The organism is Mucilaginibacter sp. P5_A6 (genome assembly GCF_056400585.1).
The window spans coordinates 1-115,343 of record NZ_JBFUKZ010000023.1; the positions used below are offsets into that span (position 1 = coordinate 1).

92 protein-coding genes (1 of these 92 running past the window's edge) are annotated in these 115,343 nt (G+C 41.7%); 59 read left to right on the forward strand and 33 right to left on the reverse strand.

Annotation, left to right across the window (positions count from 1 at the left end):
• The 6 genes from AC1DO4_RS21300 to AC1DO4_RS21325 form a co-directional block, all read left to right on the forward strand.
• Positions 1-2,462 (forward strand): SusC/RagA family TonB-linked outer membrane protein (locus AC1DO4_RS21300; protein WP_477419546.1); only part of this gene is annotated, 2,462 nt, incomplete at its 5' end.
• Positions 2,463-2,510: 48 nt separating this feature from the next.
• The gene (locus AC1DO4_RS21305; protein WP_477419548.1) at positions 2,511-4,346 is read left to right on the forward strand and encodes a RagB/SusD family nutrient uptake outer membrane protein; all 1,836 of its coding nucleotides are present in this window, start codon (positions 2,511-2,513) and stop codon (positions 4,344-4,346) included.
• Between the two features lie 93 nt (positions 4,347-4,439).
• Positions 4,440-5,753, forward strand: coding sequence for an IPT/TIG domain-containing protein (locus AC1DO4_RS21310; protein WP_477419550.1), 1,314 nt, complete (start codon positions 4,440-4,442; stop codon positions 5,751-5,753).
• Between the two features lie 241 nt (positions 5,754-5,994).
• Complete coding sequence (locus AC1DO4_RS21315; protein ID WP_477419552.1) at positions 5,995-7,548, forward strand: right-handed parallel beta-helix repeat-containing protein; 1,554 nt, start codon at positions 5,995-5,997, stop codon at positions 7,546-7,548.
• 217 nt (positions 7,549-7,765) lie between these two features.
• Positions 7,766-9,280, forward strand: coding sequence for a right-handed parallel beta-helix repeat-containing protein (locus AC1DO4_RS21320; RefSeq protein ID WP_477419554.1), 1,515 nt, complete (start codon positions 7,766-7,768; stop codon positions 9,278-9,280).
• Between the two features lie 82 nt (positions 9,281-9,362).
• A complete protein-coding gene (locus tag AC1DO4_RS21325) occupies positions 9,363-10,577 on the forward strand; it encodes a glycoside hydrolase family 27 protein (protein ID WP_477419556.1) in 1,215 nt (404 codons plus the stop codon).
• A 310-nt stretch (positions 10,578-10,887) separates the two neighbouring features.
• On the opposite strand, the gene AC1DO4_RS21330 is transcribed toward AC1DO4_RS21325, so the two are convergent.
• Genes AC1DO4_RS21330 through AC1DO4_RS21340 form a run of 3 tightly spaced genes read right to left on the reverse strand, consistent with a single transcriptional unit; the run spans position 10,888 to position 15,906 of the window.
• The gene (locus tag AC1DO4_RS21330; protein WP_477419559.1) at positions 10,888-12,312 is read right to left on the reverse strand and encodes an alpha-L-fucosidase; all 1,425 of its coding nucleotides are present in this window, start codon (positions 12,310-12,312) and stop codon (positions 10,888-10,890) included.
• Between the two features lie 51 nt (positions 12,313-12,363).
• Positions 12,364-13,734, reverse strand: coding sequence for an alpha-L-fucosidase (locus AC1DO4_RS21335; RefSeq protein ID WP_477419561.1), 1,371 nt, complete (start codon positions 13,732-13,734; stop codon positions 12,364-12,366).
• Between the two features lie 39 nt (positions 13,735-13,773).
• Positions 13,774-15,906: an alpha-N-acetylglucosaminidase gene (locus AC1DO4_RS21340; protein ID WP_477419563.1), complete on the reverse strand. Its 2,133-nt coding sequence runs from the start codon at positions 15,904-15,906 to the stop codon at positions 13,774-13,776.
• Between the two features lie 240 nt (positions 15,907-16,146).
• On the opposite strand from AC1DO4_RS21340, the gene AC1DO4_RS21345 reads away from it, so the two are divergent.
• Complete coding sequence (locus AC1DO4_RS21345; protein WP_477419565.1) at positions 16,147-17,529, forward strand: alpha-L-fucosidase; 1,383 nt, start codon at positions 16,147-16,149, stop codon at positions 17,527-17,529.
• Positions 17,530-17,651: 122 nt separating this feature from the next.
• On the opposite strand, the gene katG is transcribed toward AC1DO4_RS21345, so the two are convergent.
• Positions 17,652-19,928: a catalase/peroxidase HPI gene (gene katG / locus AC1DO4_RS21350; protein ID WP_477419567.1), complete on the reverse strand. Its 2,277-nt coding sequence runs from the start codon at positions 19,926-19,928 to the stop codon at positions 17,652-17,654.
• A 561-nt stretch (positions 19,929-20,489) separates the two neighbouring features.
• Here katG and AC1DO4_RS21355 point away from each other — a divergent pair.
• The 4 genes from AC1DO4_RS21355 (at position 20,490) to AC1DO4_RS21370 (ending at position 27,483) form a co-directional block, all read left to right on the forward strand.
• Positions 20,490-22,022 carry a tetratricopeptide repeat protein gene (locus tag AC1DO4_RS21355; protein WP_477419569.1) on the forward strand — a complete coding sequence of 511 codons (1,533 nt, stop codon included), beginning with the start codon at positions 20,490-20,492 and terminating at the stop codon, positions 22,020-22,022.
• A 260-nt stretch (positions 22,023-22,282) separates the two neighbouring features.
• Positions 22,283-25,042, forward strand: coding sequence for a TonB-dependent receptor (locus AC1DO4_RS21360; RefSeq protein WP_477419571.1), 2,760 nt, complete (start codon positions 22,283-22,285; stop codon positions 25,040-25,042).
• Positions 25,043-25,069: 27 nt separating this feature from the next.
• A complete protein-coding gene (locus tag AC1DO4_RS21365) occupies positions 25,070-26,323 on the forward strand; it encodes a right-handed parallel beta-helix repeat-containing protein (RefSeq protein WP_477419573.1) in 1,254 nt (417 codons plus the stop codon).
• A gap of 62 nt (positions 26,324-26,385) precedes the next feature.
• Positions 26,386-27,483 (forward strand): phytase, encoded by a 1,098-nt coding sequence (locus tag AC1DO4_RS21370; RefSeq protein ID WP_477419575.1) that lies wholly within the window; start codon positions 26,386-26,388, stop codon positions 27,481-27,483.
• A gap of 43 nt (positions 27,484-27,526) precedes the next feature.
• Here the strand turns inward: AC1DO4_RS21370 and AC1DO4_RS21375 are convergent, their stop codons facing one another.
• Positions 27,527-28,666 (reverse strand): metallophosphoesterase family protein, encoded by a 1,140-nt coding sequence (locus tag AC1DO4_RS21375; RefSeq protein WP_477419577.1) that lies wholly within the window; start codon positions 28,664-28,666, stop codon positions 27,527-27,529.
• Between the two features lie 287 nt (positions 28,667-28,953).
• On the opposite strand from AC1DO4_RS21375, the gene AC1DO4_RS21380 reads away from it, so the two are divergent.
• Positions 28,954-31,683, forward strand: coding sequence for a bifunctional YncE family protein/alkaline phosphatase family protein (locus tag AC1DO4_RS21380; protein WP_477419580.1), 2,730 nt, complete (start codon positions 28,954-28,956; stop codon positions 31,681-31,683).
• Between the two features lie 134 nt (positions 31,684-31,817).
• Positions 31,818-32,366, forward strand: a complete 549-nt coding sequence (locus AC1DO4_RS21385; protein ID WP_477419582.1) for a hypothetical protein — start codon at positions 31,818-31,820, stop codon at positions 32,364-32,366.
• Between the two features lie 57 nt (positions 32,367-32,423).
• Here the strand turns inward: AC1DO4_RS21385 and AC1DO4_RS21390 are convergent, their stop codons facing one another.
• Complete coding sequence (locus tag AC1DO4_RS21390) at positions 32,424-32,546, reverse strand: hypothetical protein (RefSeq protein ID WP_477419584.1); 123 nt, start codon at positions 32,544-32,546, stop codon at positions 32,424-32,426.
• Positions 32,547-32,614: 68 nt separating this feature from the next.
• On the opposite strand from AC1DO4_RS21390, the gene AC1DO4_RS21395 reads away from it, so the two are divergent.
• From AC1DO4_RS21395 to AC1DO4_RS21425, 7 genes are all read left to right on the forward strand, one after another.
• A complete protein-coding gene (locus AC1DO4_RS21395; protein ID WP_477419586.1) occupies positions 32,615-34,852 on the forward strand; it encodes a CRTAC1 family protein in 2,238 nt (745 codons plus the stop codon).
• Between the two features lie 114 nt (positions 34,853-34,966).
• Positions 34,967-35,317, forward strand: a complete 351-nt coding sequence (locus AC1DO4_RS21400; protein WP_477419588.1) for a hypothetical protein — start codon at positions 34,967-34,969, stop codon at positions 35,315-35,317.
• Between the two features lie 230 nt (positions 35,318-35,547).
• On the forward strand, positions 35,548-36,753 hold the full coding sequence (locus tag AC1DO4_RS21405; RefSeq protein WP_477419591.1) for a hypothetical protein: 1,206 nt from the start codon (positions 35,548-35,550) through the stop codon (positions 36,751-36,753).
• A 426-nt stretch (positions 36,754-37,179) separates the two neighbouring features.
• Positions 37,180-38,004 (forward strand): M57 family metalloprotease, encoded by an 825-nt coding sequence (locus AC1DO4_RS21410; RefSeq protein ID WP_477419593.1) that lies wholly within the window; start codon positions 37,180-37,182, stop codon positions 38,002-38,004.
• An 84-nt stretch (positions 38,005-38,088) separates the two neighbouring features.
• Positions 38,089-40,884 (forward strand): S8 family peptidase, encoded by a 2,796-nt coding sequence (locus tag AC1DO4_RS21415; RefSeq protein WP_477419595.1) that lies wholly within the window; start codon positions 38,089-38,091, stop codon positions 40,882-40,884.
• A gap of 767 nt (positions 40,885-41,651) precedes the next feature.
• On the forward strand, positions 41,652-44,891 hold the full coding sequence (locus tag AC1DO4_RS21420; RefSeq protein ID WP_477419597.1) for a SusC/RagA family TonB-linked outer membrane protein: 3,240 nt from the start codon (positions 41,652-41,654) through the stop codon (positions 44,889-44,891).
• A gap of 11 nt (positions 44,892-44,902) precedes the next feature.
• Positions 44,903-46,366 carry a SusD/RagB family nutrient-binding outer membrane lipoprotein gene (locus AC1DO4_RS21425; RefSeq protein ID WP_477419599.1) on the forward strand — a complete coding sequence of 488 codons (1,464 nt, stop codon included), beginning with the start codon at positions 44,903-44,905 and terminating at the stop codon, positions 46,364-46,366.
• A 75-nt stretch (positions 46,367-46,441) separates the two neighbouring features.
• Here AC1DO4_RS21425 and trpC read toward each other — a convergent pair whose 3' ends face one another.
• The 10 genes from trpC to AC1DO4_RS21475 all read right to left on the reverse strand — a co-directional run bounded on the left by trpC (position 46,442) and on the right by AC1DO4_RS21475 (position 58,472).
• Positions 46,442-47,224, reverse strand: coding sequence for an indole-3-glycerol phosphate synthase TrpC (trpC, locus tag AC1DO4_RS21430; protein ID WP_477419601.1), 783 nt, complete (start codon positions 47,222-47,224; stop codon positions 46,442-46,444).
• Between the two features lie 147 nt (positions 47,225-47,371).
• Positions 47,372-47,944, reverse strand: a complete 573-nt coding sequence (locus AC1DO4_RS21435) for an anthranilate synthase component II (RefSeq protein WP_477419603.1) — start codon at positions 47,942-47,944, stop codon at positions 47,372-47,374.
• 59 nt (positions 47,945-48,003) lie between these two features.
• Positions 48,004-49,413, reverse strand: coding sequence for an anthranilate synthase component I family protein (locus AC1DO4_RS21440; protein WP_477419605.1), 1,410 nt, complete (start codon positions 49,411-49,413; stop codon positions 48,004-48,006).
• A 234-nt stretch (positions 49,414-49,647) separates the two neighbouring features.
• Positions 49,648-50,076 (reverse strand): cytochrome B, encoded by a 429-nt coding sequence (locus tag AC1DO4_RS21445; RefSeq protein ID WP_477419607.1) that lies wholly within the window; start codon positions 50,074-50,076, stop codon positions 49,648-49,650.
• Positions 50,077-50,146: 70 nt separating this feature from the next.
• On the reverse strand, positions 50,147-50,935 hold the full coding sequence (locus tag AC1DO4_RS21450; RefSeq protein WP_477419610.1) for a DoxX family protein: 789 nt from the start codon (positions 50,933-50,935) through the stop codon (positions 50,147-50,149).
• Between the two features lie 160 nt (positions 50,936-51,095).
• On the reverse strand, positions 51,096-51,719 hold the full coding sequence (locus AC1DO4_RS21455; RefSeq protein WP_477419612.1) for a thiamine phosphate synthase: 624 nt from the start codon (positions 51,717-51,719) through the stop codon (positions 51,096-51,098).
• Between the two features lie 127 nt (positions 51,720-51,846).
• Complete coding sequence (gene pafA / locus AC1DO4_RS21460; RefSeq protein ID WP_477419614.1) at positions 51,847-53,511, reverse strand: alkaline phosphatase PafA; 1,665 nt, start codon at positions 53,509-53,511, stop codon at positions 51,847-51,849.
• A 449-nt stretch (positions 53,512-53,960) separates the two neighbouring features.
• Positions 53,961-55,049: an acyl-CoA dehydrogenase family protein gene (locus AC1DO4_RS21465; protein ID WP_477419616.1), complete on the reverse strand. Its 1,089-nt coding sequence runs from the start codon at positions 55,047-55,049 to the stop codon at positions 53,961-53,963.
• Between the two features lie 208 nt (positions 55,050-55,257).
• Positions 55,258-55,905, reverse strand: coding sequence for a nicotinamide riboside transporter PnuC (gene pnuC, locus AC1DO4_RS21470; protein WP_477419618.1), 648 nt, complete (start codon positions 55,903-55,905; stop codon positions 55,258-55,260).
• Positions 55,906-56,018: 113 nt separating this feature from the next.
• Positions 56,019-58,472, reverse strand: a complete 2,454-nt coding sequence (locus tag AC1DO4_RS21475; RefSeq protein ID WP_477419620.1) for a TonB-dependent receptor — start codon at positions 58,470-58,472, stop codon at positions 56,019-56,021.
• A gap of 409 nt (positions 58,473-58,881) precedes the next feature.
• Here AC1DO4_RS21475 and AC1DO4_RS21480 point away from each other — a divergent pair, with 409 nt between their 5' ends.
• The 8 genes from AC1DO4_RS21480 (at position 58,882) to AC1DO4_RS21515 (ending at position 65,523) form a co-directional block, all read left to right on the forward strand.
• The gene (locus tag AC1DO4_RS21480) at positions 58,882-59,937 is read left to right on the forward strand and encodes an acyltransferase family protein (protein WP_477419622.1); all 1,056 of its coding nucleotides are present in this window, start codon (positions 58,882-58,884) and stop codon (positions 59,935-59,937) included.
• Positions 59,938-60,134: 197 nt separating this feature from the next.
• Positions 60,135-61,880: an aspartate--tRNA ligase gene (aspS, locus tag AC1DO4_RS21485; protein ID WP_477419624.1), complete on the forward strand. Its 1,746-nt coding sequence runs from the start codon at positions 60,135-60,137 to the stop codon at positions 61,878-61,880.
• 69 nt (positions 61,881-61,949) lie between these two features.
• A complete protein-coding gene (locus AC1DO4_RS21490; protein WP_477419626.1) occupies positions 61,950-62,423 on the forward strand; it encodes an FKBP-type peptidyl-prolyl cis-trans isomerase in 474 nt (157 codons plus the stop codon).
• A gap of 106 nt (positions 62,424-62,529) precedes the next feature.
• The gene (locus AC1DO4_RS21495) at positions 62,530-62,991 is read left to right on the forward strand and encodes an FKBP-type peptidyl-prolyl cis-trans isomerase (RefSeq protein WP_477419628.1); all 462 of its coding nucleotides are present in this window, start codon (positions 62,530-62,532) and stop codon (positions 62,989-62,991) included.
• Between the two features lie 117 nt (positions 62,992-63,108).
• The gene (locus AC1DO4_RS21500) at positions 63,109-64,416 is read left to right on the forward strand and encodes an amidohydrolase (protein WP_477419630.1); all 1,308 of its coding nucleotides are present in this window, start codon (positions 63,109-63,111) and stop codon (positions 64,414-64,416) included.
• A 101-nt stretch (positions 64,417-64,517) separates the two neighbouring features.
• Positions 64,518-65,024 carry a nuclear transport factor 2 family protein gene (locus AC1DO4_RS21505; RefSeq protein WP_477401219.1) on the forward strand — a complete coding sequence of 169 codons (507 nt, stop codon included), beginning with the start codon at positions 64,518-64,520 and terminating at the stop codon, positions 65,022-65,024.
• A 27-nt stretch (positions 65,025-65,051) separates the two neighbouring features.
• Complete coding sequence (locus AC1DO4_RS21510; protein ID WP_477419632.1) at positions 65,052-65,183, forward strand: hypothetical protein; 132 nt, start codon at positions 65,052-65,054, stop codon at positions 65,181-65,183.
• A gap of 25 nt (positions 65,184-65,208) precedes the next feature.
• Positions 65,209-65,523: a low molecular weight protein tyrosine phosphatase family protein gene (locus AC1DO4_RS21515; protein ID WP_477419634.1), complete on the forward strand. Its 315-nt coding sequence runs from the start codon at positions 65,209-65,211 to the stop codon at positions 65,521-65,523.
• Positions 65,524-65,572: 49 nt separating this feature from the next.
• Here the strand turns inward: AC1DO4_RS21515 and AC1DO4_RS21520 are convergent, their stop codons facing one another.
• Both AC1DO4_RS21520 and AC1DO4_RS21525 read right to left on the reverse strand, forming a co-directional pair.
• Entirely contained in the window at positions 65,573-66,892 is a 1,320-nt protein-coding gene (locus AC1DO4_RS21520; protein WP_477419636.1) for a carboxypeptidase-like regulatory domain-containing protein, read from the reverse strand.
• Positions 66,882-67,454 carry an RNA polymerase sigma factor gene (locus tag AC1DO4_RS21525; protein ID WP_477419638.1) on the reverse strand — a complete coding sequence of 191 codons (573 nt, stop codon included), beginning with the start codon at positions 67,452-67,454 and terminating at the stop codon, positions 66,882-66,884. Before AC1DO4_RS21525 ends, AC1DO4_RS21520 begins: the two co-directional genes overlap by 11 nt.
• 235 nt (positions 67,455-67,689) lie before the next feature.
• Here AC1DO4_RS21525 and gcvH point away from each other — a divergent pair, with 235 nt between their 5' ends.
• From gcvH to AC1DO4_RS21590, 13 genes are all read left to right on the forward strand, one after another.
• The gene (gcvH, locus tag AC1DO4_RS21530; protein WP_477419640.1) at positions 67,690-68,070 is read left to right on the forward strand and encodes a glycine cleavage system protein GcvH; all 381 of its coding nucleotides are present in this window, start codon (positions 67,690-67,692) and stop codon (positions 68,068-68,070) included.
• Between the two features lie 60 nt (positions 68,071-68,130).
• Complete coding sequence (locus tag AC1DO4_RS21535; RefSeq protein WP_477419642.1) at positions 68,131-68,466, forward strand: VanZ family protein; 336 nt, start codon at positions 68,131-68,133, stop codon at positions 68,464-68,466.
• Positions 68,453-68,656, forward strand: a complete 204-nt coding sequence (locus AC1DO4_RS21540; protein ID WP_477419644.1) for a hypothetical protein — start codon at positions 68,453-68,455, stop codon at positions 68,654-68,656. Before AC1DO4_RS21535 ends, AC1DO4_RS21540 begins: the two co-directional genes overlap by 14 nt.
• A gap of 180 nt (positions 68,657-68,836) precedes the next feature.
• Positions 68,837-69,052: a FeoA family protein gene (locus AC1DO4_RS21545; RefSeq protein ID WP_477401226.1), complete on the forward strand. Its 216-nt coding sequence runs from the start codon at positions 68,837-68,839 to the stop codon at positions 69,050-69,052.
• 12 nt (positions 69,053-69,064) lie between these two features.
• Positions 69,065-71,179 (forward strand): ferrous iron transport protein B, encoded by a 2,115-nt coding sequence (gene feoB, locus AC1DO4_RS21550; protein WP_477419646.1) that lies wholly within the window; start codon positions 69,065-69,067, stop codon positions 71,177-71,179.
• Positions 71,180-71,319: 140 nt separating this feature from the next.
• A complete protein-coding gene (locus AC1DO4_RS21555; protein ID WP_477401228.1) occupies positions 71,320-71,937 on the forward strand; it encodes a SprT-like domain-containing protein in 618 nt (205 codons plus the stop codon).
• Between the two features lie 73 nt (positions 71,938-72,010).
• Complete coding sequence (locus AC1DO4_RS21560; protein ID WP_477419648.1) at positions 72,011-72,535, forward strand: Uma2 family endonuclease; 525 nt, start codon at positions 72,011-72,013, stop codon at positions 72,533-72,535.
• Between the two features lie 126 nt (positions 72,536-72,661).
• Positions 72,662-73,300, forward strand: coding sequence for an MBL fold metallo-hydrolase (locus AC1DO4_RS21565; protein WP_477419650.1), 639 nt, complete (start codon positions 72,662-72,664; stop codon positions 73,298-73,300).
• 78 nt (positions 73,301-73,378) lie between these two features.
• Positions 73,379-74,554 (forward strand): FtsX-like permease family protein, encoded by a 1,176-nt coding sequence (locus tag AC1DO4_RS21570; RefSeq protein ID WP_477419651.1) that lies wholly within the window; start codon positions 73,379-73,381, stop codon positions 74,552-74,554.
• 9 nt (positions 74,555-74,563) lie between these two features.
• Positions 74,564-74,938, forward strand: a complete 375-nt coding sequence (locus tag AC1DO4_RS21575) for a hypothetical protein (RefSeq protein ID WP_477401233.1) — start codon at positions 74,564-74,566, stop codon at positions 74,936-74,938.
• A gap of 70 nt (positions 74,939-75,008) precedes the next feature.
• Positions 75,009-75,380, forward strand: coding sequence for a 30S ribosome-binding factor RbfA (rbfA, locus tag AC1DO4_RS21580; RefSeq protein WP_477419652.1), 372 nt, complete (start codon positions 75,009-75,011; stop codon positions 75,378-75,380).
• A 13-nt stretch (positions 75,381-75,393) separates the two neighbouring features.
• Complete coding sequence (locus AC1DO4_RS21585; protein ID WP_477419653.1) at positions 75,394-76,080, forward strand: peptidoglycan DD-metalloendopeptidase family protein; 687 nt, start codon at positions 75,394-75,396, stop codon at positions 76,078-76,080.
• 474 nt (positions 76,081-76,554) lie between these two features.
• A complete protein-coding gene (locus tag AC1DO4_RS21590; RefSeq protein WP_477419654.1) occupies positions 76,555-77,229 on the forward strand; it encodes an energy transducer TonB in 675 nt (224 codons plus the stop codon).
• 48 nt (positions 77,230-77,277) lie between these two features.
• Here the strand turns inward: AC1DO4_RS21590 and AC1DO4_RS21595 are convergent, their stop codons facing one another.
• On the reverse strand, positions 77,278-77,478 hold the full coding sequence (locus AC1DO4_RS21595) for a hypothetical protein (protein WP_477401239.1): 201 nt from the start codon (positions 77,476-77,478) through the stop codon (positions 77,278-77,280).
• Between the two features lie 190 nt (positions 77,479-77,668).
• Positions 77,669-78,163: a thioredoxin family protein gene (locus AC1DO4_RS21600; protein ID WP_477419655.1), complete on the reverse strand. Its 495-nt coding sequence runs from the start codon at positions 78,161-78,163 to the stop codon at positions 77,669-77,671.
• A gap of 505 nt (positions 78,164-78,668) precedes the next feature.
• On the opposite strand from AC1DO4_RS21600, the gene AC1DO4_RS21605 reads away from it, so the two are divergent.
• From AC1DO4_RS21605 to gldD, 3 genes are all read left to right on the forward strand, one after another.
• Positions 78,669-79,430 (forward strand): phosphosulfolactate synthase, encoded by a 762-nt coding sequence (locus AC1DO4_RS21605; protein WP_477406559.1) that lies wholly within the window; start codon positions 78,669-78,671, stop codon positions 79,428-79,430.
• 657 nt (positions 79,431-80,087) lie between these two features.
• A complete protein-coding gene (locus AC1DO4_RS21610; protein ID WP_477419656.1) occupies positions 80,088-80,888 on the forward strand; it encodes a shikimate dehydrogenase family protein in 801 nt (266 codons plus the stop codon).
• On the forward strand, positions 80,885-81,463 hold the full coding sequence (gene gldD / locus AC1DO4_RS21615; protein WP_477419699.1) for a gliding motility lipoprotein GldD: 579 nt from the start codon (positions 80,885-80,887) through the stop codon (positions 81,461-81,463). Before AC1DO4_RS21610 ends, gldD begins: the two co-directional genes overlap by 4 nt.
• A 486-nt stretch (positions 81,464-81,949) precedes the next feature.
• Here gldD and AC1DO4_RS21620 read toward each other — a convergent pair whose 3' ends face one another.
• Positions 81,950-83,176 (reverse strand): alpha/beta hydrolase-fold protein, encoded by a 1,227-nt coding sequence (locus AC1DO4_RS21620; RefSeq protein ID WP_477419657.1) that lies wholly within the window; start codon positions 83,174-83,176, stop codon positions 81,950-81,952.
• 447 nt (positions 83,177-83,623) lie between these two features.
• Between AC1DO4_RS21620 and AC1DO4_RS21625 the strand changes: the two genes are divergently transcribed.
• Together AC1DO4_RS21625 and AC1DO4_RS21630 are read left to right on the forward strand one after the other, a co-directional pair.
• Complete coding sequence (locus AC1DO4_RS21625) at positions 83,624-84,691, forward strand: SGNH/GDSL hydrolase family protein (protein WP_477419658.1); 1,068 nt, start codon at positions 83,624-83,626, stop codon at positions 84,689-84,691.
• 102 nt (positions 84,692-84,793) lie between these two features.
• A complete protein-coding gene (locus AC1DO4_RS21630; protein WP_477419659.1) occupies positions 84,794-85,582 on the forward strand; it encodes a DUF1835 domain-containing protein in 789 nt (262 codons plus the stop codon).
• An 88-nt stretch (positions 85,583-85,670) separates the two neighbouring features.
• Here AC1DO4_RS21630 and AC1DO4_RS21635 read toward each other — a convergent pair whose 3' ends face one another.
• Positions 85,671-87,236: a glycoside hydrolase family 10-like protein gene (locus AC1DO4_RS21635; RefSeq protein WP_477419660.1), complete on the reverse strand. Its 1,566-nt coding sequence runs from the start codon at positions 87,234-87,236 to the stop codon at positions 85,671-85,673.
• A 346-nt stretch (positions 87,237-87,582) separates the two neighbouring features.
• Between AC1DO4_RS21635 and AC1DO4_RS21640 the strand changes: the two genes are divergently transcribed.
• Positions 87,583-88,497, forward strand: coding sequence for a hypothetical protein (locus AC1DO4_RS21640; protein WP_477419661.1), 915 nt, complete (start codon positions 87,583-87,585; stop codon positions 88,495-88,497).
• A gap of 196 nt (positions 88,498-88,693) precedes the next feature.
• On the forward strand, positions 88,694-90,595 hold the full coding sequence (locus AC1DO4_RS21645; protein WP_477419662.1) for a beta-N-acetylhexosaminidase: 1,902 nt from the start codon (positions 88,694-88,696) through the stop codon (positions 90,593-90,595).
• A gap of 275 nt (positions 90,596-90,870) precedes the next feature.
• Here the strand turns inward: AC1DO4_RS21645 and AC1DO4_RS21650 are convergent, their stop codons facing one another.
• Positions 90,871-91,722 carry a DUF4198 domain-containing protein gene (locus tag AC1DO4_RS21650; protein ID WP_477419663.1) on the reverse strand — a complete coding sequence of 284 codons (852 nt, stop codon included), beginning with the start codon at positions 91,720-91,722 and terminating at the stop codon, positions 90,871-90,873.
• Positions 91,723-91,827: 105 nt separating this feature from the next.
• Here AC1DO4_RS21650 and AC1DO4_RS21655 point away from each other — a divergent pair, with 105 nt between their 5' ends.
• Positions 91,828-93,807: an alpha-ketoacid dehydrogenase subunit alpha/beta gene (locus AC1DO4_RS21655; RefSeq protein WP_477419664.1), complete on the forward strand. Its 1,980-nt coding sequence runs from the start codon at positions 91,828-91,830 to the stop codon at positions 93,805-93,807.
• Positions 93,808-94,133: 326 nt separating this feature from the next.
• Here AC1DO4_RS21655 and AC1DO4_RS21660 read toward each other — a convergent pair whose 3' ends face one another.
• The 6 genes from AC1DO4_RS21660 to AC1DO4_RS21685 all read right to left on the reverse strand — a co-directional run bounded on the left by AC1DO4_RS21660 (position 94,134) and on the right by AC1DO4_RS21685 (position 101,192).
• A complete protein-coding gene (locus tag AC1DO4_RS21660; protein WP_477419700.1) occupies positions 94,134-94,910 on the reverse strand; it encodes a DUF6515 family protein in 777 nt (258 codons plus the stop codon).
• 535 nt (positions 94,911-95,445) lie between these two features.
• Entirely contained in the window at positions 95,446-96,018 is a 573-nt protein-coding gene (locus tag AC1DO4_RS21665; RefSeq protein WP_477419665.1) for a thiamine diphosphokinase, read from the reverse strand.
• Between the two features lie 437 nt (positions 96,019-96,455).
• Positions 96,456-96,830 carry a hypothetical protein gene (locus tag AC1DO4_RS21670; protein ID WP_477419666.1) on the reverse strand — a complete coding sequence of 125 codons (375 nt, stop codon included), beginning with the start codon at positions 96,828-96,830 and terminating at the stop codon, positions 96,456-96,458.
• A 353-nt stretch (positions 96,831-97,183) separates the two neighbouring features.
• Positions 97,184-97,801: a hypothetical protein gene (locus AC1DO4_RS21675; RefSeq protein ID WP_477419667.1), complete on the reverse strand. Its 618-nt coding sequence runs from the start codon at positions 97,799-97,801 to the stop codon at positions 97,184-97,186.
• Positions 97,802-98,782: 981 nt separating this feature from the next.
• Positions 98,783-99,745 carry an AAA family ATPase gene (locus tag AC1DO4_RS21680; protein WP_477401267.1) on the reverse strand — a complete coding sequence of 321 codons (963 nt, stop codon included), beginning with the start codon at positions 99,743-99,745 and terminating at the stop codon, positions 98,783-98,785.
• Positions 99,746-99,755: 10 nt separating this feature from the next.
• Positions 99,756-101,192, reverse strand: coding sequence for a peptidylprolyl isomerase (locus AC1DO4_RS21685; protein WP_477419668.1), 1,437 nt, complete (start codon positions 101,190-101,192; stop codon positions 99,756-99,758).
• A 178-nt stretch (positions 101,193-101,370) separates the two neighbouring features.
• Here AC1DO4_RS21685 and AC1DO4_RS21690 point away from each other — a divergent pair, with 178 nt between their 5' ends.
• The 4 genes from AC1DO4_RS21690 (at position 101,371) to AC1DO4_RS21705 (ending at position 103,433) form a co-directional block, all read left to right on the forward strand.
• Positions 101,371-101,937, forward strand: a complete 567-nt coding sequence (locus AC1DO4_RS21690) for a hypothetical protein (protein ID WP_477419669.1) — start codon at positions 101,371-101,373, stop codon at positions 101,935-101,937.
• 143 nt (positions 101,938-102,080) lie between these two features.
• The gene (locus AC1DO4_RS21695; protein ID WP_477419670.1) at positions 102,081-102,674 is read left to right on the forward strand and encodes a non-canonical purine NTP diphosphatase; all 594 of its coding nucleotides are present in this window, start codon (positions 102,081-102,083) and stop codon (positions 102,672-102,674) included.
• A gap of 58 nt (positions 102,675-102,732) precedes the next feature.
• Positions 102,733-102,903: a hypothetical protein gene (locus AC1DO4_RS21700; RefSeq protein WP_477401261.1), complete on the forward strand. Its 171-nt coding sequence runs from the start codon at positions 102,733-102,735 to the stop codon at positions 102,901-102,903.
• 47 nt (positions 102,904-102,950) lie between these two features.
• A complete protein-coding gene (locus AC1DO4_RS21705; RefSeq protein ID WP_477419671.1) occupies positions 102,951-103,433 on the forward strand; it encodes a hypothetical protein in 483 nt (160 codons plus the stop codon).
• A 199-nt stretch (positions 103,434-103,632) separates the two neighbouring features.
• Here the strand turns inward: AC1DO4_RS21705 and AC1DO4_RS21710 are convergent, their stop codons facing one another.
• A complete protein-coding gene (locus AC1DO4_RS21710) occupies positions 103,633-104,766 on the reverse strand; it encodes a lactonase family protein (RefSeq protein WP_477419672.1) in 1,134 nt (377 codons plus the stop codon).
• 79 nt (positions 104,767-104,845) lie between these two features.
• Positions 104,846-106,405 carry a pseudouridine synthase gene (locus AC1DO4_RS21715; protein WP_477419673.1) on the reverse strand — a complete coding sequence of 520 codons (1,560 nt, stop codon included), beginning with the start codon at positions 106,403-106,405 and terminating at the stop codon, positions 104,846-104,848.
• A gap of 230 nt (positions 106,406-106,635) precedes the next feature.
• Here AC1DO4_RS21715 and AC1DO4_RS21720 point away from each other — a divergent pair, with 230 nt between their 5' ends.
• Positions 106,636-107,418: a lytic transglycosylase domain-containing protein gene (locus tag AC1DO4_RS21720; protein ID WP_477401256.1), complete on the forward strand. Its 783-nt coding sequence runs from the start codon at positions 106,636-106,638 to the stop codon at positions 107,416-107,418.
• Positions 107,419-107,519: 101 nt separating this feature from the next.
• Here the strand turns inward: AC1DO4_RS21720 and AC1DO4_RS21725 are convergent, their stop codons facing one another.
• Positions 107,520-108,815 (reverse strand): esterase-like activity of phytase family protein, encoded by a 1,296-nt coding sequence (locus AC1DO4_RS21725; protein WP_477419674.1) that lies wholly within the window; start codon positions 108,813-108,815, stop codon positions 107,520-107,522.
• Between the two features lie 253 nt (positions 108,816-109,068).
• Here AC1DO4_RS21725 and uvrA point away from each other — a divergent pair, with 253 nt between their 5' ends.
• From uvrA to AC1DO4_RS21740, 3 genes are read left to right on the forward strand one after another with little or no spacing between them, the layout of a single operon-like run.
• A complete protein-coding gene (uvrA, locus tag AC1DO4_RS21730) occupies positions 109,069-111,915 on the forward strand; it encodes an excinuclease ABC subunit UvrA (RefSeq protein WP_477419675.1) in 2,847 nt (948 codons plus the stop codon).
• Between the two features lie 8 nt (positions 111,916-111,923).
• Complete coding sequence (locus AC1DO4_RS21735; protein ID WP_477419676.1) at positions 111,924-112,517, forward strand: hypothetical protein; 594 nt, start codon at positions 111,924-111,926, stop codon at positions 112,515-112,517.
• A 21-nt stretch (positions 112,518-112,538) separates the two neighbouring features.
• Positions 112,539-112,733 carry a type II toxin-antitoxin system prevent-host-death family antitoxin gene (locus AC1DO4_RS21740; protein ID WP_477419677.1) on the forward strand — a complete coding sequence of 65 codons (195 nt, stop codon included), beginning with the start codon at positions 112,539-112,541 and terminating at the stop codon, positions 112,731-112,733.
• A gap of 12 nt (positions 112,734-112,745) precedes the next feature.
• Here AC1DO4_RS21740 and AC1DO4_RS21745 read toward each other — a convergent pair whose 3' ends face one another.
• On the reverse strand, positions 112,746-113,312 hold the full coding sequence (locus tag AC1DO4_RS21745) for an RNA polymerase sigma-70 factor (protein ID WP_477419678.1): 567 nt from the start codon (positions 113,310-113,312) through the stop codon (positions 112,746-112,748).
• Between the two features lie 177 nt (positions 113,313-113,489).
• Between AC1DO4_RS21745 and AC1DO4_RS21750 the strand changes: the two genes are divergently transcribed.
• Both AC1DO4_RS21750 and AC1DO4_RS21755 read left to right on the forward strand, forming a co-directional pair.
• The gene (locus tag AC1DO4_RS21750) at positions 113,490-114,617 is read left to right on the forward strand and encodes a FecR family protein (protein WP_477419679.1); all 1,128 of its coding nucleotides are present in this window, start codon (positions 113,490-113,492) and stop codon (positions 114,615-114,617) included.
• A 224-nt stretch (positions 114,618-114,841) separates the two neighbouring features.
• Positions 114,842-115,343: the start of a TonB-dependent receptor gene (locus tag AC1DO4_RS21755; protein WP_477419680.1), read on the forward strand. The gene runs 2,996 nt beyond the window's last position; the window shows 502 of its 3,498 coding nt (coding positions 1-502); the start codon lies at positions 114,842-114,844; the stop codon falls past the right edge of the window.

Consider the following 115,343-nt stretch of genomic DNA (forward strand, 5'->3'; position numbering starts at 1 on the left):
CATCAACCGCTGCATCAACCGCTGTATATGGTGCCAAAGGTGCCAACGGAGTTTTAATCATCACTACTAAAAGAGGTGTTGCGGGTAAGCCTAAAATTTCTTTCAAAACAGAGATGTCCATGTCGGGCCTCACTAAAACACCTAAAATGCTGGATGCGGTATCATGGATGCGGCTGCATAATGAAGCAACTACAAATGATGGTAACCCATCGGCATATTCCGAAGAAACTATCCAAAAAACAGCAAGTGGGTTAGATCCCTACCTGTATCCAAATGTTAACTGGATAAAATCAGTTTATAAAGATTGGGCTCCCGGCTATAACACCAACCTTAATGTTAGCGGCGGTGCATCAACCGTAAGGTATTATGTTTCTGCTTCTTTTTATGATCAGGATGGAAGTTATAAGGTTACCAAGCAACATGGTTATAATCCTAACCTTAACTTTAAAAGGTATGATTTCAGATCGAACCTGGATATTGATTTAAGTAAAACTACTTTATTAACAATGAACCTGGATGCCATGCTGGTAAATAGCCGCTATCCTGGTATATCTGCCGGGGCTATCTGGTACGAATCGTATTTAACGCCGCCTAACGCGTTTCCAATACAATATCCGGGTGGTATATGGGCTGGTCCTTATAATAACGGAGGCTCAAACCCGGTAAACGATATTCAAAACTCCGGTTATAATAACGAGTTTCGCCCCACTATTCAGTCTGTTTTTTCCATCAACCAAAAGCTGGATGTTATTACAAAAGGGTTGAGCGCTATGGCAAGGTTTTCATTCGACTCCTATAGCGAAAATGATAATGGAAGAACCGGCACGAATGATCTTTTTTTAGCTACATCAAGAGATCCGCAAGGTAATTTAGTATTGGGCCAGTCGAGATACGGGAGCCAGTTTTTGGGGTATTCGCAGTCATCCTCTGCCGAAAAAACCATGTACCTCGAAACAAATATTAATTATGACCAGTCTTTTGGCAAGCACCATGTTGGCGGCCTGGTTTTGTATAATATGCGGTCGAGGGTGGTAAGCTCGGCAGGCAGCGTAATAGGCTCTATCCCTTATAACAATCAGAGCTTAGCGGCCAGGGTAACCTATACTTATGCCGACAAATATTTGCTGGAATTTGATGCCGGTTATACAGGTTCAGAAAACTTTGAACCGGGTAAGAAGTTTGGCTTTTTTCCTGCCGTTTCTGCAGGCTGGGTAATTTCGAGGGAGGCCTTTTTTAAGGATCTTTCAAAGACATTTACACTGCTTAAAATAAGGGGTTCTCACGGTCTTGTGGGTAATGACCAGATTGGATCGGCCTATGGTATTACCAGGTTCCCTTATATTAATCAATATGGCAGTGGCGGATCCGTGGGTTTAGGACTTAACGGAACTATATATGGTGGTACTACCGAAAGCGTAATTGGGGTAGAAAATCTTACCTGGGAAAAAGCAACCAAAGACAATATTGGGTTAGAGATAGGCCTGTTCAATAAATTGAATATTACCATAGATGCTTACAAAGAAAGAAGAACCAATATTTTAGTTCAACGCAGTTCATTGTCGGGCATATTGGGTGTAAGCGGATCTGTATTTGCCAATTTGGGCGAAATGAATAATCATGGTATTGAGGGCAATGTTGAGTATAACGATAATATTGGTAAAGTGTCCCTTCGCCTTTACAGTAACGTCACTTATAACAATAATAAAATTGTACAGCGGGATGAACCTAAACAGCTGTACGCTTACCAGCAATCAACCGGGCGTAAATTTGGCGATAACCTGATGTATGTTGCCGAAGGGTTGTTTACATCCCAGGAAGACGTGGATAAAAGCCCTACCCAATTTGGTGCAGTGTTAAGGCCCGGCGATATTAAGTACAAAGATGTAAACAACGATGGCGTAATAAACAGCTTTGATAAGGTATTTACCGGTAAATCTGATATACCTACCATATTGTATGGCGCCGGATTTACGGTTGGCTATAAAAAGTTCGACCTCTCTCTCTTTTTCCAGGGAACGGCCAATGTAATTATTATGGCCAATGGTTCTTCAATAAGCGGGGCCGGTGCAGGCGGTGCGGGTATTGTTCCGTTTACTGGTATGGGTACTTATCCGTCTGGAATGCTTGCCAATCTTGAAAACAGGTGGACAGTTGAAAACCCGAGCCAAAATGTAGATTATCCACGGTTGGGTATTTCCAATCAAAATAGTAACAATTATCAGCCGAGTACATGGTGGTCAAAAGATGCAAGTTTTGTTCGTTTAAAACAGGCAACATTGGGTTATACGCTTACGCCATCGTTCCTTACAACAGCGGGTGTTAACTCGGTTTACTTTTACTTAACCGGCCAAAACCTATTAACATTCTCCAAATTCAAACTTTGGGATCCTGAACTTGGCTCAAACGGCGCAGGCTATCCACCGGTAAGAATATTTGCTTTGGGGTTAAGAGCTTCGTTTTAAAGAAATAATGAATTTAAGTCAAATTAAAAAGTATTTAAAATGTTCCAAATGAAAAAATATATACTCATTATGGCTGTCGGGGCATCGTTCCTGACCGCCGGTTTATCTTCTTGTAATTATCTTAATAAAAAACCAGATAACCTGTTAACATCTGATTTGATCTGGAGTACCAGGGCCAATGCCGAATCGTACCTGTACAATATATATGGGTATATTATACAAACTGATGGCGGTAATTTTAGCGCCATGGGGGCAAGTGATGAATCATCTGTATCAATCCCTGGTACCAACGTGAGGCAAATGGTTGTAGGTAACTGGAGCCCTGTAAATGCTTATTTTGATTACTGGGGTAATTATTATAATGGAATCCGGTCGTCATTTATTTTTGAAGCTAATATTGATAAAGTTCCAATCACCCAGTTGAGTGTAACGTTAAAAAATCAATATAAAGCCGAAGCCCGGTTTTTACGCGGATGGTTTTACTGGCAGCTGATAAAACAATACGGCCCGGTTGTGAAAGTAACCGAGGCGTTAAGTTTAAACGACGACTTTAACAAGTATCCAAGATCATCTTTTGATGATTGTAAAGACTATGTTAATCAGTTGATGGATCAGGCTGCGGCAAGTTTACCAGCCCAGTGGCCCTCAACCAGCAGTTATGGCCGTCCAACAAAGGGTACCTGCCTTGCTGTAAAAGCACAGATTGCTTTATTGGCTGCAAGCCCGCTGTGGAATGGTAATCCTGCATTTTCCTCTTTTAAAAACCAGGATGGTACACAGCTGGCGCCAACAGCATACGATGCCAATAAATGGAAGGTAGCTGCAGATGCCGCAAAGGCTTTAATTGACCTTGGTTCATATAAGTTATTTACCAATCTTGATAATGGCGGAACCCAGTTTGATCCTTACCTGTCTGTCAGGGATCTTTTCTTAACCAACTGGAACAGCGAGATCATATTTTCAAGAAATTCATGGAATTATTGGGGATATACAAAATGCGTATCGCCAGGGCCGGGAGGGTATAGCATGTACAACGCTACCCAAAACGTTGTGGATGCATTTTATATGAATAATGGCAGAACCATTGATGATCCGCTATCCGGATATACAGGAACAAGTTTTGCTCAAAGCAATGGTAATAAGTACTGGGAACACAGCAAGGGGCAATGGAATATGTATGCAAACCGCGAGCCCCGGTTTTATGCCTATATACAATATAATGGCAGGCCGGTATTACCCGCCCCAACCGTTGATGACAAAAACTATTATTCATCGGCCGCTAATGTTGATGGAACAGGCAGGGTAGAGTTTTATTATAATGGCAAAGCTGGCGCAAAAGCAAGCGGGGCCAGTAACAATATTACAGGATATGATGTGCTGAAGAATGTAAGCCCGGCTGATAATATAAGGCAGGATGCTGCAAATTACAGACCTTTTATACTGATAAGATATGCCGAAATATTGTTGGATTATGTAGAAGCTTTGAACGAATATGATCCATCAAATCAAAATATTGTTCTGTACCTGGATCAGATCAGGAGCAGGGCCGGTTTACCCGGTATAGAAACTGTTTATCCGGGCGCCGTTGGCAACAAGGATGTAATGCGAAAATACATTTTAAAGGAAAGACAGGTAGAGTTGTGTTTTGAAAGCGACAGGTACTATACCCTGGTACGGAGACTTTTATTAGGCACTGATGAAAACCAAACCATTTATGGTCTGAATGTAAATACCGATGACCAGGGCCTGGGATTTTCGTTTACCGGTTTTTACAATAGAACGCTTTTCCAAAAAAGGGTATGGAACAATAAAATGTACTTGTTCCCCATCTCCCAGTACCAGTTAGACCGCGACAGGGCTTTAGTACAAAATCCGGGTTGGTAATGCACGTTTTTATTGCCCAAAAGGCAATAGAAGATATTGTAAAAAATAAATAATTAAAGAATAATTATTCAAATGAAAACATTCATAAACATAATGGCAAAAAGTATAAATCAATACTTACTTGCCGGCGGGGTTTTTATAATGGTGGCTTTTATAAGCTGCAAAAAAGAAAAGGCACCTACGCATAATGCCGACTCGCCTATCAGTATTAACACATTTATTCCGGCACAGGGTGGCGGAGGTACAGAAGTACTGATTACGGGGACCAATTTTTCAACCGACACTTCGCAAATTGCAGTTACGCTGAATGGTTTAAAGCTTAGGATCATTGGCGCCAATACTACGCAAATGATTGCGGTGGTACCCAAAAAGGCAGGGTCGGGGCCGCTGGTTGTAACCATAGGAAAAGGAACAGCCACAAGTACAAGTAATTTTACTTACCAATATACCAGGACCGTTACCACATTGGCCGGATCGGGCAAAGCAGGCTTTGCCAATGGCCAGGGAACAGATGCTATGTTTGATTTTGGCGGCCAAAGCTGGTACAGGAGCTGTGGTATAACTGTTGATGATAATCTGAACATTTATGTTGCCGATCCAGGAAACCATTGTGTCAGAAAAATTGATACAGCGGGGAACGTAACCACACTTGCGGGCAATCCCCAGGTTTCTGGTTATGCGGATGGGAAAGGAAGCGCAGCAAACTTTTCTTTACCTTATGATGTGGCTCTTGATGCCCAGGGCAACGTATACACTGTTGATCCGGGGAATTGGGATATTCGCAAAATATCTCCGGATGGTACTGCCGTTACCTGGGCATGGGGAAACCAGTCGCCCTGGAGCATAGCTGTTGATAAAACTACCGGCTACGTTTATTATTCAAGCTGCTCCAGCCCGGGAAACATTTACCAGTTATCAGCTCAGTGGACTACAAAACAAGTTGTATCTGGTCTTAATTATCCGGCGGGAATTAAGTTTGATAAAACCGGCAATTTATACGTATCGAATAACGGAGATCAGGTTATCCAAAAATTTGCTGCAGGCACATGGCAGGGTAGCATTATTGCCGGGCAGCCTGGAAGCGCCGGGTATGTGAACGGAGCCGCTACAGCAGCAAAATTCTCTGCTCCATGGGGTATAGCCGTAGATAATAACAACAATATATATGTAGCCGGTAACGGAACCTGGGATGGCAGTACTTCTAATCCCGATCAAAGTATCCGTTATATCCAGGCCGGCACTTTTGAGGTAAGCAACTTTGCCGGAAGCGGTGCGGCTGGTTATGCCGATGCTATAGGAGGATCGGCCCTTTTTAGCGCTCCAACAGGTGTTGCCGTTGACAAAAACGGAACGGTGTATGTACTGGACAAAAATAATAACAGGATAAGAAAAATAGTGTCCGAATAATGGTAATCGCCAATAACAGCATTACCCCTCGTAATTACTGTTATATCAGTTAATCGTCTATCCTTACAAATGCTGTTGCCCGGGGAGCAATGCAAATAATAATTGATGGTTGTTTTGTTTGATTGGTATAGTCCCCGAAGCAGAAACATGTTTCTGCTTCGGATCTATGCTTTGCATCTTCAGGCACCAATAAACTTATTGAATGAAAAATATCAGGTGTTTTAATTTGAAAATGTACTGCATGAAACGTTATATTAATATTTTTTTTATGCTTGTTTTTGCATTGCAGGGAATGGCTTGCAGCAAAAAAAGCGCTGGTAATGATGTAACGCCTTCAGCAGGTAATACGCATATTTATTATGTATCAGTTAATGGATCTGATGCTAATGCGGGTGCAGTTAATGCTCCTTTCCAAACCATCAATACCGCACTGAGCCATGCTGTACCTGGCGATACTGTTATGGTTAGAGGTGGCACCTATTATGAAAAAGTGGTGTTCCCTAAGTCGGGAGTAAAGGATAAACTTATTACAGTGAAAGCATACCGCGGAGAAAAACCGGTAATAGACGGCAGCAAAATAATAGTTTCGGGTTGGGTGTCATTAATTACACTAAGCAATGTAAAGTATATAGCGCTGGATGGCTTTGATATTTGCAATCTTACAAGTGCAACTTTTAATACCGATCCTGAGGGCATTGCCATTAATGGCAATTCTCGCGATATAACAATTAAAAACTGTAATATTTTTAATATAAAAAGCAACGCGTCATTAGCCGACTGGCGAAGCGGCCACGCCATACTGGTAATAGGTAACGGAGCCACAGCCATTACTAACCTGGTTATTACAGGCTGCACAGTGCACGATACACAAACAGGCACAAGCGAAAATGTAACGTTGGCCGGTAATATCGACGGCTTTGTTTTTAGCCATAATAAAGTATACGATACAGAAAACATAGGGATAATTGTTGCTGGCGGTGATAACCTTAATAAAGATGGAGATGTTGCTACTAATTATGCCCGTAATGGCGTGATAAGCGATAACGAGTTTCATGATAATACCATGACCAGGACTCCCGAAATTTGGGGCCCCGACAGGTATGGCGCCATCTCCATTTATGTTTGCGGCGGAGCTAACACTATCATCGAAAGAAACAGGGTATATAATAGCGACAGAGGTATCGGGCTGGTGAGCGAAAGCAATGTATATGCAACAAAAACCACCATTGTAAGAAACAACTTTGTATACAACTGCTATCGTACGGGCATATACATGGGCGATTATTTAAACTACACATCCGGCGGAACTAAAGACTGTTTTGTAGTGAATAATACACTATATCAAAACGATCGTGTTGTGGGGGCATTTGGTGAGATAGAAGGAGAGATAAGGCTTACAGAGCATTGCGATAACAACGTGATAAAAAACAATATTGTATACGCAAGGCCGGTTGATGTGTTTATTCACAAGTATACTTCAACGGGGAGCAATAATATTATTGATAACAATTTATACTATACCACAGGCACACCGCAATGGATCTGGAACAGTACCAATGGTACTCCAAACACCGATTTGAATGCCTGGAAGACAACCAGCGGCAATGATGCCAATTCATCAAACGGCGCCGACCCACAATTGAAGAATACCTCACTTCCCGATCTTCACATACAATCATCTTCGCCTGCAAAAAATTCCGGGCAGGTAATCTCAGCTGATATAAACGGGGCAACAGATATTGATGGAAATGCGCGTATTGTGAACAATAAAATAAATAAGGGCGCACAGCAGTAAGAGGCTGTCTAAAAATAAGAAAACGGACCGTCATTGCGAGGAGGTACGACGAAGCAATCGCCAACTATATATAGCGGATTGCAAAACTACCCTGTAAGGTGGGGATTGCTTCGTGCCTCCTATGACGCATCGATATGTGCTTCATTAGAAGTATAAAAACATTAATAAACCAAATTTAGACAGATCTAAGAGGTCCTTAATTTAAAAACGAACGGGAATGAAACGTAATGTTAATTTTTTTTTGATGCTTGGCTTTGCGTTACAGGTATTGGGTTGCAGCAAAAAAAACGCCACCGAGGTTGTAACGCCTGCCGGCAATGTGCATGTTTACTATGTAGCGGCCAACGGATTAGAGTCAAATAAGGGAACAATTGATGCGCCACTCCAAACCATTAATACTGCGCTAAATCGTACCGTGCCTGGTGATACCGTAATAGTAAGGGGCGGAACGTACAGTGAAAAAGTAGTATTCCCCAAATCGGGAGTAATGGATAAGTATATTACATTAAAAGCGTATCGTGGCGAAAAACCTGTAATTGATGGTAGTGCTTTTAGCGTTAATGGCCGGGAGGCGCTGATAACTATTGACAAGGCAAAGTTTATAGTTGTTGATGGATTTGAAATACGCAATCTTAAAACATCTACCGGCGATCCTAAGGGCATTATGGTTGAAGGGGGCTCTGATTACATTACCGTAAAAAATAACACCATATACGGCATTGATTATACCCAGCTGCCGCTTAACGGAGGGGGTAATGCCATTTTAATTATCGGGAATACTTCCGATCCGGTAACCAATATTACCGTTACCGGGAATACCATACATGATTGTAAAACCGGGTATGGTGAAAACCTAACCATCAATGGCTATGTTGATGGATTTACCATCACCAACAATACAATATATAACGCCCAGAATATTGGTATTGATGCGGCCGGTGGTTATGCGGCAAATACCAACCCTGCATTTAATTATGCGCGCAATGGTGTTATCGGTGGTAATACCCTCTATAATATTGAAAGTAAAAGGGGGCCGCTTGGCGGGCATGGCGCTATAGGTATTTATGTTGATGGCGGCAGAAATGTGGTGGTGGAGAAAAATAAAGTATCTGTTACCGATAGGGGTATTGGCGCGGTAAGCGAAACCAATGGATTCCCTACTGATCATGTCACCATAAGGAACAACCTGGTGTATAACTGCTGGTGCTCTGGTATTTATATGGGAGGGTATTTAAATTATACGGGTGGCGGTACAAACAATTCGGCTATTGTAAATAATACCTTGTATAACAACAATCAAGCTTTAGGCGCATTTGGTGAAATAGAAGGTGAGATTAGTATCAGGGAGGATTGCACCAACAATGTTATAAAAAATAACATTATTTATGGCGGAGCATCAGATATGTTTATTCATAAATACACTGCGAAGGGATCTGGTAATATCATCGATTACAATTTATATTATACAACAGGCGCTGCACAGTGGACCTGGAATGGCATTTTATATACCGATTATAATTTATGGAAGGCAGCCTGCAGCGGAGATGCTAATTCAACAAATGGCGTCGACCCTTTATTCGTAAATACATCCGGCCCCGATATTCATTTGCAATCATCCTCGCCTGCAAAAAATTCCGGGCAGGTAATCTCAGCCGATATAAATGGGGCAACAGACATTGATGGGAACGCGCGTATAGTGAACAATAAAATAAGTAAAGGCGCACAGCAGTAAGGAGTTTTTAATTAAAAAACCAACGGTAATGAAACGTATACTTTAACAGAGCAGCACATTATCCTTATTAAACTATACTATCATGATAAAAGCATTTTTATATACAGCAATTATATTTTTATTAACCGCTCATAACTTATTTGCTCAAAAATCTGAAGCCCTGGCACAAACGCCGCCTATGGGTTTCAATACCTGGAATACGTTTCAAACCAATATTAATGAGCAAATGCTTAAAAACATGGTTGATAGTTTTATTTCATCGGGTATGAAAGATGCCGGTTACCAGTATTTTATATTGGATGACGGATGGATGGCTATGCAAAGGGATAGCAGCGGTAAACTGGTACCCGATCCTAAAAAATTTCCGGGAGGGATGAAAAAGTTTGTGGACTACGTACACGCTAAGGGCTTAAAGTTTGGCATATACAATTGTGCGGGTACCTTAACTTGTGGCGGGTATCCTGGTTCGCGCGGATATGAGTATCAGGATGCCCGTTTTTATGCGGCGCTGGGGGTAGATTACTTAAAATATGACTGGTGTAATACAGATGGTTTAAACGCTAAAGAAGCGTATACAACTATGAGTAAAGCTATTAAAGTGGCTGGAAGGCCAATGGTATTCAGTTTATGCGAATGGGGTAACCATAAACCGTGGGAATGGGCAACCAGCGTAGGGCACTTATGGCGTACCACAGGCGACATTGGCGCCGGCTTTGACGGAGTTGTGGATAAAGGGACATGGTCGGCTATGAGCGTTATGGGTATAGCTGATAAGCAAGCTGAAATGAGGCAATATTCGGGACCTGGCCATTGGAATGATCCGGATATGCTTGAAGTGGGTAATGGGATGACTTATAATGAAGATAAGGCACATTTTTCGTTATGGTGCATGTTGGCAGCGCCGTTAATGGCTGGTAATGATTTGCGTAAAATGACCGACCAAACTAAATCCATATTGACAAACACGGATGTGATTGCCGTAGATCAGGATGTTTTAGGGATTGAGGGGTTTAAGTATTCGACACTTGAAGGATTGGAGATATGGATAAAACCATTAGCAAATAATGAACTGGCCATTTGTTTTTTAAACAGATCTGCAAAGCATCAAACCATTACTTACAATTGGAAAGATCACCCAATAAAAGATACTTTATCTGGCATAAATATTGATTTTAATACATCTGCTTATAAGGTATACGATTTATGGCTGAAGAAGGGTTTAGGTAATACTAAACGGGCATTAAAAACAGCTATTGGAGTACATGAGGCAGTGATGGTTAAATTAACTAAATTTTAAACAGGGCGTAGGGGAATCACCCGGTTTGAAACCCAAACGTTTTGCCTCCTGATAGCCGCTCTATTTCGTCTGCTGTTGCGGTTTTGTTGTGTTTTCGATTTTATGACAATTCGTAATTTGTTGATTGCTAAATAGATGTGGTTTTTTACTGTTTCACCTGTTGCGTTCGCAACAGGTGAAACAGTAAAAATGGATACACACAGTAGCCCCGGAAAAATCTTTCGAAAACTGGAGGTTTCAAACCCATCGCTATGGTTAAGGTCTTAATTAGTTTTAAATGCGATTTCCCCTGGTCAAAATAATCTATTCCTTAATATGCTAATACAAAAGTGCCGCTGTATTTTAAAGCGGCGCTTTTTTGTAAAGCACCAGGTATTTGAATGCTTAACAGCCCGTTTTGGTAATGCCATTTTAATTTTTGAGTGCTGCCAAGCAAGCTTACTTTTTTTACTTGTTTAATGTTGTTTACCGGGAAACTTACTATGGAGGGGAGGTTTACCACATCCTTTTCAGATAACCAAAAGGCATATAACGTTTTCTTAGTTTTTGATTTGGTGAAATAGATATTCCCGGCAGAGTAAGGTGCAACCGGCTCAGAACCATAGATGCCTTCACCGTTAATTTTCATCCAGCCGGCAATATCCTGTAATCTTTGATAGGCAACGGGATTCCAGTCACCATCGGGCCTCGGGGCGATATTAAGCAGAAGATTGCCTCCACGCGAAACTATTTTTATAAGTGTTTGTACCAGTTGCAGGCTGGGTTTAAATTCGTCATTCGGCACGTAGCTCCAGTACTTACCAATGGTCATACAGGTTTCCCAGGGATAGGATAAAGGTTTATCCGGTACTTCTTGTTCTGGCGTGGTATAATTTTCAAATTCGCCGGCAACTGTACGGTCTACCATAATGAGACCCGGCTGATAACTGCGGCCCATTTTTGCTATTCTGGCCATATCAAGATCCTGGTTATAGTGCTGCGGATCGTTCCCCTTTGTTGGTGATGGCCGCACCCAACCCCCATCGAGCCATAAAATATCTACTTTGCCATAGCCGGTCATCAGCTCTTCAATCTGGTTATAGGTAAAATCTTTAAATTTCTGCCAGCGTTCGGGGTAGCGTAGCGGGTCGTAATTAACATTGTGGTCTTTAGGGGGAAAGTACGACCACCAATAATTTTGGTTGTGCCAATCTGGTTTGGAGAAATATGCCCCTATCATAAAATTATCTTTACGAAAGGCGTTAAATATTTCTTTGGTGACATTGCTTCGCGGATTTTTTGAGAAAGGCGTTTTGGGATCGGTAATTTTATAGTCCGTTTGTTTGGTATCAAACATGCTAAAGCCATCATGGTGTTTGGTAGTAAATACCATGTAATTCATGCCCGCGGCTTTGGCCGCCCTGGCCCATTTTTCGGGGTTGAAGTTAACGGGGTTAAAGGTGGTTTGTAAGTTTTCGTATGCTTTTTTATAGGTGAAGTAGTCATCGCTATAGGGGCCGGTACGTGTAACCCAGTCATCGGGACAAATGGTCCAGCTTTCTGCTACACCCCATTGGCTGTATGTTCCCCAGTGCATAAACAAACCAAATTTTTGGTCCTGCCATTGGGCAAGTTTTTGCCGCACCAGGGAATCTTTGGGAACCTGGTAAGTGTTGGACATTTCATGCTCATTTTGCGCGATTGCTGCCTGGCTACAGGCCAGCAAACAAAGGCCAAGTATGAATTTCTGAACCATGATAATATAATTATTGATGATGGATAAATTTTAATAGTTGGATATATAGCATTAGTTTAATACCAGTTCAATTACAGGTATCTCAGTATCAGGTTTGGTTTCGGGGAGGTTTAATACCAGGTCGTTTCCCGAAGCTTTTGATTTGCTATCCGGTTGTATCTCTGATGCATCATGCAAAAACTGAGTATATTTAACCTTATCCTTATAGCCCGGTAAGGTGATGGTTTTGCCCGGATACTCCAACAAATGCACATACAAACGCCTGGTATTGGCATTATAGGTAAGCATGGTATGCTCGGGAGCTATAAATGTTTCCGGGGCTTCGGTGCATCCGTAAATGGCCCGGCTGTTGTATTTCATCCAGGCTGCTATTCCGTCCAGCCTTTCATTGGCACGTTTATCAAATAAACCACGTGCAGTAGGGCCTACATTCAGCAGCAGGTTACCGCGTTTGCTTACAGCCTCTATCAGCATCGTAACTAACTGTTTGGTGCTTTTCCAACTATTTTCATCGCGGAAATACCCCCAGGAACCCGAAAACGTTTGGCAGGTTTCCCAATAAGTTTTGTAATCGTTTTTTTTGGTCCATTCTGTTAAGTTTACCTGTTCGGGTGTCAGGTAGTCCCATCCGTCCTGGTATTCGTTTATATCAAGGCGATTATCAATTATAATATTGGGCTGTAGTTTTCTTATTTCTTTAACCAATTCAACAGATCCCCAGTCTTTACTGCCCTTACCATGTTTGCCGTTGTCGGGGTACGAAAAATCGAGCCATAGCATATCAATTTTACCGTAATTGGTAAGCAGTTCTTTAATCTGGTTGTGCATATACGTGCGGTACCTGGCCATATCGCGGCCTTTGTTCAATTTATCATAATCCTCATCCTTTTCGCTTGCCGGTTGCAATGGGTGTAAAACATCAACTGTAAAATCCGGATGATGCCAGTCTAACAGGGAATAATAGAAACCTATTTTTATGCCTTCGGCTCTGAATGCGTTTACAAATTCTCTTACAAGGTCTCTTTTAGCTGCGGTATTGGTGGCCTTGTAATCGGTATATTTTGAATCAAACAGGCAAAACCCTTCGTGATGTTTGGTAGTAAGCACGGCATACTTCATTCCGGCCGCCTTGGCTTTCTTTGCCCACTCTTTAGGGTTAAACAAATCGGGGTTAAACTCATCAAAGTAAGGCTGGTATTGTTCATTGGTCATTCGTTCCCATCTCTTTACCCATTCATGCCTTGCCGCCTGCGAGTAAAGTCCCCAATGGATAAACATCCCAAAACGATCGTTGGTCCACCAGGCCATGCGTTTCGCTTTTTGTTCGGGTGTTTCTGTTCCTATTTTCTTTTGAGCATATAAAGAAGAAAATACCAGGGAAATTGATAAAATAATGAAGGCCGTTTTTTTGAATTGACGCATAGCGGTCTGTTAGTTTGAATTAAAATGGGTGTTTTAAGTTTACATCGATAAAATTTGGTTAACCACTTCCTGTAAAGGCCGGTGTGGTTTTTCGGGATTTAGCTTCTGGTTTTCATCCACCCATTTGCGCTCCCAGGAAAAGTAATCGGGTTCGGGAATGGTTTTGCCATCCAGGTTGCCACGCAGGTAATCAAAATAAATTTCCCAGCGGGGCAGGTAATATCCATCCATCAGGCCGGCCCATTCTTTATAGGCATACTCATGCAGGTTATCCTCTGTACGCACGTTTTCACCCCAATAAGTAATCTGCATTAGCGAGTTTTTTAAATTATTTGCTTTTTCTTCGGCTGTATTTCCGTTAGCAATAGATTGTTTAAGATAAGTGTTGAGCCAAAAGTAAGGGTCGGTGTTCAACAGGTCATCCGTTAACTTTATCATGAGCAAAAACTTCTCGCTGGCCTTGTTAAAGGCCTGCAGATCCTTATTGTTGTATGCCGTTGTCAGGTCATTAAAAACAAGGGTTCCTTTATTGGCGAGTACCTGCCTAACCATGTTGATGAGGTCTATTTTATAAGTTGCTGAATTTATAAGAACAGGTGTTGCTTTGGCAAATTCTTTTACTGCATTTTCAAACTTTACAGTATCATAATTACGGGTAAGCGTACCCCAGCTGGAGATTGATTTAACTTTAAGTGCCGGCCTTGCGCAAAATATAGATTCGCCGGCCCCTTCCTGGTAACCGGGAAGGCTTTGGTAAATTGTTTGTAAAAAGCCCTGCCAGGCATTGCTGGTATGCGTGTTACTTTTACCGTACCGATATTTGGCATACTCGTTAATCCAGTTCCGGGTATCTACATGTTCTTTACGCCAACCCAGTTCAAGCATCAAATCATAATCCGGGGGATTATTATTAATACCCTCGGGCATTATTCCTACGCCTTTCAGATAGTTGCTGTAGGTACTTTGCCTTGCCCTGTATATTTCATCGGCAAAACGCTGTAATTTACCGTATACGCCAGGGCGTTCACCAAAATTGTTAACACTGCACCATATAAACGGGGTGTTATCATAAGCTTTACGTTTTTCCCAGTTGTTGGTAAATTCGCCAAAAAGCTCCTGCACCAATACTTTTGATTTATCAAGACCATCAAGCATAGCCTGTTTGGGGTTATCCTGCCAGCCCTGCAACACCCACGCAGAACCGGGGTAATAATGTTGCATTGATGCCTGTATGGAGGCCCCTGCTTTCTTGAGATCTATGCCATCGGTTTTGCCGCCTTCATGAAAAGGATCGCCAGCAAAAAAGTGAATGTTTTTGCCGTACAATTTCTGCATTTCACTGTAATATATGCCCGCTATGCGGCTAAATTCGGGATCTGTAGGGTCAAGTATGTCCGGCCTTTTAAACGCTCCCCAGTTACCCTGGTCGATGATATGCGCTTTACTCTTGTTTTTTAATGAGCTGGGCACCATTCCATAAAAACCCTGCAACACAGGCTCTATACCCAACTCCTGCATTCGCTTTATCATTTTTTGCTGAATCAGCTTCCGGTTGTCAATCTGGCTTTGGGGCATTGGTCCTCCCCAGCCCTCAATATTGCCCATCAGCCACCAGGCGGTATAGGCCGGGCCAACTATAAAGTTGTTAATTTCATTTTCGGTGTACCCTATCTTCCTCAGGGTATTTTGCCATACCGCTTCCATCCCTTCAACGGTAAGCATTGTATTAACCCCGTTAAGGGCCATCCAGTCAAGCTCCCGTTCCCAATCAGGCCAGCTGTAAAAGCTCATAGTATAATTATAGGTGCAATAATTCAATGCATAACGATACCTGGCCTCGGCCTCTACGGTTGTTTTTTTGCCAACAACCGGGATCGGAAACACAGGCGCCAGGTTATCACCCATATGCGACATAGATCGGTGGCAATAATATTTTAAATACCAGTTTACACCAACCGCGGCTGCATTAGCCCCGGATGCGCTGATAACCAGTTTGTTTTTTACAGTTTGCAGTTCAACTATTTCGGGGCTGCTGGTTTTTACGGCTTTGAAAATGATATGATCGCTTAACCAAGGCGCGCGCCTCTTAACCAATGCTTTTACTGGTTCAAACTGTTGGGCAAAAAGATGTATCGGTAAAAATAAAACAAGCAGAAAAGTTAGTTTTCGCATATGAAAGTATTGATTTTGAGGGTTAACATTCTCGAAACTAACTAAAATTTAATTGAAAAATAAAGCGCAGAACCATGCTCCTGGGCTACAAAACTTACGCAAACGTTTGATATGGCCTGTGCAAACGGTTGCGCTATTTTTCACTATTTTTTTAGATTATTATTTTGTTACCATTGTATTGTCAAGGAGATATTTTATCAAATGCCGTCTCTCCCATTGCTACACCCACATCTGTAAAAAATGAAGAAAATTATAATTACCCTTATTGTTTGCACAGTTGTAAATGTGTTTTCATTTGCACAAACAATTTCCACGGCAGATTCATTAATGGGAGCTACGGTGTTAAGCAAGCGCCCCGATTCGGCCATGCAGAAATGGCGCGACAATCGTTTTGGTCAATTTATTCATTGGGGTTTATATGCGGTTCCGGGCGGGCAATGGAAAGGTAAAAATTATCCGGGCGCCGCCGAATGGTTAAAAGCGGATGCAGGCATTTCCTCCACAGAATATGCCGAACTCATCCATCAGTTTAATCCTCAAAAATATAATCCAACAGAATGGGCGCACATCGCTAAAAATATGGGTGTAAAATACGTCATTCTTACAACCAAACATCATGAAGGGTTTTGCCTATGGCCCAGCAGCTTTACAAATTTTTCTGTCGCATCAACGCCTTATAAAAAAGACCTGCTAATGCCTTTTGTAAAAGCTTATCAAAAAGAGGGTATCGATGTTTATTTTTATTATTCCATTCTCGACTGGCATCATCCCGACTATCGTTCAGTGATAAAATCTGATGAAGACCAAAGGGCTTTTGAACGGTACTTGGCATTTGTTAAAAACCAGCTGAAAGAGCTGATAACCACTTATCCCAATATTAAAGGTCTTTGGTTTGATGGGCAATGGGAAGCATCCTACAAAAAGAATTATAAAATGGGTTATGAGCTGGAACAATATTGCCGGGCATTAAAACCGGGTATCATCCTTAATAACCGCATTCGTACAGACGCGCAGGGGCATGTAGACCATGACTATAAAGGACGGCATTTTGGAGATTTTGACGGCAGTTTTGAGCGCCGTTTGCCATCAAACGTAAAAAAACTGGATTTTGACTGGGAGGCATGCATGACCGTTCCCGAAAATCAATGGGGATACCACAAAATATGGGAAGGTCATGTAAAAACTCCTTACGAAATACAGGAAATGCTGGCAACCTGTGCATCAATGGGCGGAAATTTTGTGCTCAATTTCGGTCCCCAGCCCGACGGCACTATCCGCACTTATGAGCAAAGCCTGGCTAAGGAAGTCGGTGCATGGATGAAGATCAATTCAGCCGCTATATATGGATGCGACAATGCCGGCCTGGAAAAACAGGATTGGGGTTATTTTACGCAAAAGCCGGGCGATGGCAAGCTTTATATGATCGTTTTTAACGTGCCTGTCTCGAAAGCATTAAAATTAAAACTTCCCGAAAAAACAACAATTGCAGACAACTCCCTTTTAACTGACAGCCATCAAAAATTCCGGATCGAGAAAACTTACGGGAACGATTACTACCTGCATTTAGGTGATGCAAAATTTACCCAGCCATTTGTGATAACACTACAGCTAAAAAAGGATTGATGTAAATATTTTAAATAAGGCGCCGGCTCACGACGCCTTATTTAAAATACTACCTAATCTTGTTCATCTATTTGATCCATTAGTGGTCAACAGAGAAAACGAAGGTGATTTATAATTTACAATCAAGCTAAGTCAAATCTGTCCAGGTTCATCACTTTATTCCAGACTTCTATAAAATCCTTCAAAAACTTACCCTGGGTATCAGCGCTTCCATATACCTCGGCAACCGCCCTTAATTCTGAGTTGGAGCCAAAAACAAGGTCTGCACGGGTTGCTGTCCATTTTACTTTGCCGGTAGCGCGGTCACTACCTTCATAAACTTCCCTGTCAGCAGACGACGCTTTCCAGGCCGTGCCCATATCGAGCAGGTTTAGAAAGAAATCGTTGGTGAGTACACCGGGACGTAAAGTGAAAACACCATGTTTGGAGCCATCAATATTAGTACCCAGTACACGCAACCCACCTAACAATACGGTTAACTCAGGTGCCGTAAGTGTAAGCAAATGCGCCTTATCTATTAGCAACTCTTCGGTAGATACGGGGATTTTTGATTTGCGGTAGTTACGGAACCCATCGGCAGCAGGCTCCAGGTAGCCGAACGATTCTACATCGGTTTGTTCCTGTGAGGCGTCCATACGGCCCGGTGTGAACGGAACCGTTATAGCCTGCCCGGAATCTTTAGCTGCTTTTTCAACACCTGCGCAACCGGCCAGTACGATCAAATCTGCCAGCGAAACTTTCTTACCGTTGGCCTGCGCCGCATTAAATTCTTTTTGAATGGCCTCGAGTATGTTCAATACGTTTTGCAACAGCGCCGGATTGTTCACCTGCCAATATTTTTGTGGAGCAAGGCGAATGCGGGCGCCATTGGCGCCGCCGCGCTTGTCGGAACCGCGGAAAGTGGAAGCCGAAGCCCATGCTGTGGAAACCAGCTCAGATACGCTTAAGCCTGATTCCAATACTTTTGCCTTTAAAACTTCAATATCACTTTCAACAATTAATACATGGTCAACTGCAGGAATAGGATCCTGCCACAGCAGTTCTTCCTGTGGCACTTCCGGGCCCAGGTAACGCGCAAGGGGGCCCATGTCGCGGTGGGTTAATTTAAACCAGGCACGCGCAAAAGCATCTGCAAATGCATCGGGGTTTTCCAAAAATCGCCTTGATATTTTTTCGTAAGCCGGATCGAGCCTCAAAGCAAGGTCGGTAGTAAGCATTGCAGGCTTATGTTTTTTTGTGCCGTCATAAGCATCCGGAATAATGGCCTCGTCAGTTTTAGCAACCCATTGATGCGCGCCGCCCGGACTTTTTGTAAGTTCCCATTCAAAGCCAAACAGGTTTTCAAAAAAATTATTACTCCATTGGGTAGGCGTTTTGGTCCAGGTTACTTCCAGCCCGCTTGTAATTGTATCAGCACCTTTGCCAGAACCATGACTGTTGCTCCAGCCGAAGCCCTGCGTTTCGATGCCTGCAGCTTCGGGCTCTTTGCCTACATGGTCAGCGGTCGCGGCGCCGTGGGTTTTGCCAAAACTATGGCCTCCGGCTATTAGTGCAACGGTTTCTTCGTCATCCATCGCCATGCGTCCAAACGTATCACGGATATCTTTAGCGGCCATAAAAGGATCAGGATTACCGTCAGGACCTTCAGGATTTACATAGATCAACCCCATTTGTACAGCTGCAAGCGGTTTTTCCAGGTTGCGGGAGTGGATGTCGCGATTGGCATCATCGTCTGATACCAAGACGCCATGCTCCTCTTTTACGCCGGGTGAACCATGTGCATAACGCAAATCTCCACCCAGCCAGGTGTTTTCTGCGCCCCAATACACAGATTCATCGGCTTCCCATACATCTTCACGTCCACCGGCAAAGCCAAAGGTTTTAAAGCCCATGGATTCCAGCGCTACGTTACCGGTAAGGATCATCAGATCGGCCCATGAAATTTTGCTGCCATATTTTTGTTTGATGGGCCAAAGCAGCCTGCGGGCTTTATCGAGGCTTACGTTATCGGGCCAGCTGTTAAGCGGAGCAAAACGTTGCAGCCCTGCGCCGGCGCCGCCTCGCCCATCGCCCACGCGATAGGTTCCTGCACTATGCCATGCCATGCGGATGAACAACCCGCCGTAATGACCAAAATCTGCGGGCCACCAGTCCTGTGAGTCGGTCATGAGTGCATGAAGATCGTTTTTCACAGCAGCAAGGTCGAGGCTTTTAAAGGCTTCGGCATAATTGAAATCTTCGCCCATCGGGTTTGATAAAGAAGAGTGCTGACGCAGGATACTCAGCTTTAACTGATTGGGCCACCAATCGTGGTTCCGGGTGCCACCACCGCCAACATTGTGTTTCATGCTGCCGTTGTGGAACGGACATTTACTGATGTCATTTGATTCTCTTTCCATAGTTATGAGTTTATATATTGAACACTTACTTGCACTTATTGATTTGTACAGCGATATAAAATTATGACATTAGATAACACAATCACAATCAATTAATTCTATATCCGATAGTTAAAACTTATTAGATGGTAATCATTTCAGGCAAAATGAGCATTAATACTTCCCCTCGCGCAGGGTAGCTAAGGAGAGAATTAATTTTCGCCGGGCAGGCAATTGCTGGTCATCATAAAATATTGATGAAGAACGCCAGGTTTAACTTACGCAAGGGTTTAAGTTTCATGATTATAACAAAAAACGTAAGGGCAGCGTAATCAACTTTATTTATCCTGTGTGCATTTATTGTAAAATGCTTGTTAACATTATCATCATACTGATTGCTTTACTTTGTTTTAGAAAAGCTTTTGTATTTTAAGGCTGTATCGAAAGAAAATTAACGAGATATAAAGAATGATAAGTATGTGCAGGCACGTTGTTAAGTATTTCTTCCTGAGTTGCCTGTGTTTGTTTATGGGTGTTCTGCCAGGAAACCTTTGTGCCCAGGATAAGCAATTATCCTATACAATGGCAATAAGTCAAAATCATCCCGATTCTGCACTCATTATTTTAAAGAAAGTATATGTTGTAGCCACAGAAAAAAATGATGTTTTAACAACTGGTATTTGTTTGCAGCAAATGGGGATGATTTGTTTTAACCAGGGGCACTATGCCCAGGCGCTTGATTTTTATTTACATGCCGATAAAATCTTTGAGGCATCAAAAAACAAGGAGTTATTAGCAGCCAATCTGAGCCAGATGGGTATATTGTATTATTACAACAAAGAGATAGGGAAATCGCGTGCTTTGTATGATAAGGCCTTGTCAATATATAAGCAAGACGGGAATTTAAAGGGGCAGGCCGATATTTTTGGAAACATCGGTCATCTTTACGAAAAGCATCAGCAATATGACAGCGCCTTTTATTATCAAAACCTTGCTTTAAACAGGTATCAAAAAATCAATTTTAAACATGGCGCGGCTAAGATATACGAAAACTTAGGAAGCATTTATGAAGATCAGGCCCGGTACGATTCTGCTTACAATTGCTTCAACAGATCTTTGCTGCTTTACCAGGAAGCCCATAACGAAATAGGCAGTATTGAGGTTGTAAATAACCTTGGCGATATACTACGTAAAACTGGCCGGTATGAAGATGGTTTAAAACTATCATACAGAGCATTAACACTTGCACAACAAACCAGTAACACCTATCAGCTTGCAGCCGCCTGCAGAGACCTGGGTAAGGCCTACCAGTTAATGAACCGGCTGGATAGCGCCTACCATTATATTGAACTTAGCCGGAAATATTCGCTTGAGGTTTATTCAAAAGAAGGGGTTAATCAAACGGCCTTTTTGCAGGTGCTTTATGATATTAATAAAAAAAGCGACGAAATAGCAAGGTTAAACAACATACGTAAAACAAACCAGGTGATTACCATAGCCGAAATAATTGTGGTTGTTTTACTGGTTGTTTTAGGCCTGGTTATTTTTAGCAGGCAGCGTTTAAAAATTAAAGATCAGCGCGTACTTGCTGCACAGAAAGAATCGATTTTTGAGGCCCAGCGCGAGTTAATGAACCTGGAGTTAAAAAACAAACAGCTACAGGAAGATGCATTAAAACAACAATTGGAGCTAAAAGGTAAGGAGCTATCCAACCATACCTTAAACCTTATAAAAAACAATCAGCTGTTGGAGAGTTTGCGCAATACACTCCAGGAAATGGTTAAGGATGATAAACGCGATCAAAAGAAACAGATGCAGCAGATCATTCACCAGATAAACCAGAGCTTTAACCACGAACAGCACTGGAAAGAATTTACTGTCGCGTTTGAGCAGGTACATCAGCGTTTTTTTGAAGACCTGAAAAAATACAGCAACGAACTTACCTCAGCCGATATGCGGTTAATCGCATTACTTAAGATTAACCTCGACTCCAAAGATATCGCAACCTTGTTGGGAATATCTTTGGATAGTCTCCGCGTGTCGCGGTATCGCTTGCGTAAAAAACTTAATCTTAGCCAGGGGGATAATCTATCAGCATTTATACAAACGCTTTAAGCGTAATACCGTTAGGGCACTGGTCCTACTCCACTTAACATTATCTTAATGTAACGGTAATTAAATGATAATGTCGGCTTTTATTGTTAGTATCTAATTCATTTTCAGGTTTTTATGATTTTTTGTTGCCATGCTGTATATGGTGCATGTAACGGTGTATACTTTTTGTAACAGCCTAAATTTCAGTTAATGCATGTTCCTGTTACACCTTTGCGACATAAAAAAAGAGAACCCATTGTTGAATAAATCCATTTTGAAAAATGAATAAACTTATACAGATATTATTGATGTTTGTGTTTTGCGCAACAGCCGCAAGCGCTACTACATTAAAAGGTCATGTTTATGATCAAAGCACGGGTGAGCCGCTTGTTGGGGCAACCGTTACCCTCGACAAGGCTAATAAAGCAACCGTAACAGGGCTTGATGGCTCCTTTGAGTTAAAGGGAGTTTCCGCAGGCTCCTTTTCTCTTCGGGTTTCCTATATTTCCTATAAAACTGTTGTTAAGGAACTTGATATTAAAAAGGAAGATAATCCACGTGTAAAAATTTATCTTCAGGCTGATGGAAAGGATTTACAGGAGGTTTCTATAACATCAAAAAAAGACGGATCGGCAGAGCATGAGGCCCGCCGTATTGAGCAGCAATCTGTACAGGTTATGAATATAGTATCTGGCCGGGCTATTGAAGCCTCTCCCGATCTTACGGTTGCCAACATTATACAACGCGTATCCGGCGTATCGGTTGAGCGTAACAGTAATGGCGATGCACAGTATGCTTATTTAAGGGGTATGGATAAACGGTACAATTATACGCTGGTAAATGGAGTTAAAATTCCAAGTCCCGATAATCAGTATCGCTATGTTCCGCTTGATATATTTCCTGCCGACTTACTGGAAAGGCTTGAAATATATAAAACCCTTACGCCGAACATGGAAGGTGACGCTGTTGGCGGCGTAGTTAACATGGTAATGAAAGATGCCCCAAGCCGTTTCCAGGTGAACGCAAATATAGCCGGCGGATACAATCAGCTATTTTTTGACCGTAATTTTCTTAGTTACCAATCACCAGAAATAAATCATAAGTCGCCTTATGAAATTAACGGCAAAAATTACCAGGCCACGCAAAATGATTTTCCTAAAGGCACATTAAACTACGATTCAAAGAAACCAGCGCCCAACCTGGTAGGAAGCTTGTCAATAGGCCAGCGATTTTTTGATAATAAGCTGGGTGTTATTTTAGCAGGCAGCTACCAAAATACCTATAGGGGCAGTAACAGCACATTTTACAGTTCGGATGTAAACGGTATCGACCAGTATGCAGTAATTACCAGTAAAAGCAGCCGTCAATATTCAGACCAGCAAAAGCGATACGGGTTACACGGAAAAGTTGATTACGTGTTTGATAAAAATAACAAACTGAGCTTATATAATGTATACGTAAAGCTTGATAATATACAGGCCCGTGACGCGGTATCTACCAATTACTCCACCGGTTATAATCCGGCAGCGGGCGATGCCGAATTAAGTTACTCCACACGTTCCCGTTTAACCGAGCAACAAATATACAACAGTACTTTACATGGCGATCATAAACTTTTTGACAACAAATTAAAGATCCAGTGGTCGGCCGTTTATTCATCAGCAAAAAACGATGTACCCGATAATACAACTATTTCACTAAGCGGCGTGCGTGATAATAATGTTGACAGGCGCACTGTGGTTGATCAAAGCACACATCGCTGGGAGCGCAACACCGATGAAGATAAAGCAGGTTATTTGGATATTACCTACACCGCACATGTTGGTAATGTAAACGTTGATTTTACAGCAGGTGGTTTATACAGGGATAAGCAACGCAGTAGTTTTTTTAATAACTACACGCTTTACCCGGTTAACACTACGGCACAGTATGGTGCCGATTTTCAAAACTATACAGATGTAGCATGGGCAGTTCAAAATCCTACCGGCGCTGTAAATAACCCATTAACCTATGATGCTTCAGAAAAAACAAGCGCTGGTTATGGAATGTTTAAATTTACCGTTAATGCTTTACAGGTAACCGGCGGCGCAAGGGTTGAGCATACCAACCAGGGATATAACCTGCTGTTTCCGGCAGGTGAGCTAAGGCCTAAAGGGAGCCAGGTATATACCGATGTATTGCCAAGTTTAACGTTGAAATATAAACTGGGCGATAAAGATCAGCTGCATGGATCATACTTTAAATCGCTTAACCGCCCCGGATTTTATGAAATAGTACCAAGTAAGGTTGAAAACGAAGAATACCGGGAACGCGGTAACCCCGATTTGAAACGCGCCAAAGCGGATAACTTCGATCTGCGCTATGAACTATTCCCGGATGCATCTCAACAATTACTGATAGGCGGGTTTTATAAATCAATTAAAGATCCTATTGAATACACCTTCGAAGCTGATGCCACCCGCGGACAGGATATTTATTATATTCCGGGCAATTTTGGTACCGCGCGCAACTATGGTGCAGAGATCGATTACATTAAATTCTTTAATAAATTTGGTATCAAAGCCAACTATACCTATACCCACTCACGCATCACAACCGTTAAAACCTCAAGGGCAATTAACAGCTCAACAGGGGATGTTGAGCCCCTTTCTGTTGAGCAATCGCGCCCGCTTTACGGCCAATCGGAGCATATCGGTAATATTTCTTTACTCTATAAGGATACCAAAAAAGGCTGGGATGCACAGTTGGCAGGCGCTTATACCGGGCCGCGTATCAATACTGTTTCGCAGTTTTTAAATAATGACCTGTGGCAAAAAGGGTTTATACAGATGGACTTCTCGGCCGAAAAAAGATTTAAAGGCGGTATAAGTGTGTTTTTAAAAGCCGGAAACCTGCTCAATACACCAACCAAGCTGTTCATTAAAGGTACCAATCCCGAAAATCTTAAAATTCAGGAGAAGCTTGTATCAAACGGGCAAACGTTAATCCGCGAAGACTATTATAAACAAAGCTACCTGTTGGGTATCAGGTATAAACTATAAAAACATCATCATTTAAAAATATATAAAATGAACTTAAAACAAATTTCTGCAGGCATCGCATTATCGGTTGTGATTTTTGCAGGTTGCCAAAAAGCAAATATTGATGTTGATACAACCCCGGCCGATGGATCGGCCATTGGTGAGGTATCGGGTGTATGGGCAAAAGGAAGTACGCAGATGATCAAGGGAGACATTATTATCCCGGAAGGAAAATCATTGACCATTGAAGAAGGTGTGACTGTATTGATGGATACCGTTGCCAAACCGGAAATTATTGTGAAAGGCAACCTGTACTCCTATGGCACCGCAGAAAACCCGGTTAAATTTACCGTGAACGATGCTTATAAAACCACCGCCAAAAAATTTGGCAGGCTTTGGGGAGGTATACTTGCTGCAAAAAGCTGCGCCGAACTGGTGCTTGACAATACCATATTGGAATATGGTGGCTCCACAACTTCTGATGCTTCAACATCGGTAAAGCAAGGTTTGTACAAAGCGGTTAGCGGCGAAAATTTGCCTGCTTTATGGTTTTCAAATGTTAACGGGAAATTGGTGGTAATCAACAGCACTATCAGGAACTTTAATGAGGATTGTACCTATATTGAAGGCGGTAAAGTGATTTTTGCCAACAACTTATTTTATACTACAGGTATAACCGGCGGCGAGGCTATGAATTTTAAATCGGGATGTTTGGCAGATTTGGCCTATAACATGGTATACAGTACCAATACCAATGCCTTTAAACTATCAAACACCGGCGACCGAGTGCCACAGGCCTATATTATAGCCTATAATAATACCATGATCAATACCGGTTGGAGAAGGCCTACCGCAAAAGGCGGATCAGTTTGGCTGGAAAGTACCGTTCGGGCCGATTTGTATAATAATCTTTTTGCCAACACCCGTTTTGGTGTTAAAAGAGATACCAAGAAGCCGGAGGATAAGCGATCGGTGTATAGCAATAACTGGTATTATGGATTTGATCAGACTACCGTTAACCAGTTTCAGCCCAGTGCCGAAATTGTGACAGGTGTAAATGATGTGATTGGCAAAAATGCAGGCGAGAATGATCCGCAATTTGTAAATTATCCACTTAGCACATCAACCAGCAATGCTGATTTTAACACCAGCTGGGATTTCCATCTAAAAGCAGGATCGCCCGCATTAACAAAAGGCATAACTACTTTTACCCGCCACCACGCGGCAGGTATCATTATAAATGGTATAACGTATAAATCGCCCGATCCATCGGTGTTTGTAGGAGCCTTCGGAACAAAATAGCAAGAAATTTATAATTCACTACAGGCGGTTTCTTTATAGCGACCGCCTGTTATTTTAATTTAATGAACAGATTTAATATTTTTTATATAGCACCGTTAGCTTTATTGCTATTTAACACGGCCTGCGGACAAACTGCTGCCAATAAAAGTAATATCAATTTGCCAGGCATAAATTCGCCGGAAATAAAACCTGCAGTTGTTACAGATCCGGTTGGATTTGATACCGATGACCCAGCAATTTGGATTAACCGCAGTAACCCGGCGCAAAGCCTTATTGTGGGGACGGATAAAAACAGCGATGGTGCACTTTATGTTTTTAACCTGGAGGGGAAAATAATAGCAAACAAAACAGTGAAAGGCCTTAAACGCCCTAATAATGTGGATATAGCCTACGGCTTAATGTTAAATGGCAAACCAACAGATATTGCCATTACTACAGAACGCATAACACATATGCTACGCATATACTCCCTGCCCGATTTGAAACCCGTAGATAACGGAGGTATAGAAGCATTTGCCGGCGAAACCGGTAATGAGTACCGCGACCTGATGGGTATATCAGTTTATACTGCAAAAAATGGCCAGATGTACGCCATTGTCGGGCGTAAAAATGGCCCGCTTAAAGGCGGATACATTTGGCAATATTTGCTTACAGATGATGGTACGGGGAATGTTAAGGCCCGGCTTGTACGTAAGTTTGGTGAGTATAGTGGTAAAAAGGAAATTGAATCTATTGCTGTAGATAATGAGTTGGGTTATATTTATTACTCCGACGAACAAACCGGTGTAAGGCAATATTATGCAGATCCTGAAAAGGGTGATAAACAGCTTGCCATATTTGGAACAAGCGGTTTTGTGGCCGACCATGAAGGTATCTCGATTTACAAATTAACCGATACCACGGGGTATATTTTGGTATCAGACCAGGGGGCAAACCGATTTCAGATATTTAGCCGCGAGGGTACAAAAAACAATCCTTTTGAACACCGCTTATTAAAAGTAGCAAATGTGGCTGCACGTCAAAGCGATGGATCTGATGTAATAGCTGTACCGCTTAACGAAACATTTAAACACGGTATTTTTGTAGTAATGAGTAATGATAAAACTTTTCATTATTACCGGTGGGAAGATATAGCCGAGAGTGATTTGAAAGTAAAATAATAAACTTTTTTATCATGCAGCCATAACCAAATCAGCAAAACCTTCAGTTGTAAGCCTGGAGGTTTTTTTGTTGAATGTTTTTGCTAATGGTAACGGAATCTATTAATGTAGTCTCTTTTTGTGTTACACTAAAGTATTTGCTATTGAGTATTACTTCATCATCATCTTTGCTTATAGTGATCTGGAGAAATCCATACCCGATATCGCAATAGCTCATTAGCATAACATCATCAAATTGCGGAATATCGGCTGTAAAGCGCTCATCATCCAGGGTGGCAACACTGTGTAATTCGTCAAATCCGCCTGCTCCGGCTATAATAAAGGGAACACTTTTGCCATCAGCGTAATTTTTACAAAATCTTTGGTAGTTATGCACATGCCCGCTGAAAACAATATCGGGCCTTTTACCCGCGGCCTCAAATGCATCCTCTAAAAAATTGATCATTGGCAGGCTTGAGCCATGATTGATATCGGCAGAATAAGGCGCATGGTGAATGCAAACTATCAGCATTTTTTCAGGGTGATCAAGATTGGCCTGGCGGAGCTCGTTAATAAACCAATTTTTTTGTTCATCGGTTATAATGCCAAATTTGGGTACATTACTATGCAGGCCAATTATGGTAACCAGGGGCGTTTCCATGGTCCAGTATATATTGGGCTGAACCATGCTTTTGCGATGGGTTTGATGGCTGAAAATAACAGGCCGGGATGCGGTATCACAAAACACCTTTGTAAAAGCATCAAGGCTTTTGTAGGGGTGAATGCTTAAAGGGTTAACATCACTATCATGATTACCGGCTATTGCGAAAATGGGGCAGGGATAATTCTTGAAAGATTGAAAAAATTGCGGGTCATATTGTTCGGCTTCTCCATAGTGGTAAACTACATCGCCCAGGTGATATAAAAACTGCGGACTATCGCCCGCGTTGCCTTCTTTATTACATTGACCGGCCATAGTATTTGCTATCAATTGCTGCAATGCAGGGTTGCCCAGGCCTCCTGTATCGCCAATCATGTGAAACATAATGCGCTCATCATTTAAGTTGGGCACAATATCCTTTAACTGTAAATGGTATGGGTATTTGCCCGCAGGAGCAGGCAGCGGCTGAAATTTATAGGTATCGTCGGGTTGGTTTTTCTTAAAAACGGGAGTTTTATATTTAGGGGAATTGAGAGACATCATTTTAATTGTTGCAAGCCCAAAGGTACTAAATCAATATAAAGAGACGATTAAATATGAAAAAGATAGCGCGATATAGATAAATGCTATAGTTATAGAAAAACTAATTGAATTTATAGATATGTTTGAATGGGCAGATAATCCTAATGTTGTTTTTGTGATCCTGGTAAACGCGTGGCAAATGTTATTTTTATAACCAAATGTAATCCCCGGTTTATTAATTTACTATTTGGTAACCGGCTTTACATATTAATGGCATATTTTTATCAGTTGGGAACTATCAAAAAATCATGATTAAAAGATCGTTAAAATTATATTCGGTTACGCTTTGTATAATAAGTGTATTGGCGGCATGCCATTCGATATCAACAAATAGAAAAACCGTTGATAATGAAAAAGTAAACATGCATAGCGCTTATGACGATAGTACATTAAGCAGGAATATTTTGCCTGTTTTAATGCCTTATAACCGGATTATAGATCCTGCCGGTAAAGTAGTAGCCTTTGGCGATGCGGATGATGAAAACCATAGCATGGATGTAAGGCTTATTCCCGGAAGCCCGCAGATTGCTGTTGAAGACAGGTATGGAGTTGCTATAATTGACACCGTATCGGGTAAAGTTGTTACCCGGTGGACCTACAAGGCAAGCAGCCAGTATAAAGGGCTTTCGAGCACTTACTCGGGTTTAAAAGTGGTGAAATTAAATAATCAAACGCAAATCTTCTGGAGCGCGGCGGCGGGTAAGGGTAAAGAATCGAGGTCATATGTTTTCCAGGCGATATTTAATGGTGCAGAAATCAGCATAAAAAACACTTTTGATTTTAAGCCCGAAGGCGAATCGCCGTTAGCACTGCCTAATGACGTGGCCATAAATAACGAGAATGGCACCAACTACCTGTATGTGGTTTTAAACGGGAATAACCAGCTGGTAAAAATAAACCTCGATAACAATAAAACAGTGTGGACCAAGCCCACGGGTGTTGCGCCTTACGGGATTGCAATTGCCAAAAATAAGGCATTTGTAACCAACTGGGCCGGTCCCGAAGCGATAGATACCCTTAACCGTGAAACCGCAGGTGTGCCCTATGGTAAAACATATATTGATCCAAAAACAGGCGCCACAGCACAGGGCACGGTAATGGTGATTGGCCTGGCTAATGGCGAGGTTATAAAAGAGATCCCCGTTGGATTGCACCCCAATGCCATTATCAGCAGTGCCGATGAGGCATTTGTTTATATCGCCAATGGCAATAGCGATATGGTTTCGGTGATTGCTGCCGCTTCGCTTCAAAATGTGGAATCTATCGGCGTAAAATTGAATCCGGGTAAAACAGGTTATATAGGCGATACACCCAATGCTTTAGCAATTGACGGATCGGGAACCACTTTGTACGTAGCCAATGGGCTTGATAATGCGGTGGCTGTGGTAAAACTGGGTTCAAATGCTTCGGGTAAAGGTGCTGGTAACAGCGAGGTAAAGGGCTTTATCCCAACGGAAGCTTATCCCGGCGGGCTTGCTGTAAGTGATAACACCTTGTTTGTTACTAACCTTGAGGGCGAAGGCGCGCGCGTAAGCAGCAAAGAAGTTAGCAAAGCGGGCCTTGATGCCGAATTAAGTAATAACCCCGCAGGGGTTTATAATTCGCACCATCAAAAGGCAACAGTATCTATCATCTCTTTACCCGGTGATAAACAGCTGCAACAATATACTAAAAGGGTAAAGGATCTTAACCTAAGCTTCAGGCAGGAAATTGCGCAGCTGCTGCCCCGCAAAAATATTCCGGCACGCCCTGTTCCCGAACGCATTGGCGAACCTTCTGTTTTTAAACACGTGTTGTACATCATCAAAGAAAACCGTACCTACGACCAGGTTTTAGGTGATATGCCCGAAGGTAACGGGATGAAATCGCTTTGTATCTATGGCGATAGCATCACTCCAAACCAGCATGACATTGCACGGAATTTTTTACTGTTGGATAATTATTATGCATCGGGCAAATGCTCGGCCGAAGGGCATCAATGGACGGATGCCGCTATGGTTACCGATTATGTTGAAAAAAGTGTGCGCTCATGGTTCAGGAGTTATCCCCATGTGCAGGAAGATGCCCTGGTTTATGATGGCAATGGCTTTATCTGGAACAATGCCGCAGATCACGGAAAAACGGTAAGGATATATGGCGAAGCCTGCCAGCCGCATTTTGATAATAAACTCACCTGGACGGATATTTATAATAATTACATGGCTGGGGGCCCCTTTAAGTTTACCAATACCAGCACCATATCGCGGGTAAGGCCTATGTTGTCACAAAACTTTCCCGGTTCTGATGATCATCGGATCAATGAGCAGTTGCGTGCATCGGCTTTTATTAAAGAACTCGATGATTATGAAAAGCAGCCCGGCGACCAGCTCCCTAATTTAATGATAATGGCCCTTTCATCAGACCATACCGTTGGCACCAGGCCAGGCATGCCAACACCCGAAGCTATGGTTGCCGATAACGACCTGGCCCTTGGCCGCATAGTGGAGGCGGTATCAAAGAGCAGGTTCTGGAAAAATACGGTGATTTTTGTTACCGAGGACGACTCCCAGGCGGGCTGGGACCATGTGTCGGCATACCGTACCACCGGCTTTGTGGTAAGTCCTTACAGCCGTTTGCAGGGCAAGGTTTCTAAAAACTATAATCAAACCTGTATGGTAAGGTCTATTGAGCAGATTTTAGGCATTCCGGCAATGAATATTATTGATGCAACGGCCATGCCCATGTTTGATTGTTTTACAGATAAACCATCAAATTATGCCTATAAAAGCTTAAAGAACAAGATTGCAATCAATAGCATTAACCCAAAGCTGTCCTCTTTAAAAGGTGCGGCACTGCATTATGCACAATTATCATCACTGCCCGAGTATGACCATATTGACGGCGGAAACGATGATGTATTGAACCGGATACTATGGTATGCAGCCAAAGGTAAAAAAGCTTATCCCGCAAAACTGGCCGGTAAGGACGATGATGATTAAGCTTATATAAACGCGATTTAGGTTTAAGCAGAAACGCTATGTATTGTATTAAGCGCGATATTTATAATTTCAACTTATTTTGATTTATAAATAATAAACCCCATATTTATAAATCATTACCTGAAAAAAACGGCTTGAAAAAGTTTATTGCATTGTTATTGCTAAACATTTACCTCCTTAATATCGGGGGACAACTGGCAGTGCATCAATATTTGGTTTATAAAACCGATAAGTTTTACAACCAACAGATTGGCAAAGGTTTGTATGATGTTAAAGATCTTACCGAAATAGCAATTCCTATTAACCTGCCCGGTATACATGACTGGAAACGCTTTGAAAATATAGCCGGCCAGATTATGTTTGGTAACACCAGTTACAATTACGTAAAAATGAAGATCACCCGGAACGCTATTCACCTGATGTGCATTCCCAATTACGAAACTACCCGACCGGCTGATAATAATGTAGTAAATGTCAAAAGAGTTAAAGATATACCGGTATCTCAAAAAAATCATGTTCCGTATGGTAAATCAATAATGCTGGATAACCTCAGCCTGTCCTTTGTACAGTTTGAGTTTAATTGCCCTATAAAAAAGGTGCGGCAAAATGTTGTGCGACCCGTACAGCCCCTGGTTCATTGCCACCAGGACATTCCTGAACAACCACCCAAAACTTCCTGCTAATATTCCTTCTCATTTATTTCACATTGGGTATGCCCATTTGATGTTATTGAATGCATTTTAATTGACAGGTACCTGTGCCCTGCGTTTTGGCGCCTGCAAATAAATTACAGCATTCCACTTCAAATCCGGCAACCCGTTAATCAGCTTTAATTTGTTATGATGCTTTGTATGCCAGGGCATCAGGCTAATTTATCAATACTTTAAGTTATGTAAGCCGGCAGGTTTACAACTGCAGTAAAAACAACCATATGAAATTAAAAATAATACTGGCATCAACGCTCGTTGTAGCGTTGGGCTTCACTATAATCGCATCAAGTCAAAGCTCTTCGCATGACGAAATGGTTCAAATACTTGAAAGAATTAAGCAAAAGAATAATAATATTCAAAACCCATTTAACCCCGAAGTTAAGATCGCATATTGCGATTCGGTACTCAAAATCGGGATTAATAACCAGGATTCGTACCTGTGGGCTTCAAAGGCATCGCTTCTGCTTATGAAAGGGGAAGAACAACAGGCCGTTAATATTTATGAAAATGTATTGAGTAAACTGGATTTTATGCCAACAGATGCCGTCTTTTCTGAATCGGGCATTGCTTACATGCGCCTTGGTGAGCGCAGCAATTGTATGCTTAATCATACCGGCTCGTCCTGTATATTCCCAATTAAAAATGATGGTGTTCATAAGCTCCAGACCGGCTCAAGAAAAGCAATTGAAACCTACAAAACCATGTTAAAAATGCATCCAGATGACCTGGAATCAAAATGGCTCATTAACATCGCCTATATGACGCTGGGCGAATACCCGCAAAAGGTGCCCAAAAACTTGTTAATCCCAGGCTTGAATGCTGATAGCGTAGCGGGCATAAAACCTTTTAAAGACATTGCCCCAAGCTTAGGCCTTAACGTTAATGGCCGCGCGGGCGGTGTTGCCATTGATGATTTTAATAATGATGGATACCTGGATATCATAACATCAGGATGGGACCTGAGCGATCCTATGCACTACTTTAAAAATAACAAGGACGGCACATTTAGCGACCAAACAGAGCAAAGCGGGTTAACCGGAATAACAGGAGGGTTAAATATCCAGCAAACAGATTTCAATAATGATGGCAACATCGATCTTTTTGTGTTGAGGGGAGCCTGGCTTACCCGGGGATTTGGAAATCAGCCCAGCTCGTTACTACGTAATAACGGCGATGGCACCTTTACCGATGTAACCATACCAAGCGGCTTGCTTTTCTTTCATCCCACCCAAACAGCCACCTGGGCCGATTTTAATAATGATGGCTGGCTTGATGTTTTTGTGGGTACCGAAACCTCAACCCAGGTACTCGATGCAAATTCATCTCCCTGCGCATTATATATTAATAACCATAACGGCACTTTTACTAATGTTACCGAGACCGCTCATTGTAATATTGTATCGTTTGTAAAAGGTGTTACCTCGGCCGATTATAATAACGATGGCTACCCGGATATATTTATTTCAACCATGACCGGCAATAAGTACCTGCTCAAAAATAAAGGCATAAAAGGCGGGGGTGTTGATTTTGAAGATGCTACTGAACAGGCGGGGATTGCACAAAATAAAGAGCGAACGTTTACAACCTGGTTTTATGATTACAACAATGATGGCTGGCAGGATATTATTGTAAGCGACTACCAGTTTAAATACTCCCTGGGATATTATAGCGCCGCTGCAGCATCAGGACATCCCGTACCTAATGCAGGTAATGTGTTCTTATATAAAAATAACCACGACGGTACTTTTACCAATGTAACCAAAGAGGTTGGGTTAGATAAAGTGGTATACAGCATGGGTGGCAACTTTGGCGACATTGACAATGATGGCTACCTGGATATGTATTTTGGAACAGGCAACCCCGATTTCAGGTCATTGGTGCCTAACAAAATGTTTAAGAATGTTGGCGGGAAAAAATTTGTTGATATAACAACATCTTCGCGTTTAGGCAATTTGCAAAAAGGGCATGGTATTGCATTTGCCGATCTGAGAAATGTTGGCAGACAGGATATATTTGCCGAAATGGGGGGCGCTTATATCGGCGATTCTTATACCAGTTCGTTATACCTTAATCCCGAAACAAATGATAATAACTGGATAAGTTTAAAGCTTGATGGCGTAAAAGCAAATAAAGCAGCCATTGGCAGCCATATTAAACTAACGATTACAGAAAACGGCGTTAAAAGAAGCGTATATAAAGATGTAAATTCTGGCGGGAGTTTTGGGGCATCTCCTTTAAGGCAGGAAATAGGGATAGGGCAGGCCAAATTAATTGATGAAATTGAAATAAAGTGGGCCGGAAGCGGCACCGTTCAATATTTTAAAAATGTATTACCCAACCAGTTTTTGCACATTACCGAAGGGGTAGATCAATTTAAAGCAAACCAGCTTGCCAAATTAACATTTATAGATAAGCAGGATATGTCGCTTTGTATGCCCATGACAGCAAAAATGAAGTAGGCAGTATATTTATGTTAAAAGTTCAATGCATGCATTTTTTTTATATTCGATTAAAATCAGCTACATTTAAATAAAATAACTTAAACGATGAAAAAATTATTGTTAGTGTGCTGTATGTTAATCGGATTAACAGCAGCAAGTAATGCACAAAATAATGTAGCTGCTGCAAAGCCCGAAGAAAAAGCTAAAGAGTTGCAAAAACAGTTGAAACTTACAGACGTGCAGACCACTAAAATAGCGGCTATTTACAAGGAGTCATCAGAAAAATTTGAAAAGATAAAAGCCGATACTCACGGTGATAACGCAAAAATGGTGGTTGCCATTGAGCCTTTGCGTACGGCTACTATTAAAAAGATCAAAACTGTTTTAACACCTAAACAGCGTGTAAAATATGATGCGCTGGTAAAAGGTGCGAAAAACTCTGGCGGCAATGGCTGGAGCGACGGCTGGAGCGCAAGTAAATAACAGGATAATGATATCTTAAACCGGGATTTCCTTTGTCCCGCTTAAATAAAAGTCCTCCAGGGTGAAAGCCCTGGAGGACTTTTTTATTGATTTTTAATTCGAATTTAAGGCTTATAGAAGCTAAATGATATGTTGAGTTAATGTTAAGTGGGAGTATATTTTATGTTAAAATATAATATACCAAAGCTGTTAATTATCAGTAGCTTTAATATAACCAATTATAAAGTTCCATGATCAGGCGTATTAATGTATTATATACATTGTTGCTGATCTTTACACTGTCAGCAGTTTACGGCCAGGGCAAAGATCAAAGGATCTGCTTTGAGTTTTACCAGGGAACTTTTAATAGCGAAATAGACAGTTCCATATGGGTTGATGTTCCGGTACAATTAACACCACAGGTTGTAACATCATTTTATACGAAAGTAAATGCTGGGAATTATAAACCTGTAATTGATTCATTAACGGCCTATAAGCAAAGGTATCATTTAAACGACTGGCTTTATTATCAGTTGATCCGTAAAGTAGTACAGCAAATTAGTCCAAAGGAAATTAACTATAGCAGTTATACATTGTATAAATGGTTTTTGCTGGCCAAATCGGGTTACGATGCCCGTTTGGCTTTAACATCAAATAAGGTAATATTTTACGTTTTTAATAATGAACAGGTGGAAGATATTCCATTCTTCGAGATTGATAATAAAAAGTACGTATGCCTAAATTATCATGATTATGCAAATACCGATCTGAACCAGGACCCACCGGTACCTGTACCGGTAAATATTCCGGAAGCTGTAAATGCTTTTTCCTATAATATAGAGACGATGCCCGACTTTAAACCGGAAGATTACTTTGAGAAAGAACTACAGTTTACCTACCATAACAAGGTTTATTATTTTAACATAAAACTGAATAGGGAGGTGGAAGCCATTTTTAAAAACTACCCGGTAGTTGATTTTGGATCGTATTTTAATATTCCGTTGACTAAGGAAACCTACGGATCGCTTATTCCGCTGTTACGAAAAAATATAAAAGGGATGAATCAAAAAAAGGGGGTGGACTACTTAATGCGGTTTACGCGCTATGCTTTTTTATATGAAACAGATGAGCTGAACTTTGGGAAAGAAAAACGCCTATCGCCCGAAGAAACATTGTTTGAAAAATATAGTGATTGTGATGACAGGGCCGCTTTGTTTTTTTACCTGGTTAAGGAAATTTATAATTTACCAATGATTGCCATTTTGTATCCTACACACATTACCATGGCAGTACAGTTTGATAAACCGGTTGGCAGCCCTATAATTTACAAAGGAAAAATTTATTCGCTTTGCGAACCAACACCTCAAAGCCAGAACCTGGCAATAGGGCAGGTACCAGATAAATTAAAAGGCAAGCCTTATGAAGTGGTTTACCAATATATACCCGCTATAAAATAGAAGTGGTTAAGCCGGTTTAGAGGTATTAGCCACCGATCTCTGCGTGCCCACGATATATTCGATTTTCAAGGTGTGAAGGCCTGTCAGTCCGAGGGTCCTTTTAAAACGTTGTTTCCTCTTCAGTAACGGGATATCTGTCTCATTAGAAATGCAAAGGAGTAATAAATCAAATTTTAAACAGCTTCTTAAAAGGATCTATTCTTTAGCGTTATCGATAACGATGAAACCGATAACTTTTTTTATACAACATTTGTTTTTTGAAAAATTAAAGTTAATTTACAATTAATTGAGAATTAACTTGTAATTATAAATTAATTGTTGAGGAGGTATAACTTTTTGATAAAGTTTTACTGTTTTCAATTGCTGGCCAGCCAATTATAATTCTTAAGAGGGAAACTTTATGAAAATAATTTAACACAAAAAAACATGAAAAAAAAGGTATTACTAACAATTGCTTTAGGTGTAGCTTTTAGTGCATCTATGTTCTTTTCCTGTACAAAGAATAACAGCAAACCGGCCCCAAAGAGCGACGAAGTTTCGGCCGATGTATTAAAAAGCATAGCCAACCTTGGGTTTAGCACCGATGATGTCAAAAAACGGGACGGGGGTTATTTGGTTGAGGGGGATATTCTCTTAACAACAGCTAACTTATCAGAAACCAGCACCAGCCCTAATTTAAGGATTGCCGAAACAGAGCAATACCGAACCACAAACCTGGTTAAAAACCTGCCAAGAACAATTACGGTCTCTGTTTCAAATTTACCAACGGTTTACGCAACGGCTACCAGTAACGCAGTTGCCCGCTACAATGCTTTAGGCCTTACAATCACTTTTCAGATAGTAAGCAGCGGCGGCAATATCCAGGTTATTGGGTTTAACGAAGGGCCAAGCGGCGGTTATATCACATTGGGTTCATCAGGCTTTCCTACATCATCTGGCAATCCTTACAATGAAATCCAAATGAATACCAATGCCCAGGCTTATGGAACCAACCCCGATGTGAATTACCTTACCTCGGTTTTGCAGCACGAGATAGGGCATTGCATTGGCTTTAGGCACACCGATTACATGAACCGCGCATTTAGCTGCGGCGGGCGCAGATCAAATGAAGGAAGCGCTGGTATTGGTGCAATTAATATCCCGGGCACCCCAACTAAAGCAGATGCGGCGTCATGGATGCTGGCTTGCTCTAACGGTACCGACCGCACTTTTAATCCAAACGATAAAATTGCTTTAAATTATTTGTATTAAAAAGGTATTCGGCTCATACATTTGTACTATATGATCTACTATAAGGGAGGGCATTGCCCTTCCTTATTTTTATTTATTTAAAGCATGGGTAAAAAGTTCCTGTTTGGTGTTATTCTAATTTTATGCTTTAAATATTCCTGGTCGCAAAAACCAATCAGCGATAAAATGATCATTGATCTTTATGCGTCGGCGAATAAAATACCAGCAGCCGATTCGCTTAAATATTATGTCGTTAAATTCTTAAAACCTTCAGGTGCCGGCCAGGAAAGAAACCGTATTGTTAAAAGGATTTCTTATAACTATTATATAGTAGCATCAACTATACCTGTTGAGCCAGGCGGGAATATTACCGCCGCGGCACCGGCTAATTCTTTATGGAAAGCATCAGATAACCTGGTTCTTCTTTCTCAAAAACATCCCAATAGCAATAAGCGGATTGACGTTGATATTACGGTAAGCAGTATTGCTGCTATCAACCAGGTAGCGCAGTATGTGAAGATAACGAGCTCAAATGGGAATAGGATTAAGGTAAGCATTCCAATAAACAGGCTAAAGGAAATACTGCAGCAGCCATATGTGATTTTTGCGGATAATACCCGGCAGGCGCATGAAGAACTATCGATAAGCGATATTGACCTGGGGGCTAATGCCATAAATGCTATCGGCAGTAATTATCCCGAAATTAACGGACAGGGTATAAATGTAAGTATTAAAGAAGACAGGTACGATGATGATCTTGATTTGCTTGGAAGGTCATTTGATTCTTTTCCGGCATCTGCAACAAATTCGGGGCATGCCACCACTATGGCTACACTCATTGGCGGCAATGGAAACTCATTTATAAAAGGACTTGGTGCTGCACCCCGGGTGCGCTTTACGTCTTCAAACTTTAGTAATTTATTCCCCGATAGTACAGCCATTTTTAAGGCATTCCATATCAGCCTGCAAAATCATTCCTATGGAACCGGCATAGAAAACTATTATGGGGCCGAAGCCGTAGCCTATGATAAACAGGTAGCAGATAATGACACCATAATCCACGTATTCTCCTCTGGAAATATTGGTACAACGGCGCCATCAACCGGGGTTTATAACGGTTTGGCGGGTACAGCAAATTTATCGGGCGATTTTAAACAGGCTAAAAATGTTTTTGTAATAGGCGGAACAGGGCGTACCAACTTACCGGAGGACCTGAGTTCTGCCGGCCCGGCTTATGATGGCCGTATTAAACCCGAACTTGTAGCTGATGGTGAGGATGGCACCTCGGGCGCAGCGGCGCTGGTATCGGGTACCATTGCCTTATTGCAACAGGCATATAAATTACAATATGGACACTTACCTTCGGCTGCTTTAATTAAAAGTGTACTTATTAATGCAGCGGATGATATTGGCAATACGGCGGTTGATTTTAAAACCGGCTACGGCAGGCTAAATGCTCTTGAAGCTTTGCGTACCATAAAGGAGAGCAGGTTTGGTAATGGCTCGGTAATTGATGGCCAGCAAAAAGACATCAGTATAACGGTACCATCAAATTGCCGCGAACTTAAAGTATCAATTGCCTGGAATGATTTGCCTGCGGCGCTCAATGCGCCCAATACATTGGTTAATGACCTTGATCTATATGTTTCAACTCCCGATGGGAAAATCATTTTACCCTGGACCTTAAGCTCCTATCCCGCTATTGACTCCCTGCAAAAGCCAGCGCAACGGCAACGGGACACATTAAATAATACCGAACAAGTATCCATTATAAACCCGGCAGCCGGTACATATACTATACACGTAAAGGGACGCAAAATACCTTCGGGTTCGCAAAAGTTTTATTTTGCTTATCAGGCAGCACCAGCCGATAAGTTCGAGTGGATATATCCCACTGTAGCCAGCCAGCTTTTTGCAGCTGATGATAATTACCTGCGCTGGCAAAGCTCATTTAACACCACAACCGGCAAGCTTAGCGTAAGCTACGACCATGGTTTAACCTGGCAGGCAATCAAAACAGTTAACCTCAAGAGCAACAATTATACCTGGACAGCTCCGGATATATTCGGCACTGCTATGTTTAAAATGGATATTGATGGCAAAGCACAGGTGAGCGCAGAATTTAGTATTTCAAAACCTATAAATCTTAATGTGGGCTATAATTGCACAAACGGAACTTTGCTGCACTGGTCGCCCCAGGAAGGTAGTACAGGCTATGTTGTTTATAGCATAAAAGATAACCTGTTACAGCAACTTAAAGCAACAACCGATACTATGCTCATTATTCCCGCGGAGCAGCAAACATCAAAATATTTTGCGGTAAGCGCTAAAGGGAATGGTTTTGAAGGCTTAAAAAGCTATACTATAGATGCTACGGTGCAAGGTGTTGGCTGTTATGTTAAAACATTGCTGGCAAATGTTGCTGATAGCAAAGTGTTGCTAAACCTTAGCCTGGGAAGTGTGTTAAACCTTAAAACAATCACCTGGGAAAAAATGACCGGGGCCGATACCTTTACAGCAATAGGTACAACGCCCATAGAAACAAATCAGCTTAGCTACCAGTTTACAGATGCAGCGCCAAAGCATGTTCAATACTATCGGGCTAAATTAACAACAACAGATAACCAGGTTATTTATTCGGATGTGGCCAGGGCCATTGTTTTGCAAAGCAGGCAGTTTGCCGTTTTTCCTAACCCGGTAAACACAGAGTTCACCGTTTTAAGCGGCGACATTAATAATTACGATTTTAAGCTTTATGACGCAGGCGGTAAGCTTAGTATGACCAAAGTACTCAATAACCTTCAAAATGTTATTCCCGTAAATCTTAATCCCGGTGTATATGTTTACGTAATTGCCTTAAACGGGAATGTTGTGTATAATGGCAAGATGATTAAGCTTTAAGCTTTAAGCTTTAAGCTTATAGAATATGTGCTGCTTCTTGTTCATGATACTTGCGCGCAATTTCAGCGGGAAATCCGCGGCGCTCAGTTTAATTTTATCCTCAATATTGTATTTTAAACCGCCCGGTACAAGAGGCACTGATGTACCATATTCGATGAGCAGCGAGAAATAGTTGCCAATATTGGTTGCGGGTTACTAAGGGCCGGTTACCAACACGCTCGTTTTTTATTAACTTGTTATTTATTAAGTTTTTAAATTAGTAACAAATTAATTACCTTTAAGGAAAATTGTATTAAATAGTAGGCTTTTATTTAATACATATTTGATAATAGTTCATTTTAGCTCTCGACTATAATTATTATTATTGAAATAAATATTGGTTGAATACCCCAGGCAGCAGCATTCACGGGAGGGTATTAAAGGCGTTGCATCTGAAGGGCAAACGTTTTTTAATTTGTAATATGCTTGTAGTTAGTTGATTAAATTAATTTGTTTTAAACCAGTATTAAAATAAACAGGGAAATTGCCTCGCGCATTTTCCCTGTTCTAATTAACTTAATTAACTGTCTTATTATTAACTAAATGTTTTTAGTCATTGTTAAGAACGAACAAATGAACGAAATGTTTTATATTTTTTTACATAAATATTCTTATGACTTAATAATATTTATGTAAAGGAAACGTTACAATTAATAATTGATTTTATTATAAATCTCCAGTAAGTTTATCTCCTTAAAGTTTTTAACTAATAACTAATCTATTTATTTATGAAAAAAAGTCTACTAACGACTTTGTGCATTTTGTGGTTGGCTGTAACACAGCTATTTGCGCAAAACCATACCGTAACCGGAAAGGTTACGGCTAAAGAAGACGGCTTACCACTGCCAGGTGTATCCGTAACCGTTAAGGGAACTACAACAGGGACCCAAACCGATATAAATGGAAAATTTAGCTTATCGGTCCCCGATCGTTCAACTTTATCATTCAGCTTCATTGGTTACATTACCCAATCGTTACCCGTGGACGGTAATACAATGAATGTTGTATTAATTGCCTCAAGCCAGCAACTTGGCGAAGTGGTTGTAACCGGGGCTCTGGGTTTAACCAGGACGCGTAACCAGCAATCATACGCTGCTCAGCAGGTTACAGGTGAAGAGGTGAATAAAACCCGTTCTTCAAACTTTGTTAATGGTTTATCAGGCAAAGTTGCCGGTTTGGAAATACGCCAGAACAATGCCCTTGGTTCGTCTACAAATGTTGTATTGAGGGGGGTAAAATCAATGACTGGTAATAACCAGGCTCTTTTTGTTATTGATGGCGTGCCAGTTAATAATAGCAATAATAATAGTGCTACCCAGCAAGCCGGTGGAGGTGGTTACGATTATGGAAGTCCTTCATCAGATATCAACCCCGATGATATTGAATCGGTAACTGTTTTGAAAGGTGCGGCTGCAAGTGCACTGTATGGCTCGCGCGGTAGTAACGGTGTTATCCTGATTACCAGTAAAAAAGCTAAAAAAGGTGTGGGCATCACTGTTAACAGCAGTGTTAGTGTTGGAGAAATAGATAAATCTACTTTTGCAAAATATCAGCATAGTTATGGTGGTGGTTACGGTAATTACTATAACGACCCTACGGGATACTTCTTTTACGGGGATGTAAACGGTGATGGCAAATCTGATTTAGTTACTCCAACAACAGAAGATGCATCTTACGGTGCTAAGTTTGATCCCAAGCTGCTGGTTTATCAATGGGATGCTTTTGATAAAACATCTGCTAATTACCAAAAAGCTACTCCATGGGTTGCTGCAAAAAATGATCCCACTTCATTTTTTGAAAAGCCGGTTTCTAATAACCAAAGCATAATGATTACCAACGGAACTGATGCAGGTTCATTTAAATTAGGCTTTACCCGGAATGATGAAAATGGTATTATTCCAAATAGCAGTATCAAGAAAAATATAGTTGATTTAGGCGGAACTTATAATATCACACCTAAACTAACTGTAGGTGGTAGCATTAACTACTACAATATCAATGGAGTAGGCCGCCCGGGAACAGGTTATGATGGCGCGAGCGCAAGAAACGTTATGACCAACTTCAGACAATGGTGGGAAGTAAATAATGATGTTAAGGCTTTGAAAGCCGCTTATGACAGAACCGGCAAAAACATTACCTGGAACTACGCCGATCCATTAGCAGGTAATTTAAGCCCGATATTTTGGGATAATCCATATTATGTGCGTTACCAAAACTTTGAAAGCGATACGCGTAACAGGTATATTGGAAATGTAAACGCCTCTTACAAGCCGGTTAATTGGTTAACAATTACTGGCCGTGTATCATTAGATGCCTATACGGAATTAGATGAAGAACGTAAAAATGTAAGCAGTGTTGGTGTTCCGTATTATTCAAGAAACAACAAGAGTTTTTCTGAAACTAACTATGACCTGTTGGCAAATGTTGATAAAAACCTGTCAAAATCTTTCAACCTGAAAGCTTTATTAGGAACAAACATCAGGAAAGAAAATACGCAAAGTGTATATTCAGTAACTAATGGTGGGTTAATTGTTCCAAGTGTATACTCACTTTCAAACTCTTTAAATACACCTAACGCCCCCATAGAGTACAAAGGCCTTAGGGAAGTTGATGGTATTTTTGCCGGAGCAACGCTTACCTATAACAATTTAATTACGTTAGATGGAACTATCAGAAGAGATAAATCTTCGACCCTGCCAAAGACCAATAACACTTATTACTATCCTTCGGTAGCCGGTGGTTTTATTTTCTCTGAATTGTTGAAACAGTATACCTGGTTATCATATGGTAAAATAAGGGCTAACTACGCACAGGTAGGTGCCGATGCCAATGTGTACAGTGTTAATGATACTTATACTATTGTTCCGCCATTTGGATCAAATCCCGAGGCGGCTGTTGTCACAACCAAAAACAACCCTAACTTGAAGCCAGAGCGTACAAAAAGTGCCGAGGTTGGTTTGGAGCTGTCATTCTTTAACAATCGTTTAGGTTTTGATGGTAGCTACTACAGTACATCAACGTTTGATGAAATATTACCTGTAAATGTATCAACAGCAACAGGTTACTCTTTCAGTTATTTAAATGCCGGTACTGTTAAAAATAAAGGTATTGAATTATCATTAAACGGTACACCTATTCGTACAAAGGATTTTAGCTGGAAAACGACTGTAAACTTTACAAGAAACAGAAGTAAGGTTACAGAATTATTCAAAGATGGTACAGGCGAAGAGTCTAAAAACCTGGAATTGAATAGCTACCAGGGTGGTGTTTCTATTAATGCCAGTTTAAACCAGCCGTTTGGTATGATACGGGGCACCGATTATAAATACGCAGCTAACGGACAAAAAATTGTAGGTGCCAACGGCCAATATTTACAAAGTGGTCCTAACGAAAATATCGGGAACTCTAATCCGAACTGGATAGGTGGCATTAACAACAGCTTCACCTATAAAGGTTTTAACCTTAGCTTCCTGGTCGACATCAGAAAAGGAGGATCTGTATTTTCAACGGATATGTATTATGGTTTAGCAACAGGTTTGTTCCCTGAAACGGTATATACTAATGACCTTGGTAACCCTGTGCGCAATACACTTGCAAACGGAGGCGGGTTTATCAGACCAGGGGTAACTGCCGATGGCAAAACAAATACTGTACGCGTAAGCGCAAGCAACTACGGCGCTTTTGGTTATGCACGTTTACCTGACAAAGCCTTTATATATGATGCAAGTTATGTAAAATTAAGAGAAGCCCTTATCGGTTACTCTTTGCCGCAAAAGGCGGTATCAAGCCTGGGACCTATTAAGGAAGTTACCTTTCAGCTTATTGGAAGAAATTTATGGATAATCCATAAAAACTTACCCTATTCAGATCCTGAAGAAGGTTTAACATCAGGCAACTTGCAAGGTTACCAGGTAGGTGCTTACCCAACCACACGCACCATTTCACTGAATTTGAAATTACGTTTTTAAGTAAAAGAATTATGAAAAAAATATTAGGAGTATTTTTACTGACGATACTATTTTCGGCCTGTAAAAAGGATATTACGAGTCTGAATAATGACCCGAAGAATCCATCGATAGTTCCTTCTTATGCGCTGTTCACAAATGCACAAAGGAGATTAACAAACACTGTTACATCATCAAATGTTAACTTAAATATATTTCGTTTGATTGAGCAGCAATGGCAGGAAACAACTTATACTGACGAAAGTAATTATGATATTACTACCCGTCCTATTCCCGATAATATCTGGAATGCGCTTTATCGTGACGTGCTTAATAATTTCGAACGTACGAAAACATTAATTCCAACCGATGTAACCGGGGCGGATGTGCAAAAAAACGAAATTGCCATTACTGATATCATGCAGGTGTATACTTATTATTACCTTGTAACCACATTTGGTGATATTCCCTATACCGATGCTTTGGATATATCTAAACCTTTTCCAAAGTTTGACGATGGCAAAACAGTTTATTATGCTCTTTTAACCCGATTGGACGCTGATATTGCCGCTTTAAATACTGGTGCAGCAAGCTTTGGCTCGGCCGATGTTATTTACGGTGGAGATATCACTAAATGGAAAAAATTTGCGGCTACTTTAAAATTAAAAATGGGTATAACCATAGCCGATTTGGATAATGCAAAAGCAAAATCTGTTGTTGAGGCAGCCGTTGCTACTGGCGTATTTGCATCAAATGACGACAATGCCCAATTTCAATATTTAAACAGCCCGCCAAACACCAATCCAGTATGGGTTGATTTAGTACAAAGCGCAAGGCAAGATTTTGTTGCATGCAGTACCATCATGGGCTTCTTAAAGCCGCAAACTGTTTCAGCTGATCCAAGGCTTCCATATTATTTTACGGTTAATGCTGATGGTAATTACGCAGGTGCAGATCCAGGAGCAAGTGCAACTTTTAGTTTATTTTCAAAACCATCGGGCCCATTATTAGTTGGTTCTTCAATCGGAAAGATAACTAATCCTGATTTTCCTGGTTTGTTATTGGATTACTCAGAAACTGAATTTAACCTGGCCGAGGCTGTATCAAGAGGTTATGCGGTTTCTGGTTCGGTTGCGGAACATTACAACAAAGGCGTAACAAATTCTATAACTTATTGGGGCGCCTCAGCAGCCGCAGCGGCGACTTATTTATTACAACCTACTGTCGCGTTTGCCACAGCAACCGGTGGTACCGATCTTCATAAAATTGCACTTCAGAAATACCTTGCCTTATATAATCGTGGTTGGGATGCATGGAATGAAACCAGGAGACTGGATTATCCTGTGCTGGTTGCTCCTTCAACAGCCCAAACCGATTTTCCTGTTCGTTTAACATACCCTGTTAATGAGCAAAACGTGAATGTAACTAACTATAATAAAGCAGCTATTGCCATTGGTGGCGATAAAGTAACTACAAAGTTGTTTTTTGATAAAAATTAATTATTGTTCTGTTACAAAAGAGGGAGTTGCCAGTTGGTAACTCCCTCTTTTTTTGCAAAAAATAGCGATCGGAGGTTACAGCTGTGCTACAAAATCGCGCATGGCCTGCCCCGGGTCTTCCTGCTTCATGAAAGTTTCGCCAATTAAAAAGCCATTAAAACCTTCCAGCTTAAGGTGCCTTATTGTTGCGGGGTCGCTAATGGCGCTTTCTGAGATCTTCATGAATTCGGCAGGGATGTGTTTGGCCAGTTTGTAGGATGTTTCTACCGAAACAGAAAAATCGGCCAGATTACGATTATTTACACCAATGGCGTCTAATTTGGGGTGGATACTGCGTTCCAATTCCTCTAAATTATGTACCTCCAACAATACATTCAAGCCAATGCTTTTGGCCAATGTGGCCAGTTTATCTATCTCGGCAGGCGTAAGTATAGCGGCTATCAACAGGATAATATCAGCGCCTAATGATTTAGCTTCTATTACCTGGTACTCATCTATCATAAAATCCTTACGTAAAACCGGGATGGTGTTTACTGAGCGGGCCTTCTTAAGGTCGGCCTTACGCCCCATGAAAAAATCCCTGTCGGTTAAAACAGATAGCGCTGAAGCACCTGCAGCCGCATAATCGGTTGTTACTTTGCTAACCCTAACCTTGTCGTTAATAATGCCCTTCGAAGGCGATTTGCGCTTGAATTCGGCTATAATGCCTGTACGGGCAGGGTCAAGCAGAAATTCTTTAAATGAATAGGTTTCCCGGTGGAAATATTCAGATTCTTCCAGTTCGACATATGAAGTTCGTTTTTTGGCGTACTCCACTTCCCTTTTTTTATTGGCAACTATTTTATCAAGTATTGTCATGTATCAGAAATCTTAAAAACAATGTCATTGCGGGCCCAGCGTGGCAAGCGCGAAGATTACAAGGCGGATCTGCATAATTCGCTGTTGCTTCGTACCTCGCAATAACAGTTGTGTGTTTATTAACACAAAGTTATCATTATCCATCAATTACAGGTTTAACCAGTTCTGCATCATTTCTTTCCCGTACTCGGTCAGTATCGATTCCGGGTGAAACTGCACACCCCGTACATCATATTCGCGATGTGATAATGCCATGATTGAATTATCAGATTCATCAACCGCAGTAATTTTTAATGCTTCGGGAAAATCATCATTTTTTACTACCCATGAATGGTAGCGGCCTACTTTAAAGCTGGCGGGAAGCCCTTTAAAAAGCTCCTCCCGGTCATCGGTAATCTTTATCGGCGTAGCAATACCATGCATCGGCTGGCTAAGATTGTATAAGCTGCCACCAAAAACTTCGGCTATAGCCTGCTGGCCTAAACAAACACCAAAAATGCTTTTTGTAGGCGAGTATTTTTCGATCACCTCCAGCAGTAACCCTGCCTCTGAAGGTATGCCAGGTCCCGGCGACAGGATGATCTTATCATAAGCATCCACATCTTCAATTGCAAATTTATCGTTCCGCCAAACCTCGCATTGGCGGCCAAGCTCGTTAACCAAATGCACCAGGTTATAGGTGAAGGAATCGTAATTGTCTATTATTAATATTTTGTTCATGTTGTAAATTCTAAATCCTAAAAATCAAATCCGAAATCGAAAAACTGAATTTCGAATATCTAAAGCTCCTCCGCCAGTTCAACAGCCCTTCTTAAAGCCGCTATTTTGTTATCAACCTCCTTCAATTCACTTTCGGCCACAGAGCCTGCTACAATGCCTGCTCCTGCCTGGTAATGCAGGGTGTTGTTTTTGCTGAGGAACGAGCGGATCATGATAGCGTGGTTAAATTCACCATTGAACCCCATGAACCCTATGGCGCCGCTGTAAAAGCTGCGTTTAGCTTTTTCGTTCTCATCAATAATCTCCATTGCCCGGTATTTTGGCGCGCCGCTTAGCGTGCCGGCAGGGTAGGTATCGGCCACAATTTTGAATGATGATACGCCTGGCAAAAGCTTTCCGCTTACGTGCGATACCAGGTGGATGAGGTGCGAGTAATATTGTACTTCTTTAAAAGCCTTAACTTTTACCTGCTCGCAATGGCGGCTCAGGTCGTTACGTGCAAGGTCAACAAGCATCACGTGTTCGGCAGATTCCTTGGGGTCGTTCTCCAGGTTGCGGGCTATTTCTGCATCCTTTTCATCATCGCCACTGCGTTTAAAGGTGCCCGCTATAGGGAATATGCTGGCTATGTTGTTTTTTATGGTGATTTGCGCTTCGGGCGATGAACCAAAGATCCTGAAATCGCCGTAATCAAAATAAAATAAATATGGCGATGGGTTAACGGAGCGTAACGCGCGGTAAACATTAAATTCATCACCTTGGAAAGTGCGGGAGAAGGCTCTTGACGGCACTATCTGGAAAACATCACCCCTGAAAATATGCTGCTTCATTTTTTCAACAATGGCTATAAATTCCTCGTTGGTAAGGTTTGATTTTTCGGCAGCGCTGCTTTTAAAACTGTATTCGGGAAAGTTTTTATTTTTGATAAGGTATTCCAGTTTCTCGATACCGCCGTTGGTTGGTCCGCCCTCGCTTTGGTTATAGAAAATGTATAGCTCGTTCTTGAAATGATCAACCGCGATAATGTAACGGTAAATATGGTATTGCATCACCGGGATCTGCCGGCTAACATCGTCACTTTGCTTTAGTTTGATGGTTTCGAAATGTTCAACTGCCTCGTGTGTAAAATAACCAAACAAGCCATTCGAAATTATTTTAAGCGGATTGGGATCGGTTTCAAAACTGCCAATAAATTGGTTAAGCTGGTCTATCAATTCAAATGTTCCGGCTTCATGGTTTTCCTGGCTGCCATCGGGATATTGTTTTTTTAGAATGCCATTGTTGAGCACCAGGCCGGCAATGGGTTCGCAGCAAATGTAACTTAAACTGTTTTCGCGGCTGTGGTAGTCAGAACTTTCCAGCAACAGCGAGTTGGGGAATACATCGCGCAGGCGAAGATAAATGCTTACCGGGGTGGTGGTATCGGCAAGTAGTTTTTTATAGGTGGTGGTTATTTTAAAAGTGCTCATGTTTTACGTTCAAAATATATTTTAATAAAAAAACCCGACGAATTGGGGTCGCCGGGTTTCCTACTTAGGTTTACAATTGATTAGATTATCTCTGACCAAAAACGTATCCGGCTGCCAAATTTAATTGGTGCCACCAGCTGTTTTTATGTGAGTTTTTAATCATCGAGGTCACAAATTTATAAAGAAAAATGAATTATCAAATTTATTTAGAAACTATTTATTTGCTAAATCCTATTAGCTACGTGGAATTAGTATAATACCCACCAAAATAAGTAATAAAGCAATGATATAAAAGATAGCAACAACCTTATGCTTACCTTCGGGAGTTGCTGCTTTTTTAGATTTGCTGTGGCCAATGGTGATTAAAACGATAGCTATTACCATCATAACCCAATGTTCAACAGTAAAATAACGGCTCACATTGTTTTTCATGGTGTCGCTGTTGAATTGTACAAGCGGACTAATAAAGTACAGTACTATGCCAATAAGCAACTGTGTGTGTGCCGATATCAGGGCAAACAAATTGAGCTTGCGGTTGCCATTGGTATAGGGTTTTTTACCCAGCCAGCCAATCAATGAACCAATAATGGCTGCCAATATTAATGCCAGTACAATATACCTGAACCCGGAATGAAGATGTTGTAAAAAGCTATAAGCTGTCATGCTATGGAATTTTTGCGTGAATATACAACAAAACCAAATCAGCTAAAACAACTACAACTGTTTTGACCAATTACTGACCCGTTTCAGGTCTCCTGGGTTTATACATTCCGGCTATTAAAAACGCTATGCCGCTAAAACCTAAAGCTTCAAAAACGCTGGTCCACTCGTTGCCATCGCCACTGTGTGGATCGGCAATGGCCCGGGGAATATGCAGCATAAAAAGCCATAAAAGAAGCGCTACACCTAAGAGTGTGGCTGCCAGCTTTACCTTAACCCGAAGCACAATGGCCGCCCCTGCGGCAATAAGCGCTACGCCGGCAAAGTATGTCCAAAACAGATGAAAAGGAAGCCATGCCGGTACAAGCGTTGCTACAAATGTGGGATACACAAAATGCATGATACCGAAAATGATTATGGTGGTTGCAAAGAAATACGGGCCGGCCGGCCTTAACTTTTCGGTTACAACATCAATACCGCTTATTTTATGGGTTGGGAGTGATGTGGCCACAATTAAAGCGCCGCCGCAAAAGGCTAACATTTTCAGTGCGTTGGTCCAGCCACCCAGGTTATTCAAGTTGGTTTTTATGTTGTAAGGAATATGAAAAAGGATCAGCATCAGCAGTAGCGAAGCACCTAAATAATCGGCTACTACGTGCGAATTGATACCCGCCATAATAGCTATTGATATTAATATTAGCAGGATACTTACCACGCACATGCAGAAAGTGCTTTGTTCGATGAATGCTGGTTCTGGGGGCATAATCACCGGTCTGAAACCGGTGTAAATAAATTGTTGTACGGCGATCGCAATTAGCGAGGTGGCAAAGAATGCCCGCCATACTTTATTATAGGTTTCCATGGTATTTAGAATTTTAGGTATTGGAATAATATGCAATTTACGCATTCAATAGCTAATTTGATCTTACCAATGAAAATATTGTGTGTTAGCGTGTTACGATGGATTGTTTAGGTTGTTTGGTCCAAAAATAAATGCTTTAAGTGATGCCCTGCTCCGTTTTTCAATATACCGTTCTGTACAGCTCCTTCACCATACCCGCTGGATCGGGCGAGAGGTTAATGGCGGACGAAACAGCGATGCCATAAATTCCAATTTTAAGCAGTTGCTCTACATCCTTTAACCCGATGCCGCCTACTGCAATTACAGGAATATCAATAGATTTTTTTACTAATTGGCGGTAACCATCATAACCTAACAAGGGAAAATTATTCGGCTTGGTATCCGTATATGCAAACGGACCATATGCACAATAATCAACCACACCCAGGGTTTGTATGTTTAGGAGTTCGGCCTGGTTAGTTGCCGAAGCTCCTAAAGTTTTATCCTCGCCTATGGCTTTGCGAATGGCGACAAAATCGGCTTCCAGATCTTCTATGTGTACACCCTGCGCATCAACCCGGTGAAGGAGGTGGTAATGGTTAGCTATAATAAGTGTAGTGCCCCATTCGTCACAAATTTCGGCTATCTGGTTTATTTCATCTATAAGTTCATCTCCGGCTTTGGTCATGCAGCGATATTGCACCCAGTTGGCTCCGGCGCCGCAAGCTATCTGCACCTGTTCTGCATGGCTGCGGTTTGGCAGATCCTGTGTTATATAATGAAATTTGGAAATGTATTTTTTCATGATTTTAAGTAGTTGGAAAGACCGAAAGTCCGGAAGACGGAAAGACCGGAAGTTTAATTTTTATTTTGGAAGAACGCCTTGTAAATCTATCTTCCGGACTTTCCGACTTAACCGACTTCCGGACTATCTATTTTATCACCTCGCTGATTGTCTTCCCAATACAGCCATCAGGAGCCTGTATATGCAGCAGTGATGCTATGGTAGCGGCAATATCAGTCATGTGGGTTTGGCGGGTTAGGCTGCCATGGTTAATGCCCCAGCCCATAAATACAAGTGGAATATGGGTGTCATATGGTGCCCAGGTTCCGTGCGTGGTACCGGTTGCTCCGTGGCCCGAAAAATATCCGGGTTTTAAAACAACCTGGATAACGCCACTATGTTCTGTATTATAACCGTTGACAATACGGCTGCGCAGATCCTCAGGAATGGTTGCAGCATTTACCTTTTGCATATCAACGGCAAACTGAACTGCCGGCTGTTTTTGCAGGTACTGGATACAATCAAGTTTTATGGCCTCCTCGCTTAAACCAGCCTTTTTTATAGCGGCATTGTTGAGGTTTACCTGGTAATTGTCCATGCTGATAACCAGCTTGTCGGCTTTGTATTTATCGTTCAGCATAATGTTCATTTCTTTTTGGGCCAGACCGTCATCCCAGGTACCTGCAGGGATCTTATGATCTGCCAGGAAACCGGGGTTGTGTGCGGCGCCATGATCGGCACTTAAAAATACCGAATAATTGCCCTTGCCAACAGTTGCATCAAGGTAGGTAAAAAATGAGGCCAGATCGCGGTCAAGCCTCAGGTAGGTATCCTCAATTTCCACAGAGTTGGGGCCGAATTGATGCCCAATATAATCTGTTGACGAAAGGCTCACGGCCAAAAAGTCGGTAACGGTGTTTTTGCCTAATTGCTCATTTTCAACAGCTGCCTTGGCCAGATCAAGCGTCATTGAGTTTCCGTAAGGGGTTGAGCGGATCATTCCTAAATGGCCTTTATATAGTGCTGATGTTTTAACAGGCATGGTTGGCGCCTCCATTCCGGCAAATTTGCCTTCGTATCTGGGGCTGTTATCGGGTGCGCTTTGCAGGTATGTAGTTAGCGGGTAAAGCGTGTTCCAATCCTGTTTAAGGTATTTTTCGGGGATCTTTTGATCGTTGAATTTTTTAACCCAGGCAGGCAAATCGGTCATGTAATAGGTGCTGCTTATCCAGTTGCCACTGGCATCATCAAACCAATAGGCGGCGTTTGCAGCATGACCGGCGGGCAAAATGCCTCCCCTGTCTTTCAATGCAATGCCAATAACCTTCGAGCGGAAATTGGTGGCCAGTCTTAATTCGTCGGTAACGGTACTTACCAGCAAATTGCGCGGCGACATTTGCCCGGCTTTTGAGGTGCTGCCAACAGTGGTAACCGTGCTATCATCGGTACAGTACATAGATTTTCCTGTTGACTGTATAATAAAATCGTTACCTGCTATGCCGTGGATTGCAGGCACAGAGCCGGTGTAGATACACGAATGACCCGCGGCAGTTACGGTAGGTATATAATCAATATTTGTGTTTTCGCAGGTGAAGCCTTCATTTAGCATCCGTTTAAATCCGCCGCTTTGGTAACGGTCATAATAGCGGTAAAGGTAATCCCAGCGCATTTGATCAACTACTAAACCAACAACTAATTTAGGGCGGGGCACCGAAGTTGACGAAGCTGCGGTAGTAGTGGTTTTTCTTTTTTGTGCCGATGCAGAAACGGTGATTATAGATAAGGAAATAAGCAGCAGATGTTTAAACTTCATTTTTATATTGCTTTGAATCGGCCAAATATCAGCAATGAAATTAAAAAGCTGTGTGAAGTTTGTGTTAATTATAGGGTTTTGTTACAAAGTAAAAAACAAAACATTAAAATTGGCAGGCCGGATAAAATACAGGGTTTTAATACAGGGATATCAGAAAGATCACTTTTGATACACCGTTGGCGCACCTTTCTAACTCCTTTTGAATACTCTGCCGGCACCTTTTTATGCACTTTGAGTGCCTTTTAATGTTCCATGTTTTAGGAATTAATCACCTGTAATTCAGTGATTTATGCATGAATGTTGAAGATGTGGTTTCTCTTTATTTTTAAACGGCGATGGCAATCAGGTTGCCAAAATAAAGCTCGGTATTGTTTATACACAAATATACCAAAAACGGAGAAAATATCCAAAAAATGCCCTCTCCAAAACACATCCGTTGTAACCGGAATTTAACTGAGGCTATTCAGCAGGGAGTGCTGGCTTGCGGTGTGCAGATCGCGCCATACCTGGCTGATTTCGGTATCGGGGTTGGCGGCTTGCAAGCCGCAGTGGGGGTACAGCTGGTCTACAAATTCTCTTGCCGTTTTGGCAAGTTTGCGGCTACTTGTACTTACCTCGTTTAAATACCCGGCATCGCCTGTTAAACCACTTCGCCATGACGCGTCAACTGCCATGTAAAACTCCTGGCGGATTTCATGCAATTTGGCGGCCAACTCATCCAGTAACTGTTTGATAGTTTCTTTTTGGACTGTGCTTACCCGTTTGCCCAATTGTTTTTCCTCAAACAGTGGTTCGCAAAGATCAAGAAAGTGTACCGCTAAACCCGAAATATTTGCCGCAAGGGTTGCTTCGGCTAATTGCAAAAAAGGGTAGCGGTATAGTGGCTCATCTATCACCGTAAATTCCGGGTCGATCCGGAAACATCTGTCGGCCTTAACAAAAAGATCAGTCACTTTATAGGCATCGCTGCCGGTTGCCATCATGCCGATGTATTTCCATGCAGGTAAAATTTCAACATCTTTCCGGTCGAAAATAAAAGGAAGGATCAGTTCACTGCCATCATCATTTAAAACAGTTTCTTCGCCGTTTTTGATAATGCAGTTGGCCGTTATGTGTGTGGCGTGGTGTACGCCGCTTGCATATTTCCAGGTGCCATTGATGATGTAGCCGTCATCGGTAATGGTTGCAGTGCCGGTGGATGCACCACTGCCCGCCAAACATAAATAAGGATTGCCAGCTAATTCCTGCGCTATTTGAGGCGATAAAAATCCGCCAAACCACCCTGCCCCACTACACAGGGTTACTACCCATCCCAGGCTGCCATTGGCCCAGGCCAGGCTTTCTTCCAGCCGTACCATAGCAGGTAAGGCCAGCTGCAAACCCGAGTATGCTTCAGGAACAAGAAGTTTAAACCAGCCCTGTTCATATATCAATGCCAGTTGATCAGGATGCAGCATGCCCAGTTTTTCGGCTTTGGGTGCGGCATCGCGAACGATCTTTACCCATTCGGGTTTTAATAAATATGATGGATGGGTCATTTTAGCTAAAGGCTCAAAGCAAAAAGCTTAAAGCAGTTTTTAAAGTTCATGAAAACTTTGCGCATTTAGCTAACGRCTGAAAGCACAAAGCAATTTGTAAGGTTAAGGTTAAAAGCTTTCGGCCTTTAGCTTTCGGCTTTCAGCTCCCTTTTTTCATTTTAGCTAAAGGCTCAAAGCAAAAAGCYTAAAGCAATTTGTAAGATTGAAGTCAAAAGCTTTCGGCCTTTAGCTTTCGGCTTTCAGCTCCCTCTTTGACTTTCTTTCTCCAGTCAAAATATCCAAAAATGGCTATTACGAATAAAAAGACGGTTAGCAGGGCAAACATGGGCAGGTGTTTATAAAACAAAATAGGTACTGCAAACAGGTTTGATATATTTAAAAAAATCCAGTTCTCAATTTTTCGCCTTGCCAGCAGCCACATGCCTGCCCAGGCCGTTGAAGTTATCAATGCATCCCAAACCGGCACGTTTGATGGTGTAAAATACTTAGCAGGCAGGTTTTTGATCAATACATAAAAAAATACCCAGCCAACAACAGATATGGCAATGCTTATTTTCCACTCGGTGCCGGTGCTCCATGAAATTTGTACCGGCGGCTCGTTTCGCCGTTTTATCCAGTACCACCAACCGTAAACGCTCATCACCACATAATATATGTTCAGGATAGATTCGGCATAAAGCCCAACATTCAGTAAAAGATAAATGGCAATCGCAGTGCTCAAAATGCCTGTCGGATAAAGCCAGATGCTATTGCGGCGTGCCAGCAAAACTTCGGCAACACCCAGGGCAACGGCAAGCCATTGCACCCAGGTGGTTTCTTTTATTTGATCAATAAAAAGCGATATCAAATCATTCATAACTCCCCTTCTTCGTTAGTGCCACTGTTCTGTCTGAATATTATCCGCCCAGATTTGTGAAATTCGGCTTAATTCGTGACCATTCGTGTTGATTCAATTCGTGAATATTCGTGTCAGAAATTAAGATTCACTGATGCCATAAAATTGCGCGGCGCCTGCGGGAAATAGTAATTGTAGTTAACCACATTGCCGCCTTCGATATCAGGATAAGTAGCGCCGTTAGCCTCGTACTTTTTGCTGAAGATGTTACTTACCTGTAAGCCCAAACCAATGTTTTTAACCCCGCTGATGCTGAAATTGTACCGCAGCCTTACATCGCTTGTAAAATAACTTTTCAGGTAACGGTTGGCTGCATACGGGTTGCCAATATTATCTGGTGCTATGTTGAAGCCTGCAGGGTTTTGGTTCATGGTATTATCTAAATATTGCCTGCTCACGTATTTGCTGATGAAAGCAATTTCGCCGCCTTTAACAGGGCTATAGCTAATGATGCTTGCGCCGGTAAGCGATGGCGAGTAGGCAATGGTTGTTGTTTTAAACGATTCTTCAACTAATGTGCCATCATCATAATTGGAGAAAAACTGGTGATAGTTTTTGATCTTGTTGGCGCTCCAGGTAGCGGTAAGCCCCCAGTTAAGCTGGCTGGTTAACCTTACCTTGCCATCAAGCTCCACGCCCGCGCGATAGCTATCGGCAACGTTGGTGCGTATTTGCGATCCTACATCATTTAACGCGCCGGTTAATATCAGCTGGTTTTTGTACAACATGTAAAAGCCATTAATGCCGCCGCTAAAAAATTTGCCTACGGTACGGTAACCCGCTTCAAAATCCTTAAGGTTTTCGGCTTTTGGCCTTTTTTGCGGAACAGAGTTTATGTAATCATCGCGATTTGGCTCGTGGTTACCTACTGCAAACGATGCATACACATTGCTTTGCTCATTAAGCTGATAAGTTATACCCAGCTTAGGGTTAAAAAAGTTAAGTTCTACATTTTGCTGCGCATTGTTCAGGTTCCTGTCTATACCGTAAAAATTGTAGTAAATATGGCGGTATTGCATATCGGCATACAACAAAACATTGCTTAAATGCCACTCTGCGCGGTAAAAAATATTAAAGTCGTTCTTTTTGGCATTATCGCGGTAGTACTCGTAATTGGGGCCTATGCCGGCGCTTTCTTTGGTATAAATAACATTGCCGTAATGCGCGCCCGAATATTGGTTATAAGCGCCGCCCAAAGTCATGTTCAGGTTGCTTTCGGGCTGATATTTGAGGGCATAGGTAACGCCATAAAATTCATTATCCAGCCAGCGGCGGCGGGCCAGGTCAGTTGTGGCAATAGTATCTGTACCAATGATCACTGGTTTTAAACCATAATTGGCTATGGCATCCTGCTGGCGGAACTCCTCGTAATAACCTTTGCCTTTGGTATAATGCAGGGCGCCGCTGAACGACAGCTTATCGCTTATCTTTTGATCGTACAACAACTGGTAATGATTTTGCAGGTAGTCATCAACCTGGTCTTTATAAAACGAGCCATCGGCCATTAAGCCCAATTCGTTGTAGGTACGGTTGTCGGCCCGGGTATTATCGCCTATAACATAATCGGCAATACCATTCCAGGCCTGGTAGGTGCGTTCATGGCCCGACATTACGTTGGCCCTTATGGTACTGTTTTTACCATACCAGGCGGCGCTCAGGTAAAGGGATTTTAAGTCGGACGTTGCTCTATCGATATAGCCATTGGAGTGGATGCGCGATAACCGGCCATCTAAACTAAAATGTCCGCCTAATAAACCGGTGCCTGCGTTAACTGTGTTTCTGATAGTGCCGTAGGAGCCTGCCGATGTATTGATCTCGGCATAAGCCGTGTCTCTGCGTGTGGTTGTTTGAATATTGATACTGCCGCCGAATGCACCGGCGCCGTTGGTTGATGTACCAACACCACGCTGTACCTGGATATTATCAACAGATGAGGCCAGATCGGGCAGATCAATAAAGTATGATCCCTGGCTTTCGGCATCATTCAACGGAATTCCATTGATGGTAACGTTAACCCTTGTAGCATCAGAACCGCGGATGCGGATACCGGTATAGCCTATACCCGCGCCTGCATCAGATGTGGTAACTACCGATGGCGTAAGGCTCAACAGGTAAGGCAAGTCCTGCCCGAAGTTGTTTTTAGCAAGGTCCTTTTTACTTAAATTGGTGAATGCGGTAGGTGAGTTTTTAACCGCACGGGTTGAGCTAACGGTAACTTCCTCGGCTGTAAACGTATTGCTGTTAAGTTTTATATTAATAACCACCGTGCTGCCTAAAACGATGCTTTTGTCGGTGGTTTGATAACCAATATAACTGGCTTTTAATGTGTAGTTGCCAGGCTTTAAATCGGTAAATTGATACTTGCCGGTTGCATCGGCAATAGCATTGATAGCCGGGTTGGTGATGGTGACGGTTGCGCCGGGCAGTGCTTCGCCCGATTGGTTAGTGATTTTTCCGGATATGGAAAGCTGGGCCGATGCCAGGGCGGGCAGCAGCAGGGCCATAACAGCCGCGAATACATTTTTCAAAGTTTTTTAAAATAAAATAGTTAAACTGCTCATCAGGGTACAATTGCAGTATACTTAACTTGTTACCTCTCCCTACGCCGGCATTACCCGGATCAGGTGTAGCCCCCCAGCCCCCTGAAGGGGGAGCAAGTAGGCTAAAGGCTGGCTTTAAACTAAAAACTCCCCCTTTAGGGGGTTGGGGGGACATGGGTTTGATCTCAGCCCGTCTTTCAGTTTGGTAAAAACAAATTGCTTGTTTTTTATTTCACCAAAGCAAGGCACCCCTTGAGAATTATGACCCAAAGATAGGATTTGAATTTGATGCATGCAAGCCGTTGTGGGATCCTGCTGTTGTTGCATATAAATAACCTACCCCTGGCCTGTGATATTTTAAGGCCATATAAAGATTATTTATAGTTTTGTTATAACTATGGTAACTGTTGGGCAATTAGATTCGGGAAGAGATAATAATTTTGATTTGCTTAGGTTTATTGCTGCTTCACTTGTAGTTTTTTCCCACTCTTTTTTAGTAACCGATACACTAAAAAGCGAACCAATGGTAAGGTTACTTGGTTTTATGACTTTGGGGAATATGGGTGTTAAGGTTTTTTTTGCTATCAGCGGTTTTCTTATAACTAAAAGCCTTTTCAGGCAGCCCTCACTTGGCAGCTTTGTGTGGGCACGTTTCCTCAGGATTTTTCCGGGATTGTTTTTAACCGCCATTTTTTGCGCGTTTATCATTGGCCCCTTATGTACAACTTTACCTTTGAGTAAATATTTTACCAGTATCGCAGTTTATGATTTTACATGGCGATTAGCTACACTTCATAATTTTAGCAATGCTTTACCCGGTACTTTCAAAACAAACCCTTACCCCGGCAGTGTAAACAGCCCCATCTGGACATTGCCCGCCGAATTACTGATGTACCTGTGCGTTTTGCTTTTAGGTGTTTTATTACTCCTGGTTAAAAAGCAGTTCGGGAAGCTTTTGATAGCATTACCGGTATTAATTGTTGTTTTTGTTTTTTTCTGGGGAATACCCTATGAGGCATGGTATATAAGCTATATTTTTTCGTGGTCGACGTTGTTTTTTTTGGGCGCATGTTGTTACCTGTTTCGTAATAAAATAATTATAAGCCTACCCCTGTTGCTGGGTACGTTTATTGTTTTTTATGCCTGGTTCCATTTCAGATTGCCGTATATTGATTATGTTGTTGATATGCCACTGGTATACGGTATTTTGGTTTTTTCATATCATCCCAAACTGCAGGTTAAAAGCTTTCATAAACTTGGCGATTTTTCATACGGGCTTTATATTTATGCATTTCCTGTTCAGCAATTGCTTACCTTAAAATTTCCGGCATTAACGCCAACAGCACATTTTTTTTACACTTTTCCTTTGGTGCTTCTTCTGGCTGTACTGTCATGGTACTTTGCAGAAAAACCAATGCTGAAATTGAAAACAACAACATTGTTTAAAAGGTAAGATATTGTGTTAATCACAGATAAATCACCCAAAACAGGTAATTCTGCTATAAGAATATTACTATAATAAGATAGCCGCAGAAATCCTAAAAAATCAAATTTTTATTACTTATATCATAAAGGTTCTTCAGCTTTCTGCTTTTACCTTTCGGCTTTCACCTCAAAAATGTACTTTTGCAAACTTTTATAAATATTGTTATGCTTAGAACTCATACCTGTGGCGAATTAAATATCAGCAACTTAGGTCAATCTGTTACCTTATGCGGATGGGTACAAAAATCGCGCGATTTGGGCGGTACCACGTTTATTGACATGCGCGACCGTTATGGTTTAACCCAACTAATTTTCAATACAGATACCGATGCCGCACTGCGCGAAAAAAGCCGTGAGCTTGGTCGTGAGTTTGTGATAAAGGTTACAGGTAAGGTGTTGGAGCGCTCCAATAAAAATACAAAAATACCAACCGGCGAGATCGAGATTGCTGTTGAGGATATAGAAATACTTAACGCTGCTAAAACCCCTCCATTCCAGATAGAGGACGAAACAGATGGGGGCGAGGAGCTTCGCGCCAAATACCGCTACCTTGATCTGCGCCGTGCGCCAATACGCAATAACCTCATCCTTCGCCACAAAATGGCACAGGAGATTCGTAAATATTTAAGCGACCTGGAGTTTATTGAGGTAGAAACCCCGGTACTGATTAAATCGACACCTGAAGGTGCACGCGATTTTGTGGTGCCAAGCCGCATGAATCCGGGCGAGTTTTACGCCTTGCCGCAATCGCCTCAAACCTTTAAACAATTACTGATGGTGAGCGGGTTCGACCGTTATTTCCAGATTGTTAAATGTTTCAGGGATGAAGATTTAAGAGCAGATCGTCAGCCGGAGTTTACGCAGATAGACTGTGAGCTTTCTTTCATCACCCAGGAAGATATCCTGAATATTTTTGAAGGCTTAACCCGCCACCTGTTTACTACAGTAAAAGACATCGACCTGGGCGATTTTCCGCGCATGCAATATGCAGATGCTATGCGTTTATATGGCTCTGATAAACCGGATGTGCGTTTTGGGATGGAGTTTGTGGAGCTGAATGATATTGTTAAAGGAAAAGGCTTTGGTGTTTTTGATAATGCCGAACTGGTAGTTGGTATCAACGCAAAAGGTTGCGCCAGCTACACCCGTAAACAATTAGATGAAATAACCGAATGGTTAAAACGCCCCCAAATTGGTGTTACGGGCATGATATATTGCCGCTACAATGATGATAGTACGCTAAAATCATCGGTTGATAAATTTTACAATGAAGATGAGCTGACCAACTGGGCTGCCGCATTTGAAGCCGAAAAAGGCGATTTAATGCTGGTATTGGCCGGGTCAACAGATAAAGTACGTAAGCAACTGAACGAACTTCGCCTGGAAATGGGCAGCCGTTTAGGTTTGCGCGATAAAAATAAATTTGCACCACTTTGGGTATTGGATTTTCCTTTATTGGAATGGGACGAGGAAACCGGCCGTTACCATGCCATGCACCACCCATTCACCTCGCCAAAACCAGAGGATATTGCCCTGCTTGATACCGCCCCGGGAGCAGTACGTGCAAATGCGTATGACCTGGTAATTAACGGTACCGAGGTTGGCGGCGGATCTATCCGTATCCATGATCGTGCCACCCAGTCGCTGATGTTTAAGCACTTAGGCTTTTCTGTGGACGAGGCGCAAAAGCAGTTTGGCTTTTTAATGGATGCCTTTGAATTTGGCGCACCCCCGCATGGTGGTTTGGCCCTTGGGTTTGATCGCCTGGTATCTATTTTTGCCGGTTTGGATTCTATTCGTGATGTAATCGCATTCCCTAAAAACAATTCGGGCCGCGATGTGATGATCGATTCACCATCAACCATTGCTGATACCCAGATGAATGAACTTAAAATTAAAACAACGGTATAAGTGAGTTTTTTTGAATTGTAGCGTTTATGGCGGTTAAAACGTATCCATATTAAACTGATCTTTATTTAAATGAAAAAACTTCTATTCTTATTTTTACTTCCGTTGGCCATCTTTTCAGCATGCTCCAAAAAAAGCGATACTGCAACTGTTGATGTAGCAGCGCAGGCTGCCATTGACGATGCTGCCATAAAAACATATATTACCGCCCATCCCGAAATTACCAATGTCAAGGATACTTTAGGTGTATATTACCAGGTGCTTACAGCAGGAATCGGTAACTACCCCACAGATGCTTCAACAATTACAGTAGGTTATACAGGCAAATTGCTTAATGGCGCCCAGTTTGAAACCAACTCAGGTTATACCGATGTGTTACGCAATTTGATATTAGGATGGCGAATAGTATTGCCGCATGTACGGTATGGCTCAAAGGTTTTAATGATTATACCATCAAGGTATGGGTACGGTACTTATTCTACCGACAAAATACCGGCAAACTCTGTATTGATATTTACTGTTGATTTATCGACTGCCGGAGCTTAGCATTAAGAATTTTATTATAGGCCTGGAATAACATTCCGGGCTTTTTTTATTTGGTATATTTCCGTCGTTTAAATACAACCTAAAAAAGGTCAAATAATTATTTTGAATGAAGAATTTACTGTCACTGCTACTTGTTGCATCAATTGCAATGACCTCCTGCTCACATCGACCATCTGTTGAAATGATAAAGCAAGCCAAAACCGATGATTCTATCATCCGGGTTTATTTATCCAACAACCCCATGATTAAGGCGGTTAAAGATCCATCTGGACTGTACTACCAGGTAGTTAAACAAGGTACAGGCGCTTACCCCGACAGCAACTCAACAGTGACAGTAAATTACCATGGTAAGCTCATCAACGGAGCGCCATTTGATTCGGCCAATGGTTTTTCGAGTTCGCTCGATAGGTTGGTAAAAGCCTGGCAAATTGGTATTCCGCATGTGAAAAAAGGTGGTAATATCCTGTTATTTGTACCATCAGCATTGGGTTACGGTCCAGGCGGCGGTGGTCCGATACCCGAAAACGCTGTATTGATATTTGATATCGACCTTGTCGATTTTAAATAAATCATCCCATAATACTGCCTTGTTGAGTGGGTTGGAACAGCGGCCGAAATATCATTAGCCGCGGGTTATTAGATTTGAAGTATTGTTCTTATATTAACTGTTCTAAAAAAAGCCCCTATGAAAATATTTTCCATCCTGTTTTTTTTATTGTTTTCGGTACAGGCGTTTGCGCAAAATGCAGCCCGCGTAGCACAGGTTAATACTAAAGCTGATGCCTTAAAAGACCAGGTAACCGCCTGGCGACGCGATTTTCATGAACACCCCGAACTTGGCAACCACGAGGTACGCACATCGGCAATTATTGCCAAACATTTGCAATCATTGGGTATCGAAGTGCAAACAGGTATAGCCACAACCGGGGTTGTGGGCATTTTAAAAGGAGGTAAACCAGGCCCGGTAGTTGCATTGCGTGCCGATATGGATGGATTGCCGGTAATTGAACGCACACCTGTGCCATTTGCATCAAAAGAAAAAACTACCTATAACGGGCAGCAAGTTGGCGTAATGCATGCCTGCGGTCATGATTCGCATATGGCTATTTTAATGGGGGTAGCCCAGGTACTATCGTCTATGAAAAGCGAACTGCATGGTACCGTTAAATTTATTTTTCAGCCAGCCGAAGAAGGCGTTGAGCCGGGTCAAAAAGGCGGCGCTGAACAAATGGTGAAAGAAGGAGTACTTGAAAATCCTAAGGTTGATGTGATATTTGGTTTGCATATTAACTCGCAAACCGAGGTTGGCAAGATCAGCTACCGCCCTGGTGGAACGATGGCCGGTGTTAACGATATGCAGATCATTGTAAAAGGCCGGTCGGCACACGGAGCCGCTCCGTGGTCGAGCGTTGATCCAATAGTGGTTTCGGCCGAGATAATAAACAACCTGCAAACTATAGTAAGCCGCAATATCAACATAACCGAAAACCCGGCGGTGGTAACCGTTGGAGCCATAAAGGGGGGTAACCGCTCAAACATTATTCCCGAGAGCGTTGAAATGCTGGGCACCCTGCGTTCATTTACAGCTGCAGACGAAAAGATGCTGATTGACCGCGTTACGCTAATAGCTACCAAAACCGCCGAAGCACAAGGCGCCACTGCCGAAGTTAAGATACCCTATAGCAACCACTACCCGGTTACATATAATAACCCCGAGCTTACAAAAAAAATGTTGCCCAGCTTGCAGCAAACCGCGGGCGCGTCAAATGTAATGTTAAAGCCGCCGGTTACCGGGGCCGAGGATTTTAGCTTTTACGAGGAAAAAGTACCGGGACTGTTTTTCTTTTTGGGCGGGATGCCAAAAGGGCAGGACCCGCTTAAAGCCCCATCGCACCATACCCCGGATTTTTATATTGATGAAAGTGGTTTTACTTTGGGTGTTAAGGCATTATGCAATTTAACATTAGATTACATGGCATCAAAAGGGAAGTGATAATAATAACGTGTTTTATGGGGCAGCTGTCTTTTTATTGTAATTGATGCTTAACTTTATAAACTTATGGCAAAAGGAGCGAAGTATATTAACTGAATAAGATGAGGAAAAACATATTAACAATGGTTTACATAACGCTGTTACTAATTGTGGTAGCGGGACAAAAAGCCATCGCGACAGGTTTAAGCCTTGCCGATACTGTAAAAAAACTAAACCCCGAAGTTTTGCAAACAGTTAATACTGTATTAAAGGCCTCTTATACTTTTGATATTGATAAGGTTACTGATATGTATGCGCCAAACGCGGTTGTTACCGATGAGCAGATGCCTTATTCATGGAATGGTCAGCTTGCGGGTGTACAATGGGTAAACTCGGTTGAAAAGGCGGTTAAGGAGTTTAAGATAAAAGATTTTATGGTTGTTGTTAAACGCATAAAAATTTTTAGGCAAACCGATGAAATAGCCTATTTAATTGTACCGGTTGAATATACAGGGACAGTTAATGGCGACCCGTTTAATGAGGAAGGAGCGTTTTCTTTTGTGTTTCGTATGGTAGGGGGTAAATGGCTAATCAAAAGCCAGGCCTGGGTACCCAAAAATGGCCTCTGATCTATCTAATCCCCAAAACCCGTTATTATGGAGCCAGTGTTTATATTGTTTAAAAGGTTTAATGATTTAGCCCTGGCCAATGCCCTTACCACGGTATTGGATGAGCATGGTATTGAATATACCATTGAAGAAAGAGTAGCGCCGGCTTTTAGTCAATAATTTTATAAAATAATCTCCAGTCTGTTTGGCCAATCTCCTTTTCATCTGCAGTAAAAACCAATGGCGCAGCCCTACTGCCGAGCTGTTGTTTAAAGATCACCCGGAACACAAGGCATATTCTGCCGGCACAAGTGATAAGGCGCGTACCAGGGTAAATCAAAAAATGATTGACAGGGCAGATGTGATATTTGTAATGGAGCATAAGCATAAAGAATTACTCAAACAGCGGTTTCAACTCAATGGCAAACAATTAATTGTGCTTGAAATTGAAGACAATTACCGGTTTAATGATCCTGAACTGGTGGAGATATTGCGGGTTGTATTGAGCGATTACCTTTAAACCAAACACTGCTTTTTGTCTTGATTCCTGGCGCTAACCTCTTGATTTCTTAGTTTTGTTTCTGGAATTTTACCTTAACCGTAACTTCCTCTGGTTTGCCTGTACTGTTCCCAATCCATGTAGGGCCTGCCTTTATCAGATCGATAGCTTTTTGATCGGCTGCGGGTGTAAGGCTTTTTTTGATCTTGAAATCGCTCAATGCGCCATCACCACTAACGGTAAATGTTACACTTACTGTACCCGCAATAGTGCTGTCGGGTAAAATGGCATTGGCCTGCAGGTATTTTTTAAGGGCGCTCATGTCTCCCTGGGGGTGCGCGCTTACAGCTTTTTGCGTGCCATAGCCAACCACAACCTCATTAAGAGAACTGCTAACGGGATTAAGTTCTACTTTTAGGCTATCCCCGCTTTTTACACTTACCTGTTTGGGCAAAAAACCTATAGATGCTATATCCAATGTTTGCTTACTCCCTGTTGCGGGCATAGAAAAATAGCCATTAACATCGGTAACTGTACTTTTATTGGTCCCCGCTATGCGGATAGCTGCGCCAATAACAGGGGCGCCATCGGGCTTGCCAATAATTACGCCGTTAATGTTTGTGTAGCCAAACTGCGATTTTGAATCTTTTGAGGTTACTATGGTTAAACCATCAACCTTACCCTGTAATTTAGATTCGTTGGGAATTGAGGCCTTATCACGTGCTTTTTTAGCAAGAGCTGCGAGGCTATCGGTATTATCTTTTCGGGTTTGTGTGTAATTTGAAGCTACTATCTCACTTACCGATGCAGCTTCTTTTGCGTCATCATCAGCTTGCACTACGGGTTTTGGAGCAGTTGCTGTTGGAGCTTTGTAAACCGCCGCCACATTATTATCTGCCGAGGAGATCTCCTGTTGGTAAACGGATTTATTTCCCGGTTTTAATATGGGAGGGTGCTTTTTGGTGTTTTGAGCAAGCAAAGGCGCTTGTTTTGTATCCTGTACACTTAAAGCAACAGTGTCCTTTAGCTCAACCTTGGTCTTATCCTCTTTAATTATTGCAATGTCATTGGTTTTTTGTTCGGGCGGAGTGGGTGTTTTCTTTAACCACAAACCGCCAATGGTTAATACCACCACAACCGATGCAGCAATTGACCACATCTGCCATGAAATAACACGGCTTATCTTTGGTTCAATTCGCTGTTGTAACCTTCCGGCCAAGTCGGTCAGGTTAGCTTGTTGATCTTTAGAAGCAGGTTCAAATCCTTCAATGGCATCCATTAAAAATGGATCATCAAGCGCTTCCCGTTCAAGCTTGTGCATAGCTTTGGCATCAAGTTCCCCGTTAAGGTACTTCCTGATCTGCGATATGTCGGCTTTTTTAGTATTCACTTTTCTTCTCCATGCAAATTTTAAGGTTGCGCTTCCCGTTTTGTATATAACTTTTTACTTCATTCAGGCTAAAATTGGTTATCTCGGCTATTTCCTTATAGCATTTCTCTTTTAAATAAAATAGATCAATGCTTTGTTTTTGCGCGCCGGCCAGTTTATCAATACATTGCTCCAATGCTTTATAGGCCTCTTCGCGGTTACTATCATCAGGATGCAAAAGCGGGGTAAATTCCATAACATCATCCAAATTTACCGTCTCTATTTTTTTGCCTGCCCTTAACTGCATCAGGCAATAATTGCGCCCTAATACATATAACCAGCTTCTGAATGTGTTGATATTGTGATTTTTAACCTTTACTACCAGTTCTTCAAATATTCCCATCACCGCATCTTTGGCCAGTTCCTCATCTTTCAGATATTTTAAACAAACCCCATATAGTAAAACCATGTATCTTTCATATAGTTTTCCTAACACCGCTACATCGCCGTTTTCACGGTAGGTGTTAAGCAGTTGGTCATCGGTTGATGTGGCTGTTTTTCCTGGTTTAATAAAATTGGTCATTAAAAGTGTGCAAAATAAATTTTTTAAACCGTTTATGGAAATTAACAATTAAACACGGCAAGAAAAAGCACACCCTTAAACATTATGACAACTCATAATGATTTTAAATTCGAGGTGCCAATTTGTGGGGCTGCGGTTAACGTTTTGTAGCTTACCCTAAGCTGTATTACAATAAATCTTTAATTATTGCTATAGCCTAAAGTTTTGTTATTTTTGAGCACATAAAATTAACGACATGAATTTTCCCGCTGAATTAAAATATACTAAAGACCACGAGTGGATAAAGGTTGAAGGCAATGAAGCTACTATCGGTATTACCGAATTTGCGCAAAGCGAACTTGGCGATATTGTTTATGTGGATATTGCATCCTTAGGGAAAGAAGTTGCCAAAGATGAAGTTTTTGGTACCGTTGAAGCTGTAAAAACTGTATCAGACCTGTTTATGCCTGTAACAGGAACGGTAACAGAAATTAACCCTGCACTTAATAACCAACCCGACCTGGTAAACGCTGATCCGTATGGCGAAGGCTGGATGGTGAAGATCAGTATTGCTGATGTATCAGAAATAGATAGCCTGTTATCTGCCGGTGATTATAAAGCTGTTGTTGGCGCTTAAATGGAAGCGACATTAAAATATCATGGGCTCACAATTTTGTGGGCCTTATTTATTTTCATCATGTGCTCAGCTAAACTGGATTCGGTAGATGATTCTCCTTTGTTTTTCGAGGGCTTTGATAAACTTACGCATACCGGATTATTTTTTACGCTGATTGTATTATTCTGCAATGGTATCATACGGCAACAAAAAATCCGCTCATTCTCGTATAAGCAGGTACTGGTAGTTACCGTGGCCTCTGTATTTTTTGGTGGGCTGATAGAGATATTGCAAAGAACTGTTTTTACCTGGCGCAGCGGCGACTGGAATGATATGTTTTGTGATATGCTTGGAATTTGTATGGGAATTTTTGGTGTTATGTTAACATTAAGCGCAATTGGCAATGAAAAAAAATAAACTGATCATCATAGGAGTTGCCCTGCTGCTCAGCTGCTCATCCTGCGGTATATTTAAAAAAGGCTGCGGATGCCCTACGTTTGGGAAGGTAAAATCTGTACGTTTCAGATGTGAAGATATGCAGATTTCAAATGTGCAGATTAACCACGTTGAGGGCTTCGCCGTTTCAGATGTGGAGATGCTTGGCTAACGTTGTTAAAATTCTGCAAATTTGATTCGTGCAAAATTATTCACATATCCGTAAATCTCATTTGAAAATCAGTTTTTTCATCTGCATATCTGCACATCTAAAATTTGCACATCAAAGCGTCTGCTTTATTTGGATTTAATATAAATAAGCTTACATTTGCTCAGGTTAAAAAGATATAGGATGACACTTTCACAACTTGAAGTAGGCGAAATAGGAATTGTAAAGGAATTTACTGATCTGGAAATGTCGGTAAAATTGATGGAGATGGGATGTTTACCAGGTGAAGAGATTAAAATTTCACGTATTGCTCCGCTTGGCGATCCTATAGCCATCCATGTTTCGGGTTACCAGTTAAGCTTGCGTAAATTTGAAGCCTCCACCATTATTTTGCAGTAGTTTTTGTAAACATTGAAAGCCGATATAAGAGTTGCACTTGTAGGAAATCCAAACACCGGTAAATCAACTCTCTTTAATATTTTAACCGGTCTTAATCAAAAAATAGGAAATTTTCCGGGGGTTACTGTTGATAAAAAAACGGGTTTTTGCCAGTTGCCCGATGGGCGTACCGCCGAAATTATCGACCTGCCCGGTACTTACAGCATCTATCCAAAAAGTAAGGACGAATCCATTGTATTTTCTGTATTAGCCGACAAAACCAAAGCGCTTGTTCCCGATTTGATCGTGGTGATACTTGATGCATCAAATCTTAAGCGCAACCTGCTGCTGTATACCCAGATAGCCGATTTAAAAATACCGGTTGTGGTAGCGCTAAACATGATAGATGTATCTGATAAAGCAGGTATTACTATCAATATTGATCTGTTTGCCAAAAAGCTGGGCGTGCCGGTTGTTCCTATTTCGGCCCGCAAGATAAAAGGGATCGATCTGCTTAAAAGCACCATAGCTTATGCCAATAAAATTGCGCTGCAGCAGGATACCATAGATGTTGATTCCATAGCCCCGCAACTTATAGCGCAGATACAGGAAGAGTTAAAAATAGATAATCCGTACTTCGCCCTGCAGCTTGCCCATCAGCACGAAACGCTTGATTTTTTGTCTGCCAGGGAAAGCGATCGGATAGAAGACCTGGAAAAAGAGCATTCTTTTCACTCCCAAAGGGCCCAGGCTACAGAAACCATTGCCCGCTACAGTTTTATTAACGATCTTCTGTACGATACCGTTAAAAAACCAGAAACAGCACATGACGAATCTGTAAGCAATAAAATTGACAAGATACTTACGCACAAAATATTCGGCTTTGTGATATTTTTTGCCATACTGATGTTCATATTCCAGGCTATATTTTCCTGGTCGGCCTACCCGATGTCGCTTATCGAAAATTTATTTATCTGGCTGCAAAGCAGTGTAAACAAGGCTTTGCCAACCGGTCCGTTCACCAGCTTACTGGTTAATGGTATTATTGCCGGTTTAAGCGGTGTTTTGGTATTTGTGCCGCAGATAGCCATTTTGTTTGCCATGATATCCATACTGGAAGATACCGGCTATATGTCGCGCGTTACTTTTATGATGGATAAGGTGATGCGTAAGGTTGGCCTCAACGGTAAATCGGTAGTGCCGCTAATCGGCGGCTTTGCCTGTGCCGTGCCATCTATTATGAGCACCCGCAACATCGAGAACTGGAAGGACAGGATGATTACCATTATGGTTACCCCATTGGTGGCGTGCTCGGCCCGTTTACCGGTTTACACTTTGTTAATTGCCCTTGTGGTGCCAAACCGCAATGTTTGGTGGCTGTTTAACCTACAGGGATTAGCGCTTACGGCCATGTACCTGTTGAGCATTATATCTGCAGTATTGGTAGCCTTTGTAATGAAATTCATTTTAAAGGCCCGCGAGCGTGGTTACTTTATTATGGAGTTACCTGTTTACCGCATGCCCCGATGGAAAAACGTGGCTTTTACCATGTATGATCGTTCAAAAACCTTTGTGCTGCAGGCGGGTAAGGTAATCATTGCGGTATCTATTATTTTGTGGGTGTTGAAATCATACGGCCCTGGCGACAGGTTTGCGCAGATAGATAAAACATACAGCCAGCCGCGATACACCAAAACCATGAAGCCCGACAGCCTGAACAAAGTTGTGGCATCCGAAAAATTAGAAAATTCCTACGCCGGTGTGTTTGGCCATGTGATAGAGCCGGTTATTAAACCACTGGGCTTCGACTGGAAGATAGGGATAGCCCTCATCAGCTCCTTTGCCGCCCGCGAAGTGTTTGTTGGCACCATGGCCACCATTTACAGTGTGGACGGCGATGCAGACAAGCTGGAATCGGTACAGCAAAAAATGCATAGTGCTACTAACCCCGATACCGGGAAACCTGTGTTTACTTTGGCTGTGGCGTTTTCGCTCATGATGTTTTACGCCTTTGCCATGCAGTGCGCCAGTACCGTGGCTGTGGTATATCGCGAAACCAAGGATTGGCGCTGGCCGGCCACCCAATTTGCTTACATGACAGCGCTGGCATATGTGGCCAGTTTTATTGTTTACAATTTGCTTAAATAGGTTCGTAGTCCATGGCCGATAGTCTATAGACCATCGCTAATTATCAATCAATTGTTATTTTATTTAATTACAACCTAAAACTATCGGCCATCGTCTATGGACTATGGTCTTCAAAACATATATTTGTATTGAGGTAAAAATTGGATAAAGTAAAAGTTTTAGCAAGATATGTCCCACCTGATGCTGCTCCGCTCATTGGCCGCTGGATCGACTATTTTAAATGCGAATTTAAAATTTCGCGCAACCGGGGCACCAAATTTGGCGATTACCGTTCGCCCCATGCCGGTAAAGGTCACCGCATCTCGGTAAATTATGATCTTAATCCCTACGCTTTTTTGGTTACCACCGTACATGAGTTTGCACACCTGCACACCTGGAACGAGCATAAACAAAAGGCTAAGCCGCATGGCACCGAGTGGAAAAGTAATTTCAAAAAAATGATGCAGCCCTTTTTTGAAAAGGACATTTTTCCGCACGATGTAAAGCATGCTATAACCAGTTACCTTAATAACCCTGCGGCTTCCAGCTGTTCAGATTTGAACCTGTACCGTTCCCTGCGCAAGTATGATGCACCAAAGGAATCGGTACTAACTATAGATAAAGTGCCTTTTAAAGCCCTGTTTAAAATAAAAGGAGATCGCGTTTTTCGTAAAGAGGAGCAGTTGCGCAAGCGTTTTAAATGTGTGGAAATAGAAACCAAACGGGTTTACCTGTTTAGCCCGGTTGCCGAGGTGGAGCTGGTGGAAGGAGTGAATTGATTGCTGTATAGTAGTAAAGTAAACAACTTTTTTAATGAAGTGATTTAACTAAATTAGCATAAAGTAATTAGCAATGAGTACCACAATACCAGAAACCGCTATAGATATATACCGGATGTTACCTGAGGGTACCAGGTGCGAAGTGCTGTACAATCAATTGATCATGACACCCGCATTTAATATCGACCACCAGTTTATTTCTGTAAAGTTATCTGCTTTATTATATAATTTTTTAGAAGAAACCGGTAGGGGTATAGTATTACATGCGCCCACCGATGTATATTTTGAACAGGAGCAATCGGTTTTACAACCTGATATACTGGTTGTTCTGAATGAAAACAAACACATTATTCACCAGGATGCAATTCATGGTGCACCGGATGTGATTTTTGAAATACTATCCGGAAACCGGATACATGATACGCTGAAAAAGAAAAGCCTATACGAAAAAGCCGGTGTTAGTGAGTATTTTATTATTGACCCTGCTGACAAAAAGGTTGTGATGTTTGCCTTTAATGATGCCAAGCAATATGAGCTTGTTTATGAATTAACCGGGAAGATAACGTCTGAAGTTTTAGGGTGCAGCTTTACTTTATAATCCGAATGAGTTATACCTGCGGTAAATGTGCAGCATTAATGAAATGCTAATTAATGCCCGGCCGTAATTATCATTGGCGAATTTACATCCTCGTGCCCGATTCAATTAAATCCGTACTTTTACCCCATGGCAAAAGTTAAATCGTTTGTGAATAATCCTTACCAGGAAAACACTTATATTTTATATGATGAAACCGGCAAATGTGTAATTATTGATCCCGGAATGTATACCGCCACCGAGCAAAATGTGGTGGTGAATTTTATAAAGGATAATAATTTAACCCCCGTTTTACTGCTGAATACCCATTGCCATATAGATCATGTGCTTGGTAATAAATTTGTTTTTGATAAATACGGACTAAAGCCTAAATTTCATGTGGGTGAGTTGCCGGTGTTAGCGGCTGTAGTTGCCTACGCCCCTCAAATGGGCATCAGGTACGAGGTATCGCCGGTGCCGGACGAGTACCTGGCCGAAACCGGAACTATCCTGTTTGGTAATACTACCCTCGATCTGATCTTCGCGCCGGGGCATTCACCAGCGCATTTGTGCTTTTATGATAAAGCGGCCAATATTTTAATAGGTGGCGACGTTTTATTCAGAATGAGTATTGGTCGTACAGATTTGCCGGGTGGTAATTTTACACAGCTGATAGATAATATTGAAACCAAACTTTTTGCCCTGCCCGATGATTGTACCGTTTATCCGGGTCATGGGCCCGAAACTACTATTGGTTTTGAAAAACAAAACAACCCGTTTCTTACTTAAGCATATAACTTAATACTTGTCACTAATTTGAACACCTCGGTATATATAGCTAAAAGGTACTTGTTTTCGGGCAAGAAAATGCATGTCATTAATATCATATCGGGCATATCTATGCTGGGTGTTTTGATAGGCAGCGCGGCTTTGATCATTATTTTGTCGGTGTTTAATGGGTTCGAGAAAGTTATACTTTCCCTGTATAGCAACTTTACGCCCGAAATAAAGATCGAAACCCGGCTGGGTAAAACCTTTGATCCTAATACGCCTTATTTTAAAGCATTGCATAAAGATGCCAGCCTTTTTTCATTTACGGAGGTATTACAGGAAAAAGCCCTGATAAGATATGGAGATAGGCCATTAATAGGAACTATAAAGGGTGTAAGTGATGATTTTTTAAAAAATAAACAGCTGGATAGTACCGTTGAAAACGGATCGTTTACCCTTAAAAGCGGCGATAGGTATTTTGCAGTTATAGGCAGAACCATACAGGGTAGCCTGGGCATCAATGTTCATGATGACCTGTCGCCTATCCAAATATTTTCTCCGCGGCGCACTGTAGTAAACTCGGCTAATCCGCTTGATGAATTTGTAGTGCGCTCCATCAATGCATCCGGTGTATTTGGCATACAGCAGGAGTTTGATGATATTGTGGTTACCCCCATCGAGTTTGCGCGCGATCTGCTCGATCAGCCAAAAGAAATTACTTCGCTTGAGCTTACATACAAACCGGGTACCAATGTTGCGGCTGTACAAAATAAGATAAAGGATGCTATAGGCAATAGGTTTACGGTAAAAAACCGCAAGGAACAAAATACCGAGCTGTATAAAACGTTGAACTACGAACGCTGGAGTATATTCATGATATTAACCTTTGTACTTATCATTGCTATATTTAATATTATAGGGTCGTTAACCATGCTGGTTATTGATAAGCGACAGGATATAGCCATTTTAAGCAGCCTGGGGGCCAATAAACGGATTATACAGGGCATATTTTTTTTCGAGGGAATGATGATATCGGTATTTGGCTGTGTTGTGGGGATTGTGCTGGGCCTGGCATTTTGCCTTGTTCAGCAGCATTTTGGATTAATAAAGATGGGAGCGGCTAACACGGTGATTGATGCCTACCCGGTTGACCTGGAAGTATCCGATTTTGGGCTGGTATTTTTAACAGTAGGGGCCATTTCGGTTATCGCATCGGGTATTAGTGCACGATTAAGTATCAAAGGACTGGATGAAATCAAACAGGATTTGTAAATTTGTTATATGAGGATAAGCTATATTAAATATTTCGCCTTCTTATTTATTCTTTTTATAGCGGCATGCTCATGTAACCAAAAGTCGCAAAAAACAAAAACACCTGTTGTTTTCAAAGGTTTATACAGTTTTGGTCCCGAAATAAAGTCGTTTAAAGATTGCGATAGCGGGACTGAATTTTGGGTTACCGATAGCTCGGCAACACTTGAACTGCAATATTCGCAAATGAATTTCGAGAAACCTTATGAGCCGGTTTACGTTGAGGTAGAAGGGCTCAAATCAAAATCGGGTAAGGAGGGTATGGGATCTGAATATGACAGTACCCTTGTTGTAAAAAAAGTAATAAAAATAACAAAAGAGATACCGCAGGATATGTGTAATTAACACGATATTCAGCATTGGTAAATCAAAATAAATAAAACTCATCTGCCTGAATTGGCGTTAACTTATCATCATGGAATCAAAACGTCAGCAAAAATTTGCCGGAGTAATACAAGAAGACCTGGCAGCTATATTTCAGCGCGAAGGCATGAACTATTTGCCTAATACACTGGTAACCATAACCAAAGTGCGCGTAACGCCCGATTTGGCCATAGCCCGTATCTTTTTGAGCTTTTTTGGCAATACCAATTTACAGATGGCTTTGCAAACTATCAAAATGCATGCTTCGGAAATCCGCTACAAACTGGGGGCCCGTATTAAAGACCAGGTGAGGATAATACCGCAGCTGGAATTTTTTGTGGATGATACCAGCGAATATGTAGAGCGCATGGATAAGATATTTGATAAGATAAGCAAAGAAGAACGCCAGCCGGATACCGAGTAAGTTATTTATCCTGATGGATAGGCACGAACAGCTAAAAACATATTTACAAAAATACCCCCGAGCCGCACGCAAGGTGGTTGATTATAATGCCGGCACCGACCGGCTTTTTCCGTTGGATTTTACCGCTGCCAATACAGAATTATCTACCGCGATAATTGCCGATACGCAAAAGTTTACCAATTGGGTAAATGATAAGCTAAAGGCCAACGGTTGCAGGTACGGTATTGGCGGTTACCTGGAGCATCGGACTATTTATGCCGTAAGCGCCCATTTTGATACCGAAGATGAACCCCGCCGGCTTCATTTAGGGGTTGATATCTGGGGGCCCGATGGTACGCCTATCTACAGTCCGTTTGATGGTAAGGTGCACAGTTTCCAGGATAATAATAACGTGGGTGATTACGGCCCGGCGATTATACTGGAGCATGACCTGGATGGACTAACGCTTTACAGCCTTTACGGTCACCTAAGCCGCAAAAGCCTGGACGGGTTGACAGTAGGTATGCCGGTTAAAAAGAATCAGCGTATAGCTGCACTGGGTAACAATACCGAGAATGGCCAATGGCCGCCACACCTGCACTTTCAACTGATGTTTGATATGGAAGGCAGGTTTGGCGATTACCCCGGTGTATGTAAATATTCGGAGATGGAAAAGTATATGGCTAATGTCCCTGATCCGGCCTTGGTACTGGGGTTTTAGCCCCCCCGCCCCCTGAAGGGGGAGCATAGAAAGAGGCCATGCCGAACTTGTTTCGGTACCCCATATGCTAAGTCGACGAGAGTGCAATTCAAATTGTGGCTAATCAATTGTTTCGGCTAAAGCCCACGCTTCTTATTTATCCTTATCCGTCCCATAAATGGGGACGGCAATGAGTTTGTCTGCTATGCTATGTTTCATTGCCGTTGGCTTCAGCCAACGGATAAATGGTTATCAAAAACAGGCTTTAGCCAAATTCAGTATGATTGCAATAAGCTAAGTGGCGGCCAAACGATTAGGATATACTTTACTGGCGACAATTTGAATTGCACCCGTCTACGATAAGCAGTGTACCTAACCTAATGATTAGTTGTTCTGCAGGATGGCAAATAAACCCGGCACGAATTAGAGTAAATATCGCTATAACAATTCCACAGCATAAAACATTATCCGCGTTTTATTGTCGATATTTATACTATGATAAGGTGCCTGCTCATCGGTGTTATTACAATAGCTACAGCGTTTGCTGCTAACGCTCAGCCCGCATTTAAGGGCGGCCAACGGGTGTTGGATAATTTCCTGCTGTCGAAAATTGTTTATCCCGAATATTCAAGACGAAATTGTATTTCAGGGGTTGTTGACATCGCTTTCCGGCTCGATAAAAGTGGTAAGGTGATTGATGCCAGGGTACAAAAAGGACCTGGTATCGACCTGGACGACGAAGCTTTAAGGGTGATCAAATTAACATCGGGGCAATGGGTAATCCCGGCTGATTATAAATCAACTACTTACCTGGTGCAGCCTATCCGCTTTAACCCCGACCAAACGCGCTGTAGCTCATCATCAGCAAATGATATGCAGGTCGCCATTGCCGATTATAAGAACAGGCAGGAGCTGGAGAACGCGGTTACCAATTACTACATCAACAAATACCAGGGCAAGGCCGATCTATCTAAAGAAGCAACCATTATTGCCCTTAAAAAACAATTAGGATTTGATGACGAACTGGTAAATGATTTGCTTGGCCAGGCTAATGAAAAACTAAAACAACGGGATACCGAAGGCGCCTGCACCGATTGGAATTTTATCCGCAATATTGGCAGCAGCAAAGCCGATAGTTTTATTGAAAAGTATTGCAGCAAAAAGCCTTAATCAAGTTATAATTTGATTAAGGCTTTTTGAATACCCACAGGGCAAAAATCAGGCGGTTAAGCTTACAAGCTCAACCTCTTTAATAGCCAGCAACATAAGGCGGCCCTGGTATTCAACCCAAACATCGGCAAAGCCGTTGCCATCATAACCTAAAAATTTCATGAAGGGGTTGCTAATGTTAAGGTTTTTCCACCTTTTACCAATGTACTTAAGTAACTGACCACTTTTTAATGTTGTGTGCTTTGCCATAAGTTAGAGTTTTAAAGGGTGAAACAATAAAAACCTAAGATAATTAACATTTGCGAAAATATTTAACCTTTGGAAAAATTAAATTTCCCTTGTATCTGGTTTGTTACAATAGCAAATCATGGTTTATTGCCTGTCAAACAAACAGGCATGTGTTGTAAGTGGTTGTTGATTAGTGCTTTACCAAAAAAAATCATTTGGTTTTGGTGTAGCTTTTAGGGTCAAGAGCGGTTGGCGACCAGCTTTTAAAAAAGTCTAAAATTTTGTCCCGGTTATAGCCTTTACCTTCTTCCAGGTATTCGGAATTTTGAGTGTTTAGGCGTGTGCCCTGGCTATCAAGCACTATAAAAACCGGAAAACCAAACCGTTGTGGATAACCCAGTTTAGCTAAAACCTCCTCATTCTGGTTTTCCTTACTGTAATTTACATGCAAAACAACGTAATTGTCATTCAGGTATTTATCCAGCGTGGTATCTGTTGTAACCTGCTCATTAAAACGGATACACCAGCTACACCAGTTTCCGCCAATTTGTAAAAGCACATTTTTGTGCTGCTTTGCCGCTTGTTTAACTGCGGCAGCAATATCTGCTTTTGCATCGGCGGCTGGATTGTAAATATGGGGTTTGTCCTGTGCCTTTGCACTTAAAGCAAATGCAGAGATCAAAGTTATAAAAAGCAGTTTTTTCATAAGGGGTATCTGTTAATGAGTACCGTAAGCTACATAAAATGAGCAAAGTACAGGTTTGTGCTTAGGAATTATGACAACAATTTTACAATTTTGATTAAAAATGTGCACTTGTAAACACAATGTGGAAAACTCTGAAATTGAATGATAATTTAAGAATAATATTTTTGATATAAGATGCCCTAATAAGGCCCCAATTACTACAACAAATAAAATATTAGGGATGATAGGTGCAGGCGATTGTTTAAACTTGAGTTTTTTCAGTTATAAATAGTTAATATGTGTTAAGCCCTGCGTAATGCGGGGCTTTTTTTGTACACGATTTTCTGGATTTTACAGGATTAACACGATTTTTAAAGTGAGCGCCGGCATCTCAAAAACAAACTACATATTAATTTGCGTGTCACCTTATCTAAGATTTAACATTTACTTCATTTATCCTTTGCATTTTTTTTCCGACATTTACCCCGTTAGAACTTTTAGTTATAGGCTATAACCAGCAATGCATATGAATTACAATATCAATAATTTACCCGAGCGCACATTTAAACCCCGCGATAAAGGTATTACGATGGTGATGGACAAAGGTTTAAGTTTAAGGCAGGTAGAGGATTTTATTGAAGTTGGCAGTACACATACCGATATTGTTAAGCTTGGCTGGGCCACATCATACGTTACACCTAACCTCAACGAGAAATTAAAACTATACAAGGAAGCTGGGATCCCTGTTTATTTTGGGGGTACATTGTTTGAAGCCTTTATTGTGCGTAACCAGTTTGATGATTATTGCCGCTTGCTCGACAAATACCAGATGGAGCATTGCGAAGTATCAGATGGCTCGATCACCATTGAACACGATGTTAAATGCGAATACATCAGCAAGCTGGCAAAGCACGTTACAGTGATATCGGAAGTAGGGTCAAAGGATGTGCAAAAAATATTTGCCCCATATAAATGGATAAAATTGATGAACGCCGAAATTGAAGCCGGTTCATGGAAAGTAATTGCCGAGGCCCGCGAAAGTGGTAATGTGGGGATCTATCGTGATTCTGGCGAGGTAAGACAGGGTTTGGTTGACGAGATTCTTACCCAGATTCCTGAGGGTACTATTATTTGGGAGGCCCCGCAAAAGGCGCAACAGGTTTGGTTCATCAAACTTATTGGGGCCAACGTAAGCTTAGGCAATATTGCTCCTTCGGATATTATACCGCTGGAAACATTGCGCCTGGGAATCCGGAGCGATACCTTTGATCATTTTCTGAGCTTATAATTAACCTTATCATATACTGACAAAGCCTTCTGATGAAAACTCAGAGGGCTTTTTTATACTAATAAATTCATAGTCAAGCGTTTCTTTAAAAGCTGTTTAAAAATAAAAAACAGACTTGTCATACAAGTATCCACCAGCCAGGCTGGAAAAACAGTAATTACATGTATGGGGATACCACAACCGCCTCGTGATCGTCATTGCGAGGAGGTACGACGAAGCAATCCCCAAAATACAGGTCGGATTTGCACGGTTACTCTGTAAGTTGGGGATTATTAATGTTGTGTTTTTGTTTTTACAGGTATTAATGAGCTCCCTGCGGTCGGTTATCTTCGTATCTTATAATGATGTGACCGTAAGTTATTGATTATTAAATATGTTTTTTTGAGTTTTCAACGTAGAGACACATAATTGTGTCTCCCGCGTGCAAATCACACATGCAAATTGAACTTGCAATCGGCCTTGCAAATCCTGAATGTCCTGCGGGAGACGCAATTATGCGTCTCTACAACAGCCCCATTTGCAGTAATGACGGTCTGTTTGTTATTTTTAGATAAGCTTCTTTGATAATAAATACTGTATTATAATTTTGAGTATGGCACTTATCGTTTCTGTGTATATCTTTAGGCGTTTATTTTAGGCAATAACAAATAATAATACATGAAACATTACGGGCTAATAGGTTTTCCGCTTTCGCACTCCTTTTCAAAAAAGTATTTTGCCGAAAAGTTTAAAGCAGAAGGTATTGAAGATGCCGTTTATGATTTATATCCGCTTGAGCATGTTAAAGATCTGCAGGATCTGCTGGATGAAAACCCCAATCTTGTGGGGCTTAATGTTACCATACCGCACAAAGTTTCCATTATACCATACCTTGATTGGGTTGAGCATGATGCCCGCATGGCTGGAGCCGTAAATTGTATCTGTATCAGTAGCGAAAGTCCGCTGCAGGCGGCTTTTACCGGCGAGGTTGGAGTACAAGGTCACGATTTCAGGCTTGAAGGATATAATACAGATTTGTATGGTTTCGAAATGTCGATAAAGCCGCTCATCAATGATACAAATGACGAGGCGCTTGTATTGGGTGATGGCGGCGCAGCAAAAGCAGTAAGATGCGTGTTGGAAAATATGGGCATCACCTATAAAACAGTAACCCGGAAACCCCATCCCGATCATTTGCTATTCAGCGATCTGAAACCACACCACATTAAGCAGCATAAAATCATCATTAATACAACACCTGTAGGTACTTATCCCAATATTGATGAATGCCCGCCGATTCCCTACGAGGCTATTACCGATGAGCATTTATTATACGACCTTATTTACAACCCCGAAGAGACCCTGTTTTTGAAACACGGACGTGAGCAGGGAGCAACCACCAAAAACGGCTACGAAATGTTGGTGTTGCAGGCAGAAAAATCATGGGAAATATGGAATACTCCAGACCTGCGCACATGAGATATACAGGTTTAATAGTTTTAGTGTTGATGTTGTTTGCTGCCTGTGGCGGCAATCATGATTACTCACCCAAGCCGCGTGGATATTTCCGTATAAAGTTCCCTAAAAAAGAATACCAGGATTATACGGCAGGCTGCCCTTACACATTTACTTATCCCAAATATGCATTTATTGAGCCTGATCTGAGCAGAAATGCAAAACCATGCTGGGTAAATATGCAGTTTCCGCAGTTTAATGCAACGCTGCATTTAAGCTACCAGCAGGTTACTTCAAAAAAAGAATTCAATCAGTTAGTGGAGGATGCACGCACCTTTGCTTTTAAGCATACGGTAAAAGCAACCTCAATTGATGAAGGTATAATAGCTTACCCAGGGCGCAAAGTTTATGGTATTTATTACACCATTGATGGTAACGCGGCATCATCTGTGCAGTTTTTCCTTACGGATAGTACAAAAAACTATCTTAGAGGGGCACTTTATTTTAACTCCGAACCGAAATTGGATTCCATTCAGCCTGCCCTTAATTTTGTTAAGAAAGACCTTCAAGTTTTGATCAAAAGTTTTAAATGGAAATAGGCTGAAGGTTAAGTCAACAGTACTAAGTTGTAAGTTATAAGCCGGATTTTTTCTTTTTTTGACTTGGCTAAGAAGCTGTCTAAAAATAAAAAAACAAACCGTCATTGCGAGGTACGAAGCAATCCCCAACTATGCAGATCGGATTTGCACAGCTACTCTGTAAATCGGGGATTGCTTCGTGTCTTATAATAACGTGTTTGCAAGTGGTTGATTGTCAATATATATCTAAAGACACTTCTCGTTGTGAGAGAATGATTGTTAAAAAAGGGCTGTCATGCTGAGCCTGTCGAAGCATAGCGGGTGAAGGCCTCTGCGCGCGACCCTTCGACAGGCTCAGGGTGACAGGCCAACTACTTGCATAAGTAAACACGTCATCACGATTTTTTTCAGGTTCTTACCTGATGGATACTCGCAATGACGGTTTGTTTTTTTATTTTTAGACAACCTCTGAAATTTTCGACTAAAGGCTAACGTCAATTCAAGCTTCTATTTCCCTTGCGCCATCATCCTGATTTTTTCCTTTAAAGCGGTATCCAAAGGATTTATTTCAAGGGCTTTTTTATAATTGGTTATTGCTTTTTCTTTAAACCCTTTTTTTAACCACGCATCGCCAAGATTGGTAAAAGCTTTATAGGACCGGGGGTAATTTACCGTGTTCATCTCAAAAAGACTGATGGCATTATTAATAGTTCCGGCATTTTGCACCAGGTATAATGCCCAGTTGTTAATAGCTGTTTCCCCGGGCAAAATAGTGTATCCATATCGCTGCGATAATTGCTGATAGTGTTTAGCTATAACAGTGCTGTTAACTTGCCTGGCGTCCTGCTCGGGAAGGTCCCATTGTTTGAAAATAAAACGCAGTGCATCATAATACGCGGTTATAGGCTCGGTCATATGTATATCCTCCGGGTAATGAACATATTTATGATCGAGCCCCGTGATCTGCCTTTTTATAAGGAGCGAATCAAATGTAAGCAGGTTGGCATGAAATGCCGATTTATCGGCTACACCCTCGCTGGCATCGCTGTAAAAAAGTATCTTATTAAGGGTTGATCCTTTTTGCAGCTTCTTATCGGCCAACTTCAGCAGATATTCCTTATCCCACCAAAATGACGGGCTTACAGCAATATAAGCGTTAAACATTTCCGGACGGGTTAAAAGGCAATTAATGGCGGTAATTCCACCAAACGAATGGCCTGCGAAAACACTAAACGGCTGGGTTTTATAATTCGATTTTATATAAGGAATAAGTTCATTTTGTATAAATTGAAAAAACTGTTCGTTGCCCCCGCTTGGCTTAAGCCATGATGTTGAACTGGTATCGGGTTTTCCGTAATAATCAGTATTTGAATGGGTAGGTGTAAGGTCGCGGGTGCGGTTTGTGTTAGTTATGCCAACAACAATCATTTCGGGCATCACATTTACATCCGGCCGGCTCAGGTACCTGCAATACTCGGCTACCATGCCAAAATGATTGTCGCCATCCAGTATATACAATACCGGGTAACGTTTGCCTGTGTTTAAAGAATCTTTAGCCGGAGTATAAATATATATCTTCCTTTTTTCATTCAGGACCTTTGAGGTAATAGTTATAATTTCTGCCGGTATTGGTTTAAATTCGGGGTCGCTTTGCGCCAGTGCACGCATTGCAATCATCATCGGCAACAACAAAACGGGGCCAAATATCAGGTAGTATTTAGGTGAGACTTGCATTTAAAGTAATGTTAAATTAAGGAATTATTATGCCTTGGCTTAGTACAACTAAAAGTATATATATGTATTCTAAAAGTAGATATATATTTATTATAAGCGCATTGTTTTCAACCAATTAACAAGCGGGAAATAAAATAAGCATTGGTATCAGATCTCGTAGGCGCTGCGCTAATTCGGCAAAACAATCTTAATTTGAAGTTTAAAGCTTAAAAGCCGCAATTTGTAAAAAATGCAACTTACTGATTGTCAGGCAATATGGTGTTCCATCGCCTGTTTTAGTAAAGCTTAAAGTGTTGATTATCAGCATAAATAGTGTTCCACCCGTTCCAGTGTTCGGGGGCGTTCCGGTGGAACACCTGTTATTTTAATTGCGGTCTATTGAACGTTATAAAAGTATTAATTGCATACCTTAGCTATTTTTACAATAACCATTGCGCTTTACCCATTATGAAATATTTAGCTGTTTTATTACTTACTATATTATCATTAAGCGCCAAGGCGTCTGCGGTTGATTCTCTTATATTATACAAAGCCAACAACCCTCTCATACAATATGTCGGCCGGGTTGATCTCTCAAACCCAATAAGGCCAAGAATGTGGTCGCCTGGAGTGTATATTAAGGTGCGGTTTAAAGGCAGTAAATGCCAGGTACTTATTAACGACCAGGTAATGTATGGTAAAAATCACAACTACCTGGAGATAGCCGTTGATAACGAAAAGCCCTATCGCATCCAAACCACCGGCAAAACCAATGTGATCACCGTAGCTGATGGATTGGCGGATGGCATCCACACCGTATTGATCTGTAAAGACACCGAATCAATGATTGGGTTTATTGATTTTGTTGGCGTCCGCTGCGAAAAGCTGTTGGCACCCCTTCAGGCAAAACATAAGATAGAGTACATCGGCGATTCCATCACCAGCGGCGCTGGCATGGACCAATCGGTAGTGCCATGCGATAAAGGCGAATGGTATGATCAGCACAACGCCTATATGAGCTACGGGCCAACCACCTCACGTAATTTAAATGCCGACTGGCAGCTTACTTCCGTTGCAGGCATTGGCCTTGTACACAGCTGCTGTAATATGAACGTAGTAATGCCACAGGTATTTGATAAGATATACCTGCGTAATGATTCGATAGCCTGGGATTTTAAGCGTTATCAGCCTGATGTGGTTACCATTTGCCTGGGTCAGAACGATGGTGTGCAGGATTCAGCCCTGTATTGTAGTTCTTATCTTAAGTTCATTGGCACAATACGGCAAAAGTACCCCGAGGCCGATATTGTTTGTTTAAGCAGCCCTATGGCCAATGGCGCCCTTACTGATGTTTTGCAGCGTTATATTAAAGCCATAACTGCCTATGCCAACGCCAGGGGAGATAAAAGGGTATATAAATACTTTTTCTTACGCAAGTACAATAATGGCTGCGGGGGGCACCCCGATCTTTATGAACACCAGCTTATTGCCGGAGAGCTCGTCGCTTGCTTAAAAAGGCTGACTGGCTGGCAATAAGTCCCATACCGGGGAAATTTATAAGGGACACACTTTTATTTTACAAACCCATACCCAAATTATCATAAATCACGTTGCTTTGCTATATAATCACATACTCCTATGAGCAGCATTCTACATATTCTTAATGGCGACGCTACCCTGTATGGTTTTAACCAGACCGGGCTTGATGGCGATGTAATGGTATGGCGTGAGGTATTATCCGAAGGCCCATTGCAGGAAAACATTTCCTCGGGAAGCTTTTGGAGTGCCCGTTCCAAATGGATCCATAAAACTTTTAATGAGCCTGTTGACGAGTATCAGCATAAAGTGATTGATGAACTGGGCAAGCTGAATGAACCTTATGAAGAGATTAACCTATGGTTTGAGTTCGACCTGCATTGCCAGGTAAACCTATTGGGCGCAATGCGAATGTTGAACCAGCAAACCAACATGTCGGCCCCGGCGGTTTACCTTATTTGCCCGGCAGATTATCCGGGGGTAGACGATTTCAGGGGCATGGGTGAGTTAACCGGAGATCAGTTGGAAGATCTTTTCGACAGCCGGGAGCAGTTAAACGAATGGGAATTTGAGCTGGCAGCAGAAGCCTGGCCGCTATATGTAAACGGCAATGCTGATGAACTGGAACTATGGCTTAATGAAAACTCCTTTTGGGGAGTATTACACTTGCTTAAGCCCGCCCTGCAGGCCCATTTAAAAAGATTACGAACAAATGCAGAAGGCTTAAATTACATAGAACAAAAGCTGCTGGATATTTATAACAGCGGCATCAAAACAAGAACCGAAATATACCAGGCCTTTTGGTGGACAGAGAAAATATATGGTATGGGCGATCTGGAAATTGATATTTATCTTAACCACCTTAAACAAAAACACCTTATTGAACTATAATAATGATAACCGGCTATATCATCACCAGCGCGAAGAATAACCAGCCAAAGTATAGCTATCAATTGCAGGGGCTATAATAGCACCAACATCAAGGTACCGTGACCGCTATGGTAGGCGATCGTTCACTCTCGTTCTTCAGCCTGTCCAGTGCTGTTACCACATAAAAATATGTTTTACCTTTTTGAACAGTGTTATCCTCGTAGCTAAGGTTAGCATTATAGATGATCTTCAGGATGTTTTTGGGATCGTCGATATTTATTTTCTCATTATCAAAGCGGTAGATAACATAGCCATACACCGCCTCTTCATCTTTTGCAAGTGTAGGTGTAAGCCACTTTACCATTACGCTGTTTTTATTTACCGATGGTCTTGCTGTAACATTTTGCGGGGCATTAGGAGCTATTGAATCCCGCCAAAGCATAACAGGCGGCAATGCCGGGTACCTGTAATAATTATCCCGTAATGAATCGATAATGCCGAGGGGGTTATTGGTAAGCGAGGTGGAACTGAAATAAACACTCCCCTGCACCCTCGGGTTATTTCTGATCATGTTAATCTGGTCGGGTAACTGAGTGGGATCTTTAAAGGCAGCGGTTTTTCGTTCATTAATGCGGTAAGCGGCCTGACCTATATACAAATGCCTGCCATAAGTATTATTGCTCCACCAGTTTAGTAATTTATCAAAGGCGGCGGCCCGGTTGCCTATAGGCCAGTACAGTTGCGGGTTTATATAATCTACCCAGCCTTCTTTAATCCATTCGCGCGAGTCGGCATAATTTTCATAATAGGATGATCCGCCATTGGTTTCAGATCCCTCTTCATCCTGGGCCTTATTAGCCCAGATTCCAAACGGGCTGACCCCGAATTTAATGTTAGGATCATGTGCGTGTACGCTATCGCCAATCATTTTTATCAACAGGTCTACGTTATGGCGCCTCCAGTCTTTTATATTATCGTACCCTTCGCCATATTTGGCATAGGTATCTTCATCGTTTATTTTTTGCCCGGCAATAGGATAGGGATAAAAATAATCATCCATATGTACTCCGTCGATATCATAATTATCCACCACATCCAGTATTACCTGTACAATATAATCGCGTACTTCGGGGAGCCCTGGGTTAAATGTTTTGATACCACCGTAGGTAAAAAACCATTCGGGCTTTATTTTAGTGATATGCTGCGGACTAAGCGCTGCAAAATTTCCGTCAAAAGTTGCTCTATATGGGTTAAACCAGGCGTGTAGCTCCATGCCTCGTTTGTGGGCTTCGGTAATGGCAAATTCAAGCGGATCATAAGCCGGGCTTGGTCCCTGCCCCTGTTTGCCCGTTAAATATTTTGACCATGGCTCGCGGCTTTTTGTGTAAAAGGCATCGGCAGCGGGCCTTACCTGTAGCATAACCGCATTAATACCGGTTTCCTGGTGCGAGTTTAATATATCAATCAATTGCTGTTTCTGCCTGTCGGATGTTAGTTTGGTGCTGGTTGGCCAGTCGATATTTACTACGGTTGCAACCCATACCCCTCTAAATTCGCGCTTGGGTTCTGTTTTAGCTAACACAGGTGAATTTGTCKGTTCAGCTGGTTGTGCCTTAATGCTTATTACAATAAACAAGAGGGCTATCAGCAGTAAAAAATGGCGGTATATATACATTAAAACGTATTAATTAGAAGATACAAAGATATAAAACTCCTATGGTAGGCCTTTTATTATCCTATATAAATTTGCTTTGATATTGCGATTTTGGCATATTGTACTTATTTTTATGCGTCGCCAGCATAATTTAAAAATCTCAATTTTAAAAAAAAATCATATTTTAAATCTTTTTACGTTTAATAGCGTTGTGTAATTAATTTGAAACAACACTTAAAATTGTAATAAAAGCAGGTTATATCAATTTATATGGATATGCTTGTAAACTAAACACCACAGTTAAACAGAAGTTTTTTTAATAGCTTTCTACTTTAAACTGTATTTAAACTTTAAACATTTAATTGCTATGGAAAATCAATCTGGGCAACCACCTAAAAAAAATTCGAACGTAATTTATTTTCTTATTGTGGTGGTATTGGCTTTATTAGGTACCGATGTGTACCTGTACCTCCAAAAAAACAAATCGGATGTACGGATAGTTACCCAACAGGATGAACAAACAAGGTTAAAGGCCGATCTCGACAGCCTTGAGGCCCAGGTTGATCAGGTGAACGCCGGAAAGGCCAAAATGTCGAAAGAGCTAACAGCCAAAAATGATTCGTTAAAGGCGAAGATTCAGGTATTAAGAACCCAGTTGGCCAAAGGTAAACTTACCAAAGCCGAATTGGTAAAAGCAGAGGAAGATGTTAAACAGCTACGGTATTTTGTAACTAAGTATACGGCCGATATTGAAGAGCTGCACAAACAAAACGCCACCTTAACAACCGAACGGGATACCTTAAAAAGCAACCTGGCCAATGTTGCTAAAAAGGCCGATACCCTCCAGAAACAAAACCAGGATCTTGATGCTAAAGTAAAAGTAGCACAAGTTCTCAAGCTGGCTACATCAAATATAGTTGCTTATAAAATTAAAGGCAGCGGTAAAGAGGTTGACGTTACCCGTGCCGGACCAGCTAAAAAAATCAAGATCAATTTTACAGTTGCCAGCAACACATTGGCTGAAAAATCATTGCACGATATATATGTACGTATCATTGACCCAACCGGTAACCTTATTACGGCACCCGATGGAGGAACTTTTACTGCTGATAATTCGGAGCTGCAATACACCTATAAAACATCAATTGACTTTAAGGATGATGGTACTGAATATACCATTGACTGGCTTAACCCTACCCCGCCTTTTGTAAAAGGCACCTATACCGTATTACTTTATGCCGATGGTGGCACTATGGGTAAAACGGGTTTTACACTAAAATAAAAACAACCAATTAAATATCCAAGGCCCTGTTCCGTGATTGGAACGGGGCTTTGTGCCTCATAGCCGCCCCCAATCCACTCCGAAACAGGGGCTCCGGGTGAAATATTAACTTTTCTGTTACAACTTTTTAATATTCTTTAAAAAGTTTAATTTGCATGCTGTTTCCCAATTAAGTATTTCAAAACCAAGTTCATGTATGAAAAAACTATTCCTGTTACTAAGCTGCTGCTGCCTGCATTTTTTATCATTTGGCCAGGCGCCCAATAATGGTCTATCCATTATTCCGGAGCCGGTTAAGGTCACCCGGAAGGTGGGCAAATTTATATTACCCAAAATTGTTATTCTTGAAGCCGGTAATCAGCCCGAATTAGTGCCTGTAATTACATATCTTAAAAAGAAGCTAAACACCGCGGCAGGTGCCGCGGTCGCAGTAAAAAGCATAGCGCCGTCTGCATCCATCAAATTCGTTTTGAACAAGAAAAATGATCCGCTGATCGGGACTGAGGGTTATAACTTATCGGTAACAGCAAAAAAGGTGGTAATAAAAGCCAATGAGGCCGCCGGCATATTTTACGGTTTACAAACCTTTATACAGTTATTACCTAAAGAAATAGAAGGTAAGGAATTTGCAAAGGGCATTAAATGGACAGCTCCTGCCGTTGAGATAACCGATTATCCCAGGTTTGGATGGAGAGGATTAATGTTTGATGTGTCGCGCCATTTTTTTACCAAACCCGAGGTTGAACAATATATAGATGCTATGGTTAAATACAAACTTAACCTGCTGCACCTACATTTAACCGACGACGAAGGATGGCGGGTTGAAATCAAAAGCCTGCCAAAGCTTACCACAGTTGGGGCTTATAATGTTAAAAAAGTTGGGCAGTTTGGTACATTTACCCCACCAACTTTAGATGAGCCGCGCACCTATGGTGGTTTTTATACCCAGGAAGATATTAAGGAACTGGTACAATACGCAAAAGACCGCTTTGTAAATATACTGCCAGAGATTGATGTACCGGGCCATAGTCTTGCCGCTGTAGCCGCTTATCCGGAACTTTCCTGCACTCCGGGTGCCGATAAATATGTAGTAAACTCTGGCGAGCCATTTATGAAGTGGGAAGGCCCGCACAATACTGCCATTGTTGATAATACCCTATGCCCGGCCAATGAAAATGTATATGCATTTTTAGATAAGGTTGTTACCGAAGTTGCCCAGCTTTTCCCTTTCCCATATATTCACATGGGTGGCGATGAGTGCGCCAAAAACTTTTGGGAACAAAGCGATGCCATAAAGGCATTAATGGTTAAAGAAAACCTGAAAACCCAGCAGGAGGTACAAAGCTATTTTGAAAAACGCTTGGAAAAAATTGTAGAATCAAAGGGTAAAAAATTTATGGGCTGGGATGAGATCCTGGAAGGCGGCTTGGGTCCTAATGCTGCTGTGATGAGCTGGAGGGGTATTGCAGGTGGAATTGAAGCTGCAAAAATGGGCCATGATGTAGTGATGAGCCCTACCACGTTTGCATATCTGGATTACATGCAAAGCGATGTAAACGAAACCAAAGTTTACGCCAAACTACGTCTTAATAAAACCTACGAGTTTGAGCCGGTGCCTGATAGCATTGATGCTAAGCTGATAAAAGGCGGCCAGGCTAATTTATGGACCGAGCAGGTTTATAACATCCGCCAGGCCGAATACATGACCTGGCCAAGGGGCATGGCCATTGCCGAATCGGTATGGTCGCCAAGAGAAAAAAAGAACTGGGAATACTTTTTTGGCAAGGTAGAAAAACAGTTTGAACGCTTTGATGAATCTGAAACCAAATATGCGCCGAGTGTATATGATCCATCATTTAGCGCAACTAAAAACCCCGATAACACCCTCAAAATAACGCTTATCAACGAAGCGCCGGGACTGGATACTTATTATAGCTTTGATAACTCTTTGCCCGACAATTTTTATCCTAAATATACAGCTCCTATTGATGCGCCTAAGGATGCAACAATGCTAAAGGTAATTACCTACCGTGGTAAAAAGCCCATCGGCCGTATGGTTACCATGCCATTGGCCGATCTGGCTAAACGGGTTAAATAAAGGAGTAAAGATGTGTAGATAAAGGATCAAGGACTTTTATGATCCTTCTATATTCTAAGCAATTTTAAAACCTATAAAGATTCAAATAAGAAAGCCTCTCGGATATATGAACCGAAGGGCTTTCTTGTTGCATATGCGTCTTCCTTAGTGTAAGCGATTGAAGCATGCGCCCATGAATGGAAAGCGCAGGCCAAATAAAACGCCTATATGATAGAATTTCATCCTTGTTCCTTTATCCTTCCATCCTTGCTCCAAAAGCCCTTGCTCCCAAGAAATTAATGCTTGTTGCCAAAACCAAACTCCTTGTAAGTATCGGGCATGGTACCATTATTGGTAAAGGCGAAAGTGAAGGTAGTACCCCAGCTTTCAAAGTCTGCATTTTTATCTTTAGATGTTTCGATGTGTACCGAGCTTAGCATATAGATCCCTTCACGGCTTAGCTTAAAATAAATAAGCCCGCCTGCATCGGCACTCAGCTTTTGCGGAAATACGTTACCATTAATGGTTTTAACATACAGTATAACCACAGCCTCCTTTAATGGCTTTCCCTGAAAAAGCACCTGGGCTGTTACATCGTCGCCATAGTCGGCTTTGTACGGGTTTTGTTTTATAATTATTTCGTATTCCTCGTTTAATGATTTATCAAAATCCTTATCGCTCGGCTTATCAACTGTTATAAGCGTTTTTAAATAGCGGGTTGTTTTTTCTACAAAATATTGCTGATTATTATTTTTAGCCTCTTCCGCAATTTTATCAAGCCCCTCATTATTCAGGTATTTTAAAAACTTATTCCTTTCAGATTCCACATTTTCACTTTTAACCACCTCTATCATCGCCAAACCCGGACTTTCCAGTTTATAGTTCAAAAAATTAGCCGAAGTGTCTTTGGGAGACTTACTGAGATCGGTTTGCTTCTTTCCTTCGTACAACATAAATTTAGAGATCTTTCCGCTTTCATACTTGTATTCACCCTCCTTTACAAATTCACTGCCGCTTAATAAATGTAGATCGAGTTTATCGCCCTTTTTCATATAAAAGCTGCCGGGTAATAAAAAATAATCCTGAGAAGAAGCCGCAAAACCAATGAGCAACAACACCACTATAAGTAAAAATCCAATTCGTTTCATAAGTTTTTTGTTAGGATTACCAAACATACAAAGTTTAACCCGAAAATATTATTTTTTAGCCTTGTTGAGGGCGTCGCCATTTAAAAACTTCAGTAGTTTTACATTATGATTTTTGACCGTAAAAACCTTGATACTGAAACTTTAGTGTCTTTTTACAAAAAATTGTTGCTTCCGCGCCTGGTTGAGGAGAAAATGCTGATCCTGCTAAGACAAGGGCGCATCGGCAAATGGTTTTCAGGTATTGGCCAGGAAGCCATTGCCGTGGGCAGTACACTGGCCATGCAGGTTGACGAGTATATATTACCCATGCACCGCAACCTGGGCGTTTTTACAACAAGAAACATCCCACTCTCGCGTTTAATGGCACAATGGCAGGGTAAGCCATCGGGCTTTACCAAAGGGCGCGACCGCTCTTTTCACTTTGGCACGCAGGAATATAAAATCATCGGGATGATATCCCATCTTGGCCCGCAACTGGCCCTTGCAGATGGCATTGCGTTGGCTGACATGCTATCCAACCAAAAGAAAACCACCCTGGTATTTACCGGCGAGGGTGCTACCAGCGAAGGAGATTTTCATGAGGCCCTTAATATTGCTGCCGTTTGGAATTTACCCGTTATTTTCCTGGTAGAGAATAATGGTTACGCCCTATCCACCCCTACTAACGAACAATACCATTGCAGCCAGCTGGTTGATAAGGCCAAGGGTTACGGCGTGGAAGGCCGCCGCATTGATGGCAACAACATTTTAGAGGTTTACCATACCATAGCTGATATCAAAAACAGTATCCAGGAAAGCCCACGCCCGGTTTTGTTAGAATGCATGACCTTCAGGATGCGCGGGCACGAGGAAGCATCGGGCACCAAATATGTTCCGCAAAATTTGTTTGAGTGGTGGGGGGCTAAAGACCCGCTGGCTAATTTTGAGAAATACCTATTGAATGAGCGAGTGCTACTCCCCGAATGGATCCCGCTGATCAAAAAGGAGTTTACCACGCTTATCGAGTCGGAGTTTGAAAAGGTTTATAACGAGGCCGATATTGTTCCGGATATTGAAACAGAGGTAGCTGATATGTATCGGCCTTACCATTTCCCGGCCAATCAGCCATCGGCTACGCCAGCAACCGGCAAACGTTATATTGATGCCATAAGTGATGGCTTAAGGCAAGGCATGCGCAAACATGCCAACCTGGTGATCATGGGACAGGACATTGCAGAGTATGGCGGAGCCTTTAAAATAACCCAGGGCTTTATGGAAGAATTTGGCAAAGGCAGGGTACGTAATACCCCTATTTGCGAATCGGGTATTGTTGGTGCAGGTATGGGCCTGGCGCTCAACGGTTATAAAGCCATTGTTGAAATGCAGTTTGCCGATTTTGTAACCTGCGGCTTTAACCAGATCATTAACAACCTGGCCAAAACCCATTACCGCTGGGCACAGGCCGTGGATGTGGTAATACGCATGCCTACAGGTGCCGGCACGGGGGCAGGACCGTTTCACTCACAAAGCAACGAGGCCTGGTTCACCAAAACACCGGGATTGAAGGTTGTTTACCCCGCCTTCCCGGCAGATGCCAAAGGGCTCCTGCTGGCCGCTATTGACGATCCTAACCCGGTGATCTATTTTGAGCACAAATACCTGTACCGCAGCATCAGCGGTGAAGTACCGGATAATGATGTACTAATAGAAATAGGCAAAGCCAATATTGTACAGCAAGGCGAAAAAGCCACTATTGTTACTTTTGGTTTAGGTGTACACTGGGCGTTGGACTATACCGCTAAACATCCGGACCAATCTTTAGAGATCATCGACCTGCGCAGCCTGCAGCCATGGGATAAAGAAGCCGTTGAACAAAGCGTAAAGAAAACCGGGCGTGCACTGGTATTGCATGAGGATACCCTCACCAGCGGCTTCGGTGCCGAAATAGCTGCCCATGTAGCCGAGCACTGTTTTAAATACCTTGACGCGCCTGTAATGCGCTGTGGCAGCCTTGATACCGCTATACCAATGAACAAAGCATTGGAAGACCAGTTTTTGGCGAAAACGAGGTTAGGGGAAACGGTGGACAAGCTGCTCAATTATTAATTGAATTAATACGGTATGGTGTTCCACCGGAACGCCCCCGAACACCGGAACGGGTGGAACACCTTTTTGTCTGTAGGTCAATAAGTTAACATATCGCCAAAACAAGGGATGGAACACCTTTGTGGCTGTAGACCAATGCGTTAAGTTTTTTGCAAAATTGAAAATATTTGCCCGGATACAGAAAATACTGTCTCGTCCTGAAAAAGCTTGCTCTTTTGGTGATTAATCCTATGCTGGGTTTACACACCTGTTTGGGGCGGGCTCCATAAACAAAACAGGCTGCCTCAAATTTGAAGCAGCCTGTTCATTATGTATTTAAACGGAATTTATTGTTGCTGATCTGGTTCATCAGATGGTGTACCTACAACTTTATAAATAGTATCGCCGTTGTTGTTTTTGCTTTCCTGGTAATAAAAACCATCAGGAGAAACATATAATTTTTCGCCATTGATCTTTATTTTCCGGCAATCATCAGGTAACTGGGTAACAATATCACMTATTTGGGGGCCTTGCTGATAGTCGCCATTGCCGCTGTTATCGGTATTTAACTCGCCATCTTTACCTGCTATTACATAAACCTGTGTGCCATCATCTTTGGTATATGGTTGATAGTACACACCATTTAACTCATAGTACTGCTCGCCATTAATGGTGATTGATTTGGCATCTGTTGGTAAGGTTTTAACCTCGGCACCTATAGGTGGTTCAACAACAGTGTACTGATCATTATATTGACGGTAGTATAAACCATCACTATAGTAGTACTGGTAATCGCCATACCAAAATGGATAATATCCGTAAGGTAAAAATCCTATGCTGAAACCAATACGTGGGTAGTAATATGAACTGTAGTAGTTATGGTATGGATAATAATAGTGACTTCCAAAATATCCGCCACGGCCACCGTAACGATAAGAACCGCGGTTATAAACCCTGGTACCGTATCCGTTAGCGTTGTTGTAGTAAGAGCCACGGCCGCCATTATAAGCACGCCTGTCAACACTGTTATAGCTACGGGTGCCACCAGTATAAACACGTTGTCCGTTTGCGTTTACGCCGCTACGCTGAGGGGCTACAGCTACGTTATTTGACCTTGTGCCCATGCCGTAATTGCCACGCTGAGGCGCTACATTTACGTTGCCACGGTTTACATTGCCACGGTTTACATCGCCACTGCCGCTAAAGCCACGTGATGGGGGGGCCACTGCAGTACGCTGACCGCCGCCGCCACCATTAAATGAAGGGCGGGCAACACCAACGTTGCCACCACCAGAAGGACGGGAAACGCCAACACTACCGCCGCCGCCACCAGATCTTGAGCCGCCACCACTGCTGCTTCCGCCGCCACCGCCGCTGCTTCCGCCGCCGCCCCTGCGCTGTGCATCTGCTGTAAAAGCTAAAGGCAAGCTCAACAAGCCTGCTAAAGCGAATGAAAATAAATTTTTATATGTCCTTTTCATGATTGAAAGTTTTTTACTGTTCAGCAGGTATTTTGCTGAGTATATATTTATAGACCAAAAAATGTTTAAACGGTTTAATTTATATTTATAATTATTTAGAAATATTACAAAAAGTACACCAATATAAAATTTACCTCAACAACAACCCTCAAATTACCTTTTTATTGCAATACACTAACTAATTTAATGCCTCGGCAATAAGCAAAAAAGGTTCTTCAAACTGCAGGCTGAAAAAACCGTCGGCGGTAGTTTTGTAAAGCCCTCGCCCGTTATCTTGCAAGCCTTTGTATTGCAATGCGTTAGGCGTCGTCAACAACTCAATTTGCTCACCGGCCGGTTTCCACTTGCTGAAACCCGATGTAACTGGATAAATTTTTTGCTGCGCGTTAAAAATAACCAGGTTAATTTTATCAGCGTAGGGCAAAAAATCCGCTAATGCCAACTCGTCAGTAATAATGTTTACCGCCGGGTAATTATTAGCAGTAAGAAACTTTAAAGCCGCTACCGCCAGGCTGTTGTTCCCTGCAGGGATCAGTTTAATATCCGACTGCGGGATCACTTCATCACCATAGCTAATTATCCAATCTACCTTAATCCCAAAACTGTTTAACTTTTCGGCAGTATCGGGTGTAGTAATCACCGTTGGGCTCCACTCCAATAATTGCCCCAGCAACTCCTCCTCAAAATTATCTATACCCAGCACCAGCAATGCAGGCTCCTGTTTTTCGCGAACAATATGATGGGATGACATTGGATAAAGTTAGCGGGAATAAATGAATATTGGATGAAAAGGAGAGGTAGGAAAATGTTAAATTATCATATTTAACATTTCGGGTTAAAGTATTACGGTGTAATAAGAGCGCTTAAAATTGCTTTGTCAGAAGAAGCTATACAGGTTTTGCGGGTAAATCCTGCTTAAGTTAAATTGTTTTTGTAGTGTTTCCTGCAGGGTTGTACCCGAATTGCTATTTAAAGGCAAATGAAAAATGCGACAGGTTCTCAAAACCTACTTCGAAATAAACATCAGATGGCTTTCTTTTTTGTTCAAATATTTGGTATATCGTGCTTTTATAGTTCTTACATTACAAAACCTGAACTCTTTTATAGATGACTTGCATTGTGCAGCGGGTTTAGAGGAATAATTGTAAAATATTTCGATTGTTTTATTAGCCATTGTAAGAATTGCTATTAGGCTTCTTTGCCAAGTTCTTGCTCATAGAAATCAAGAATATTCTTCAAGATATTGTCGAAGTTACTTTCGCTATAGAACCTCGTCGACATGTCAATGACTTCGGCTATTGAACTTCCTGCTTCTACTTGCCAAGCGTTCCGTCCATCAAATTTTTTGCCGTCAATTTTTTCGATTGRTAATGGTGAGCCGAAATATCCTTTTAGTTCTTTAACAAAGTCAGCGATGAAATATTGGTTGGGTGTAGGCCAATCATTCATTGCACTTAAAAAAAGCACAGCAATGTCCTTTAATTTATGATCTGCCAGATCAAGATCAACCAAATCTTCAAGTACTGAATACGTTTCAATCTTGTTATTAATCTTATTGCTCATATAGTTGGCCGTAATAACTTCGTATAATTATTCGATTAATCTAATCTGAACCTCTTCTTTATCCTATAACTAAGTTAACAAAAAAGCCCTCAGATTTTCATCCAAAGGCTTTCAATTTTATTCCCATGCTTCGCATACAGTGGATCATTTTGTGGTCCCTAGACTACAAAACTCGAACTCTTTTATGTAATTTGTATTGTGCAGCAGGTTTGGAGGATAATTTCTAATTCAAGCAATATATTTATTGAGATTCTTTGTTATATGTTTCCTTCCACAAAAGAAAAAGAGCCATAAACAAAATGGTAATGGAAAGTGCGCCCATGTTAACGGCCCGATACTTCTTCACAACTATTTTATTTGCCCTCCCTGATCTGTTGAAAATCTTCTTTTTTCGTAAAATATGCCAGCCCTAAAATTAGGGCTATTGTAGTGGCAAAATTAATTTTCTGCATTATTGGTAAATACTTAAAACTATCAGAGCCATAAAGGTATAGTGTATAATAAAACACAAGGAGACAAACAATACATAGCCATTTAAATAAATGCAGCCTTGACTTTAAAACAAAAACAGTGATATAAAACATCCCTATAAGAAACATTGTACTAGCTATTGTAATCATGATATCGTGCAATGGGGTTGCTATTAAAAAAGTAAAAAACATACCACCGGCCCCTACATATTTTATTATTTTGGAGGCGCCCTTTGCCGGTATTTTCTTTGAAAATTCAACGAAGAATATAGCAAAGCTAGCCGAAAAGAAAATCATTCCTCCTATAGCCCAAAAACGAGCTGGATTGTCTGATCCATTAACAGCATTTTTACCGAAAAGATTACTTATATAATTATTTTTCCAGTCATACCCAACGGAGTTTTTGTCAACTTGCGACCCACCGGGATAGTACCATGTCGCTATAAATAGCAACAATATCGAAATAATTATTCCCAATAGAATTGAATGTTTTTTTAGCATACAATATTGATTTAGAAATATTAAACTCTTGTGCAAAAGTATTTCAATATCGCATTAAGATTTATGATTTACAACGGACAAATTACCGAACTGCTCTTTAAGAAAAAAGCCTTCAGTTTTTCATCTAAAGGCTTTTAAATAATTTTCCCATGCCGTTCCCATGGATGGGTATAAATGTAGTCCTTAGACTACAAAATCCCGAATTCTGTTTATGGCTGATTTGTATTGTACGGTGTTTTGAGGAAAACTAAAAATGTTTTAATTACCTATTATTCCACTCATATTCCAGGGAATATATTTTAGGAAATTGGCTGCTATAAATTATTTTTATCGTATCACCAATGGGGCGTATGTTTTTAATGTCATCGTGATATGCCGTTTCATACACGTGTTTATTGGCCTCATACTTACATTTTATCATCCAATGCCATGAGCCTTCCCTTTTGCTTTTGGAATGTTTTCTATCAACTACAATAGAATTGGCCCATACCCCATTCTTATTTAGTTCCAACTTCTCCCGATGTCCCTGAAAAAGACCGAATGTTGGCCCAACAATTAGTACAGATAAAAAAGCAAAAGCGGTACTTGGTTTTACCAGCTTTGTAAACGAGATTAAGGTGGTAAAAACTAATAACGGAACGATAAAACATATAAATAAGAAAATTATCCAACCAATTATTAAATGATCGGGATACATAATTGCCCGGGGAACAAAGTACACAAATAACAAGGTAATTATTAGCAAACCCAAAGAAAGCCATTTGAGGTTTGCGATTAAAAGGGGTTGCGACTTTTTATTCTGCACGAATTAAATGTAGATAATTTTCAATATCCTTCAATGCCCTTGGACTTCTCACTAAAGACTTTTTATCATCAACTTATCTAATATTAATTTCTCCTGTCGGGCATAGGGAAGCTCATTTTTTTAACACGAAGAAAAAAAATACAAAAATCGATTTGATGAGTACTTAGAAGTTCCCCCTAAAACAACCCTTCAATAATATCAGCTGCCGAAAGTCCTTCCGCCTCGGCGTGGTAGCTGCGTACAATACGGTGGGTTAAAATAGGTTTGGCAACGGCCTGCACATCTTCAATATCGGGAGAGTATTTTCCGTTGATAACGGCATGGCATTTAGCCCCCAAAACCAAAAACTGTGATGCCCGCGGACCGGCACCCCAGGTAAGTAAGCGGTTTATCTGTGGCGCGGCAAACGCGGTGTTGGGGCGGGTTTTTGACACCAGCTTTACGGCATATTCCATCACATGATCGGTAACCGGGATGTTGCGCACCAATTGCTGAAAGTAAGTGATCTGCTCGGCATTCAATATCTTTTTAACATCTACCTTTAAAGTGCTTGTGGTGTTTTTAACAACCTGCAGCTCCTCTTTAAACGATGGATAATCTAATGCAACGTTGAACATAAACCTGTCCAGCTGGGCCTCGGGCAGGGGATAAGTGCCTTCCTGCTCAATGGGGTTTTGCGTGGCCAATACAAAAAATGGTTTGGCAAGCTTGTGTGTAACCCCGGCGGCGGTAACCGCTTTTTCCTGCATGGCTTCCAGTAAGGCAGCCTGGGTTTTTGGCGGGGTACGGTTTATTTCATCGGCAAGGATGATATTGCTGAAAACAGGACCGGGTATAAATTTAAAATTACGGTCTTCGCCTAAAATCTCGGAACCTATGATGTCTGATGGCATCAGGTCGGGAGTAAACTGGATGCGTTTAAAATCGAGGTCGAGCACCTGCGATACGGTTTGCACCAGCAGGGTTTTGGCAAGGCCCGGTACACCTACCAGTAAACAATGTCCATTGCTGAAGATAGATATCAGCACAAATTTTACCACCTCATCCTGCCCAATGATAACTTTCCCTATTTCGGACCTTATTTGCTGGTAAGCCAGTTTTAAAGCATCGGCAGCTTCAACATCAGAGCGGTGTGGCATAAATTGGTTGTTATTTAGCTTGAGCGGTTGCGGTTGGAGCGGCTATCCATTTTTTCAGGATATCGCAGGTTTGGTATTCCCTGTCAATTTTGATAAAAGTTTCCTTGCGGCGTTTATCAAACCACTTGTTTACGGTTTTGCTGTTTTTGTCTTCAAAAGCAAACTCCTTTAGTTTAGGAAAATCCTGTGCCAGGTTTGCCTTGTGAGCATCGGTAGCCGATTTTAAGTATAAAATTTTGTAACTCTTTTTACCATCGGCGCCGGTAAACAAATCGGGCTTTGAAATGCTGCCAACCTTCATGGTATCAACAATAAGCGCAACTTTGGGGTCAAGCTTATCAGTAGGTATAAAGGTTGATCGGGTTTGTACATTTTCGGCATTCAGCATCATGCCACCGTTAAATTTGGTTTCCTTATCGTCTGAGTAATAAGCGGCTGCTGATGAAAAGTCAATTGTTTTTTTGTTTGCCTGCATCAGGGTATAAATACTATCGGCTTTTGTTTTAGCCCTATCCAAACTGGCCTGGGTTATGGCAGGTGTAATTAATATATGCCTTACGTGTACCTGCTCGCCGCGGCGTTCAATAACCTGTAAAAAGTGAAAGCCGAAATCCGTTTCAAATACCGGCGATATTTGCCCGGCTTTAAGTTTAAATGCATTTGCTGTAAATTCTTTTACAAATGTGGTACGATCTGCAAACCCAAGATCGCCGCCTTCAACAGCCGATGCCGGATCCTGTGAGTAAAGCCTTGCCAGGGTTCCAAAGTCTTCACCTTTTTTAACCCTTGCCAGCAATTCTTCTGCCTTTTCCTTATATAGTTCCTTCTCTTCCTTACTCAATTTAGGCTGAAAAACTATCTCGCCAATCTCTACCTCTTTATTAAAGGATGGCAAACTGTCTTTTGGAATGGTATTAAAATAATCTTTTACATCTTGCGGAGTTACATTCAGCTTTTCGGTTATTTTAGCCTGCATTTTTTGGGCAATCATTTGCTCTTTCATGTCGGGCCTTATTTCATCCTTGTATTGGATAATCGAGCGGCCTAAAAAGCCTTCCAGTTTATCCTGGCCTCCGGCCCTTTGCATCATTTCGCGCATGCGGCGGTCAACGCTGGCATCAATATCATCGTCTTTTACGTCGATACTATCAATAACTGCCTGCTGAGCCAGTAATTTTTGAGTTAGTAATGATTGCAGAATCCGGCATTTCATATCCGGGTTTGGCTGCATGCCCTGTATAAGATACTGGGCGTATTGTTGTTCAATATCAGATAGTAGTATGGGGCTGTTACCAACAACGGCGGCAATTTTATCCAGTGTTTTGCCAGGTGTTCTTGCAGTAATTGTATCGGCTTTGGCCGCTGTAGCCGAATCGGCTTTTACCTGTGCCCTGGTAACTGATATAATGGATATAAAACTTAAAACTAATAACCCTAACTTTCTCATGTAATGCTTATGTACTAAATAAAACGGAAATAACGTATCCGTTAAAACTTCAAATTTCGGTAAAATTTATTAATTATAGCTGTACAATTAATTTCAATAAACACAGTTGGCTATAATTGTGCTAATATGGTTATAATGCTTGAAACCGTTTAACTACTTTTGGTTAAAATTTGTTAAAGTGAAAGTTGAAAACCCGGTTGCCCTACGCTTTATTTTGCAGGATGAGCTTTATTTGCTGAATGCCGATAAGTCCCTATATAAAAACACGGCCATGGATACACCAGTAGCCGATGAAGCCGCACCAATAGCTAAACAGCCAGAACCTGTAATTACAGCAACACAACCCGAAATAAAAACGCAGTTGCTGAGCTTTAATTATCTGGGTAAAAATTTAAAGAACTTTTTGGTGCTGGTACATTATCCCGACCTGGATTTTATTGACGATACACATTTAACCGCGTTAACCAATATTATTAAGCGCAAAGAATTAAGTGTGGATGATTTGGCTATAGTTAACCTGGCTAAGCAGGGTAACACCCATTATGATGATCTGTTGAAGTTTTTTAAACCCGCGAAGCTGCTGATATTGGGTAAAAATGCATTGCCCCAGGGCATTCCGGCGCTGGTGTTAAATACTCCTAAAGCTTTTGGGGGCTTCACAGGGCTATATAGCTTTAGCTTTGGCGAGATGATGGACAGTGTTGATAATAAAAAAGCCTTCTGGGAGCAGATGAAAACACTTTAATTTGAAAATCAGGGAATTTGAAAATTTGAAGATGGAGTTTGCACAAGAAGCCTGGGTTTCATTTTCAAGTTCGCAAATCAATGTCCTTTATCCTTTGTCCGAAAGTCCTTTGTCTTTTATCCTTTATCAATAAGTCTAAAAAAATGCATCAATTAGTTTTCGCAACAAATAATCGCCATAAACTTGAAGAGGTTGAAAACAAGCTTCAAAAAAAAATCAAACTGCTAACCCTTAATGATATCGGCTGTTATGATGATATTGAAGAAACCGGTACCTCCTTTAAACAAAACGCTTCAATAAAAAGCAGGTACATTTATCAAAAATATAATCTTAATTGCTTTGGAGACGACAGCGGCCTGGAGATAGACGCGCTTAATGGCGACCCGGGAGTTTATTCGGCACGTTATGCAGGCGAGCATGGTAACCATGCGGCTAATATTAAAAAGGTATTGGATAATTTACAAGACGAAACCAAGCGCAAGGCCCGTTTCCGTACAGTAATATCATTGATATGGAATGGGGAAGAGCATTTTTTTGATGGTACTGTTGAAGGCACTATTCGCACTGCGCCCAGCGGCACAGATGGTTTTGGATACGACCCCATATTTGAGCCCGATGGATACGATGTAACCTTTGCCGAAATGAGCATGGATGAGAAAAATAAAATCAGTCACCGGGCTAAAGCAATGGAACAATTGATTGATTTTTTAATCAATGAGAAAAATATTAAACAGTGATTAATTTGATGTAACCTTTATGCTATTTATCCGTAAATAGGGCTATATAGATTACCTCATGGAATTAATAGCTCAAATTAAACACAAGTTGCTTTCAACAGATACAGATCGTTGCTTTGCTAAAAGCCTGAAGAAAGTAAAAGAGGCTGATGAGGTGAGCGCTTCAATTACCGAACGTTTACTGGAGATTCAAAAGACATTTAAATCAAAAAGTATTGAGTTAAGTTGAGCTTTTGGCAGGATTTATGCTTATATGCATTTAAATAAAACACTGTCATGAAAAATTTTCTTAAAACCCCGATAGCTATCCTATCCCTTATTTTTGTACTCTCTGCCTGTTCGTCTACAAAAAATGTAACTACAACCAATGTATCCCGCGGCAAATTTGTGGGCACCTGGACACTTAACAATGTAAGTTACGATGGGCTGGTTCAAAATGCTGTTCAAAACGTGTTTGACCAGGCCGCCCCAGAAGCATTTGTTGGTAGTACCTGGAAACTAACCAATAGCGGTAACGGTATCTACACCCTTGCAAATGGTACGGCCCAAACCATATTTTGGTCGGTTTTTAACGGAGGAACAACCGGCACGCAATTCCAGTTCAAAAAGATATTTGAAGGAGATAAAGCCAAAAATGTAGCAGAAGGCTATCGTTTGGATATTGTAAGTAACAATGGCGCGGCCATGACACTTAAATCTCCGGTTACCGTTGGTGGCGGAACGGGATATATTATTTATTCGTTTACTAAAAATCCGTGATTTTTAGGTTAAAGGTAAAAGGCGAAAGGTAAAAGGTTCTCTTTTTAGGTCAAAGGAAAAAGGGCAAAGGCGAAAGGTGATCTGATTCACTTTTTACCTTTGCCCTTTTACTTTTATATTGAGCAATTTGTGGCTGTGTCTTTTATCCTTTTTCCATCAATCCTTCATCCACAAAACCTTTCGCCTTTTACCTTTCGCCTTATTCAACCGGTGTGAATTTCAGGCATACCGGGTTCCCAACGTCTATTTTGATGCCTGTTTGTCGTAGTTTACCAGTAGTTTGGTCTATTTTAAATACAAACATGCTATCGCTGCCCTGGTTGGCTACTACCAAATAATTACCTGTTGGATCGATAGCGAAATCGCGCGGGTTTTTACCAAAGGTTGACTGGCGCGATACAAAAGTAAGCTCGCCTGTTTCCTGGTTTACGGCGTAACAGACGATCTCGTTGGTTTCTAAACGGTTTGAGGCATAAAGAAAACGGCCGTCGGGCGATATATGGATGGCTGCAGCCCCTGTTTTGCCTGTAAAGCCATCAGGCAATAGGGTTATTGCTTGTTTTTGTTTGAACTTGCCATTATCGTAATCAAACACAATAATATTTGAAGCCATTTCTGTTAGCAGGTAAACATGTTTTTTATCAAGCGAATATTCCAGGTGGCGTGGGCCGCTGCCGGGTGTAACGCTTACAAACGGGGGATTGGCCCCTGTTAAAGGTGAGCTTTTACCCGAACGGAAACGGTAAATATTTATCTTGTCGGTGCCCAGGTCATTATAAAACAGGTACTTTTCATCGGGCGATAATATGCTCATATGCGCGTGCGGGCCTTCCTGGCGTTCCTTGTTTGGTCCCTGGCCTTCATTACGCACAGTTTCAATGCCATTAGCTAATGAACCGTCCTTATTAATGGGCAGTACAGCAACCTGGCCGCTGGAATAGTTGGCAACAAATGCATTTTTTTGCGCCTTATCAACAGCAATATAACATGGGTTGGCGCCTAATGACGATTGCTTGTTGATAAATTCCATTCTGCCGCTTTTAGCATCAAATGAAAATGAGCTCACCTCACCTTTGGTCGACTCATTTACCGCGTAAATAAATTTATTGTTTTTGCTTACTGCTAAGTACGATGGATTATCTACACCATCTATCTGGCTTAAATAAGCCAGCTTGCCGCTTTGCGTATAAAAACGGTAAACCAAAATTCCTTTACTTGAACCTGTGGTATAAGTACCCACAACAAGATTGAACATTTTGGGGACGAGTTTTTTATCCTGGGCGTAATTAAGCAAAGGCGATAGCATCGCTATGATCAAAAGGGCTTTTTTCATGTTGGTATGAATTGATTAAGTGATGCAAGTTAATAAAATAGACAAAAAAAATGCCCCGTTGTTTAACGAGGCATTCTTATTATTTTATCAGGTGTTTTAACTGGATGATCTCACTTTCTTCCAGGTGGCGATAACGCCCCCGGGGAAGATCTTTCTTGGTGAGGTTGGCATAAACCACCCTGTCCAATTTTATAACCTCGTAACCCAGGCTTTCAAATATGCGGCGCACCACGCGGTTTTTACCACTATGGATCTGGATACCGACTTCTCTTTTTGAAGCGCCTGCAACATATGATACCGAATCTGGTTTTATTAAGCCATCTTCGAGTTCAATACCGAATTGAATTTTATTCAGATCGCCCTGCGATAAGCTTTTGCTCAGCTCAACCTGGTATAGTTTGCTGATGTTGCTGCGTGGGTGCGATAATTTATCGGCCAGCTCGCCATCATTGGTCATTAACAGTAAACCAGTAGTGTTCCTGTCTAAACGGCCAATAGGGTAAATACGCTCTTTGGTTGCTTTTTCAACCAGGTGCATTACCGTGCGGCGTTCCTGCGGATCTTCTGTTGTGGTTATATAATCCTTTGGTTTATTTAATAATACGTAAACCATTTTCTCGCGGCGCAGGGTTTCGCCATTGTATTTGATCTCATCTCTTGCCGGATCAATTTTAGCACCCAGCTCGTCAACCACTACACCGTTTACCGATACCACACCGGCAATAATCAGCTCATCGGCCTTACGGCGCGAGCAAATGCCTGCGTTTGAAATATAACGGTTAAGGCGGATTAGTCCATCGTCCTTGGTTTTGCTTTCGGCGGGTTTTTTACGGCCGCGCATAGTTTTGGCCGGTGCGTCAAGGTCTTTGGTTATTTTATCATATACCGGCTTGCGTTGCGGCCTGTCGGCATTATAAGCCGGTTTGTCTTTTGAGAAGCTGCCTTCGCGTTTTTTAAATCCGCCTTCGGCAGGCCTGTCGCCAAATTTTCTGTCTGTTGATCTTTCTGTACCCGCACCAAATTTACGTTCGCCACCTTTATCGGCACCGAAGCTTCTTTTGGGCTTGTCGCCAAAATCTGCATTAGATGAACGTGTGCGTGGAGAAGAGTATGGCTTTTTTTCGCCGGCAGAACTGCCGCCAAAGTTTCTCTTAGGCCTTTCTTCGCCTTCGCCGGATGATGGCCGGCCTGAGTAAGGTTTTCTTTCACCGCCACCTGAACCTGCACCAAAGCTTCTTGGCGGTCTGTCGCTGTCACTGGAGGTCGGCCTGCCAGAGTATGGCTTGGCGCGTGGCGAAAAGCTTTTTTTATCGCCAGACGAAGCTCCGTCTCTGAAATTGCTTTTTGGTTTATCGCTATCGCCGGATGTTGGGCGACCAGAATATGGTCTTGATCTTGTAAATGATTTTTTATCGCCTGATGACGCGCCGTCCCTAAAATTGCTTTTGGGCTTATCGTCACTAAATCTGTTGCTTTGGAATGATTTATCCGGTCTGGATAGTTTCTTTTTCTCCCCGTCCGGAGAGGCTTTGCCTTTTGCGGTTGCCGGTCTTTTAGGCTTATCGTCGCCTCTTGAGCTTCTGCCTGTTGATTTTCCCGGCTTGTCGTCGCGACTACCTGTTGGTCTCTTAAATACCATATTTTTTTGTTTAGCGCTTTCGCAGCGTGAGGGTCAAAGTTACGGTTTTTTGGCAAAAAGCAATCAAAAAATTCAAAAAAATAATGCGGTTCAAAAACACGGTTTAAACTGTTTTAAACCGTGTTTTTGAACCGAAAACCAGCGCTAAAAAAATTAGTAAAAAGCTAAGTATTTGATTATGTGATTTGTATGACCTACCTTTGCAGCACATTTTACCTAATGTATAGTTAATGATAAAAAAAGAAATGATTAAAAAACACTTACTTACGTGCTCCGTAACGCTGGTGCTGGTTCTCATTTCCAAGCTTAATATTTTCAGTACAACTATTACTGAAACGGTTGCAAAACCAGCCAAATTAAGCCATCGAACCTCGGAATTTATTTTTATTAAAAGCACCGCTGCTGCTTATAATTTTGCAGACGAAGCTTTACCTGTTAATGATGCCAGGGTTACATTTAAACTCAACAAATCGCTCAGACAACATGCTTTTAAGAACGTGCAATCAACCTTGCTACACCGTAAGGCCGAAGTACTGTTCCCTATTATTGAGCCAATATTGAAGTTTTATGGTATCCCTGATGATTTTAAATACATCCCGCTTGTCGAGTCGGGCCTTAAATCGGGCACTTCTCCAAAAGGGGCATCGGGTTTATGGCAATTTATGGCCGGTACCGCGCGTACCTATGGGCTAAAGGTGGGTCATGGGGTTGATGAACGGCAAAACGTTCGTAAATCAACTATCGCGGCCTGCAAGTATATCAAGGAACTATACGGTGAATTTAATAGCTGGACGCTGGCTGCCGCCGCTTATAACAATGGATCTATTAAATTAGCTAAAGCCATTAATAAGCAAAACGAAGATAATTATTTCCGCATGAGCCTGAACCGTGAAACCGGTTCATATGTTTACAAGCTTATTGCCATGAAAGCAATTATTGAGCAGCCTAAAAAGTTTGGGTATAAAAACTACATTAATATTACCCAGCCAACGCAACTGCTGGCATTTAATTAATATTGACTTGTAAATGTCATAATTAGTTAAAGATTACATACGGAGCACTTTAAGACCGATCTTCCCAGCTGGAAGGTCGGTCTTTTTTTGTGGAAATTTAACTATAGGGTTATCTTTTTAAAGTAGAGCCTGTTATGGTCAACGGTGCCCGTACCCGCAAGTATTTTTGCCATAAAGCCACTTGCCCCGTTATCGGTTACACCAAAATCATCGTCATTTGATATCACCAGGATGTTGCCGGGTAATAAAGCTATACCTTCACATTTATCATGCGGGTAAACGGTTGAGAGATCTTTTAAAAGATCAAGTACAACTGTTTTTTTAACCGGCGTAATTCCGGCCGTAGTTAAACCGGCAATGTCTTTTAACTCTTCAACGGTTTTCCCACTGTACAGCTTGCCTGTTTCGCCGTTTGCAGCATCAGAAACATCGGTGGCGTTTGCCAGGTCAACTTTAAATATCTTTTTAAAAGTTGAGGGGTTGGTTGGTGCACCGCCATAATTACCATCGCGTTCAATGGTTAAAAATGTGGTGGCATTTACAGCCAGTATTTCGCTGCAGCCGGTAAGTGATGCATTTTCCATTAAATAGATGTACTGTTTTGTTGCACCGGTAGCAATATCAAAAGTTAAAATGCGTAATACCAATGAATTGCTTACGGCGGCCTTTGTTGGGTTATACATTGGCGATTGTATAATGCCTACCAGTGTTTTACCATCTGGTGTAATCGTAAGGCCCTCCATGCCGCGATTGGCTTTGCGTTTGGCAAATACAAGCGGTATTTTACGCCCGCCCGTACCCGTACCGAATGGGTTTATGCGTTCAATTGTTCGCCCGGTTGCATCAAAATGTACAATGTGGGGCCCATATTCATCGCTTATCCAGAATGAACCGTCAGATGCCAAAGCAATTCCTTCGGAGTCAATGCCATCTGCGCTTGGGCTAAGCTGCGTGCCGGAAAGATCATATGGAACCTCGCCGGTGGCGCCCATTCCAACCGGATTTGGGAGGCCGTTAAGTTTAGCCCCGGCCGCATTTTTTAATTCGATAGTTTGTTCCAATACCAGCTTATTATCCTTTAATCTGAATTTGCCTATTTGAGGATCAAAATCGGGTTTACCAATAATGATAGAATTGGCAATTGTACCGGCAACGTTTGGCCCGCGGTCGGTAAGTAAATAAAATACCGATGGGTCTTTTGGGTCGGCAGCAACAGCGGAGCCAAAACCGCCGTTATAAACTTTCACACCGGTAGCAGTCGTCATCAGCAATGCTGGGTTTGTGGCTTCGGCCATGTCAGGGTAGGTGATGGCAGTTGTTGATTGGGGATGGTCTTTTTTACATGCCTGGAAGCCTAATGCGGCAGCCATACAAACAAAGGGGAGTAATTTTCTCATCAGATAAAAGGTTAGTTAAAAAAAACATTTTTTTATTTCTGCAAATAAACCCCGGTGTTGTAAACATATTATTAACTTAAAAACAACTTGAAACGATAGCGTAAGTTTAGCGCTGTTGTTTTTACGTCAAATAACTTAACGGCCAGGTGTGTGCCTTATAAGCATCAGCTTTTTACGTATATTTGCGAAAAATATTAGTATAATTAACTGGCCTTTTTTACCCGGCCAGACTATATTGTTTTTAAAAGCACGTATGAACGAAAAACCATTAGACCTGGGCGAGCAAAGCGAAGTTGAAGTTTATGGAGCCCGGGTACATAACCTAAAAAATATCGACGTTTCTTTTCCACGCAACCAGCTGGTGGTAATTACCGGTTTAAGCGGCAGCGGGAAATCATCACTGGCATTTGATACCATTTATGCCGAGGGGCAGCGCCGTTATATGGAAACATTTTCGGCCTACTCGCGCCAGTTCATGGGCGGCATGGAGCGGCCGGATGTGGATAAGGTATCGGGCCTTAGCCCGGTTATTGCTATTGAGCAAAAAACAACCAGTAAAAATCCACGGTCTACGGTGGGTACCATTACCGAGATCTACGATTTTATGCGCCTGCTTTTTGCCCGTACCGGGGATGCTTATTCATATACTACGGGCGAGAAAATGGAGCGGATGTCTGAAGATCAGATCCTGAAAACCATTACCGAAAAATTCGACGGGCAGCCGGTTAATATCCTGGCGCCGGTGGTAAAGGCCCGTAAAGGTCATTATCGCGAGTTATTTGAATCGATACGTAAGCAGGGCTACCTTAAGGTTTGGATTGATGGTGCAATGGCTGATGTGGAACCCAAAATGCAGGTGGATAGGTACAAGATTCATGATATTGATATTGTGGTTGACCGGTTGGTGGTATCCGAAAAAGATAGCAAGCGTTTATACACTTCGGTGCAAACAGCGCTCAAGATAGCCAAAGGCATCATTCGTGTTGGCGATAAGGACAATAATGTAGCCTATTACAGTAAGTATTTGATGGATCCGGTTTCAGGAATTTCTTATGATGAGCCGCAGCCCAATACATTTTCGTTCAACTCGCCTTACGGAGCCTGCGAAAAGTGTAATGGCCTTGGGTATATATTTGAGGTTGATGAAGCTTCGGTTATCCCAAATCCAAAACTGACCATCATGAACGGCGGCCTTGCGCCAATTGGCGAGTATCGTGAAACATGGATCTTCCAGGTATTGAAAGCATTGGCAAAAAAATATGAGTTTTCATTAACTACTCCTATAGAAAAACTGAGCAGAGATCACCTGGATATTATCCTGAACGGAGCGCCCGATACCATCAACGTTTCTGTTGAATATAATAAGTGGAACGTACAAAGCTACTCCATCACTTTTGATGGTATTGTGCGTATGCTGGAAGAGCAGCAGGAACGCCGTAACGATGAAGGAATGGACGATATGGAAAACTATCGTGTACTTAAAACCTGTCCGGTTTGTGATGGTGCAAGGCTGAAGAAAGAATCGTTACATTTTAAGGTAGATAATAAAAATATATTCGAGCTGGCCTGTATGGATATCAATCATCTGCAGGAATGGTTTAATGGCTTGGAAGGCAGGCTTACCGAGCGCCAGAATGTTATTGCCAAAGAAATTCTGAAAGAGATTCGCGCACGTATCGTGTTCCTGTTGGATGTAGGGCTGAGTTATTTAACGCTGGATCGTACTGCCAAAACCCTGTCGGGCGGCGAGGCGCAACGCATCAGGCTGGCCACGCAAATTGGCTCGCAGCTGATGAACGTGATGTACATTTTAGATGAGCCAAGCATTGGCCTGCACCAGCGTGATAACGAGCGCTTAATAAACGCCCTCAAAAACCTGCGCGACCTTGGTAATACCGTTTTGGTAGTTGAGCACGATAAGGATATGATACTGGAAGCCGACCATGTAATTGATATGGGCCCGGCAGCCGGCGTACACGGCGGGCAGATAGTTGCCCAGGGAACACCCGCGCAACTAATGAAAGAGCATACGCTTACCACATCCTATATTAATGGTGAGCGTTCTATAGCAGTACCCGAAAAAAGGCGAGAAGGCAATGGCAAAACATTAAGCCTTAAAAAAGCTACCGGCCATAATTTAAAAAAGGTATCGGTTGATTTTCCCTTAGGTAAACTAATAGGGGTTACAGGCGTATCGGGTAGCGGTAAATCAAGTTTAATTACCGAAACCTTATACCCTATATTGAACCATCACTTTTTCCGGGCTAAAAAACATCCGTTGCCTTATGAAAAAATTGAAGGCCTGGAGAATATTGATAAGGTGATTGAGATAGATCAAACACCTATCGGGCGTACGCCCCGGTCAAACCCGGCTACTTATACAGGAGTGTTCTCGGATATCCGTAACTTGTATGTGGCCTTGCCCGAGTCGAGGATCAGGGGATATAAGCCCGGCCGTTTCTCGTTCAACGTAAAAGGGGGCAGGTGCGAAACCTGCCAGGGTGCAGGAATGAAGGTTATTGAAATGAACTTTTTACCCGATGTACAGGTGCCTTGCGAAGAATGCGGGGGGCGCAGGTACAACCGCGAAACACTGGAAGTGCGCTATCGGGGTAAATCCATCAGCGACGTGCTGGATATGAGCATTGAAGATGCCACACCATTTTTTGAACATATTCCGGCCATCTACCGTAAAATAAAGACCTTGTTTGACGTCGGTTTGGGCTATATTACCCTGGGCCAGGCATCAACTACCTTATCGGGTGGCGAAGCACAGCGGGTTAAACTGGCAACCGAGCTATCAAAAAAGGATACAGGCAACACCTTTTACATATTGGATGAGCCTACAACCGGCTTGCATTTTGAAGATATCAATGTATTATTGGGTGTGCTTTACCAATTGGTTGATAAAGGCAATACGGTTTTGGTAATAGAGCATAACCTTGATGTAATTAAGGTTGTTGACCATGTGATAGATCTTGGCCCCGAAGGTGGTTCGGGAGGTGGTAAGATACTTTTTAGCGGCACGCCTGAAGGTTTGTGCAAAGTTAAGGATAGCTTTACCGGGCAGTTTTTGAAAAAGGAAATGGGGATTAAATAGAATCAGCTATGGCGGTTGGAGATAAACAAAAATTAATAACCTCAATTGTAAGTGAAGTTCTTAATGAATCAGCCCAATTAGATAAAAAGTTTTCTTGGTTTATTAACCAACATAAGGCTGATCATTTCGAAAAATCCTTTAAGATTATCGACAAAATATATTTTGAATTAAACGGAAGTAATTCAATTAAGAGGGTTCAACAATTACAATGCGATGCATATTTCGGAGGGAAATATAATTTTCTTTTTGAATTCGATGAGATGCAGCATTTTAGTTCTGCTCGTTTAAAGGCACTAAATAATTACCCTGAGTATTTACAAGTGAACTATTCTATTGCTGATTGGAAAAGATGGTGTTTGGTTTATTCTTATTCTGCTGATAAATATAGATTCAATAAAGTCACAAAAGATTTTAATTTTCAAGGTGGAAGAACATCTCAAAGAGCATATCTGGATTGTTTTCGAGATCTTCTTCCTCAGCATAATGGATTGAATCCTACAATGAGAATTTCGGATTTTGAAGTAAAAGAAATTAATGTTATTAATTCCGATAATATTAGGAAAGTCAAAAAATTAATCGAAAATAGGATGCAATTTCTATAATAGATTTTTAAATTTAGGCAGATGGAGGCAATTGCATATAAACTCTTTCAGGAACAACTAAAATCATCTTTTGATAGAGTCAGAAATGATCATAAGCCATTGCTGATAACCTGTGGCAGTGATGAGGATATTATCATTATATCTAGAGTGGAGTACGACAATATGGAAGAAACTTTCCGTCAATTCAAAAGCCCGAGCAATGAAACCCGGCTTTAAAGAGTATCTCTCTCAAAACAAAAACAAATAACTCACATGCTTCAGCGTTTGCCTTAACTTTTCTAAGGCAATACTTACCTGCCGCTCTACAGTTTTAGGCGAGATGTTAAGCTGGCTGGCAATTTCTTTATACTTCATGTCGCTAAAGCGGCTTAATACAAAAATTTCACGGCATTTTTCGGGGAGGGTATTAATTGCGGCCTTTATCTGGCTCACCAGCTCCTTTTCCTCGTACCCATTTTCAACGGTATTGCGCACTTCATCAAACAGGTTATTTTTTTCCAGATAGCTAACATAAAGATTCTCTATCTTTTGATGCTTTAAATAATTAAGGCTGCGGTTTTGCACCATCTTATAAAGGTACGAGCTTACCGATGTTGAAAAGGTAACCTCGTGCCCTTTCTCCCACAAATCGGTAAATACATCAGCGACTATCTCCTCGGCAACTGACAGGTCATTCACAAAACGATTGGCAAAAAGTGTAAGCCGGGTATAATGAAGTTTAAATAGAACTTCAAAAGCCCTGGCATCGCCTTGCGTTAGTTTTGTAATTAAAGTGTTGTTGGTTTGGGTAATCATCTATGCATATAATCAGTAAAAATGAATTACTTTTTAAAAAACTTTAACAAGTTAGGAATAAATACTTGAATGCTTCAAATTTAATATGGAAATAGTGATAAACTAATCTGCAAATATTTTGTGACAGAGGGGCTATGCGCAATTAGCAGTTAGGTTTTTAGGGAATATCCAAATTAAATGAAAAATATTTTCATTCCGTTTGAGGGTATGGCTCTTTTTAATTGTCTTGCTATCATAATAAGAATGGACAACGAAAAAATAAAACTTTTACTGGTAAAGTATATAACCCGTGAAGCTGATGAAAAAGAGGTGGAGCAGGTAAGGGAATGGGTAACTGCACACCCGGAGAATGAACAGTATTTTGCTCAACTGTATGAAACCTGGCAAAATATGCTGTACCTGCAGCCAGAGGTTATTAACGACGACAAAGCCTTTGATAAATTCTCTTTGGCAACAATTCCGCGCGAAGCAAAGTACAGAACGCTTGTTGTTTGGGGCAGGGTTGCCGCAGTTATAGCCATGTTTGGTGTACTTACTGTACTCCTGGTAAATCATTATTCGCAAAATGTACAAAGCGCAAGGCAGGTATCGGCTCAAAACGGTGGGATAAAAAAGATAGTTTTAGGTGATGGAACGTTGGTTTGGCTAAATGCAGGCAGCAAACTAAATTACAATACCGATTTTAATAAAACCAACCGTACAGTTTACCTGGAGGGGGAGGCCTTTTTTGAGATTGCCCCAGGCAAAAAGACTATCCCGTTTTTGGTGAACACTAAAAATTACACTATCAGGGATATCGGCACAAAATTTAACCTGAAAGCTTATCCTAACGATTCGTTTTTTGAAACAACCGTTGTAAAAGGCGAGGTAGCAGTTGAGGGCAATGTGGATAATAACGCCCGCGAAATGAACCGCATATATGTTAAGCCACACCAGGTGCTCAGGATCTATTATCCAAAACCAGAGAAATATGCGGTGAAACAAGATGATGAGGACCTTAAGAACCTGAATGAAATCCAGGTGCTGCAAGTCGATTCGGCAAAAATGAACCGCTATGACGGTTGGAAAGATGACCTGCTGGTGTTTGACGGTAATACACTTGATGAGATCTCCAGGGTGCTGGAGCGCAGGTACAACGTAAAAATAATTATGGACGATACCGGGCTGCAAAATATCCGCTACTCTGGCAGTTTTAAAAGCATTGCCAGTATTGACGGGGTTTTGGAACTGATTAAGGGCAATACGGCTATCAATTATTCCATAACCGGTAACACTGTAAATATTACTAAAAACAATAAAAACTAATCTGTTAACCTTTAAAAACAAAAATCCAACTATGATAAAAACCTAACGCTCTCTTTCAAAATAAAAAACCCGAGGTGCGCTAACACCCGGGTTCTATAAAATCAATAGCTAATACCCTACGCTTGGGGAAGCATCGTATTAACTGATTAACAAACAAATTTATGATAAATTTTGACAGAAAACCTGTAAGGGCTGTGCATGCATGGCAAAAAACGATTAAAATTATGAAGCTTGTAACTGTTTTACTCTTAACGGGAATAATGCAAATACACGCTGCCGCTTACTCACAAAACGTTTACAACTTTAATGTGAATAATATATCTGTTAAACAGATGTTTAAACAGATTGAGAAAAGCAGCAAGTACACAGTTTTTTACAGGCTGGACCAGGTTAACGTAGATAAAAAAATCAACGTTGAGCTACAGGACGCCAGTATTGAAACGGTTATGAAAAATGTGCTTAAAAATCAACAGCTTACATTTCAGGTGGTTGATGATATCATTATTATTAAACCTGTAGATGGAAAGACCATTGCTACTGTAACAGTAACAGGTGTTGTTACCGATGCCGGTGGTTTACCCTTACCCGGGGTAAGCGTAAAGCTAAAGGGAAGTACATTAGGCACCATAACCAATATTGATGGTAAATATACTATAACACTGCCCGATGGTACCGGCACGCTGATATATAACTTTTTGGGTTTTACATCAAAGGAAGTTGCTGTTA

What these genes read in the sequence shown, in the direction of transcription:
- AC1DO4_RS21305 (WP_477419548.1), top strand. Translation starts at nt 2,511, where the DNA reads ATGAAAAAATATATACTCATTATGGCTGTCGGGGCATCGTTCCTGACC.
- AC1DO4_RS21310 (WP_477419550.1), top strand. Translation starts at nt 4,440, where the DNA reads ATGGCAAAAAGTATAAATCAATACTTACTTGCCGGCGGGGTTTTTATA.
- AC1DO4_RS21315 (WP_477419552.1), top strand. Translation starts at nt 5,995, where the DNA reads ATGAAACGTTATATTAATATTTTTTTTATGCTTGTTTTTGCATTGCAG.
- AC1DO4_RS21320 (WP_477419554.1), top strand. Translation starts at nt 7,766, where the DNA reads ATGAAACGTAATGTTAATTTTTTTTTGATGCTTGGCTTTGCGTTACAG.
- AC1DO4_RS21325 (WP_477419556.1), top strand. Translation starts at nt 9,363, where the DNA reads ATGATAAAAGCATTTTTATATACAGCAATTATATTTTTATTAACCGCT.
- AC1DO4_RS21330 (WP_477419559.1), bottom strand. Translation starts at nt 12,312, where the DNA reads ATGGTTCAGAAATTCATACTTGGCCTTTGTTTGCTGGCCTGTAGCCAG.
- AC1DO4_RS21335 (WP_477419561.1), bottom strand. Translation starts at nt 13,734, where the DNA reads ATGCGTCAATTCAAAAAAACGGCCTTCATTATTTTATCAATTTCCCTG.
- AC1DO4_RS21340 (WP_477419563.1), bottom strand. Translation starts at nt 15,906, where the DNA reads ATGCGAAAACTAACTTTTCTGCTTGTTTTATTTTTACCGATACATCTT.
- AC1DO4_RS21345 (WP_477419565.1), top strand. Translation starts at nt 16,147, where the DNA reads ATGAAGAAAATTATAATTACCCTTATTGTTTGCACAGTTGTAAATGTG.
- katG (WP_477419567.1), bottom strand. Translation starts at nt 19,928, where the DNA reads ATGGAAAGAGAATCAAATGACATCAGTAAATGTCCGTTCCACAACGGC.
- AC1DO4_RS21355 (WP_477419569.1), top strand. Translation starts at nt 20,490, where the DNA reads ATGGCAATAAGTCAAAATCATCCCGATTCTGCACTCATTATTTTAAAG.
- AC1DO4_RS21360 (WP_477419571.1), top strand. Translation starts at nt 22,283, where the DNA reads ATGAATAAACTTATACAGATATTATTGATGTTTGTGTTTTGCGCAACA.
- AC1DO4_RS21365 (WP_477419573.1), top strand. Translation starts at nt 25,070, where the DNA reads ATGAACTTAAAACAAATTTCTGCAGGCATCGCATTATCGGTTGTGATT.
- AC1DO4_RS21370 (WP_477419575.1), top strand. Translation starts at nt 26,386, where the DNA reads ATGAACAGATTTAATATTTTTTATATAGCACCGTTAGCTTTATTGCTA.
- AC1DO4_RS21375 (WP_477419577.1), bottom strand. Translation starts at nt 28,666, where the DNA reads ATGATGTCTCTCAATTCCCCTAAATATAAAACTCCCGTTTTTAAGAAA.
- AC1DO4_RS21380 (WP_477419580.1), top strand. Translation starts at nt 28,954, where the DNA reads ATGATTAAAAGATCGTTAAAATTATATTCGGTTACGCTTTGTATAATA.
- AC1DO4_RS21390 (WP_477419584.1), bottom strand. Translation starts at nt 32,546, where the DNA reads ATGCCCTGGCATACAAAGCATCATAACAAATTAAAGCTGATTAACGGG.
- AC1DO4_RS21395 (WP_477419586.1), top strand. Translation starts at nt 32,615, where the DNA reads ATGAAATTAAAAATAATACTGGCATCAACGCTCGTTGTAGCGTTGGGC.
- AC1DO4_RS21400 (WP_477419588.1), top strand. Translation starts at nt 34,967, where the DNA reads ATGTTAATCGGATTAACAGCAGCAAGTAATGCACAAAATAATGTAGCT.
- AC1DO4_RS21405 (WP_477419591.1), top strand. Translation starts at nt 35,548, where the DNA reads ATGATCAGGCGTATTAATGTATTATATACATTGTTGCTGATCTTTACA.
- AC1DO4_RS21410 (WP_477419593.1), top strand. Translation starts at nt 37,180, where the DNA reads ATGAAAAAAAAGGTATTACTAACAATTGCTTTAGGTGTAGCTTTTAGT.
- AC1DO4_RS21415 (WP_477419595.1), top strand. Translation starts at nt 38,089, where the DNA reads ATGGGTAAAAAGTTCCTGTTTGGTGTTATTCTAATTTTATGCTTTAAA.
- AC1DO4_RS21420 (WP_477419597.1), top strand. Translation starts at nt 41,652, where the DNA reads ATGAAAAAAAGTCTACTAACGACTTTGTGCATTTTGTGGTTGGCTGTA.
- AC1DO4_RS21425 (WP_477419599.1), top strand. Translation starts at nt 44,903, where the DNA reads ATGAAAAAAATATTAGGAGTATTTTTACTGACGATACTATTTTCGGCC.
- trpC (WP_477419601.1), bottom strand. Translation starts at nt 47,224, where the DNA reads ATGACAATACTTGATAAAATAGTTGCCAATAAAAAAAGGGAAGTGGAG.
- AC1DO4_RS21435 (WP_477419603.1), bottom strand. Translation starts at nt 47,944, where the DNA reads ATGAACAAAATATTAATAATAGACAATTACGATTCCTTCACCTATAAC.
- AC1DO4_RS21440 (WP_477419605.1), bottom strand. Translation starts at nt 49,413, where the DNA reads ATGAGCACTTTTAAAATAACCACCACCTATAAAAAACTACTTGCCGAT.
- AC1DO4_RS21445 (WP_477419607.1), bottom strand. Translation starts at nt 50,076, where the DNA reads ATGACAGCTTATAGCTTTTTACAACATCTTCATTCCGGGTTCAGGTAT.
- AC1DO4_RS21450 (WP_477419610.1), bottom strand. Translation starts at nt 50,935, where the DNA reads ATGGAAACCTATAATAAAGTATGGCGGGCATTCTTTGCCACCTCGCTA.
- AC1DO4_RS21455 (WP_477419612.1), bottom strand. Translation starts at nt 51,719, where the DNA reads ATGAAAAAATACATTTCCAAATTTCATTATATAACACAGGATCTGCCA.
- pafA (WP_477419614.1), bottom strand. Translation starts at nt 53,511, where the DNA reads ATGAAGTTTAAACATCTGCTGCTTATTTCCTTATCTATAATCACCGTT.
- AC1DO4_RS21465 (WP_477419616.1), bottom strand. Translation starts at nt 55,049, where the DNA reads ATGACCCATCCATCATATTTATTAAAACCCGAATGGGTAAAGATCGTT.
- pnuC (WP_477419618.1), bottom strand. Translation starts at nt 55,905, where the DNA reads ATGAATGATTTGATATCGCTTTTTATTGATCAAATAAAAGAAACCACC.
- AC1DO4_RS21480 (WP_477419622.1), top strand. Translation starts at nt 58,882, where the DNA reads ATGGTAACTGTTGGGCAATTAGATTCGGGAAGAGATAATAATTTTGAT.
- aspS (WP_477419624.1), top strand. Translation starts at nt 60,135, where the DNA reads ATGCTTAGAACTCATACCTGTGGCGAATTAAATATCAGCAACTTAGGT.
- AC1DO4_RS21490 (WP_477419626.1), top strand. Translation starts at nt 61,950, where the DNA reads ATGAAAAAACTTCTATTCTTATTTTTACTTCCGTTGGCCATCTTTTCA.
- AC1DO4_RS21495 (WP_477419628.1), top strand. Translation starts at nt 62,530, where the DNA reads ATGAAGAATTTACTGTCACTGCTACTTGTTGCATCAATTGCAATGACC.
- AC1DO4_RS21500 (WP_477419630.1), top strand. Translation starts at nt 63,109, where the DNA reads ATGAAAATATTTTCCATCCTGTTTTTTTTATTGTTTTCGGTACAGGCG.
- AC1DO4_RS21505 (WP_477401219.1), top strand. Translation starts at nt 64,518, where the DNA reads ATGAGGAAAAACATATTAACAATGGTTTACATAACGCTGTTACTAATT.
- AC1DO4_RS21510 (WP_477419632.1), top strand. Translation starts at nt 65,052, where the DNA reads ATGGAGCCAGTGTTTATATTGTTTAAAAGGTTTAATGATTTAGCCCTG.
- AC1DO4_RS21525 (WP_477419638.1), bottom strand. Translation starts at nt 67,454, where the DNA reads ATGACCAATTTTATTAAACCAGGAAAAACAGCCACATCAACCGATGAC.
- gcvH (WP_477419640.1), top strand. Translation starts at nt 67,690, where the DNA reads ATGAATTTTCCCGCTGAATTAAAATATACTAAAGACCACGAGTGGATA.
- AC1DO4_RS21535 (WP_477419642.1), top strand. Translation starts at nt 68,131, where the DNA reads ATGTGCTCAGCTAAACTGGATTCGGTAGATGATTCTCCTTTGTTTTTC.
- AC1DO4_RS21540 (WP_477419644.1), top strand. Translation starts at nt 68,453, where the DNA reads ATGAAAAAAAATAAACTGATCATCATAGGAGTTGCCCTGCTGCTCAGC.
- AC1DO4_RS21545 (WP_477401226.1), top strand. Translation starts at nt 68,837, where the DNA reads ATGACACTTTCACAACTTGAAGTAGGCGAAATAGGAATTGTAAAGGAA.
- AC1DO4_RS21560 (WP_477419648.1), top strand. Translation starts at nt 72,011, where the DNA reads ATGAGTACCACAATACCAGAAACCGCTATAGATATATACCGGATGTTA.
- AC1DO4_RS21565 (WP_477419650.1), top strand. Translation starts at nt 72,662, where the DNA reads ATGGCAAAAGTTAAATCGTTTGTGAATAATCCTTACCAGGAAAACACT.
- AC1DO4_RS21570 (WP_477419651.1), top strand. Translation starts at nt 73,379, where the DNA reads ATGCATGTCATTAATATCATATCGGGCATATCTATGCTGGGTGTTTTG.
- AC1DO4_RS21575 (WP_477401233.1), top strand. Translation starts at nt 74,564, where the DNA reads ATGAGGATAAGCTATATTAAATATTTCGCCTTCTTATTTATTCTTTTT.
- rbfA (WP_477419652.1), top strand. Translation starts at nt 75,009, where the DNA reads ATGGAATCAAAACGTCAGCAAAAATTTGCCGGAGTAATACAAGAAGAC.
- AC1DO4_RS21585 (WP_477419653.1), top strand. Translation starts at nt 75,394, where the DNA reads ATGGATAGGCACGAACAGCTAAAAACATATTTACAAAAATACCCCCGA.
- AC1DO4_RS21590 (WP_477419654.1), top strand. Translation starts at nt 76,555, where the DNA reads ATGATAAGGTGCCTGCTCATCGGTGTTATTACAATAGCTACAGCGTTT.
- AC1DO4_RS21595 (WP_477401239.1), bottom strand. Translation starts at nt 77,478, where the DNA reads ATGGCAAAGCACACAACATTAAAAAGTGGTCAGTTACTTAAGTACATT.
- AC1DO4_RS21600 (WP_477419655.1), bottom strand. Translation starts at nt 78,163, where the DNA reads ATGAAAAAACTGCTTTTTATAACTTTGATCTCTGCATTTGCTTTAAGT.
- AC1DO4_RS21605 (WP_477406559.1), top strand. Translation starts at nt 78,669, where the DNA reads ATGAATTACAATATCAATAATTTACCCGAGCGCACATTTAAACCCCGC.
- AC1DO4_RS21610 (WP_477419656.1), top strand. Translation starts at nt 80,088, where the DNA reads ATGAAACATTACGGGCTAATAGGTTTTCCGCTTTCGCACTCCTTTTCA.
- gldD (WP_477419699.1), top strand. Translation starts at nt 80,885, where the DNA reads ATGAGATATACAGGTTTAATAGTTTTAGTGTTGATGTTGTTTGCTGCC.
- AC1DO4_RS21620 (WP_477419657.1), bottom strand. Translation starts at nt 83,176, where the DNA reads ATGCAAGTCTCACCTAAATACTACCTGATATTTGGCCCCGTTTTGTTG.
- AC1DO4_RS21625 (WP_477419658.1), top strand. Translation starts at nt 83,624, where the DNA reads ATGAAATATTTAGCTGTTTTATTACTTACTATATTATCATTAAGCGCC.
- AC1DO4_RS21630 (WP_477419659.1), top strand. Translation starts at nt 84,794, where the DNA reads ATGAGCAGCATTCTACATATTCTTAATGGCGACGCTACCCTGTATGGT.
- AC1DO4_RS21640 (WP_477419661.1), top strand. Translation starts at nt 87,583, where the DNA reads ATGGAAAATCAATCTGGGCAACCACCTAAAAAAAATTCGAACGTAATT.
- AC1DO4_RS21645 (WP_477419662.1), top strand. Translation starts at nt 88,694, where the DNA reads ATGAAAAAACTATTCCTGTTACTAAGCTGCTGCTGCCTGCATTTTTTA.
- AC1DO4_RS21650 (WP_477419663.1), bottom strand. Translation starts at nt 91,722, where the DNA reads ATGAAACGAATTGGATTTTTACTTATAGTGGTGTTGTTGCTCATTGGT.
- AC1DO4_RS21655 (WP_477419664.1), top strand. Translation starts at nt 91,828, where the DNA reads ATGATTTTTGACCGTAAAAACCTTGATACTGAAACTTTAGTGTCTTTT.
- AC1DO4_RS21665 (WP_477419665.1), bottom strand. Translation starts at nt 96,018, where the DNA reads ATGTCATCCCATCATATTGTTCGCGAAAAACAGGAGCCTGCATTGCTG.
- AC1DO4_RS21675 (WP_477419667.1), bottom strand. Translation starts at nt 97,801, where the DNA reads ATGCTAAAAAAACATTCAATTCTATTGGGAATAATTATTTCGATATTG.
- AC1DO4_RS21680 (WP_477401267.1), bottom strand. Translation starts at nt 99,745, where the DNA reads ATGCCACACCGCTCTGATGTTGAAGCTGCCGATGCTTTAAAACTGGCT.
- AC1DO4_RS21685 (WP_477419668.1), bottom strand. Translation starts at nt 101,192, where the DNA reads ATGAGAAAGTTAGGGTTATTAGTTTTAAGTTTTATATCCATTATATCA.
- AC1DO4_RS21695 (WP_477419670.1), top strand. Translation starts at nt 102,081, where the DNA reads ATGCATCAATTAGTTTTCGCAACAAATAATCGCCATAAACTTGAAGAG.
- AC1DO4_RS21700 (WP_477401261.1), top strand. Translation starts at nt 102,733, where the DNA reads ATGGAATTAATAGCTCAAATTAAACACAAGTTGCTTTCAACAGATACA.
- AC1DO4_RS21705 (WP_477419671.1), top strand. Translation starts at nt 102,951, where the DNA reads ATGAAAAATTTTCTTAAAACCCCGATAGCTATCCTATCCCTTATTTTT.
- AC1DO4_RS21710 (WP_477419672.1), bottom strand. Translation starts at nt 104,766, where the DNA reads ATGAAAAAAGCCCTTTTGATCATAGCGATGCTATCGCCTTTGCTTAAT.
- AC1DO4_RS21715 (WP_477419673.1), bottom strand. Translation starts at nt 106,405, where the DNA reads ATGGTATTTAAGAGACCAACAGGTAGTCGCGACGACAAGCCGGGAAAA.
- AC1DO4_RS21720 (WP_477401256.1), top strand. Translation starts at nt 106,636, where the DNA reads ATGATAAAAAAAGAAATGATTAAAAAACACTTACTTACGTGCTCCGTA.
- AC1DO4_RS21725 (WP_477419674.1), bottom strand. Translation starts at nt 108,815, where the DNA reads ATGAGAAAATTACTCCCCTTTGTTTGTATGGCTGCCGCATTAGGCTTC.
- uvrA (WP_477419675.1), top strand. Translation starts at nt 109,069, where the DNA reads ATGAACGAAAAACCATTAGACCTGGGCGAGCAAAGCGAAGTTGAAGTT.
- AC1DO4_RS21735 (WP_477419676.1), top strand. Translation starts at nt 111,924, where the DNA reads ATGGCGGTTGGAGATAAACAAAAATTAATAACCTCAATTGTAAGTGAA.
- AC1DO4_RS21740 (WP_477419677.1), top strand. Translation starts at nt 112,539, where the DNA reads ATGGAGGCAATTGCATATAAACTCTTTCAGGAACAACTAAAATCATCT.
- AC1DO4_RS21745 (WP_477419678.1), bottom strand. Translation starts at nt 113,312, where the DNA reads ATGATTACCCAAACCAACAACACTTTAATTACAAAACTAACGCAAGGC.
- AC1DO4_RS21750 (WP_477419679.1), top strand. Translation starts at nt 113,490, where the DNA reads ATGAAAAATATTTTCATTCCGTTTGAGGGTATGGCTCTTTTTAATTGT.